The following is a 114931-nucleotide window of genomic DNA, read 5'->3' as shown; positions in this document are numbered from 1 at the left end:
TTCGTAGACCGCGACGAGTCCGTCGGCGGCCATGTCGGCGATCAGGACCCGGGCAACACCCAGTGGGAGCTGCATCCGGGCCGCGATCTCCGCGAGCGACTGCAACCGGCCGTCGCACAACGCGGCGATGTATTGGTGCTCGCGGCCGTGCCCACCCTTGGTCGAGTTGGCTGTGCGGCCGCGGACCGTTGTCTCGACGAGTGCCTCGAGGGCGATCTCGAGCCGGGGCCGGGTGCGTCCGCGGGTGACGGCGTACGGCCGCACCAGCGCGCCGGTTGGCTCGTCCCGGTCGGTCATCGCCGCTCACCTCCTTCGCATCCGTGCCGCACGGCCCGATCGATCGGGACCCGTCGCGTCTTTGTGTTGTTGTGGTGCGCCGTCTTTGGAACGACTAGCCGAGCATGCCCGCGGCGGTGCGCGGCGCCGGAGTCAGTGCCTCACCGACCCGGTCGACCAGCAACGCCATCTCGTAACCGACCTGGCCGACGTCGCACGAGCGGGCCGCCAGAACCGCGAACGAGGAGCCGTCCGAGATCGACATCAGGAACAGGAATCCGTTGTCCATCTCGACGACGTTCTGCAGCACCGCACCGCCTTCGAAGCAGCGCGCCGCGCCCTGGGTCAGGCTGACCAGACCGGACGAGATCGCGGCCAACTGGTCGGCCCGATCACGCGGCAGGTCCCGCGACGAAGCGAGGAGCAGACCGTCGGCGGAGACGGCGATCGCGTGCGCGACACCCGGCACGCGGTCGGCGAAGTTGGCGAGTAGCCAGCCGAGATCTTGCGTCGTTGTCATCGTTCGTGCTCCTTCTGACCGCTCCCGGCACCCGGACCGTGGCCAGCTTGGGAGGGCTGCCCGGCCGGAGTCGTATCCGAAGTTTCGTCCTTGGGCTGGGTGCGACCGCGCTGCACACCTCGGTGGTAGGCCGAGAGCAGTCCGCGGACCGCTTCCGGCGTGCGCTTCTGCACCGAGGAGGCCGCCTTGTCGACCCCGCCCGGCACGAGCTGCGCCATCGGAACCCGCTTGGGCAGGCCGGCCTGCGTGGTTTCGTTCACTTGCATCTCCGACATGGCGGAGGCTGCCCGCCACCCGTCGTCCGCGGCGGTCGCCCAGGACTCCGGATCGGACCGGCGGGCGGCACCGTTTCCGTTGCCGTCGCTCAGGCCGCTCGGACGCTGTTGCGGTGCGGGCCCCGTCGGGACCGGCCGCGAAGGCAGGCCGCTCGCGGGCGCGCCGCCACCGACCGGGCTGCCCGTCGCGGGCATCGTCCGCGACTGCGGCGAGCTGGTGAGCCGCTGGCTGGCCTCGACGGTGACGAACTGCTCCGTCGGTGCCGCGGTGGCTCCACCGCCCACCCGCGCGTCGGCGGTCGACGGCGCCGCGCTGGCTGCGGGGGCAGCCGCCGCGGTGCTCGGCGCCGAGGCCGGGGTGAGCGAGCTCTCCTCCGCCGCGTCCCGGCGGGTGCGGAACCACGCCGACTCCAGCTCGCGGAAGATCGGCAGTTCCATCGTCTCGTCGGCGAACCGGGCCTTGTTGGTGGCCGGGATGATCGGCGGGACGGCTGGTTGCTGCTGTGCTGCTGCCGGGCGCTCGACCCGGGGCAGCTCGGCGGTCAGGTCGAAGCCGGCACCGGCGTGCTCGGCGACCGGCTGCGGCTCGGCCGCGACCGGCGGCCACGCCGGCGGTGCCTGGCCACCCGCGGGTGCGCCACCGAGCGGCCCACCCATGCCGGCACCGGACAGCCCATAGTGCGCCGGGCTGGCCTGCGGCGGTGCGGAGGCCGGCGGTGCCGCCATCGGCGGCGCAGCGGCCGCCTGCGGCTGGCTCAGCGGGATGCGCTGGCTGTCCGGCTGCTGCTCCGGCACCCGACCCGGCAGACCACCCGACCGGCCCGGAACGACCGGGCTGTCGGGCATGGCGATCGGCGGGCCCGCCGGCGCGCTCGGCGGCAGTGTGGGACCGCCACCCAGCTCCCACGGCTCGGGCTGGCGCGGCGAGGCCGCGGCACCGGGCGTCGACGGTGGCACCGAGATGACCGGCGGCACCGAGATCATCGGCGGCGCCGAGAACGGTGTGCCGGCATCGCGAGGCGTCTGGCGCGGGATCGACGGCGACTGCGGGCCGGCCGTGACCTCACCCTCCATCGCCCAGTCGTCGGTCGAGCGGCGCTGCGGCAGCGACTCGTCGCGGCGGCGCGAGCCGAACGCGTCACCGAGGCCACCACCGCTCTGCGGGCCGGCGCCGGTGAGGTCGGACCAGGCCGGCATCGCGGCGCCGGAGCGGCTCCCGTTGCCGTTGCCGTTGGATCCGTTGCCGAACCCGCCGGACCCGTTGGGCGGCCCGTCGCCGGGCCGGCCGCCGAACGCGCTGGCGAGACCGCCACCCGAGCCCGCACCGGCGAAGTCGCGGTCGGACCGGGACACCGGGCCGCTCTCCAGCGCCAGCGGCGCGCCGAACGACCGGGCGACCTGGGCCGGCGCCTGCTGCTGGACCGGCACCTCGAACGCCGTGCCGACCTGCGGCCCGCGCCCGGCCAGTGCCCGGGGCACCAGGACCGAGGGAGGCAGGGCGACGTCGGCGACCGTGCCACGGTCGGCGGCGGGGCGCAGCTCGACCTTGACGCCGTGCCGCGCGGCCAGCCGCGCGACCACGACCAGGCCCATCATCCGGGAGACGGCCACGTCGACCATCGGTGGCGTGGCGAGCCGCTCGTTGAGGTCGTTGAGCTGGTCGGGCGTGATGCCGATGCCGCGGTCCTCGACGTAGAGCACTGCGCGGTCGCCCACCAGCCGTGCCTCGACCATGACGTGCGAGTCGGGCGGCGAGAAGGCGGTCGCGTTGTCGAACAGCTCGGCGACCAGGTGCACGAGGTCGTTGACCGCGTGCGCGGCCACCTCGATGTCGCGGTCGATCACGCCGAACTCGATGCGGGTGTAGTGCTCGACCTCGGACTGCGCGGCACGCAGCACGTCGATCAGGGCGGCCGGCTCCCGCTGGATACGGGTCGAGTCGGCACCCGCGAGCACCAGGAGGTTTTCGTCGTTGCGGCGCATCCGGGTGGCCAGGTGGTCGAGCTGGAACAGCTCGGCCAGGCGGTCCGGGTCTTCCTCGCCGCGCTCCAGCCGGTCGAGGTGACCGATGAGCCGGTCGACCAGGATCTGCGAACGGCGGGCGAGGTTGACGAACATCGTCGCGACCGAGGCACGCAGGGCGGCCTGCTCGGCCGCGGTGCGGACGGCTTCCAGGTGGACCGCGTTGAACGCCTCGGTCACCTGGCCGAACTCGTCCTTGCTGCGGACGGGCAGCGGCTCGGCGATCTGGTTGGCCAGTTGGGCCGGTGACATCTGCGTGGACAGCGCCGGGTCACGCAGCCTGGACACGGCTTGCGGTAGGCCGTACTGCGCGACCGCCAGCGCGCCGTGCCGCAGCTCGCGCAGCGACCGGGCCATCGACCGGGCGACCAACCACGCGAACAGGATGGCCAGCAGGAGCATGGCCAGCAGCAGGCCGGTCTCGATGAGGACCTGGCGCTGCACGTCGTCGCGCAGGGTGGTGGCGGTGTCGACGACCGTGTTGTCGAACCGCCGCTCGACGCTGCGGATCAACCGGCTGTGGCCGAGCAGCGCACTGTCCCACGCGTCACGCGTGAACGGCGCGCCGGCCAGCGCGCCGTCGGCCGGCATGCTGCCGGTGATCCAGCCGGCGTACGACGTGGACGACCGCAGGTCGGAACCCGCGACGGTCTGGTTGTACTGCTCGCGCTCGGGCACGGTGGCGACGGCGATGAACGTCTCGTTCGCCTGCACCTGGCCGGTCTGCGAGGCGATGAACTCCTTCTTGAGGTTCTGGTTCATCCGCCCGTCGGCGCTGTAGGACTGCAGCACGACGAGGCGCTCCTGCGAGAGGAACTCCTTCTGCCGGGCGACGGCCGCGACGGCGCGCATCCGCTCGCTCAGCGACGTGTTGGCGGCCAGCTGGGCGGCGCCGTCGCGGAGGGTGAGCAGGTTGTCGACCAGAGCGTTGTAGGCGTTGGCCGCGTCGGTGAAGGCGAACTTGTCGCCCGTCACCTGGCTGCGCACGCCCGGCAGGCCCTGGAGGCCGGCGTCGATCTGGTTGAGCGTCGAGACGAAGTTCGGCGGCAGGCCGTTGAGGGATGCCCGCTGGGTCGCGTAGTTGTTGACCACGCGCTCGACGGCCTGTTGGGCGCTGTCGAAGCCGGTGCGGTATTTCTGCTTGTCCGCCGTCGAATCGGCACCGAGCAGCAGCGCCGCCGCGGAACGCTCGTTCTGCAGGTTCTGGACGAGATCCCCGGACGCCTCCACCACAACAGCGAGGTCGCGTGCCTGGTCCGCGTTCTCCGACGTCTCGATGTGATCGATCAGGCCGTTGGTGCCAACCACGATCGTCGCCAGGGTCGGCACGATCATGATGAGGCCGAGCTTCGACCAGATCGGCAGATCACGAAGCCGGCCGGCTGGCCGGCGGAGACGCGACATGAAGGAATTCGCCGTCTTCGGCCGCTTGCTCACGTCACCGCCCTCCGGTTCGGCGCCGTCAGAAAATTGCGCACGGGCACCGCCGATCGACCGACCCGGGCGGGTCGGACCCCCGGCATTCCATCACGTCCGCCCGCCAAAGAGAAAGCCCACCCTGTGCGTCATCGCCGTACCGATGCGATAGTCAGACAGTTTGTCAGCACGGCGTTTGGCTGGCGTCACCCTAGGTGAGTATCGATCTCCGTCGGCCCGTACCACTTCCGTGGCGCACGAGCCGCGGCGCTCGTGCGGCAATGCCCCTTATAGGGGAAGTGCACCATTGATTAGTCCGAACGGCCCATCGGAAAGACCCGTTAAGTCTGGATTGGACTTCCGATTCGCCGGATTACGCGCGTGGCGAAGACCGTCGTCACGCCAATTTGGCGTACGCGGGCTTGATCACCTCATTGATGATGGTGAGCCGTTCGTCGAACGGGATGAACGCGCTCTTCATCGCGTTGATGGTGAACCACTGGAGTTCGGCCCACCCGTAACCGAACGCGTCGACGAGCAGCGCCATCTCGCGCGACATCGATGTGCCGCTCATCAACCGGTTGTCGGTGTTGACGGTCACGCGGAAGCGCAGATCGCGGAGCAGCCCGATGGGGTGCCGCTCGATCGACGGCGCCGCGCCCGTCTGCACGTTGGACGACGGGCACAGCTCGAGCGGGATCCGCTTGTCGCGCACGTACGCCGACAGCCGGCCGAGCACCGGCTGCCCGCCGGGCGTGATGTCGTCGACCAGCCGCACGCCGTGCCCGAGGCGGTCGGCGCCGCACCACTGGATCGCCTGCCAGATCGACGGCAGCCCGAACGCCTCGCCGGCGTGGATGGTGAAGTGGAAGTTCTCGCGCTGGAGGTATTCGAACGCGTCGAGGTGGCGGGTGGGCGGGAAGCCGGCCTCGGCGCCGGCGATGTCGAAGCCGACCACGCCGGTGTCGCGGTAGCGGACCGCCAGCTCGGCGATCTCCGTCGACCTCGCCGCGTGCCGCATGGCGGTCAACAGGGTGCCGACCCGGATCTGCTGACCGTTGGCCGCCGCCTGCTCGCTGCCGGCGGCGAACCCGCTCAGCACCGCCTCGACCACGCCGTCGAGCGTCAGGCCGCGCTCCAGGTGCTGCTCGGGCGCGAAGCGGACCTCCGCGTAGACCACGCCGTCGGCGGCCAGGTCGAGCGCGCACTCGGCGGCGACCCGGTGCAGCGCCGCGGCGGTCTGCATCACCGCGACGGTGTGGTCGAAAGTCTCCAGGTAACGTTCGAGCGAGCCGGAGTCGGCCGACTCGACGAACCACTGCCCGAGCTCGCCGGCGTCGGTGGTGGGCAGGGTGTGGTCGACCTCGGCCGCCAGCTCGACGATGGTCGCCGGTCGCAACCCGCCGTCGAGGTGGTCGTGCAGCAGCGCCTTGGGTGCCTTGACGATTTCTTCCATGCCGATTGCGACCATGGAAAGACCCTAGTGGCTGAGGATGGATGAACCGCGACGTTGTGGCGCACCTGCGTTGTCCGGTGTGCCGCGAAACACTCGAAACCGGCGGGTCGCCGTCACGCGCTCTCCGCTGTCCGCGCGGGCACAGCTTCGACCTTGCCCGGCAGGGGTACGCGGACCTGAGCGCCGGCCGCTCGCCACACACGGGTGACACACCGGAGATGGTCGCCGCGCGGGCGGAGTTCCTCGCGGCGGGCCACTACGCCGTCATCTCGGCGGCGCTGGCCGATGCGGCGGCCGGGGCCACCGGGCTCGCCGTTGACGTCGGCGGCGGCACCGGGCAGCACCTGGCGGCCGTGCTCGACCGGAACCCGGCGCTGCTCGGTCTCGTCGTCGACGCGTCGAAGCCGGCGCTGCGCCGGGCGGCCCGCGCGCACGAGCGGGCGGCCGCCGTGCGCGCCGACGCCTGGGGCCGGCTGCCGCTGGCCGACCACGACACCGCCGTGCTGCTCGACGTGTTCGCGCCGCGCAACGGCGCCGAGTTCCACCGGGTGCTGCGCGCCGACGGCCGGCTCCTGGTCGTGACACCGGAGCCGGACCACCTGGCCGAACTGGTGGCGGCGCTGGGCCTGCTCTCCGTCGACCCGGCCAAGGAGGAGCGCCTGGCCGCCAGCCTCGACGCCCACTTCACGCTCGCGCGCCGTCAATCGCTGCGGGCCACGATGCGGCTGGACCGCGCGGAGATAGCCACCGTGGTGGGCATGGGCCCGAGCGCCTGGCACCGCGAACCGGCCACCATCGACCTACCCACCCCACTCGACGTCACCCTCGCGGTGCGCCTCGACGAGTACTCACCTAAGTAGAGAGGTCGACCTCTTCCCAGCCGCCCGGCGGGTCGTGGTAGGGCCCGCGGAACACGACCGCCCACTCCAGGGCCCACCGCCGCTGCCCGATCGCGTTCGCGTCGATCACGCCCGGCAGGTTCATTCCCCGGCGCTCCGCCTCGAGATAGCTCCAGTCGAGGCAGTAGTAGAAGTCGAGCATCGCGGCGGCCTCGGCGGCATCCCGCGGCGCGGCGAGGATCCGTGACCGCCATGCCCGGAATGTCTCGCCTTCCGGCAGGTGCGGCAACGCCTCCATCAACCGCTCGTCGGTCGGCGCCGTCGGATCGAGGTGCTTGCTCATGCCGAGCAGCCAGGCCAGCGCGAAGATGGCGTCGTGGTGCAGCACGAAGGACCGGCGGTCGCCCCGCTCCGCCACCACGAACTGCCATTCCGGCGGCGTGACCAGCTCGACCAGGTGCGAGGTGAGCAGCCAGCTCATCGCCGCCTGTGGTGGCATGCCGAAGCACCGGGCCAGCACCAGGTGCAGGATCGCGGTGCGGGCCTCGATGTCGCCCGTGGGGCGCAGCTCGACCTCGTCGCCGGGCTCCCACACCAGCGGGAAGCCGGTCGGCGGCGTCGGCAGCCTGAGTCGGCGCAGCTCATCGACGGTGGCGGCGCGGATGGGCCGCGGGTCGGGAGCAGACACGGACACGGCGTTCGTTCCTCTGAGCGTCGGTGATCCCCCTGGCCAGCGAGGATAGCCGTTCCGAGCGCGCAGCGGAATGTCAGGCGAGCCGATCGATCACCAGCGGCGCCACGGTCGGCGGCGCACTGCCGACGGACACGGCGCCGGCGGCGGCCTCGATCGCGGCGCCGAACCGGGCGGGATCGTCGGTACGCAGCTGGTAGAGCGGATCGCCGGCTCGCACCGGGTCGCCGGGCCGCCGGTGCAGCACGACGCCGGCCGCGGCCGAGACCGGGTCCTCCTTGCGTGCCCGGCCCGCGCCGAGCCGCCACGCGGCTACGCCGATCGCGTACGCGTCGACCGAGGTGACGAACCCGTCCGCGTCGGCGGTGACCGTGTGCGTCTCCCGGGCCGTGGGCAGAACCGCGTCGGGGTCCCCGCCCTGCGCCCGGATCATCGCCCGCCAGGAGTCCATCGCGCGCCCGTCGGCGAGCGCGGCGGCCGGGTCCGCGTCGGGCCGGCCGGCCGCGTCGAGCATCTCCCGCGCGAGCGCGAGCGTCAGCTCGACGACGTCGGGCGGGCCGCCGCCGGCCAGCACGGCCACGGACTCCTCGACCTCGACGGCGTTGCCGATCGCCAGGCCGAGCGGCGTGGACATGTCGGTGAGCAGCGCGACCGTGCGCACGCCGTGCGCAATGCCGAGGTCGACCATGGTCCGGGCCAGCTCGCGGGCGTCGTCGAGGGACTTCATGAACGCGCCCGAGCCGACCTTGACGTCGAGCACCAGCGCGCCGGTCCCCTCGGCGATCTTCTTGCTCATGATCGAGCTGGCGATCAGCGGGATCGCCTCGACCGTGCCGGTGACGTCGCGCAGCGCGTACAGCTTGCGGTCGGCGGGCGCCAGACCCTCGCCGGCGGCGCAGATGACCGCGCCGACGTCGCGCAGTTGGGCGATGAACTCGGCGTTGTCGAGCTGGGCGCGCCAGCCGGGAATCGACTCGAGCTTGTCGAGGGTGCCGCCGGTGTGCCCGAGGCCGCGCCCGGAGAGCTGCGGCACCGCGACGCCGCAGGCGGCGACCAGCGGGGTGAGCGGCAGCGTGATCTTGTCACCGACGCCGCCGGTGCTGTGCTTGTCGGCGGTCGGCCGGTCCACCGCCGAGAGGTCCAGCCGCTCGCCGCTGGCGATCATCGCGGCGGTCCAGCGCGCGATCTCGGCGGGCGTCATGCCGCGCAACAGGATCGCCATCGCCAGCGCGGACATCTGCTCGTCGGCCACGAGGCCCTTGGTGTAGGCGTCGACCATCCAGTCGATCGCGCCGTCGGAGAGCACCCCGCCGTCGCGCTTCGTACGGATGACGTCTACGGCGGCGTACGTCACGCCTCCCACCGCTTCCCGATCTCGGCGGGCGGCTCACCTTCGCCGGCCCACCAGGTGTCCCCGGCCTCGTCGACGACGACGATGCGGGCTGTGCGGGCGCGGGCCCACTTGATGCCGTCGCGCGCCTCGGGCCAGGTCGGCGCCTCCTCGAGGATGCCGGTCTCCTCACCCTCGCCGGCCGACCGCTCCCAGTAGCCGGTCCAGACCAGCGCGCCGCCGGCGCTGTCGGGGTGCAGGAAGACCGTGCCGCGACCGCGCCACCGGGCCAGCCGCTCCGGCACCTCGGGGATCGCGGCCCGGCCGCGGTCGAGGTTGGCGGGACCGAACGCGTGCGGCAGCAGGTCGCCCACGCGCAACGGCTCGGGCAGGGCCTCGACCAGGCAGTCCGGCCCGCCGTGCTCGAACAGCAACTGGCGGCAGCGGCCGCAGGGCATGAGCGGCTGGCCCGCACCGTCGACGCAGGAGACCGCGACCAGCCGGCCGCCGCCCGTGGCGTGCAGGGCCGAGACCATGCCGCACTCGGCGCACAGGGTCACGCCGTACGACGCGTTCTCCACATTGCAGCCGACCACGATCCGCCCGTCGTCGACGAGCCCCGCGACGCCGACCGGAAAATCCGAGTACGGCGCGTACGCGTGCCCCATCACCTCGACGGCGGCCGCCCGCAGCGCCACCCAGTCGATCTCCATGACCGAACCCTAACCCTTGATATAGGGCGTTCCGTCCGCGGCGGGCGCGCGGACCCGGCCGACCAGCCCCGCCACCGCGATGATCGTGGCGATGTACGGCAGCATGTTCAGGAACTGGCTGGGAATCGGGCTGTTGATCGAGCCGAGGCTGAACGCCAGCGCGCTGCAGAAGCCGAAGAACAGCGCCGCCAGCATCGAGCCGATCGGGCTCCACCGACCGAAGATCAACGCTGCCAGGGCCACGAAGCCCAGGCCGGACGTCATGTTCTTGTTGAAGTTGGTCGTCGACAGCAGCGTGAAGTAGGCGCCGCCGAAGCCGGCCACCAGGCCGCCGACCAGCACGTTGCGGTAGCGCAGGGCGAGCACCTTCACGCCGAGCGTGTCGGCCGCGGCCGGGTGCTCGCCGACGGCCCGGGTGCGCAGGCCCCACCGCGTGTAGAACAGCCCGACGTGGATCAGGATCACCAGCACGATCGCGCCGTACAGGAAGATGTTGCCCTTGAACAGGGCCGGGCCGATCAGCGGGATCTTGGACAGACCCGGGATGTCCCACTCCGGCACGAAGGTGGGCTGGTTGTACTTCGACTGGTCCTTGGCCATGAGCTGCTCGTAGAGGAAGCCCGTCAGGCCCAGCGCGAAGACGTTGAGCACGACGCCGAGCACCACCTGGTCGACCAGGAAGCGGATGGCCAGCACCGCCAGCAGCAGCGCGATGATCAGACCGCCGGCGCCGGCGGCCAGGATGCCGACCCAGACGCTGCCGGCCAGGGTCGTGAACATCGCCGCGGCGAACGCGCCCATCAGGAACTGGCCCTCGATGGCCACGTTGATCACCGCGGACCGCTCGCAGAGCACGCCGGCCAGCGCGCCGAGGATCAGCGGCAGGGCCAGCGTCACCGAACTGCGCGCGACGCTGCCCAGCGGGATCGTGTTGAGGTTGTCCGGCGCCTGGGAGAGCTGCCAGCAGAGGAACGAGATCAGCGCGGAGACGATGCCGAGACCGAGCAGCCAGCCGAACCACCGCCGCGCGGTGACCAGCATCGCGGCGCCGGCCAGCGCGGCGAGCACGCCGAACACGACCGCGCCGACGGTGCCGTCGATGCCGACCGCGCTGCCGCTGATCGTCTCGGCCAGCGTGAACTCGGCCTTGCGGCTCGTGGCGAGCGAGCCGAAGAGCAGCGCCGCGACGACGCCGACGGCCGCGAGGCCGACACCGACCTTGCGCTGCCGGGTCCAGTAGCGGACCGGTTCGACGACCGACTGGGCCGCCTCGACGGTGCTGGCGGTCACGGTCTCACCATCCCTTGGACATGCCGGTGCCGAGCCCGCTGACCTTGGCCGGCCGGAGCCGGAACACGGTCTTCACCAGCGCGGGCGCGGCGACGAAGATCACGATCAGCGCCTGGATCACGCCGACCAGCTCGAGCGAGATCCCGGAGAACGACTGCATGCGGTTGCCGCCGGCGGACAGCGCGCCGAACAGCAGCGCCGCGAAGAACACGCCCCACGGTTTGGCCCGGCCGAGCAGGCCGACCAGCAGGCCGTCGAAGCCGACGCCGCCGATCACGGCGCCGGTCAGGCTCACCGCGGTGCCCAGCACGATGGTCGCGCCGCCGAGGCCGGCCAGCGCGCCCGCGACGGTCATCACCATCACGTACGTCGACCCGACGCCGATGCCGGCGGTGCGCGACGCCTCGGGGTTGAGGCCGACCGCGCGCAGCTCGAAGCCGAACGTCGAGCGGCGCAGCAGCCAGGCGATCGCGGCGACGACCAGGATCGCGACCACGATGCCGAGATTGACCCGCAGGCTGGGGCCGAGGAAGCCGAGCAGGTGGGTCAGCTGCGCCGAGTCGTCGACCGGCTTGCTGATCGCGTCGCTGCGCTCCGGGTCCTGGATGCCCTTCTGGACGATCAACCAGCCCAGGAAGAACAGCGCGACGTAGTTGAGCATGATGGTCGTGATGACCTCGTGCGCGCCGGTGCGGGCCTTGAGGAAGCCGGGCACGAAGCCGTACATGCCGCCGAACGCCGCGCCGAAGACCAGCGCCACGACCAGGTGGATGCCGACCGGCAGCGGCAGGAGGAAGCCGGCGATGGCGGCGCCGACCGCGCCCATGATCGCCTGGCCCTGCACGCCGATGTTGAAGAGGCCACCCCGGAACGCCACTGCGAACGCCAGACCGGTCAGCGCCAGCGGCGCCGCGTAGGTCAGCGTCTCCGAGATCGGGAAGAACACCCGCTCCCAGGGCCCCGTGCCGTTGACCGCCGCCTGCACCGTCGCCGGGTCGACGATCGAACCCTTGAACAACTGGGCGTACGCGTCGCTGACCTTGTCCCACGACAGCGTGAAGAAGTCCGACGGGCGGCTGAAGAAGTAGGAGAACGTGGCCCGCACGGCCTCGTCGGAGATCGCGATCAGGATGCCGCCGATGACCAGCGCCAGCAGCACCGCGAGCACCGTCACGGTGACCGTGTTGGCGGTCCACATCGAGGCGAGGAACCGCCCGGCGAAGGTCCTGGGCGGCGGCAGCTGGTCGGCACCGGCCGCGGCGAGGTCCTCCGCGGACGCCGTCGTCTGCTCAGTCATCTTCACTGCCCGTTCTCGCGGTGGCGGGGTCGTCCGTGGTGACGCCCGCCATCAGCAGACCGATCTCCTCGCGCGGGGTGTCCGGCGACACCACGGCGATCACCCGGCCCCGGTACATCACGGCGACCCGGTCGGCGAGCGCGAGCACCTCGTCGAGCTCGCTGGAGACCAGCAGCACCGCCGTGCCCTCGCCGCGCTCGTGGACGATCTGCCGGTGGATGAACTCGATCGACCCGACGTCGACACCGCGGGTCGGCTGGGCGGCGATGAAGAGCTTGAGCGGCCGGGAGAACTCCCGGGCGACGATCACCTTCTGCTGGTTGCCGCCGGAGAGCGTGCCCACGGTCGCCTGGCCGGAGGCGTCGGTGCGGACGTCGAACTGCTCGATCCGGGCGCGGGCCGACTCGGCGATCGCCTCGGGCCGGACGACCCAGCGGGTGCCGTACGGCTCCGTGTTGTAGATGTCGAGGACCAGGTTCTCCGCGACGGTGAAGTCCTTGACGAGGCCGTCGACGCTGCGGTCCTCGGGCACGTAGCCGACGCCGGCGCGGAGGATCTCGCGGGTCGACAGGCCGTGCATCGGGCGACCGTCGAGGGTGGCGGTGCCGGCGACCACCGGGCGCAGGCCCATGATCGCCTCGATCAGCTCGGTCTGGCCGTTGCCCTGGACGCCCGCGATGCCGAGCACCTCGCCGGCCCGGACGGTCAGGTCGACGCCGTCGACCGCGCGGTGGCCGCGGTCGTCGTTGACGGCGAAGCCCGCGACGTCGAGCACGGCGGCGCCGGCCTCGGACGCGCCCTTGTCGACCCGGAGCAGCACGGAGCGACCGACCATGAGCGAGGCCAACTCCTCCTCGCTGGTGTCGGGCGGAGCGGTGCCGACCGTGCGGCCGCGGCGGATGACGGTGATCCGGTCGGCGATCGCCTTGACCTCTTTGAGCTTGTGCGTGATGAAGACGATCGACTTGCCGGCCGCCTTGAGCGTCCGCATGATCTCGAGCAGGTCCTCGGTCTCCTGCGGCGTCAGCACGGCCGTGGGCTCGTCGAGGATCAGCAGGTCGACCTCGCGGGTCAGGGCCTTGACGATCTCGACGCGCTGCTGCACGCCGACCGGCAGGTCCTCGACGGTGCGGTCGGGGTCGACGGCGAGGCGGTAGCGGTCGGACACCTCGCGGACCAGCTTGCGGGCGCGCCGCCGGTCGAGGAAGCCGATCGGGCCGCCGGTGGTCTGCTCGGCGCCGAGCATCACGTTCTCGGCGACGGTGAACACCGGCACGAGCATGAAGTGCTGGTGCACCATGCCGATGCCGGCCGCGATCGCGTCGCGCGGACCGCGGATCTGCACCGGCTTGTCGTCGACCAGGATCTCGCCCTCGTCGGGCTGGAGCAGCCCGTAGAGGACGTTCATCAGCGTCGACTTGCCGGCGCCGTTCTCGCCGAGCAGGGCATGGATCTCGCCGGGCTCGACGGTCAGGCTGATGTCGTCGTTGGCCACGAGGTCGCCGAAGCGCTTGGTGATGCCGCGCAGTTCGAGTCTCAGCGTGACCTCCTTCAGACGGTGTGGAAATTCTTCACGATCTGCCCGAGCCTGGGAACAGCCGGTCCCACCTAGGTGGGACCGGCTGTTCGGCCGGGTTTCTAGCTCACTTCGGCTGGGCCGGAGAGGTCACCTTGACGGCGCCCGAGATGATGTCGGCCTTCAGCTTGTCGACCTCGCCCTTGAGCTCGGCGCTGACCTTGCTGTCGAACTCGTGGTACGGCGCGATCGAGACGCCGTTGTTCTCCAGCGTGCCGAGGTACGAGCCGGTCAGCATGCTGGTCGAGTCGGCGCCCTTGACGGCCGCCTCCTTGACCGCCTCGGGGATGTTCTTGACGACCGTGGTCAGGAACGACGAGCAGTACTGCTCGGCGCTCTCGCAACCGTCGACGTCCACCCAGACGACCGCGTACTTGCTGCCCGCGTTGGCGGCGGTGCCGAGGCCCGTGCCACCCGCGACCGGCATGATCACGTCAGCGCCCTGCGCGACGAAGCCGTCCGAGAGAGCCTTGCCCTTGGTCTGGTCGGTGAAGCTCTCGGCGAACGAGCCGTTCTGCGCGGCCTTGTCCCAACCGAGCACCTGGACCTTGTCGCTCTTCTGCTGGTTCCAGTAGGCGACGCCGTCGGCGAAGCCGTCCATGAAGATCGTGACCGGGGGAATCTTCAGGCCGCCGTAGGTGGCGACCTTCTTGCTCTTCGAGTAGCCCGCCGAGAGGTAGCCGGCGAGGAACGCGGCCTGCGCGGTGTCGAACTGCATCGGGTACACGTTCGTCGCGCCCGGAATCGAGGCGTCGACGATCGCGAACTGCTTGTCGGCGTTGGCCGCCGCGACCTGCTTGGTCGCGTCGCCCATCAGGCCGCCGACAGCCAGGGTGAAGTTGCAACCCTGCTGCGCGAACTGCGTCAGGTTGGGCACGTAGTCGGCCTCAGCCTTGGACGACACGTTCTTGGGCTCGGCCAGCTTGGTGCTGGCGGCCTTGGCCTCCTGGAGACCCTTCCACGCCGACGCGTTGAACGACCGGTCGTCGATGCCACCGATGTCCGTGACCATGCACGCCATATAAGTGCCTGCGGCAGGCGCGGCGCTGCTGTCGCCGGTGCCGCTGCTGCTTTCCGGAGCGTCACCACACGCGGCAAGGCCCGCTGCAAGGCCACCCACCGCGAGTATCGCAACGATCCGCATCCCACGCACAGAGCGCAAGACGGTCTCCCTTCCCATTACACACCGCAAGGGATTGCGCGGTGAGTTCACGTTGCGCAGGACTGTACGCCCAGCAAACGCGTGGAACGAAAATCCAGACTCGACTGTTGGATGCCCGTTACGCAGGCGTGACTTGTGCCTGCGCGAAATCGCCCGCCGAGTAAGGAAGGGCCCCTTCCAATCGCTTTCCGCATAGGAAGGGACCCTTGTTAACCGATGTCGCTCAGGCCGCGACCGCCACGCGGTCGTCGGCGACCGTGGTCGCCTGGGCGCGGCCGGCCCTGCGGACACCGCCGACCAGCGCGAGCAGGAGTCCGACCGCGGCGTACGCACCCAGCACCCAGGCCGGGCCGGCACCGCCCGCGCCGTCGAAGAACGCGGTCGACCGCAGCAGCGAGCCGCCGGCACCGATCGGCAGGAACTGGCCGATGGCGCCCCACGGCTGCGGCAGGAGCTCCGGCGCCGCGCTGACCGCCGAGATCGGGTTGCCGACGACGAACACGAGCAGCGCGCCGAGCGCGAGGCCGGGCCGGCCGAGCGCCGCACCCAGGCCGGCCACGGTGCCCGCGACCGCCGTCGCGAAGAGCCCGATCGCCGCGGCGTTGAGCAGGTAGTCGCCGGTCAGCACGCCTAGCCACTGCTGCAGCACCAACGACCCGACCAGGCCGCCGGCCACTCCGAAGACCAGCACGCCGGTGAACCGGGCCCAGCGGGCCCGGACCAGCAGCGCGAGCGCGGCGCCGGCGGCGAGCCCGGTGAGGGCGAGCGGCAGGAACCCGGCGGCGAAGCCGGCGCCGCGCGGGTCGTCGGGCGAGCCCGGCACGACGTCGGTGACCGGAGCGTTCATCCCGGCGGCGGCCTGGCTGACGAGTTGCGCGACGGTCGGGCTCGCGCCGCCGGCGGTGTGCACGGCCGGCCCGGTCGGGGTCAGCACGAACGCCGCGTAGGCCTGGTTGTCGCGCAGGAGCGCGTCCGCGGCCGCCGCGTCTGGCACGCGGGTGACCGCGAAGGCATCGGGCTCGAGCCGCGCGGCGAGCGCGTCGGCTGCGGGCGCCGGGCCGGCGACCACCACGGGCAGGTCGCGCGGGCCGAGGTTGGCGGCGGGTGCCGCGAAGAGGGGTACGAGCAGAGCCTGCACGACCACGATGCCGAGCCCGATCAGGACGGCGATCAGGAGCGGCGGGCGACCCTGGCGAGGCATGTCCATCTCCTTAAAACGAATGCTCGTTCTTTTTTATGATCCCAGCATCCCATCGACGATCGTCGGCGGTCAAGAACGAGCGTTCGTTTTACTATGTGTGCCATGCCACGCGTCTCCGAAGCCCACCTCGCCGCCCGCCGCCAGCAGATCCTCGACGCCGCCAGGCGGTGCTTCATGCGCGACGGGTTCCACAACACGTCGATGCAGGACGTGATCGCCGAGGCCGGGCTCTCGGTCGGCGCGGTCTACCGCTACTTCAAGAGCAAGAACGACCTCATCACCGCGATCGCCGAGTCGGTGATCGGCGACGCCTCGGCGATGTTCGAGGGGCTGGCCCGGCACGAGCCGCCGCTGTCGCCCACCGAGGCGGTCGAGCGGGCGGTCACGTTCGTCGACCGGGAGACGGGCCCCGACGGCCTGCTGCGGATCGCCCTCCAGGTCTGGGCCGAGGCGATGCGCGACCCGGTGCTGGCCGAGTTCGTCGGCAACGCCTACAACCGCATGCGGGGCCACTTCGTGCAACTCGCCACCCGGGCCCGGGACGCCGGACAACTCCCGGCGGACGCCGACGTCGAGGCGATCGGCGCGGTGCTGTTCGGCATGGTCCCCGGCTACGCGCTGCAACGCATCCTGGCGGCCGGGCCCGACGCCAAGACCTACGCCGCGGGGCTGCGCGCGCTCGTACCCTAGGCGAGGTTGTTTCGAGTTTGTTGCTTGATAGCAAGGGCTTGCGGAAAGACGCGAAAGACCAGCGGATATCGTGCAACCATGCGTGCTCGCCTGTCCGACGTCGCGCTCCGGGCGCGGGTCAGCGAGGCGACCGTCTCCCGGGTGCTCAACGACAAGCCGGGCGTCTCACCCGACACCCGGGAAGCGGTCCTCGCGGCCCTCGACGCCCTCGGTCTGGAGCGGCCCAGCCGGCTGCGCAAGCGCAGCGCGGGCCTGGTCGGGCTGGTCGTGCCGGAGTTGGGCAACCCGATCTTCCCGGAGTTCGCGCAGACGATCGAGTCGGCGCTGGCGCAGCGCGGCTACACCCCGGTGCTGTGCACGCAGACCCCCGGCGGGGTGACCGAGGACGAGTACGTCGAGATCCTGCTCGACCGGCAGGTCAGCGGCATCGTGTTCGTGTCCGGGCTGCACGCCGACGCCACCGGCGACCACGAGCGCTATCGCCGGCTGGTCGCCCGGCAACTGCCGATCGTGCTGGTCAACGGCTATGTCGAGGGGCTGCCCGCGCCGTTCGTGTCGCCCGACGAGCAGGCCGCCGCCGAGCTGGCGGTGTCCTATCTCACCGCCCTCGGGCACCGGCGGATCGGCCTGGTCAACGGCCCGGACCGGTTCCTGCCCGTGCGCCGCCGGATCGCCGGCTTCCGCACGGCGATGCGGACGACCCTCGGCCTCGCCGACGCGGCGCTGGACGAGTTGATCTCGCTGTCGCTGTTCGGCGTCGAGGGCGGCGAGGCGGCCACCCACCGCCTGCTCGACGTCGGGGTCACCGGCATCGTCTGCGGCTCGGACCTGATGGCGCTGGGCGCGATCCGCTGCGCCCGCCGCCGCGGGCTGCGGGTGCCCGCCGACGTCTCGGTGGTCGGCTACGACGGCTCGCCGCTGATGGCGTTCACCGACCCGCCGCTGACCACGGTCCGCCAGCCGGTCGAGGCGATGGCGGTGGCCGCGGTGCGCGCGCTGGTCGACGAGATCGAGGGCCACCCCGCACCCCGTTCGGAGTACCTGTTCCGCCCGGAACTGGTGGTCCGATCTTCGACGGCGATCGCCAACACGCACTGAACGCGCTCCGTGCGAAGCTTGCGCAAGGACTGTCGGGTCCTTGCAGACCCCGGCTTGTTTCCGGCATGCTTCTGCGGTGCCAACTGAGCTGTCGACATATGCGGATAATTTGGGCGCAGGCTGGTGGCGCACCGCGGTCGTCTACCAGGTCTACGTGCGCAGCTTCGCCGACGCGAACGGCGACGGCATCGGTGACCTCGCGGGTGTCCGCGACCGTCTGCCGTACCTCCGCGACCTGGGTGTCGACGCGATCTGGCTGACGCCCTTCTACCGCTCGCCCATGGTCGACGGCGGCTACGACGTCACCGACTACCGCGAGGTCGACCCGATGTTCGGCGACCTCGCCGACTTCGACGCGATGACGGCCGACGCGCACACCCTGGGCCTGCGCGTGATCATCGACGTGGTGCCCAACCACACGTCGAGCGCGCACCGCTGGTTCCAGGAGGCGCTCGCCGCGCCGCCCGGCTCGCCCGAGCGTGAGCGCTACATCTTCCGCGACGGCCGCGGACCGGACGGCGCCGAGCCGCCCAACGACTGGGAGTCCATCTTCGGCGGCGACGCCTGGACCCGGGTCCCGGACGGCCAGTGGTACCTGCACATCTTCGACCCGGAGCAGCCCGACCTGAACTGGGAGCTGCCCGAGGTGCGCACCGAGTTCGAGGACATCCTGCGGTTCTGGCTCGACCGCGGCGTCGACGGGTTCCGGGTCGACGTCGCGCACGGCAACATCAAGGCGCCCGGGCTGCCCGACGTCGGCTACAGCAGCAAGACCGGCCGCAACCAGCGGCAGAGCCGGCTCCTGGAGGGCACCACGCTCCCCTACTTCGACCAGGACGGCGTACACGAGATCTATCGCTCCTGGCGCAAGATCTTCGACAGCTACCCCGGTCACCGGATGGCCGTCGCCGAGGCGTGGGCGTCGACGCCGGACCGGCTGGCCCGCTACGTCGGCGCCGACGAGCTGCACCAGGTCTTCAACTTCGACTTCCTGCACGCGACCTGGAACGTCGACTCGTTCCGCAAGGTGATCGACACCGCGCTGGCCGAGGCCCGGCTGGTCGGCGCGCCGACCACCTGGGTGCTGTCCAACCATGACAAGCCACGGCACGTCACGCGGTACGGCGGCGGCGCGCTCGGCCTGCGCCGGGCCCGGGCGGCGGCCCTGCTGATGCTGGCCCTGCCGGGTGTCGCCTACCTCTACCAGGGTGAGGAGCTCGGCCTCGACGAGGTCCTCGACCTGCCCGACGAGCTGCGCCAGGACCCGGCGTTCCGGCGCACCGGCGAGAGCCGGGACGGCTGCCGGGTGCCGCTGCCCTGGTCCGGCGCGGTCGCGCCGTTCGGGTTCGGCCCGGGCGGTGCCTGGCTGCCGGCGCCGGCGGGCTGGGCCGCGCACACCGTGGCCGCGCAGACCGGCGAACCCGGTTCGACGCTGGAGCTCTACCGGTCGGCGCTGCGACTGCGCCGCGCCGAGCCGGCCCTGGCCGACGCCGAGCTGGTCTGGCTGGAGGCCGAGCCGGGCGTCCTCGCGTTCCGCCGCGGCGACCTGACCTGCGTCGTCAACATCGGCAGCGGGCCCGTCGAGGTGCGCCGCTACGGCGTGCCGATCCTGTCCACCGCCGCGGTCGAGGGAGATTTCCTGCCGGTCGACGCGGCCGCATGGTTGAAACCGGCGACCACCGGGTAAGGCGTTACCTACGAGGCCCCTGTGGTGGGGGTGTGGTGGGTACGGTGCCCCGGCGTGACGACGCCGGGGCACCCTTTTGTCAGCGGTTGTCGGCCCTCGGCGCCGTGAGCTTGGCGGCGATCCGGCCCCAGCCGGCCATCACCTGGTCCGGCGTGGGCGGCGGAGCCGCGTAGCCCGCGTCGTTCTCGCCGAACGTCTCGCCGATGTCCTCACCCTCCTCGAGACCGAAGTCGTCGAGCGAGCCGTCGGGGGGACGCTCGACGCGGAACGCCGAGATCCGGGCCGCCTCGATCTCGCCCCGGATCTCCTCGGCCGAGATGTGCGGCATGCACGGCTCCACGACGGCCATCAGCTCCTCGTCGGCGACCACCGACTGGGCGAGCGCGAGCGCGTGCGGCCGTTCGTACGGGCCGCTCACCACCGGCTCCCAGTCCTCGTCGTCACCGATCGGCCCGAACGTGATGATCCACGGCAGGGCGTGCAGCGGCGAGTCGTCGGGCAGCCGCAAGGTCACCAGTGCACCCATCCGACCATCATGCGCCGTGGTGGCCCTCGGGGTTGCCGTTACCGGGGTCCTCTTCTTCTTCATGATCGACGGGCGGAGGGCCGTGCGGCGGCATCGGCTCGGCCGGCGGCGCGCCGAGGTCCCGGACCGTGCCGTGCGTGTCGGTGGCGGCCACGGCCGCGGCCCAGATAAGGATCTGGTTGTACAGGTAGAGATAGATCAACAAACCGACCGGACCTACCAGGGCGTACGCGGCGTTGTCGCGAACCCAGTTGACGTAGAGCCGCCCGACCGAGTTGAGAATGGTCAGACCCCCGGCAACCATGATCATCGGGACCACCAAGCGGCGCGGGCTCATCCGGATCCGCGGGATCGCACACAGCAACGCGAACGCGATCACCAGGTTGACCAGCACGGTGAGCACGTAGGTGAGCACCATCAACCACGTGCCGCCGCCACCGATCGCCCAGGTCAGCAGGGTCCTCAGCCCGTCGACGGCGCCCACCGAGATGATCACCATGGCGAGCACGATCAGCAGCACGCCGAGGTCCACGAACCGGCGGACGACGAGGTTGCCGGGCTGCTGCTTCAGGAAGTGCACGGCGCGCTGCGAGGAGCGGATCGCCTCGACCCAGCCGATCCCGGTGAAGACCAGGCCGATCAGGCCGACGATGCCGATCGGGCGGCCGGTGGTCTGCACGCCGCTGACCGCGTCCTCCACGTTCTTGATGTCGAGGAACGGCAGGTTGGCCGTGAGGAAGTCGACGAACGCCTCGTTGACGCCGCCGTTGCTGAGCACGAAGCCGAAGACGGCGTAGCCGACCAGGGCGAACGCGAAGATCGCGAAGAAGCCGTAGTACGCGATGGCCGCGGCCAGCCGGCCGCCCAGCACGAAGCCGAACCGGTCGGCGGCCCGGTAGAAGTGGTCGAACGCGCCGGACCGCTCCCGCGCGCGGTCGAGGCCCCGGTTGATGCCGGCCTCGATCCGGGCGAGTGGGTTCACACTGGTCATTCTTGCGGATCACCCGGATCCGCAAGACCGGCCTCAGGCGCCCCGGCTGGGGAAGAAGCCGACGCGGTCGTACACCTGGGTCAGGGTCGCCGACGCCACCGCGCGGGCCTTGTCGGCGCCCATCGCGAGCAGCTTGTCGAGTTGAGCCGGATCGTCCAGATAGGCCTTGGTGCGCTCCTGGATCGGCTTGACGAACTCGGCGACCACCTCGGCGAGCTCCTTCTTGAGGTCGCCGTACCCCTTGCCCTCGAACGCCACGACCAGCTCGTCGATCGGGCGGTCGGCGAGCACCGAGTAGATGGTGAGCAGGTTGGAGACGCCGGGCTTGTTGGCGGGGTCGTAGACGATCTCACGGCCGGTGTCGGTCACCGCGGAGCGGATCTTCTTGGCGGACTTCGCCGGGTCGTCGAGCAGCTCGATGATGCCGGCCGGCGAGGACGACGACTTCGACATCTTCGCGGTCGGCTCCTGCAGGTCGGTGATCTTCGCGGTGTCGCGCACGATGAACGGCGCCGGCAGCGTGAACGTCCTGCCGAACTGGGTGTTGAACCGCCCGGCCAGGTCGCGGGTCAGCTCGAGGTGCTGGCGCTGGTCCTCGCCGACCGGCACCGCGTCGGCCTGGTAGAGCAGGATGTCGGCGGCCTGCAGGATCGGGTACGTGAAGAGCCCGACGCTGGACCGGTCGGCGCCCTGCTTGGCGGACTTGTCCTTGAACTGGACCATCCGGCTGGCCTCGCCGAACCCGGTGATGCAGCTCAGCACCCACGACAGCATCGGGTGCTCGGGCACCTGCGACTGCACGAAGAGCGTGCAGCGCTCCGGGTCGAGCCCCAGCGCGAGGAGCTGGGCGGCGGAGACCCGGCTGCGCGCGCGCAGCTGCGCGGGGTCGTGGCCGGCCGTGATCGCGTGCAGGTCGACCACGCAGTAGAACGCGTCGTGCGTCTCCTGCAACGCCACCCACTGTCGGACCGCTCCCAGGTAGTTGCCCATGTGGAAGGAGTCGGCGGTCGGCTGGATCCCGGAGAGCACCCGGGGCCGGGCAGTGGGGTTGTCGTCGGGCATGCGGCAATTCTGCCAGCAGGTGATTGGGAACCCCACCAGCCCCTCGGGGCTCGTACGGTGTGGCCAGAACCGGAAGGACGGCGATTGGCGCACGACGATGGCGGACCGGTGACCACGCAGCGGCAGCGGGGCGAGCAGGCGATGGAAGAGCTCTACCACGCCTGTTATCGCCGGCTGGTCGCGCAGGTCTACGCGTTCACCACCGATCTGACGGAGGCGCAGGACGTGGTGCAGGAGGCGTTCGCCCGGGCCCTGGCCCGGCCGCGGGGTCTCGCCGACGTGGACAACCCGGAGGCGTGGCTGCGCACGGTCGCGGTCAACGTGGTCCGGCGCAGGTGGCGGCGGCGCAAGCTGCTCGACGCGATCCTGCTCCGCGACCGCCCGGTGGCGCAGACCGTCGAGCCCGCTCCCGGCCCCGAACGCACCGACCTGCGCGAGGCCCTGGCCGCGCTGCCGCCGACGTTCCGCGAGGTGGTGGTCCTGCACTACTACGCCGACCTGCCGGTCGACGAGATCGCCGCGGTGCTCGGCGTGCCGGCCGGCACGGTCAAGTCGCGCCTGTCCCGGGCCCGCACGGCGCTCGCGGACCGGCTCGACGGCTACCGGACGGAGGTGACCCGTGCCCGATCTTGACAACCGGCTCGCCCGGTCCCGCTCGGCCCTGCTCGACGAGATCGAGCAGCCACCGATGGCGGCCGTCCGGCGGCGCGCGTCCCGGATCCGCCGCCGCCGCGCCACCACCGCCGGCGCCGCGGCGCTCGCCGTGCTCGGCGTGATCGCGATCGGCGCCCGACCGTGGCAGCAGGACGCCGGCCCGACCACCGTCACCGCGACCGACCCGCCGGCGATCGCGCCCGTCTACCGGGGCGGCGGCATCGAGATCATCGGCCTCTCGCCCACCAAGGTCCACGAGATCGACGGCGACATCGCCGACGTGGAGTTCACCGACCCGGCGCACGGCATCGCCATGGCGGGCTGCGACCGCGACTGCCCGCCGCCGGCCAGCACCGAGGACGGCGGACTGTCCTGGCACACGGTGCCGATGTCACCGTCCGGCGGGGACGGGCCGACCGACGTGACCGCCTTTCCCGGCGGGCACTGGCTGCTCCGCGGCGGCGGCAGCCAGTGGTCCTCGTTCAGCGGCGTCGGCTGGGAGGCCAGCACGCCGCCGGCGCCGACAGCCCAGGAGAACATCGGCCCCGGCCAGCTGCCCGGGATCGAGCGGGCCGGCGGCGACCTGGTGGTGCGCAGCTGGGACCAGGGCACCCTCGGGCCGCTGGTCGAGCAACCCGACCTGGCCGTGCGGTGGGTGGCACCGGCACCGGCCGGGGACGGCTCCTGGTGGGTCGGCGGCCTTTCCGGCACCACGCCGGCCGTCGCGGTCAGCCACGACGCCGGGCGCGACTGGACGACCACGGTGCTGGACCCGCCGGTCGGCGAGGTGGCCGACGTGCGGATCGGCACCCTCGGCAGCGAGGTGTACGCGCTGGCCACCGGCCAGGTCGGCGAGCTGCTCGGTGTCTACCACTCCGCCGACGGCGGCCGCACCTTCACCGCGACCTACTTGTCGGCCGGTGGCGGCCCGGGCCCCGACGACAAGGTGCCCGGCGGTGGGGTCGCCGGCGACCCGGTGCCGCTGCTCGACGGCCGGCTGCTCGTCGTCGAACGCGACGGCCGGCAGAGCTCGTGGTGGGTGAGCACGGACGCGGGTCGCACGTTCTCGCCCGTGCCGGGCCTGCCGGCGGCCGGCTCGATCCGCCGCACGTACGCGGGCTACGTCGTCTACGGCCTGTTCCAGAGCAGCTGGGCGGCCTTTTCCACCGACGGCAGCAACTGGCAGAAGCTCCAGCTCTTCTAGTCGCGGAGGCTGGCCGCCTCGGACGTCGACTCGCGGCGCGGGGCGATCGGCATCTGGATCGTGGCGATCACCTGGGCGCCGGGCTCGGCGGCGGGCGGCGGAGGTGGCGGTGGCTCGGCCGCGCGGATGGCGACCCGGGACACCCGGCGGCCGTCCAGCTCCAGCACCCGCAGCACCCAGCCCTCGTCAGGTTCGGCGCCCGGCACCCGGGCCTCGTCGCCGGTCCGCGGCACCCGGCCGAGGCTCGCCATCACGTAGCCGCCGACCGTCTCGTAGGGGCCCTCCGGCAGCTCGAAGCCGGCGCGCTCCGCGAAGTCGGCCAGGTTCAGCCGCCCGTCCAGGTCGGCGGGGCGGCCCGGCACCGGGTCCGGCTCGACGTCGTACTCGTCGTGGATCTCCCCCACGACCTCTTCGATGAGGTCCTCGAGGGTGACGATGCCCGCCGTGCCGCCGTACTCGTCGACGACCACCGCCAGGTGGTGCCGCTCCCGGCGCATCTCGGTCAGCGCGATCAGCACGCGCTTGCTGGCCGGGATGCGCTTGACCTCTCGGGTCAGCTCGCCGATCGTCACCCGGCCGTCGCCGTCGGGGCGGATCAGCAGGTCGCGCAGGTGCACGAAGCCGACCACGTCGTCGTGGGTGCCGTCGACCACCGGATAGCGGGTGTGCGTCTCCGCGCGGACGCGGTCGGCCACCTGGGCCAGCGTCTGCCGCGCGGACAGGAACGTCACCTCGGTGCGGGGCCGCATCACCTCGCGGACCATGGTGTCGCGGGCGACCAGCACCTCGTCGATGATCCGGCGTTCGACCGGGTCCAGGTGGGTGTTGGCGGCGACCAGGTCGCGCAGATCGGCCTCGCTGATCTGCTCGCGGCCGGCGGACGGATCGGCACCGAGCACCGCGGTCAGGCCGTCGGCGGTCCGCACCACGAGGCGGGCCAGGCGACGGGCGACCGGGCCGGGGTTGCGTTGGGGACGCCCCGTCGGAACGCGCCGACGGGGCCCGGCTGTGCCGGGTTGGTCCTGCATGCAGCGATCGTAGACACGTCGCGCTCTTCCCGCCGAGCGGTTGTGATGGGATGCAGGCCATGAGTTCCGTCCCCTCCCGCTCGGCAGCGGGTTTCGCATCCGTGTTCGGCGCCGAACCCGCCGGGCTCTGGGCCGCACCGGGTCGCGTCAACCTCATCGGTGAGCACACCGATTACAACGACGGTTTCGTGCTGCCCTTCGCGCTGCCGCACCGGGTCGTGGTCGCCGCGACGCCGGTGACGCAGCCGCGGTGGCGGGTGTGGTCGGAACAGACCGGCGAGACGGTCGAGTTCGGCGCGGCGGAGGCCGACGATCCGGGCCGGGTCGAGGGTTGGGCCGGTTACGTCGCGGGCGTGGTGTGGACCCTGCGATCCAAGGGGTACGAGGTGCCGGGCGCGGACCTGGCCGTCGCCTCCGACGTGCCGGCGGGCGCCGGGCTCTCGTCGTCGGCGGCGCTCGAGTCGGCCGTGCTGACCGCGCTCGCCGACCTGGGCGGCCTGGCGCTGCCCGTCGAGGACCGGCCGGCGCTGGCCCAGCGGGCCGAGAACGACTACGTCGGCATGCCCTGCGGAATCATGGACCAGTCGGCGTCCATCCGCGCCGAGGCCGGGCACGCGCTCTTCCTGGACTGCCGCTCGCTGGCCATCGAGCAGATCCCGTTCGACGTCGCCCGGTCCGGGCTCGCGGTGCTCGTGGTCGACACCCGCGCGCCGCACCGGCATGCGGGCGGCGAGTACGCGAGCCGGCGCCGGGCCTGCGAAGAGGCGGCGGCGCTCCTGGGTGTCGCGGCGCTGCGGGACGTGGACGACCTCGACAAGGCCCTGGCGTCGCTGCGGGACGACGTCATGCGACGGCGGGTCAGGCACGTGGTGACCGAGAACCAGCGGGTGCTGGACACGGTCGACCTGCTACGCGCGGGCCGGGTGCGGGAGATCGGCCCGCTGCTGACCGCCTCGCACGCCTCGATGCGGGACGACTTCGAGATCACCGTGCCGGAGGTCGACCTCGCGGTGTCGACCGCGCTGGCGGCGGGCGCGTACGGCGCCCGGATGACCGGCGGCGGGTTCGGCGGTTGCGTGCTCGCGCTGGTCGACGCGGCCGAGACCGAGCGGGTCGCCGCCGCGGTCGGCGCCGCCTACGCCGACCGGGGCTTCACCGCGCCCGCCTGGTTCGCCGCGCGGCCCGGCGCCGGTGCGGAACGCATCGAGTGACCGGCGTCAGGACGCTTCGACGATCATCCCGGCCGCGACGGTCCGGTTGCTGGCCTCGTCGACCAGGATGAACCCGCCCGTGGTGCGGTTGCGGCGGTATTCGTCGGCGAGCAGCGGGGCCGTGGTGCGCAGGCGCAGCCGGCCGATCTCGTTGAGCTTCAGCTCGCCCGCCTCCTCGTCGCGGTGCAGCGAGTTGACGTCGAGCCGGTAGTGCAGGTCGCGGACAACCGCCCGGACGGACCGGGTCGTGTGCTTGAGCGAGTATTTCCCGCCCACCCGCAGCGGCTTGGTCTCGTCCATCCAGCAGACCATCGCCTCGATGTCCTGGGCGACCGCGGGCGCGTTGTTGGGCCGGCAGATCAGGTCGCCGCGGGAGATGTCGATCTCGTCCTCGAGCCGGACGGTCACCGACATCGGCGGGAACGCCTCGGCGACCGGGCCGTCGGCGGTGTCGATCGCGGCGATCCGGCTCGTGAACCCGGACGGCAGCACCATCACCTCGTCGCCCGGCTTGAGCACGCCGGACGCGACCTGGCCCGCGTAGCCGCGGTAGTCGGTCACGGTCGTCGACTGCGGCCGGATCACGTACTGCACCGGGAACCGCACGTCCACCAGGTTGCGGTCGGAAGCGATGTGCACGCGCTCGAGGTGGTGCAGCAGCGACGGGCCCTCGTACCACGGCATGTTCTCGGACCGTGTCGCGATGTTGTCGCCCTTGAGCGCCGAGATCGGGATGACCGAGAGGTCAGGCGCCTCGAGCTTGGCGGCGAACGCGGTGAACTCGTCGGCGATCCGCTCGTAGACCTCCTGCGACCAGTCGACGAGGTCCATCTTGTTGACGCAGAGCACGAGGTGCGGCACCCGCAGCAGCGAGCAGAGGAACGCGTGCCGGCGGGACTGCTCGACCAGGCCCTTGCGGGCATCCACCAGGATCAGCGCGAGGTCGGCGGTGGACGCACCCGTCACCATGTTGCGGGTGTACTGGATGTGCCCGGGCGTGTCCGCGATGATGAACTTCCGCCGCGGCGTCGCGAAGTAGCGGTACGCCACGTCGATCGTGATGCCCTGCTCCCGCTCGGCCCGCAGGCCGTCGGTGAGCAGCGCAAGGTTGGTGTATTCGTCGCCGCGCGCCGCGCTGACCGCCTCGACGGCGGCGAGCTGGTCGGTGAACAGCGACTTGGTGTCGTAGAGCAGCCGGCCGATCAGCGTCGACTTGCCGTCGTCGACGCTGCCGGCGGTGGCGAACCGCAGCAGGTCCATGGCGCGCTGCTCGGGGGCAGCCAGGGTCGGCGTCGACATCAGAAGTAACCTTCCCGCTTGCGGTCTTCCATCGCCGCCTCGCTGACCCGGTCGTCGCCGCGGGTCGCGCCGCGCTCGGTGATCCGGGTCGCGGCGACCTCGTCGATCACCTTTTCGACGGTGTCGGCGGCGGACTCCACGGCGGCGGTGCACGAGGCGTCACCGACGGTGCGGTAGCGCACCTTGGCGGTGAACGGCTGCTCGGCGCCGCGCGGCTGGATGAACTCGTTGACCGCGTAGAGCATCCCGTCGCGGGAGAGCACCTGGCGCTCGTGCGCGTAGTAGATCGACGGCAGGTCGAGCCGCTCCTGCTGGATGTAGTGCCACACGTCCAGCTCGGTCCAGTTGGACAGCGGGAACACCCGGATCGACTCGCCCGCGTGGTGCCGGCCGTTGTAAAGCGACCACAGCTCGGGCCGCTGGTTCTTGGGGTCCCACTGGCCGAACTCGTCGCGGAAGCTGAACACCCGCTCCTTGGCGCGGGCCTTCTCCTCGTCACGCCGGGCGCCGCCGAACAGCGCGTCGAAACGGTATTTCTCCACCGCGTCGAGCAGCACCGGCGTCTGGATCCGGTTGCGCATGCCGTCGCCCGGCTCGACCACGAGGCCCGACTCGATCGCCTCGGGCACGCTGGCGACCACCAGTTGCAGGCCCAGCTCGGCCACCCGGCGGTCCCGATATTTCAGGACCTCGGGAAAGTTGTGGCCGGTGTCGACGTGCATCACCGGGAACGGGATGCGCGCCGGTGCGAACGCCTTCTCGGCGAGCCGGAGCATGACGATCGAGTCCTTGCCGCCCGAGAAGAGCAGCACGGGCCGCTCCAACTCGGCGACGACCTCGCGCATCACGAAGATGCTCTCCGCCTCGAGCGCCGCGAGGTGGGAGACCCGGTAAGCCGGCGGCATGGAACCCCTTCAGCGAATTGTCTAGTCGGTCGGTGGGTTTTTCCTCGGCGACTCTACCCTGGGATGTGTGCCCGCAGCGCCGCGAGCAACCGTGGTGCGAGATCCTTCCGGCAAACCACCAGATCAGGCAGCCGGGGATCGGTCTCGTTGTATTTCAGCGCAGAACCGTCGATCCGGGAAGCGTGCAGCCCGGTGGCCGTCGCCACAGCCACGGGCGCGGCGGAGTCCCATTCGTACTGCCCACCGGCGTGCACATAGGCGTCGACATCGCCGCCGACCACTGCGGCGATCTTCACGCCGGCCGAGCCCATCGGGACAAGCTCGGCGTCCAGGTCCGCGGCCAGGTCGGCGAGGAACGCGGGCGGGCGGCTGCGGCTCGCGGCCAGGCGCAGCCGCGACACGGACCGCATCGGCGGGTACGCCGGCGGAAAGTCGGTGGCCATCGTCCGGTGCTGTGCGGGGATCGCCACCGCGCCGGCGAGCAGCTTGTGCGGGCTCGTGCCGTGCCGGCCCCAGAGCGCCACGTGCACCGCCCAGTCGTCGCGCCCTTCCTCGGAGAACTCGCGGGTGCCGTCGAGCGGGTCGACGATCCACACGCGGTCCGCGGTGAGCCGGTCGGTGCCGGCCGCCTTCGCGTCCTTGTCCTCCTCGGAGAGCACCGCGTCGGCCGGCCGCCAGCGGGCCAGTTCGGTGCGCATCAGCTCGTGTGACAGCTTGTCACCGGCCGCTTTCAGGGCGTGCGGGTCGGCGAAACCGACCTCGGCGCGGGTACGCAGCAGCAACTCCCCGGCGCGCCCCGCGAGCCAGCGGGCGAAGGCGCCGTCGATCACCGGCGGTGTCATGAGGGGGTGTCTCCTCGTTCTGTCAGTAGGCGCCGCTCGGGCGCACGACGGCGGCCAGGGTGCGCATGAGGATCACCAGGTCCAGGGAGAGCGACCAGTTCTCCACGTAGCGCAGGTCCAACCGGACCGCCTCCTCCCACGGCAGGTCGGACCGGCCCGACACCTGCCACAGCCCGGTCATGCCGGGCTTGACCGCGAGCCGGCGGCGCACGTCGTCGGCATACTGCGCCACCTCCTGCGGCAGCGGCGGCCGCGGTCCCACCAGCGACATCTGCCCGAGCAGCACGTTGAACAGCTGGGGCAGCTCGTCGAGCGAGAACCGGCGCAGCCGGCGCCCGACGGGGGTGATCCGCGGGTCGTTGCGGATCTTGAAGAGCACGCCGTCGTGCTCGTTGAGGTGTCGCAGCTCCGCCAGCCGCGCCTCCGCGTCGAGGTACATGCTGCGGAACTTGTAGATCAGGAACTCCCGGCCGTCGCGACCGGTGCGAACCTGCCGGAAGAGTACCGGGCCGGGTGAGTCGAGCCGGATGCAGAGGGCGACCGCCAGCAGGACGGGTGACAGCAGCGCGACCAGCACCGCCGCGCCGAGCCGGTCGACGACCTCCTTCGCGAACCGGGCCGCGCCCTCCAGCCGGGGATGCTCGACGTGCAGCATCGGCAGCCCGTCGACCGGCCGGATCGTGGTGCGGTCGCCGGCCACGTCGATCAGCGCGTTGGCCAGGATCAGGTCGATCTCGTCGCGCTCCAGCCGCCAGGCCAGCCGGCGCAGCGTCTGCCCGTCGATCTCGGGGCAGGACAGGACGATGACCGTGTCGGCGCCGGACGCGTCGACGGCGTCGGCGACGTCGTCGAACGTGCCGTAGACCGGGAGACCCACCTCGCCGTCGTGCTGCGGCGGCAGGCACGCGCCGACGATCTCCAGCCCGTGGTAGCGCTCGCGCTGGAGCTGCCGGGCGAGGTGGATGACGGCGAGCTCGTGCCCGACCACGATCACCCGCCGCAGGCAGTCGCCGCGCTTGCGGGCCCGGTGCAGCCGCTTGCGCAGGGCGAACCGGACCCCGACGGTGGCGAAGGTGGCGGCCGGCAGGGCGATCAGCACGTACGAGCGGGCGAGTTGGATCTCCAACGCGTAGGAGACCATCGCGACGCCGGCGATCAGGCCCAGGCCGGCCCGGATGACCCGCTGGTACTCGTCGGTGCCGACGAACAGGAACCGCGACTCGTACGCCCGGGCCAGCCCGAGCGCGGCGACCAGCGCGACCGGCAGCAGCGCCGAGAGCACCAGGTAGTCGCGGTTGTACTCGGTCAGTCCGTCGCCGAAGCGCAGCTCGAAGGCGAGCCCGCCGGCCGCTCCGCCGACGGCCAGGTCGGCGAGCAGCAGCGTGCGCAGGTAGCGCGACTCCCAGGGAGCCCGCCGGGACAGCGCGACGTGCCGGCCGGGGACCCGGCGAAGCAGAGGGCGGCGGGGTGTCGGGGTGCCGCGGCGGGGCCTGGTGCGGGCCCGCACCGGGTGCCGGTCGGCGACCCGCTCCCGGCCGTCGACGCCGCGTTCCATGAGGTCGCGGGCCGACGCGGGACCGAACCGACCTCGCTCCACCCGCGCCTCCCCGGTTGTGCCACCTAAGACACAACGGGAGAAACCGGGCAGGCGATACGCCCTTGATCAGGATCCGTTATAGGCGTTCTGTGCCCATTCGATGCCCCGGCCCGCGACGGCCTCGGCGACGTCCGCCGCCCGGTCGACCAGGAACTCGAGCTCCTTGCGCTCGGTCGCGGAGAAGTCGCTGAGCACGTAGTCGGCGGGGTCCTGCCGGCCCGGCGGACGGCCGATGCCGAACCGGACGCGGGCGTAGTCCTTGGTGCCCAGGGACTTCGACATCGAGCGCAACCCGTTGTGGCCGCCCTCGCCGCCGCCGACCTTGGCCCGGACCTGCCCGTAGGGAATGTCGAGCTCGTCGTGCACCGCGATGATCTGCTCCGGCGGCACCTTGTAGAACTGGGCCAGGGCGACGGCCGGGCCACCGGAGAGGTTCATGTAGGTCAGCGGCTTGACCAGGACGAGCCGGGGCCCACCGAAGCCGAGCCGCCCCTCGGCGACGTCGGCGACCGCGCGGCGGTGCCGGCCGAACTTCGCGCCGATCCGGTCGGCGATCAGGTCGGCGACCATGAAGCCCACGTTGTGCCGGTTCTTGGCGTACTCCTTGCCGGGGTTGCCAAGACCCACCACCAGAAATGGGGCTGTCGCTTCCACGCTCTTCATTCTCCCGACGCGCACAACTCGTTAGCGAAAGACCCCTCCCGGTGTGCCGGAAGGGGTCTCGCGCGCGCAGACCAAGATTTGTTACTGAGCGGCGGCGGGCTGCTCTTCGCTCGCGCCCTCGGCGACCGCGCCCTCGGCCGCCTCGCCCTCGGCCGCCTCACCCTCGGCGGTCTCGCCCTCGAGCGCCTCGGCGCTCGGCGCGACGCTGATCACGGCGATGGTGGTCTCGGGGTCGGCTTCCAGCTCGGTGCCGTCCGGCAGCGGGACGTCGGCCGCGGTGATCTTCGAGCCGGCCTCGAGGCCCTCGATCGAGACCTCGAAGTGGTCGGGCAGGCGGGTCGCGTCGGCGCTGACCGACAGCGTGTCGCTCTCGTGCACGACCAGCGTGCCGGGCGCCGCGTCGCCGAGCAGCTGCACCGGGACGGCGACGGTGACCTTCTCGCCACGGCGGACGAGCAGCAGGTCGATGTGCTCGAAGGTGTCCTTGACCGGGTCGCGCTGGATCGCCTTCGGCAGGGCCAGGGCCTGGGTGCCGTCGCTGATCTCGATCGCGAAGAGCTGGTTGGCGCCACCGTGGCGGATCGCGGCGGCGAACTCGCGCGCGGGGAGCGCGATGTGCTTGGGCTTCTCGCCGTGGCCGTAGAGCACGGCGGGCACCAGGCCGGCCCGGCGTGTGCGGCGGGCACCACCCTTGCCGAACTCGGTGCGGGGCTCGGCGGCGATCTTTACCTCGGACACGGGAGAACTCCTGGATCTTGGTCTGGGCTGCGTGCAAATCGGCGGCGGTGCCGGGCGAAGGAGGCGCGCGGGGCTGGCCCGGACACCGCGTCGATGACGGCGCCCGTAGCTGCGTAGAGAACCAGCTGGGTCACCCTCGCCGTGGCAACCTCAATACTCTACCCGAGCCGACGGGGCACCTTACCGCCGGGTGCGACCGAATTAGCTCAACCCGCCGAAAGGCGGGTTGAGCCAAAGCTCAACCCGCCACTGTGCTAGCTAAGCCCGCCGAACAGGGTGGTTACGGACCCGTCGTCGAAGACCTCGCGGATCGCCCGGGCCAGCAGCGGAGCGATCGACAGCGAGGTGATCTTGTCGAGGCGCTTCTCCGGCGGCAGCGGCAGCGTGTTGGTGACCACGAGCTCGCTGATCCGGCTGTTCTTGAGCCGCTCGGTGGCCGGGTCGGAGAGCAGGGCGTGGGTCGCCGCGACTACGACGTCGGCCGCGCCGCTGTCGTGCAGGATCTCGGCCGCCTTGCAGATCGTGCTGCCGGTGTCGATCATGTCGTCCACGATCAGGCAGACCCGGCCCTCGACGTCGCCGACCACCCGGTTGGCGACCACCTGGTTGGGCTTGAGCGGGTCGCGGGTCTTGTGGATGAACGCCAGCGGGCAGCCGCCCAGCCGGTCGGTCCACCGCTCGGCGACCCGCACCCGGCCGGAGTCCGGTGCGACCACGGTCATCGGGCGGCCCGCGTACTTGCGCTCGACGTAGCCGGCCAGCGTGTCCATCGCGAACAGGTGGTCGACCGGCCCGTCGAAGAAGCCCTGGATCTGCGCGGTGTGCAGGTCGACGGTGAGAATCCGGTTGGCGCCCGCCTGCTTGAGCAGGTCGGCGACCAGCCGCGCCGAGATCGGCTCACGGCCGCGGTGCTTCTTGTCCTGCCGGGCGTACGGGTAGAAGGGCAGCACGACGGTGATCCGCTTGGCCGAGCCGCGCTTGAGCGCGTCGACCATGATCAGGGTCTCCATCACCCACTTGTTGACGCCCTCGCCGGCGGACTGCACGACGAACGCGTCGGAACCCCGGACGGACTCGCGGTAGCGGACGAAGATCTCGCCGTTGGCGAACTCGAACGCGTCGGTCGGGGTCGGCGCCACGCCGAGCACCTCGCCGATCTCGGTGACCAGCTCGGGGAACCCCCGGCCGGAGAAGAGCATCAGGCTCTTGCGGTTTTCGGCGACGATGCTGCCCATGGGTGAGGCGCTCCGTGAGTTAGGCGGGTGTTTACTCGCTTGAAGTATCACCCGGAGCGTCGGCGTCGGCATGAGCCTCTTCGGTCTCGTGCAGTTGGTCACGTGCCGCGCGGGCGGCTTCTGCCGCGGCTGTGCCCGGACGTCGGGATTCGACCCATCCCTCGAAGATCCGCTGGGGCCCGCCGGAAACGGACAACGCGCCCGGTGGAACGTCGCGGCGGACCACCGTGCCAGCACCCGTGTAGGCGCCATCGCCGACCTCGACCGGCGCGACGAACATGTTGTCGGAGCCGGTGCGGGCGTGGTTGCCGATGACCGTGCGGTGCTTCTTGACGCCGTCGTAGTTGACGAACACCGACGCCGCGCCGATGTTGCTGTGCTCGCCGATCGTCGCGTCCCCGACGTAGGACAGGTGCGGCACCTTGGAGCCGGCGCCGATCTCGGAGTTCTTGGCCTCGACGAACGTGCCGATCTTGGACTTCGCGCCGAGCTTGGTGCCGGGGCGCAGGTACGCGTACGGCCCGACGCTCGCGCCCGGGCCGATCTCGCTGGAGACGGCGTGCGCCCGCAGCACCGTGGCGCCGGCCTCGACGACCGTGTCGATCAGCGTGGTGTCGGGGCCGACGGTGGCGCCCGGGCCGACCCGGGTCGCGCCGCGGAGCTGGGTGTTCTGGTCGATCACGGCGTCCCGCTCGACCGTGGCGGTCACGTCGATCCAGGTCGTCGCCGGGTCGAGGATCGTGACGCCGGAGCGCATCAGCTCACGGTTGATCCGGTCCCGCAGCCGCACCCGCAGCCCGGCCAGCTCGACCCGGTCGTTGCAGCCGAGCGTCTCCTCGGCGTCGGCGGCGACGTGCACCGCGACGCGCTCGCCGGCCGCGGCCAGCAGCCCGAAGACGTCGGTCAGGTATTCCTCGCCCTGGTCGTTGTCGGTGGTCAGCTTCGCCAGCGCGGCGCGCAGCAGGCGGGCGTCGAACGCGTAGATGCCGGCGTTGACCTCGCGGATCGCGCGCTCCGCGGGCGACGCGTCGCGCTGCTCGACGATCCGCTCGAGCCCGCCGGACTGGTCGCGGACGATCCGGCCGAGGCCGGTCGGGTCGGCCACCTCGGCGGCGAGCACGGTCGCGGCGGTGCCGGCGGTCTCGTGCGCCTCGACCAGGGCCGTGACGGTCTCGCCGCGCAGCAGCGGGACGTCGCCGTTGAGCACCACCACCGTGCCGGTCGCGTCGGGCACCGCGTCGAGGGCGATCCGCACCGCGTGGCCGGTGCCGTGCTGCTCGGCCTGCAGCACCGGGGTGGCGCCGGGCGCGACCTCGGCGAGGTGTGCCTCGACCTGGTCGGCGGCGTGCCCGACGACGACCAGCGTGCGATCGGCGCCGACCGGCGTGGCCGCGGTGAGCACGTGGTCGAGCAGGGTGCGGCCCAACAGCGGATGGAGCATCTTCGACAGTGCCGACTTCATCCGCTTTCCCTCACCCGCGGCGAGGATGACGACAGTGCGGGCTTCGGTCACGAGGGGGCTCCCGTCGGACGGTCTCCGATTCGATTGCGCTGGGACGCCTGGATTCGAACCAGGACCTTCCGGATTCAAAGTCCGGCGGGCTGCCGTTACCCCACGTCCCACTAGGCCGCGTAAGCCTAGCTTGTCGCGTCCTTCGGACACACGGTGACCGTTCCCCCGGTCGAGTTAGCCCAACCTAAATTCTAGGCGCTCCCAGGTGCTAACTACGGGTCCGTAAGTTACGGTGACGTAGGCGTAACTTTTTGATCACCCCCACCCCCTGCGAGGTGCCATGACCACCATCACCGCGACTCCCGACCAGACGACAGCACCATCCGGGCCCAAGCCGCTCACCGAGGGCAAGCAGCCGTTCTTCGTACTCGTGGCGCTCTGGTTCTTCGTCGTCGTGCCGTTCCTCGCGGTGTTGGCCGCCATCCCGGTGGCTGCCGTCGGCGGCTGGTTGTCGTGGACCGACGCGTCCATCGCGCTGGTCCTGTACGTCATGTCGGGCCTCGGCATCACGGTGGGCTTCCACCGCTACTTCACGCACGGCTCGTTCAAGGCGAAGCGCTGGCTGCGGGTGACCCTCGCGGTGGCGGGCTCGTTCGCGATCGAGGGCAATGTGATCCAGTGGGTCGCCGACCACCGGCGGCACCACGCGTTCTCCGACGTGGAGGGCGACCCGCACTCCCCGTGGCGCTTCGGGGGTGGCGTCTGGGGGCTGACCAAGGGCCTGTTCTTCGCACACGTGGGCTGGATGTTCTCCCGCGAGCTGGCCAACCGGACGCGGTTCACGCCGGACCTGCTCGCCGACAAGGACATCCGCCGCGTCGACAAGCTCTTCCCGCTGCTCGTGGTCATCTCGGTGCTCGCGCCGGCGGTGGTCGGCGGCCTGGTCACCTGGTCGTGGCAGGGCGCGCTGACCGCGTTCTTCTGGGCCGGCCTGGTCCGCATCGCGGTGCTGCACCACGTCACCTGGTCGATCAACTCGGTCTGCCACGTCTACGGCGAGCGGCCGTTCGAGGTGCGCCAGGGCGACAAGGCCGCCAACTTCTGGCCGCTGGCGATCCTGTCCTTCGGCGAGAGCTGGCACAACCTGCACCACGCCGACCCGACCTGCGCCCGACACGGCGTGCTCAAGGGCCAGGTCGACATCTCGGCGCGGACGATCTGGCTGTTCGAGAAGTTCGGCTGGGCGTCCGACGTCCGCTGGCCGAAGCCCGAGCGGATCGCCGCCAAGCTCGTCAAGACGAACGCCTGATCTGATGACCGTCCCGGTGCGGGTCAGCGGCCCGCGCCGGTCGGCTGGCAGGATGCACGCGTGGTAGCCGACCCGACCAGCCCCGGGGGTGGCCGGTCTCGAGTCCGGATGTCCGCGGCGCAACGACGTGAGCAACTCATCGCCATCGGCCGCCAGCTCTTCGCCGAGCGTGGCTTCGACGCCACCTCGATCGAGGAGGTGGCGGCCCGGGCGAAGGTCTCCAAGCCCGTGGTGTACGAGCACTTCGGTGGCAAGGAGGGGCTCTACGCGGTCGTTGTGGACCGCGAGGTGCGCAGCCTGCTCGACCGGATCAACAACGCGCTCACCGCGGGGCATCCGCGTGAGCTGCTGGAGCAGGCCGCGCTGGCGCTGCTCGACTACATCGAGCAGGAGACCGACGGGTTCCGGGTGCTCGTCCGCGAGTCACCGGTGATGTCCTCGACCGGCAACTTCAGCAGCGTGCTCAACGACCTGGCGCACCAGGCCGAGCACATCCTGGGTGCCGAGTTCAAGACGCGGGGGTACGACCCGAAGCTGGCCGAGCTCTACTCGCAGGCGCTGGTGGGCATGGTCGCGCTGACCGGCCGCTGGTGGCTCGAGGTGCGCAAGCCGCGCAAGGACGTGGTCGCCAGCCATCTGGTCAACCTGGCCTGGAACGGCCTGTCCCACCTCGACTCGAAACCTGCGCTTGTGGTCCGCGACCGCTCTTGACTTTGATCTCCGCCGACCGTCGGTCCAGGCGGCTCAGAGGCATGGTCCGCGACCGTTAACGCCTCGGTGCGCCCCTTGGGATCGAGGTGCTCTTGTAGACCTGTTCGGCGCGCTGGGACTCGGGGCTGCCGGTCTTGTCGTACATGCCGGCCAGCAGCAGGACCACGCCGAAGATCAGGGACACGATCGCGGTCGAGACCGAGAAGTTGAGGAAGTTCGCCGGCGTCTGCATGAAGGCGACCATGTAGATGCCGGTGACCATGAAGACCGCGGCGCCGGCGAGGTTGGTGTAGTGGCCGACGTTGCCGCCGATCAGGTTGGCGACGACCACGATCAGGCCCCAGATCACCGAGATGATGGCGAACGCCAGGTTGGTGCGCAGGCCCAGCGTCCAGGTGCTCTCCCGCGCGAACAGCGTCTGGCCCACCGTCTTGGTCAAACCCACGCAACCGAAGATCAGGATGTACGTGCCCGTGAGCCCGGCCAGCGTCCGGTAAAGGGGCCGGAGCGGGTGGTTGAGCGGAAAGTGCGCCATGCCCCAATTGTGGGGCTAGCCGGGCACCGCCGGGCTCAGAACTCCAGACGCGCCCGCTGCCAGGCGTCGTGCTCCTCGTCGGTGCCGACCCGGCCGTACATGCCCGCGAGCAGCAGGCCCAGGCCCAGGATCATGATCACGATGCTGGTCGCCAGCGTGTGGCTGAGGTAGTTGGCGTCAGTGCGGATCGTGGCCAGCGTGGCCAGCCCGATCGCCATCAGCACGTACGAGAAGACCCGGTTGACCGCGGCGTCGATGTTGCGGCCGAGCGCGGTCCCGATCAGCACCACGGCACCGAGCACGATGCTCAGCAGCGAGTTGGCGAGGTTGGTGCCCTGGCCGAGCACGCTGCCGCCGACCTGCGCGAACAGGCCGTCGCCGCCCGTGACGGCCGCGCCGATGCCGCCGAAGACCACGAGGTAGAGCCCGATCAGCCCGGCCAGCACCCGGTAGGTCGCGCGCGCGGGGTGGTTGATGGGGTTGTGCATGCTCGTCTGCCTCCAGCGCCGATGTCGTCGGTCGGAAGAGATTGTGGCCCAGCCGCCTGGGACGCGGACACGCGGGGTTACGAAGCGTCCACCTGCTCGGCCAGCGCGAGCCATTCCTCCTCGACGCGCTCGCGCTCGGCGCGCACCTCGCGGAGCTGTCCGTCGAGCTCGGCGACCTTCGCGTAGTCGGTGGCGTTGGTGGCCAGCGCGTCGTGCAGCGCCGCCTCGCGCTCCTCGAGCCGGCCGACCGCCCGCTCCAGCCGGGTCAGGTCCTTGCGCGCGGCGCGGACCTCGGCGGCCGACATCCCGGCGCGCTCGGCGGCCGGTGCAGCGGTCGGCTCGGCGGCCGGAGCCGGGGCCGGCGCGGGCTTGCCGGTGGCCCGGGAGAGGTATTCGTCGACGCCGCCGGGCAAATGCACCATCCGGCCGTCGCCGAACATGCCGTAGACCGCGTCGGTGACCCGTTCGACCAGGTAGCGGTCGTGCGAGGCCACGATCAACGTGCCGGGCCACGAGTCCAGCAGGTCCTCGAGCGAGGCCAGCGTGTCGGTGTCCAGGTCGTTGGTCGGCTCGTCGAGCAGCAGCACGTTGGGCTCGCCGGCGAGCAGCCGCAGCATCTGCAGCCGGCGCCGCTCGCCGCCGGACAGGTCGCTGACCGGCGTCCACAGGCTCGACGTGCGGGTGCCGCCGCCCGAGGGCCGGTCGACGAAGCCGAACACCTCGGCGAGCTGGGCCGCGGACAGCTCCCGCCCGCCCAGGTTGACCCGGCGGGCCACCTCCTCGACCGCCTCCAGCACCCGCAGGTCGCCCGGCAGCTCGGCGAGCTCCTGCGAGAGGAAGGCGGGCTTGACCGTCGCGCCGACCGTGAACCGCCCGGCGTGCGGCGTGGACCGGCCGGCCAGCAGGCGCAGCAGCGTGGTCTTGCCGGCGCCGTTCGCGCCCAGGATCGCGACCCGGTCGCCCGGGCCGACCTGCCAGGTCAGGTCGTCCAGGATCGGCTTCTCGCCGGCGGTCAGGAAGACGTTCTCCAGGTCGTACACCTGCTTGCCGAGGCGCGCGGTGGCCAGGCGTTGCAGGGAAAGCGTGTCGCGCGGCGGCGGCACGTCGGCGATCAAGGCGTTGGCCGCGTCGATCCGGAACCGCGGCTTCGAGGTGCGGGCCGGCGGGCCGCGGCGCAGCCAGGCGATCTCCTTGCGGAGCAGGTTCTGCCGCCGGGCCTCGGTGGCCGCCGCGATCCGCTCCCGCTCCGCCCGGGCCAGCGTCCATGCGGCGAAGCCGCCCTCGTACGCCCGGATGGTCCGGTCCGCGACCTCCCACGTGCTCGTGCAGACCGCGTCGAGGAACCACCGGTCGTGGGTGACCACGACGAGCGCGCCCTTGCGGCCGAGCAGGTGCCGGGCCAGCCAGTCGACGCCGGCCACGTCGAGGTGGTTGGTGGGCTCGTCGAGCACGAGCAGGTCGGCCGGGCGCACCAGCAGCGCGGCCAGCGCGACCCGGCGCCGTTCGCCGCCGGACATCGGGCCGACCGGCGCTTCGAGGCCGAGGTGCGGCATGCCGAGGCCGTCGAGGATCGCGCGGACCCCGGCGTCGCCGGCCCACTCGTGCTCGGCGCCCATGTCCTCGGCCAGCCAGGCGGTGCCGATCACCACGTCCCGCACGGTGACCTCGGGCGCGAACGACAGCGACTGCGGCAGCGCGGCCACCCGCAGGTCGCGGCGCAGCGTCACGCGACCCTCGTCCGGCTCCTCCTGCTTGGTGATCAACCGCAGCAAGGTCGACTTCCCTGCGCCGTTGAGACCCACCACGCCGATCCGGTCGGTGTCGTCGATCCCGGCGGACACGCCGGTGAGCAGCGGCCCGGCCGCGCCGTAGCCCTTGGACACGCGGTCCAGGTTGACGATGTTGGCCATAGGTCCTAGACCACTCGGGCGCCGGCTACCGGCCCAGTCGCGGTGCGGGCCTCGCGGCAGACACCTGCCGACTCCAGGGCGCTGGCGATCATGTTGGCCTCGGACGCGTCGTAGGCCAGGAAGACGCAGGTCGGCCCCGAGCCCGAGACGATGCCGGCCAGGGCGCCCGCGGCGCGGCCGGCCTTGAGCACGTCGGCGAGCTGCGGGCGCAGCGAGAGGGCGGCGGCCTGGAGGTCGTTGCCGAGGGCGCCGGCGAGCACCTCCGGGTCGCGCTGGCGCAGGGCCGCGAGCAGGTCGTCGGTGCTGCCGAGGGCCGGCGGTGCGGCGCGCAGCGCGCGGAGCCGGTCGAGCTCCGCGTAGACCGCCGGGGTGGCCAGGCCGCCGTCGGCGACCGCGACCACCCAGTGCCAGGTGGTCGGGCGGGCCAGCACCGGGCTGACGGTCTCGCCGCGGCCGGTGCCGAGCGCGGTGCCGCCGTACACCAGGAACGGCACGTCGGAGCCGATCTCGGCGGCGATCGCGGCGAGGTCGTCGCGGGTCATCCCGGTGCCCCACAGCGCGTCGCAGGCGACCAGCGCGGCGGCCGCGTCGGCGCTGCCACCGGCCAGGCCGGCCGCCAGCGGGATCTGCTTGCGCAGGTGCAGCCGGGCGTGCGCGGCGACGCCGGTGTGCCGGGCGAGCGCGCGGGCCGCCCGGATCACCAGGTTGGTGTCGTCGAGGGCCAGCTCGCCCGCGCCGACACCCTCCATGGTCAGCGTCAGCGTGTCACCGCGCCGGGCGGTCAGCTCGTCGTGCAGCGCGATCGCGTGATAGACGGTGCTGAGCTCGTGATAGCCGTCCGGGCGCGCGGGACCGACGCCCAGATGCAAGTTGATCTTGGCGGGGACCTTGACCTTCACCGGACCGGACGCGCCCAGTCGAGGGCGCTCCTCTTCCTCCGGCTCCCACGCTTCGGTCACGGAATGATGTCCCGGCTCAGCACGGCGTCAGCCTACTCGGGGGCGGTCGCGGTCACGTTGGCCGCCGCCGCGATGTCGGCGAACGCGTCCACGGGCAGCGCCTCGCCCCGGGCGCCGGGATCGACACCCGCCCCTACCAGCACCCGCGCGGCCCGCTCGGCGCCGCCGGCCCAGCCGGCCAGCGCGGCTCGCAAGGTCTTGCGGCGCTGCGCGAAGGCCGCGTCGACGACCCGGAAAACATCCGCGCGGGGTACGTCGGCCCGCGGCGGCTCACGTCTGGTGAACGCGACGAGGCCCGAGTCGACGTTGGGCACGGGCCAGAACACGCTCGGCGGCACCCGGCCGGCGGGGCGGGCGGCGGCGTACCAGGCCAGCTTGACCGACGGCACGCCGTACACCTTGCTGCCGGGCCCGGCGGTCAGCCGGTCGGCGACCTCCTTCTGCACCATGACCAGCCCGTGTTCGAGCGTGGGCAGCTCGGCCAGCAGGTGCAGCACCACCGGCACCGCCACGTTGTAGGGCAGGTTGGCGACCAGCGCGGTCGGCGCGGGCCGCAGCTCGCCGGCGGTGATCCGCAGCGCGTCCGCCGCGTGCACGGTGAGCTGTCCGGCCGGCGCGCCACGGTCGGCCGCCGTCTGGGCCAGCGCGCCGGCCAGCGCGTGGTCGATCTCGACCGCGTGCACCTGGGCGCCCGCCGCGAGCAGCCCGAGGGTCAGCGAGCCCAGCCCCGGCCCGACCTCCACGACCACCTCGCCGGGCGCCAACTCGGCGGCCGCGACGATCCGCCGCACGGTGTTCGGGTCGTGCACGAAGTTCTGCCCGAGCCGCTTGGTCGGCGCCACCCCGAGCCGGCCCGCCAACGCGCGGATCTCGGCGGGCCCCAGCAGTTCGGTCACGGCGCCGAGCCTAGAGGAAGGCCTGCGAGCCGGCCCGGAGCGTGTGACGATCGGGGGTATGTTCAAGCCAACCCGGCCGTTCAGCGGGTTCTCCGTCGATGACATCCCGGCCGCGAAGCGGTTCTACGGCGAGACGCTGGGCCTGCCCGTCGCCGAGCAGAACGGCATGCTCCTGATCGACATCGGGGCCGGTGCCGAGGTGCTCGTCTATCCGAAGCCCAACCACCAGCCGGCCACGTTCACGATCCTCAACTTCCCCGTCGCCGACATAAACTCCGCCGTCGACGACCTGGCCAGCCGGGGCATCACGTTCGAGCGCTACGAGGGCATGCCGCACGACGAGAAGGGCATCGTGCGCGGCGAGGGTCCGGACATCGCCTGGTTCACCGACCCCGCCGGCAACGTGCTCTCCGTGCTCTCGGACCGCTAGCGGTCACCACTGGCCGAAGGCGCGCTCCGTCGCGCGCGAGATGGCCGTGCAGAGCTCGTCGACGTCGGTGCCCTTGGCCTCCGCCAGCGCGCGCACCGTCAGCGGGATCAGGTAGGACGCGTTCGGGCGTCCCCGGTACGGCATCGGGGTCAGGTAGGGCGCGTCGGTCTCCACCAGCATCTGCTCCGCCGGGGTGACCACGGCGGCCGCGCGCAGGTCGGTGGCGCTGCCGAAGGTCACCGTGCCGGCGAACGACAGCAGATAGCCGCGGCGCACGCACTCCGTGGCGAACGCGGCGTCGCCCGAGAAGCAGTGCAGCACGACCGTGTCCGGTGCGCCCTCCTCGTCGAGCACCCGCAGCACGTCGTCGTGCGCGTCCCGGTCGTGGATCACCAGCGCCTTGCCGTAGCGCTTCGCGATCGCGATGTGCGCCCGGAAGCTGGCCTCCTGTGCCGGCCGACCCTCTTCGCCCGTGCGGAACGTGTCGAGACCGGTCTCGCCGACGCCGCGCACCCGATCGTCCGCGGCCAGCCCCTCGATGATCCGCAGCGCCTCGTCGAGGTTGGGCAGGCGCGGCGCCTCGTTGGGGTGCAGCGCCACGGTCGCCACCACCGCGGTGTGCTCGCGGGCCACGGCCAGGCCCCAGCGCGACGACGCGACGTCGACGCCGACCTGCACGACGCGGTCGACACCCGCGTTCGCCGCCGCGGCGAGCGCGCCGGAGACCGGGTCCGGCCCGAACACGTCGCGGCCACCGCCGCCCGCCTCGCTTACCGTAATATCGATATGCGTGTGGCTGTCGGCCACCGGCACCGCCAGCGGGAGGGGCGGCGGCGGGAACTCACCGACGCGGCGGGCGGCCCGCTGCTGGCGCGTCTCGTTCGGTTGCTCGGTCATCGCCGGTCAGCATCACACATAGACGGCGTGACGCATCGCGCACCGCCGCGCCGGAGAAGTTCACGAACTGTTCATGGCTGGCTCACGCGGCGCACTTAAGGTCTGCCGGGTGCAGGTCACCCCCCAGGAACGCACGACTTCCGCCACCGATCTGCGCGTCACCCTCGGCGACGCGACCTACCCGGCTGTCGAGATCGCCCGGGGCGCCGCGTACGAGGTGTTCAGCGCCGAGCCGGACGACGGCTTCGAACGCGACCCGCGACCGGGTGCGCGCTACCCGTACCACCGGTTCACCCACGTCACCGAGGTGACCGCGGTCAACGGCCGGCCGGCCGACCCGCACCACGCGGACCGAGCGCACCACGACGGGCGCGAGGAGCCGGACGACCCGCTGACGCTGCCGCTGAGCCGCGCGGTCGGCTGGCGCGAGGTGCACAACCGCAGCCAGAACCCGTCGTCGGCCGGCGACCCGATCCTGGTCGGGGTGCGGTCCAGCGCGCACATCCGGCGCGGCACCCGGATGGTCAAGCACCTCTCGGCCAACCAGGTCGCGGCCTACCTGCGGGGCCGCCTGCCGCACGGGTTCTGCTACCGGGAGTACGACGTCGCACACCTGCGCACCCCGGCTGACCTGCAGCTGCTGCGCACAGAGGCCGACAACGGCCGGGACCGCGAGGACATCGCGTTCGCGCTGCGCTGGCGCGCCGTCGACCCGTCCGACTTCGACGTGCCCGCGTACGACCGCTATCCGGGCCTGGTCACGATGCCGGCGCACGACCGGATGGGGGCACCCGTGCTCGGCACCGGCTTCGCGCCGAGCGGCCGGCACGTCATCCCCGAGTTCGTCACCAGCAACTTCACCGAGCTGCCGATGCCGGCGAACGCGACCCTGGTCGCCTACACCGCCGACGGCGACGAGGCGATCCTCTACTCGTTCCAGCCGGAGCAGCGCGGCTGGCTGCGGATGGCCGGCCCGCGCTGGCGTGACCTGCTCTCCGAGCTGCCGGGCATCTCACCCGACCAGGAGTACGTGCAGATCGGCGAGCAGCAGTCGGCGGTGCACCTGGTCGGCACGTACCGCGGTGAGGAGGTCGTCGCGGTCGCCGACCCGCCGGGCGAGTTCCGGGTGCTGGCGATGACCCGGGCGGCCCGCTACCCGGTGGACACCCTCGCCCGGCGCAACGAGTACGGCCGCTGGCGCGACGCGCCCTGCCTGGTGCTCCGGCAGGAGTCCGGCTGGCTCCGGCTGCGGCTGTGCCGCCCCGACCCGGAGTCGGTGGCCCGGCTGGGCGCCCAGTGCTACGAGCGCGGCGTCTACGAGACCTGGGCGCCGCTCGGCGAGGTCACCGACCGCCAGGTGATCGACAACCGCTACGAGATCTAGTTGCCGAGGCGGGCCAGTTCCTCGTCCACGATCGACGGCTCCAGCTTGCGGAACACCGGCTTCGGTGCCTTCAGCGGGCGGCCGGCCTCGATCGGCACCGACTCCCAGCGCGCGCCGACCGTGTAGTCGCCGGTCAGCACCGGGTACGCCGGCCCGCCGTCGAGGTCCGACACCTCTTCGATGTTCGGCATCGGGGCGTGCACGCCGGTGCCGCCGAGCAGCTCGTGCACCTTCTGCGCGGAGTGCGGCAGGAACGGCGTCAGCAGCGTGTTGGCGTCGCTGACGACCTGCAGCGCCACGTGCAGGATCGTGCCCATCCGCGGCTTGTCGGCCGCGTCCTTGAGCTTCCACGGCGCCTGCTCGGAGAGGTATTTGTTGGCCTCGGCGACCACCCGCATCGCCTCGCCGATCGCCTGCTTCTGCCGGTGCTTCCCGATCAGCTCGCCGACCGTGCGGAAGCCGGTCCTGGCCACGGCCAGCAGGGCCTCGTCCGCGTCGGTCAACGGCCCGGCGGCCGGGATCTCCCCGAAGTTCTTCGCCGCCATCGAGACGGACCGGTTGACCAGGTTGCCCCAGCCGGCCACCAGCTCGTCGTTGTTGCGGCGGAGGAACTCGGACCAGGTGAAGTCGGTGTCCTGGCTCTCCGGCCCCGCGACCGCGATGAAGTAGCGCAGCGCGTCGGCGTCGTACCGCTCGAGGAAGTCCCGCACGTAGATGACGACCTGCCGGGACGACGAGAACTTGCGCCCCTCCATGGTCAGGAACTCGCTGGATACCACCTCGGTCGGCAGGTTGAGCGCACCCAGGTCGCCCGGCGAGCCGCCGCGCGCGCCCTGGCCCGAGTAGCCGAGCAGGATCGCGGGCCAGATCACCGAGTGGAAGACGATGTTGTCCTTGCCCATGAAGTAGTACGCGGCGGCGTCCTTGCCCTCGCCCTCGGCCGACCACCACCGCTTCCAGGCCGACGGGTCGCCGGAGCGGCGGGCCCACTCGATCGAGGCGGACAGGTAGCCGATCACCGCGTCGAACCAGACGTAGATCCGCTTGTCGGAGCGGTCGCGCCAGCCGTCGAGCGGGATCGGCACGCCCCACTCCAGGTCGCGGGTGATCGCCCGGGGCTGCAGGTCGTCGAGCAGGTTGCGGGAGAACCGCAGCACGTTGGGGCGCCAGCCCTCGCGGGTGTCCAGCCAGGCGGCCAGCGCCTCGGCCACCGCGGGCAGGTCGAGGAAGAAGTGCTCGGTCTCCACGAACTCCGGCGTCTCGCCGTTGATCCGGGACCGCGGGTTGATCAGCTGCTCGGGGTCGAGCTGGTTGCCGCAGTTGTCGCACTGGTCGCCGCGCGCGCTGCCGTACCCGCAGATCGGGCACGTGCCCTCGATGTAGCGGTCGGGCAGCGTGCGCCCGGTCGACGGCGAGATCGCGCCGAGCGTGGTCTTCGCGATGATGTAGCCGTTGCGGTAGAGCCCGTCGAACAGGTCCTGCACGACCTGGTAGTGGTTGCCCGTCGTGGTGCGGGTGAACAGGTCGTAAGAGAGACCGAGCCCGTGCAGGTCCTCGACGATCACCCGGTTGTAGCGGTCGGCCAGCTCGCGCGGGGTCAGCCCCTCGCTGTCGGCCTGCACCTGGATCGGCGTGCCGTGTTCGTCGGTGCCCGACACCATGAGCACGTCGTGCCCGGCCATGCGCATGTAACGGCTGAACACGTCGGCGGGGACGCCGAAGCCGGAAACATGGCCGATGTGACGCGGGCCGTTGGCGTAGGGCCAGGCGACCGCGGCGAGAACGTGACTCATGGCCGCAAGGGTAGTAAGCCGCGAACGAGCGCGGCCAGCGAGCCCGCACACCCAGACCGGCATTGTCCGGATTTATCCTACGACACGCCCTTTACCTGCACGAAGGGTGACGTGAGGCGTTGTCCAATGAGATTTGTGAGCGCGACGCCCGAACGACCCGAGACCGCCGGCGAGCCGGACATCGCCGCACCAGCCAACGAGCCGGACCGGCCCTGGGACTCGGCCGGCCCAGCGGTGGGCCTCGCGGTCGACACCCTGCGCGACGCGGCCCCGCCCGCGCCGCGCGCGCCGGGCACCTCGGTCGGCGACGACCTGTGGGCGACCGAGGAGGTCGACCGGGAGACCTGGTCGCCGGCCCGGCTGGTCGTCCGGGCGCGCCGCGCCGCCGCCCGGCCCAACCGGCACGCGGCCGCGCGGGCACGCCGGCCGCGCAAGCCGCGCCAGCTCCGCGCCGCGCTCGCGATGCTGGTCGTGCTCGCGCTCAGCGGCACGTTCTTCGCCTGGGTCACCGCCGAGCCGATCTGGCTCGCGGTCGGTCGCGGCGACACCGGCACGGCGACGGTGGCCGGCTGCGTCGGCGCCGGCGTCACCCAGCGCTGCCGCGGGTCGTTCACCGCCGAGGACGGGCGTTACACCACCGAGTTGGTACGCGTGCTCGGCGTGCCCGGCACACAGACGGCCCCGGGCACCCAGGTGCGGGCGCAGATGGTCAACGCCGGCAGCGGTGCCGCCTACCTCGACAACCGGACCGTCAACACGCTGCGCTGGCTGCTCGGCATCATGCTGGTGCTGCTCTGTGGCCTCGGCATCGTCTTCGCGACCGGCGCGCTGCGCCTGGAGGACCGGCGTGCCCGGCGCACCGCCGCGGTCTGCGGCCTGGCCGCCCCGCTGCTGGTCACGGTGGGTTTCCTCGCCGCTACCTACTGATGCACGATCGCGTAGACCTCGCGCCTGCGCACACCGTGCCGCTCCGCCACCGCGGCGATCGCGTCGCGCCGTGAGCTGCCCGCCGCCTCGGCCTCGGCGACCTCGGCGCGCAACGCCTCGTCGGACGGCCGGGCGGCCGCGACCGGGGGCGCGCCGGCGACCACCAGCGTGATCTCGCCCTTGGGCTCGCCGTCGGCGGCCCACCCGGCGAGCCCGCCCAGCGGCCGGCGGACCACCTCCTCGTAGGTCTTGGTCAGCTCGCGGCAGACCGCGGCCGGCCGGTCGGCGCCGAACGCCGCGGCCAGGTCGGCGAGCATCGCGGCCAGCCGGTGCGGCGCCTCGAAGAAGACGAGCGTGCGCTCCTCGGCGGCGAGGGCCGCGAGCCGGGACCGCCGCGCGGCGCCCGTGCGGGGCAGGAAGCCCTCGAAGCAGAACCGGTCGGTGGGCAGGCCGGAGAGGGCCAGCGCGGTGGTCACGGCGCTCGGGCCCGGCGCCGCGGTGACCGGCAGGCCGGCGTCGAGCGCGGCGCGCACCAGCCGGTAGCCGGGGTCGGAGACGCTCGGCATGCCGCCGTCGGTGACCAGGGCGACCAGCGCGCCATCGCGCATGGCGTCGACGAGTTCGGGCGTACGCCGCTCCTCGTTGCCCTCGAAATAGGAGACGATCCGACCACCCACAGTGATCCCGAGGTCACGCGCCAGCCGGGTCAGCCGCCGGGTGTCCTCGGCGCCGACCACATCGGCCCCGGCCAGGGCGTCGCGCATCCGCGTGGAGGCGTCACCGGGGTTGCCGAGCGGCGCACCAACCAGAACCAATCGCCCGATCCGGCTCTCTTCGGACACTTCACATCCCCTGCTAATCAACCGGTCCGCTCATAGCCTGCCTGCCGAACCCCCCAATTCGGTCCCGGCAGCCTACGATCGCGGGGTGACCCTGGCGGCGACGAGCGTAGCGAGCCCCGAGGCCAGGCCCGACGAGGCCGCGGCACCGGAGCTGCCCTCCGGCATACCCGCCCGCACCGAGGCGGTCCCCGACAGCGTCCGGCGCCGGCTGCTGCCGTTCGACGCCCGCCGCGACCCGTGGTCGTGGGCGGTCACCGGCGTCGTCGTCGCGGTCGCCACGCTGGTGCGGTTCGTCGGGCTGTCCAACCCGCCTGGCAAGATCTTCGACGAGACCTACTACGCCAAGGACGCCTACGGCCTGCTGAGCAAGGGCGTCGAATGGAACTACAAGGACAACGTCGCCTCGTACGTGGTCCACCCGCCGCTCGGCAAGTGGCTGATCGCCGTCGGCGAGTGGATGTTCGGCTACCAGGACGCCGACGGCAACGTCAGCGCCGCCGGTCACCTGTGGACCGCCGCTCCGGAGCTGGGCTGGCGCTTCTCCGCCGCGGTCGCCGGCACCGTCTCCGTGCTGATCATGGTGCGGGTGGCCCGCCGGATGTTCGGCTCGACGGTGCTCGGCGCCGCCGCCGGCCTGCTGCTCGCGCTCGACGGCTTCCACCTCGTCCTGTCCCGCACCGCCATCCTCGACATCTTCCTGCTGCTGTTCATCCTCGGCGCGTTCGCCGCGCTGGTCGCCGACCGCGACAGCCGCCGGCGCCGCTGGCTGACGGCCATGGAGAACGGCCTCGACCCGACCCGCCTGGGCCGCGCCGGCCGGCTGGGCTTCGCGTTCCCCTGGTGGCGGCTCGCGGCCGCGGTGCTGTTCGGCTGCGCCGTCTCGGTCAAGTGGAGCGCGCTGTTCTTCCTGCCGGCGTTCGTGGTCCTCATCCTCTGGTGGGAATACGGCGCCCGCCGCACCGTCGGCACCCGGCACCCCGTCCGCGACACGTTCCTCGACGAGTTCGGCTGGATCGCCATGTTCGTGGTGGTCGCGTTCCTCGTCTACGTGGCGAGCTGGAGCGGATGGCTGCTCACCGACGACGGGTTCTACCGGCACTGGCTCGCCGACAGCGGCCGGCCCGAGCCGCCGGTCATCGGCGCGCTGCACAACCTCCTGCACTACCACCAGGAGGCCTTCAAGTTCCACGAGGGCCTCGACACCAAGCACACCTACCAGTCGTGGCCCTGGCAGTGGCTGCTGCTCGGCCGCCCGGTCGCGTTCTACTGGTCCAACACCGGCACCTGCGGCGCCGACTCCTGCGCCTCCGAGGTGCTGCTGCTCGGCACGCCGGTGCTGTGGTGGTCGTTCCTGCCGGCGCTGGCCGGGCTGGTCTGGCTCGGCATCTCCCGGCGCGACTGGCGGGCCGGCGCGATCCTGCTGATGGTGTTCTTCGGCCTGGCGCCGTGGTTCTGGTACGCGATCGACAACGGCCGCACGATGTTCTCCTTCTACACCGCGCCCGCACTGCCGTTCATGGTGCTGGCGGTGGTCTACGTGCTCGGCGCGATCATGTACCCGGCGACCAGACCGTCCGGCACGCCGAGCCCCGAGACCGCGCGCAAGCTGGCCGACCGGCGGCTGATCGGCGGCGTGGTCGCGGGCGCGTACCTGCTGCTGTTCGTGCTCTGTTTCGCCTATTTCTTCAAGGTCTTCGTCGGCGACGTCATGCCGTACGCGGACTGGTCACACCGCATGTGGCTGGGCTCCCGCTGGATATAGCGTGGGGTTCGTGACCGAGCCCCTGTGGACCGGCGTCGCGGTGGCGCTGGTGACCCTGTTCGACGACGACGGCGCGGTCGACGCGCCCGCCACCGCGGCACACGCGGCCCGACTTGCCGGCGAGGGCGTCCAAGCCGTGCTCGTGGGTGGCAGCACCGGCGAGTCCGACACGCTCACCGACGCCGAGTTGGCCGGCCTCACCGCCGCGGTCCGCACCGCCCTGCCGGCCTCGGTGCCCGTGGTGACCGGCGCCAGCGGCGCGTGGCGGGGTGCGGCGGCGGCCCGCATCGCGGCCGCGGTCGGCGCCGGTGCCGACGCGGTGCTCGTCGCTCCCCCACGGCGCCCCGGCGACCTCACCGCCTACTTCGACGCCGCGGCGAAGGCCGCCGGCGCCGCGCCGGTGCTGGCCTACCACTTCCCGGGTACGGCCGGCGGCGAGGTTCCCGTCGCCGCGCTGCCAGATCTGCCGATCGCGGGCCTGAAGGACTCGACCGGTTCGGCCGAACGCCTGCTGCAGGAGTTGGCTGTCTGGGACCGCGCCGTCTACGTCGGGTCGAGCGCGCTGCTGCTGATGGCGGGCGCGGTGGGCGCGGCCGGCGCGATCCTCGCGGTCGCGAACACGCACCCGGCCGAGTCGGTCGCGGCGTTCGCCGGTGACGCGGGTGCACAGCGCGCGCTGTTGGCGGCGCATCTGCGGTCGAAGGAGCGATTTCCGGCGGGGCTCAAGGCGATGATGGCCGAGCGCTACGGAACGTCGCCAACTGCACGCATGGCGTGAAATTTCTTCGGTGATCTTTCACCAAGAAAGAAAGGGCGCGCCCCGATCGCCTGCCACGGGGGAAGCGGGCGATAGGGGCGCGCACATGAGAGCTTAACGATCGGCGATCACCCGCACAACGGGTGACGTGGTCCAAAAATATGGTCGGATTCCCGACGCGAGCATCGCCGAACAAGAGCGGCAAGTGTCGCGTACCGGACAACACGCTTCGCGGCGGTCGGCCGTCACCGATTCGAGTGGTCGACGTCAACGCTGGTCAGGGTGGTGGTCACGGGGTCGCCGGCGACACGCATGTGGATAGCTTGTGATGGTGACGGCCGGTTCGGGCATTTTTCCCGGCTGGCCCGTTGAACCCCGCCGGGTGATCTGCGTCTCCGGATTGCGGAGAGTGCTCCTTACGCTTCCCGGCGTGACTCCCGACCACGAACCCGAAACCGAGGTAATCGTCAGTGCCGCGGAGCCGCTCGACTCGCCTGGAGTAATGCTCGGGCAAGAGGCGGCGGCGCCCGTGTTCGTCGACGAGACCGGCCGCCGCCGGCGGCTGGTGCGCTTTGTCGCGTACGGAATCGGCGCCGTCTGCCTCGGCTACACCGCGCTGGTCGGTGTGAGCATCGCCGGCGGCCCCGCTCTGCCGCACGCGCTGATGCCGTTCCCCGACCGCGCCCTGCAGGCCGACGAGGCGCCGACTCAGACGCCCGAGCGGACTTCGTTCCGTCCGCCGAGCCCGGGGCCGTTCGTGGCCCCCCTACCGCCGGCACCGGTGCGGGCCGGCACCAGCGTGCTGCGCACCTCGGCCATCGCGGTGACGGCCAAGCCGACGCCGAGCCCGACCAAGGGCACCCAACCGGTCTCGCCACCTCCGGTGACCAGCGAGCCGACGCGCCCGCCCGAGGGCACACCGACCCCGCAGCCGACCGACCCACCCACCGAGCCGCCCGCCGGGCCCGAGCCCGGCAACGGCGGCGGCGGGTCGGCCGACCAGCCCCCCGGAGGCACCGGAGGCACCGGAGGCGGCGAGACCGGTGGCGGTGCGACGGGCGGCAGCGGCGCACCCTCCGACGGCGGTGGCACCGACACTGGCGGCACCGGGGCGGGCGGTGGCGACGGCGGCTCGACCGGCGGCGGCACCGCCACCCCGGACCCGGAGCCTGGTGTGCCGGCGCCGACACCTGATCCGTCCACACCGGCCGCCGGCGCGGCATGAGCGCACCGACCGGCGAGCCCGTCAGCGGCCGGGCGAGCGTCCCGGCCGGCATGAAGATCACCGGCCCGGCACCCGCCCAGCGCGCCCTCGCCGGGTTCGACGAGCCGTCCACGGTCGTGCTGGACGCACCACCACCGCCGCGACCGCCGCGCACCGTACCCACGGATCAGGAACCGCCACGACGGCCCGCTCGGCGGGTCGTGCCGCGACCCAAGTGGGTGGTCGCCGCCGTCCTGGTCTTCGTCTTCGTCAGCCTGCTGCTCGTCGAGGCGTACGCGAACGCCCGCTTCACCCCCGACCACCAGGGCGAGACGGGCGAGACCACGATCGTCCCGGATCAGATCATCGACGGCGGGCCGATCATCAACGCACCGGCGGGACAGGAAGCCCGCTCCTACCGCCTCCCGGCGAAGACCATCGCCCTCACGTTCGACGACGGCCCGGACCCCACCTGGACACCGCGGGTGCTGGCCACGCTCGACCGCTACGGCGCCAAGGGAACGTTCTTCGTGATCGGCTCGCAGGTGGTCCGCTCCCCGGAGCTGGCCAGCGAGCTCGTCCACAAGGGCCATGAGCTGGGCGTGCACACGTTCACCCACCCGGACGTCGCGACGCTGCCCCAGTGGCGCCGCCGGATGGAGTACTCGCAGACCCAGCTCGCCCTCGCCGAAGCCGCCGGCGTGCGCAGCTCGCTGTTGCGCTTCCCGTACTCGTCGAAGGCCGACGCCATCGACGACGCCGCCTGGCGGCTGATCACCCAGGCCGGCGCGCTCGGCTACGTCACGGTCGTCAACGACAAGGACAGCCAGGACTGGGCCCGGCCCGGCGTCGACCAGATCGTCGCCAACATGATCCCCGACGGCGACGAGGGCGCCGTGGTGCTGCTGCACGACTCGGGCGGCGACCGCGCGCAGACGGTGCAGGCCCTCGATCGGTTCATCCCGATGATGCAGGCCCGTGGCTACAGCTTCGTCACCGTCACCGACGGTCTGCGGCGCGCGCTGACCGACCCGGAGACCGGCGCCGCGCCGACCGTGCTGCGCAACCCACCCGCGGGGGTCGCCGACCGGCAACGCGGCCTGGCCCTGGCCATCGCGGTCCGGATCGCCGACTGGTCGCTGGATTTCTTCGCCGTGCTGTTCCTTGTCGTCGGCGTCCTGACGCTGGCCCGCACGCTGCTGCTCTTCGTGCTATCCGGCCGGCAGGCCCGGCGGCGGCGCGGCGACTGGTCGTGGGGCCCGCCGGTGACCAAGCCGGTCTCGGTGATCGTGCCCGCCTACAACGAACGGGAAGGGATCGAGGCCGCGGTCCGCTCGCTGGCCGGCGGTGACCACCCGGGCGGCATCGAGGTGATCGTCGTCGACGACGGCTCGACCGACGACACGGCCGACATCGCCGAGTCGCTCGGCCTGCCCAACGTGCGGGTGATCCGCAAGCCCAACGGCGGCAAGTCCTCCGCGCTGAACACCGGCGTCGCCGCGGCCCGCTCCGACATCATCGTGATGGTCGACGGCGACACGGTCTTCGAGCACGACTCGGTGCGCCAGCTCGTGCAGCCGTTCGCCGACCCCGAGGTGGGCGCGGTCGCCGGCAACGTCAAGGTGGGCAACCGGGCCACCCTGGTCGCCCGCTGGCAGCACATCGAGTACGTGATCGGCTTCAACCTCGACCGCCGGCTCTACGAGTCGCTGCGGTGCATGCCCACCGTCCCGGGCGCGATCGGCGCCTGGCGCAAGGACGCACTGCTCGGCGTCGGCGGGATGTCCGACGACACGCTCGCCGAGGACACCGACGTCACGATCGCGTTCGGCCGGGCCGGCTGGAAGGTGGTGTACGAGGGCCGCGCCCGCGCCTGGACCGAGGCGCCCGCGTCCCTCAGCCAGCTCTGGCGGCAGCGCTACCGGTGGAGCTACGGCACCATGCAGGCGATGTGGAAGCACCGCCGCGCCCTGGTCGACGACGGTCCGTCGGGCCGGTTCGGCCGCCGCGGCCTGCCCTTCCTCGCGCTGTTCGGCATCGCGCTGCCGCTGCTCGCGCCGGTGATCGACCTGCTGGCCGTCTACGCGCTGCTGTTCGCCGGCCGCACGGAGACCGTGCTCGCCTGGCTCGCGATGCTCGGCCTGCAGCTGATCACCGGCGTGGTGGCGTTCCGGCTCGACAAGGAGCGCCTGACCCCACTGTGGACGCTGCCGTTGCAGCAGTTCGCGTACCGCCAGCTCATGTATCTCGTGCTCATCCAGTCGCTGGTCACCGCGCTGACGGGCGGCCGGCTCCGCTGGCACAAGCTGCGCCGCACCGGCGAGGCGTCCGTGCAAACCTAGGGTATGGACCTGCTGACCCGGATGCGGGAGATCTGCCTGGCGCTGCCTGAGACCAGCGAGCGGCTCAGCCACGGGGCGCCGACGTGGTTCGTGCGTGGGAAGACCGTGTTCGTGACCCTGCACGTAGAGGGCCATCACGACAACCGGTTCCCGCACCTGTGGTGTGCGGCGCCGTCGGGCGCGCAGGGCGAGCTGATCGCGGAGGATCCCGAGACGTTCTTCCGGCCGCCGTACGTCGGGCATCGGGGCTGGCTCGGCGTGCGGCTCGACCGCGAGCCGGACTGGGCGGAAATTCGCGAGCTGGCCATCGACGCGTACCGGACAGTGGCGCCGAAGCGGCTGGTCGCCGAGCTGGAGTGATGGCAGGCTGACCGGTTGTGGCGGTGGTGGTGGGTGTGGACGGAGCCGGTCGGACGCACCGGCTGCGCGCGCTCGCCCCGCCCGGCGCGGTCTGGGTGACGCCCGACCGCCCGGCCGTGCCCGACACCGCGCCGGCCGTGGTGGTCGACGATCCGCACCGCCTCGACGACGCGACGCTGCGGGCGGTGTCCGATGTGGCCCGCCGCGCGGTGCCGGTGCTGCTCGGCCGCCGACCGACCCTCGACCGGCCGGTGCTGGCGGAGCTCGACGAGCTCGCGGCGGGCGACGGCGTGGTCCAGCTCGCGCCCCTCGACGCCGCCGCGGTCGCCACGCTCACCGGCCGTGCCGACCTGCACGCCCCATCGGCGGGTTGGCCGGCGATCGCGGTGCTGGTCGCCGGCGGGGGGCTCCTCCCGCGGGTGCAAAGGCGGCTGGCCGCTTCGCCCGCGGGCGTGGCCGACGTCGCCCGCACTCTTGCCCTCGGGCTCGACCTCGCCGACGACGTGCTCGCCACCGCGACCGGCCAGCCGCCGGACGCCCTGGCCGCCGCCCTGCGTGCCCTGCGCGACCTGGGTTTCCTGATGCCCGACGCCGAGCGGCTGGTGCCGGCGGTGGCCGCGGCGCTGCTCGACGACCTCGCGCCGGCCGAGCGCCGCCGCGTGCACGCCCGGGTCGCCACCGCGCTGGCCGAGTCGGGCGCCGACCCGGTCGCCGCCGCGACCCAGCTGCGGGCCGCCCGGATCCGCGGCGGCGCCGACGTGTTCCGGGCCGCCGGCGACCGCCTGCGCTTCACGGACCCGGCGGCGGCGATCGGGTGGTACGCCGACGCGGTCGACGCCGGAGCCGACCCCGCCCTGGTGGCCCCCGGCCGGGCCGAGGCGGCGGCCCTCGCCGGTCTGCCGGTCGATCCGGCGCCTCCTACCGGCCCGGACGCCGCGCATCGGCTCGCGCTGGTGGCCGGCGCGGTCGCGGCACACGACGGCCGGCCGGCCCGCGCCGCCGACGTGCTGGCGGCGACGGCACCACCGGGCCCGCTGCTCGCGGTGCCGCCCCTGGTCGCGCTGGGCCGCCTCGGAGAAGCCCGGGCGATTGCAACGGACCGTTCCTATGCGGAAACCGTTAACAACGGTCCGTTCCTTTTGCTGGCGGAGGCGGTGTTGGCGGCGGGTGGTGAGCCGGCGGCGGCCGTACCCCTGCTGATCGAGGCCGCGGAAGCCGCCGAGCGCACGCCGCCGGCGGTGGTCCCGCCCGACACCCCGCACGCGTGGGGTGCGGTCGTCGCGGTCGCCGCCGGCGATGTCGCCACCGCCGAGCACCTGCTGGGCCGGGCCCTCGACCGCGGCGTCGGCGGGCCGGTCGGCGCACAGCGGCACCGGCTGCTGCTCGCCTGGGTGCGGCTGCGCGCCGGCCGCTATGACACGGCGGTCACGGAGCTGCGCCGGCTCGGCACGGGACTGCCGGGCCGCGAGGTGCTGCTCGCTGCCGCGCTGCGGGCCGGGCTGGCCCGCCGGTCGGGCGACATCGCCAAGCTGCGCGAGGCGTGGACCAGTGTCGAGCCGGTGCTGGCCCGCCAGGCCGTCGACCTGTCGCAGGCCGAGCAGGTCGAGGAGCTGGCGGTCGCGGCCACCCGGCTGCGCCGGCCGCAGCGGATCGCGCCGGTGCTGGCCGCGCTCGACGCGACGGTCGCGGGGCTCGGCCACCCGCCCGCCTGGACGGTCACCGTGGCCTGGATCCGTTTGCAGCTCGCGGTCGCCGCCGACGACCCGACCGCCGTCAAGGCGGCCGCCGACGCGATCGCCGCCGCGGCACCGGCACAGGGAAGACAGCGCGCACAGGCGGCCGCCGCCGCGGCGTGGGCCCGTTCGGCGAGCGGCACCGTCGACCTCGACGACGTGGTGGCCGCGGTCGACGGGCTGGCCGCCGCCGAGCTGCCGTGGGAGGCGTCCCGGCTGGCGGGGCACGCCGCGATCCGCACCACGGATCCGGCGGCCGCGCGCCGGCTGCTGGAGGCCGCCCGGGAACTGTCCGGTGTGGAGCAGGAGCGCGCCGGCGAGACCAACGCGGCCGGGCTGTCCGAACGTGAGGTCGAGGTGGCCCGGCTCGTGCTCGACGGTCGCACGCACAAGGAGATCGGGGCCCAGCTCTACATCTCGCCGAAGACCGTGGAGCACCATGTCGCCCGCATCCGGGTCAAGGTGGGCGCCACCGACCGGGCCGAGTTCGTCGCCGCGCTGAAATCGCTGCTCAATTCCTGACACTCCGCGTCATGAGCGGGCCTTTTCGCGGTCTGCTGTGTACCGGCCGATCCCCCTATACCTTCCCCCAGGCAGGGGGGTCTTCCCGATGTCCGGGGGGTGGGCCGGCGGCGAGGCTATGAACACACCCCGCCAGACAGGCCGGGAGAGCGATCCTCAGAAGGGGGAAAGGCAATGCAGAACGTCGACGTCACCAACCTCCTGGTCAACTTCATCCAGGAGCTGACAGACCCGGCCAAGGCACTGGAGTTCGTGAAGAACCCGGAGGGCCAACTGGTCTCCCATGGCATCAGCGAGCACGACCTGTCCGGTCTGGACATGCCGGCCATCACGCAGATCGCCTGCGGCCAGCCGGGCTTCCCGGCCGACGCGAGCCGGGCGCTGCAGAGCTACACGAGCGGCGGCGGTGGCGGTGGCGGCGGTTACCACCCGCCCGCGCACCCCGTGACCTCGGGCCCGCAGTCGATGGAGCAGGTCGTCCAGCACCTGACCTACGTCACCCAGGTGACCAACGACAACGACGTGATCAACGAGATCGTCGACCAGAGCACCAACATCGAGGTCGGCGACGACTTCGACGGTGACATCGACGTCGACACCAACAACGCGAACGCGTCCGGCGACGGCGCCGTGGCGGTCGGCGAGGCCGACGACGTCAACGCCGCGACCGGGGCCAACTCGCAGGTCGTCGACGGCGACATCGAGGGCGACAACCTGTTCAACAGCGACGGCGCCGTGTCGGTCGACGGCGACCTCGAGGCGCCCGTGGTGACCGGTGTCAACACCGGCATCGTGGCCGACGGCGACGTCGACCGCTCGATCGTGGGCGACAACAACGAGCAGCAGGCCAACGACGTGGACGTCGACGGCGACAACGACGGCGTCATCAACTTCGGCGACGGCGACGTCAACAACGTCAACGACTCGACCCTCGACAACTCGAACGTGGGCTCCGGCACCAACATCGCCGACAACGACGACTCCGCGATCGGCCTCGGCGACGGCGACACCACCAACGAGGACAACGACACCACCATCGTCGAGACCAACACGGTCAACGCCGAGGACTCCATCGTCAACACCGAGCAGGGCCCCGGCGACCAGGAGACCGAGCAGGAGATCGACGTCGACCTGGGCCTGCCGCAGCCCAAGGTCCTCGAAGAGGCCGACGAGATGGTCGTGCGCGAGGTCGAGGCCGAGGACGCCCCCGCCTGACCCTGACACACAACTCAACCAACCACACGCCGTCAGCGGGCGGTCGGGCCATCCGGCCCGGCCGGCCCGCTGCGCCGTACGCAGGAGGGGACGATGTCCGAGCCAGCCACCACGCCGGCCACCTCGCTGGTCGACCTGGGCATCAAGGCGTGCACCGCGTACGGGCGGGAGGATCTCGCGGCACGGCTCGGCCGGATCCGCACCGGGCTCGCCGACCCGGCGGTGCACATCGTCGTGGCCGGCGAGTTCAAGCAGGGCAAGAGCTCACTGATCAACGCGTTGCTCGGCACCGCCGTCTGCCCCGTCGACGACGACGTGGCGACGGCGGTCCCGACGTTCGTCCGGCACGGCGAGGAGAAGACCGCGACGCTGGTCTACGACGGCAACCCACCGCGCCGCGAGCAGGTCGAGTTCGCCGACCTGCGTGGGCACGTCGTCGAAGGCTCGGCCCTGGGCGCCCGCCCGGCCCGGGTCGACGTGACCGTTCCGCGCAAGATTCTCGCTGGTGGGCTGGTCATGGTCGACACACCGGGTGTCGGCGGCCTGGGTTCCGCGCACGCCGCGGCCGGGCTCGCCGCGATCTCGGTCGCCGACGCCGTCGTGTTCGTCACCGACGCTGCGCAGGAACTGACCCGCAGCGAGGTCGAGTTCCTGCGCCAGGCCCACGAGCTGTGCCCGACCGTGGTCTGCGCGCTCACCAAGATTGACTTCTACCCGGCCTGGCGGCGGATCCGCGACCTGAACGCGGGCCACCTCCGGATGGTCGGCGACCTGCCGCTGATGCCGGTCTCCTCGCCGTTGCGCGCCCGGGCCGTACGCGCCAACGACCAGAAGCTCAACGTCGAGTCCGGCTTCCCGGACCTCGTCAAGTTCGTGCAGGAGCGGGTCGGCGGCGGCGCCGCGGCCCGCCGGTCCGCCGACGCGGGCGCCGAGGTGCTCGCGGTCTGTGACCAGCTCACCGGCCAGTTCTCCGCCGAGCGGGACGCGCTGGCGAACCCGGCCAACGCGCAGCGCATCGTCGACGACCTCAACACCGCCAAGCGCCAGGTCGAGGAGCTCAAGACCGCGGCCGCCCGGTGGAGCGTGACGCTCAACGACGGCACCGCCGACCTGACCGCCGACGTCGACTTCGACCTGCGCGACCGGATCCGCAAGATCACCACCGAGGCCGACGACGCGATCGACGAGGTCGACCCGGCCGACATGTGGCCCGAGATGGAGGAGTGGCTGCGGGCGCGGATCTCGTACGACCTGCTCGGCAACTACACCTTCCTGCGCCGCCGGGCCGCCGAGCTGAGCGAGCAGGTGGCCGGCCACTTCCACGAGGCGTCCGGCAAGGCGGTCGGCATGCTCAAGGTCTACAACCCGACGCCACTGGTCGAGGAGCGCGCGGTCGAGCACCGCATCGAGCTCGCCAAGATGACCGCCGGCAAGCAGGTGATGGTCGCGCTGAAGAGCGCGTACGGCGGCGCCCTGATGTTCACCATGCTCGGCAGCCTGATGGGCGTCGCGCTCGGCCCGATCGGCATCGGGATCGGCGTGGTGATGGGCCATCGCGGCCTCAAGGACGAGAAGAAACGGCAGCTGGAGAAGCGCCGGGCCCAGGGCAAGAACGCCATGCGCCGCTACTGCGACGAGATCAGCTTCGTGTCCGGCAAGGACAGTCGCGACACCGTGCGCCGGGTGCAGCGGCAGCTCCGCGACCACTACACCCGGCTGGCCGAGGAGCTCAACCGGTCCACCGCGACCGCCCTGGCCGCGGCCACCGACACCGCCAAGCGCTCACAGGCGGACCGCCAGAAGCGCCTCAAGGACCTGGACGCCGAGCTGACCCGCCTGGGCCAGCTCCGCGACCGCGCGACCAAGCTGGCACAGGCATGACCCTCGTGGAGCGCACCCGCGCGGCGTTGACCCGGGCCGCGGGCGTCTACCGGGGCAGCGGGTTCGACGAGCGGATCGCAGAGGTGCGGGCCCGGCTGGACGAGCCGCTGCGGGTCGCGATCGCCGGCCGGGTCAAGTCCGGCAAGTCCACATTGCTCAACGCGCTGGTCGCGGACCGCCTCGCGCCGACGGACGCGGGCGAGTGCACCCGGATCGTCACCTGGTACCGCGACGGGCACACCTACCGGGTCACCCTCCACCCGCGTGCCGGCGGCGCACCGCGCCAGCTCCGGTTCACCCGCGACGAGGGCGCGGTCGAGGTCGACCTCGGCGGCATCCGCCCCGAGGACGTGCACTCGCTCGACATCACCTGGCCCTCGCAGGCGCTGCGCCGGGCCACGCTGATCGACACCCCCGGCATCGGCTCGCTCTCGGAACGCGTCTCCCGGCGCGCCTGGGAGCTGATCGCGCCCGACGACGAGGAGACGCCGGCCGACGCGGTGCTCTACCTGATGCGCCACCTGCACGCCAACGACCTCGAGTTCCTGCACGCCTTCCACGACACCGAGGTGTCCCGGCCCAACCCGGTCAACGCGATCGGCGTGCTGTCCCGCGCCGACGAGATCGGCGTCGGCCGGCTCGACGCGATGGCCTCGGCCCGGCGGATCGCCGCCCGGCTGGCCGGCGACGGCAACGTGCGGCGGGTGGTGCAGACCGTCGTACCCGTGGCTGGTCTGCTCGCCGAGACCGCGGCGACGCTGACCGAGACCGAGGTGCGGCATCTGCGCGCGGTCGCCGGGCTCGAGGTCAAGCCGGCCGAGGAGCTGCTGCTGACCGCGGACCGGTTCGTCAACACCCTGCCCGAGCTGGGTCTGACCTCGATCGAGCGGGAGGCCTTGCTGGCCCGCTTCGGCCTCTACGGGATCCGGCTGGCCAGCACGCTGCTCCGCCAGGACGGCCAGACCACCGCGACCGGGCTCGCCCGCGAGCTGACCGACCGCAGCGGCCTGACCGAGCTGCAGGAGGTGCTCGGCTCGCTGTTCTTCGAGCGCCGCGACGTGCTCAAGGCCCGCTCGGCCCTGCTCGCCCTGGACACGCTGACCCGCACCCGGCCCCGCTCCGGCAGTCCCGCGGTGGCGGCCGAGGTCGAGGAGATCGTCGCGTCCGCGCACCCGTTCAACGAGCTGCGGGTGCTGGCCACGCTGCGCGCCGGCTGGCTGGGCGGCAAACCGGCGGTGGTCGAGGAGCTCGAACGAGTCATCGGGGGTACGGGCACCGCGCCGCACATCCGCCTCGACCTGCCGCCGGATGCCGGTGCGGGCCAGCTCCGCTCCGCCGCGTCCGAGGCGCTGGTGCGCTGGCAGCGGCGGGCCGAGAACCCGCTGACCGTGCACGAGATGGCGGTCGCGGCGCGGGTGGCGGTGCGCTCCTGCGAGGGACTGCTGGCCGACCTCAACGGCCGGGCGCGCTGACGATGCGCCACCGCTCAGCCGTCGAGATCGTCGTCCAGGTCGTCGTCGTCCTCGGCCTCTTCGGGGAACTCCGCGTCGAACGTGGCCGTGGCCGGCTCGTCCGGGTAGTCCGGACCCCCGCCGACGGCGACCGGCTCGTCGTCCAGGTCGCCGCCGGGGTCCGTATCGAGGTCGAGGTCCGGGTCCGGCCCGGTGGTGCCGTCGTCGCCCGCGCCGAAGTCCAGCTCGGCCAGACCGGCGTCGGCGGTGTCGCTCTCGTCGAGCGGCAGAGCGTCGTCGAGCTCCGCGTCGGGCTCGGCCGGCGCGGTCGCCAGCAGCTCCGGCCAGTCGGCCGGGTCGTCCAGCTCGGACTCGACGGGGACGCCGCTGTGCGCGGTGACGAACGGGGCGAGGTGCTCGGCGACCTCCGCGGGCGCGGTGCCGGCGAAACTGACCACGGCCTCCGCCACGAGCTCGGGCGGCAGGTCGTGGCCGGCGCCGGCCAGTGCGCCGGCGGCCGCGGACGGGTCACCCACCAGGTCGGTGAGTACGTCCTTGAGCGGTCGCGCGTCCATGGACCAACCCTAGGGCGCCGCCAGGGCACCCTCCGTCGGGGACTTCCCCGTGCTCGTCCCCCAGTCCTGTCCAAGGCGCCTGGACCTCCGGTCGGCGCAGGTCAAAACCAAGGAACCAAGGTGGAGCGGTCGGACTCCCGACAGCGCCGAGCCCCCCGCTGTGCCATCAAGAACACTCGATCCAGCAACTGCCCACGATGATCCGGAGCGACCGCGATGTACGCACTCGGCGTTGACCTCGGCACCACCTTCACGGCCGCCGCGACCTGGCGCGCGGGTCATGCGGAGATCGCCTCGCTGGGCAGCCGCTCGGCCGCCGTGCCGTCGGTCGTGCTGCTCCGGGAGGACGAGACGTTCCTGACCGGCGAGCCGGCCAACCGGCGCGGGTTGACCGAGCCGCACCGGGTGGCGCGGGAGTTCAAGCGGCGGTTCGGCGACACGACACCGATCCTGCTCGGCGGCGTCCCGTACTCGGCCGAGGCCCTGATGGGCCGGCTGCTGCGCTGGACCCTCGACGAGGTGGCCAGCCGGGAGGGCGGCCCGCCGAGCGCGGTCACCGTCTCGCACCCGGCCAACTGGGGCCCCTACAAGACCGACCTGCTCCGCCAGGCCGTGCGGCTGGCCGGCATCGAGGAGCCGGTCGCGTTCATCACCGAGCCCGAGGCCGCCGCCGTCTTCTACGCGAGCCAGCAGCGGATCGAGACCGGCGCCGTGGTCGCGGTCTACGACCTCGGCGGCGGCACGTTCGACGCGGCGGTGCTCCGCAAGACCGCGCAGGGCTTCGAGATCCTCGGCCAGCCGGAGGGCATCGAGCGGCTCGGCGGCATCGACTTCGACGCGGCGGTGTTCAACCACGTCGCGCAGGCGCTCGGCGGCAAACTGGGCGACCTCGACGAGGACGACCCGACCGCGATCTCGGCGGTGGCCCGGCTGCGCGAGGAGTGCGTCGCGGCCAAGGAGGCACTCTCGGCGGACACGGACGCCTCCATCCCGGTGCTGCTGCCCAACCTCTCCACCGAGGTGCGGCTGACCCGGGGCGAGCTGGAGGCGATGGTCCGGCCGGCGCTCTACGGCTCGATCGAGGCGCTGCGCCGCGCGGTCCGCTCGGCCGGCGTCGAGCCCGAGCAGCTGCACTCGGTGCTGCTGGTCGGCGGCTCGTCGCGGATGCCGCTCGTGGCCCAGCTCGTGGCGGCGGAGCTCAACCGGCCGGTGGCGGTCGACGCGCACCCGAAGCACGCGGTGGCGTTGGGCGCGGCCCGGTTGGCCAGCGCGCGGGTGGGCGGCAACGCGCAGGCGCCGGACCCGGCCGCGGCCCGCGGCTCCGCCACCGTGGTCATCCACCACCCGCCGACCCGGGCCACCGGCTCCGCGCCGGTGAGCGCGCCACCGATGCCCAGCGCCCCGGTCAGCCCTGCCCGCCCGGTCAGCCCCGCCCGTCCGGTCAGTCCTGCCCGCCCGATGAGCCCGGCGCCGGCCCGCCCCACGTCTGGCCCGCCGACCTCGGGCCCGCCCGTGCGCCCGCAGCAGCCGTTCAGCCGGGGCGTCGCCGGACCGACCGCGGCGGCCGGGCCGCGGCCCGAGCAGGGCGGCCGCGCGCACCAGGTCCAGTACAACTACGCCCAGCCCGCCCCGCCGGCACCACCACCGCCCGCCCCCGCGCCGGAGCGCCGCCGCGGCAGCCGGGCTCCCCTGATCGCGGCCGCGGTCGTCGTCGTGCTCGCGCTCGCCGGTGCGGCGATCTGGGTCAACCGCGACAACCTCGGCTTCGTCGCCGGCGGCGGCGACCCGACCCCGCCGGCGACCAACTCGGCCGGCCCGACCGCGCAGGTCCTGCCACCCGCGGAGCAGTGCACCGACGCGATCAAGGCCAACGCCCGCTACGTCTGCATCACACAGGCGTTCGTCGACAACGAGAAGTTCGTGGTCGAGTACGTCGCCGAATGGAACGGTGCGACCCCGCGGAACTCCGGCGGATTCCACCTGCACATCTACGGCGGCGACGGCCGCAACCCGCCGGCGGCCCAGATGGGTTTCCAGTCGGACCAGCCCGGCCGCTTCTATCTCGAGGACAAGCAGCCGTCGGTGCGCTCGGTCAACGGCGGCAACTACCGCGACATCATCGGCGACAATCCGAAGGTCTGTGCCCGGATCTCGGACGCCGACGACCATCTGGTCAAAGACAGCGAGGGCGGGTATGAAACCGGCAACTGCGTAACCATTCAGGACCGCCGTTAGGTTGCCGAGAGAAGCAACGTTTCGCTTTCGCAAAAAAGGCCGGACTGCCGACCGACAGGGCGCGGAACGCAAGGCAGACTCGCTTGCGTGGCAGTTACCCGCGACACGGCGCCGGTTGGCCGGTCCGACGTGCTCGACCAGCTACACGTCCGGCTCAGTGCCGGCGAGAGCGTGGTCGTCTACGGTCCGGCCGGCATCGGCAAGTCGACCGTGCTCGCGGCGTACCCGGCACACGCTGGCGACCCCCTCGTGCTGCGCGCGAACGCCGCCGAGGTCGAGTCCGGCCTGCCCTATCTGACCCTGGTCGACCTGTTCGACGGGATCAGCGGCGAGGGCCTGCCGCGGCACCTGCGGGCCGCCTTCGACGGCGCGCTGCTCCGCGGTGCCGCCCCGGTGACCGCGCAGGACCAGCTCGCCGTCCGGCTCGCCACGCTCGAGGTGCTGCGCCGCCTCGCCGCCAACCGCACGGTGCTCCTGCTCGTCGACGACCTGCAGTGGGTCGACCCGCACAGCGCCGGCGTGCTGCGGTTCGTCGCCCGCCGGCTGGGCGCCGCCCGGGTCCGGGTGCTCGGCGCCGAGCGGGTCGAGACGGCCGGCCCGCTGCACACCGACCTGTGCCCGACCCCGGTCACCGAGCTGCTGCTCCCGCCGCTGACCGAATATGACACCGCCGACCTGCTCCGGGAGCGGTTCGGCCCGGTGCTCTCGCTGTCGACCATCGCCCGGGTGCACGAGGCCAGCCAGGGCAACCCGCTGCTCGCCGTCGAGCTGGGCCGCACGCTGGTCGCGCGCGGCGGCACGATCGGCGTCGACCAGCCGCTGCCAGTGCCCGAACGCCTCCGGCCGTTGCTCGCCCGCCGCCTGGCCAGCCTGCCCGCGCCCAGCGGCCCGGTGCTGCTGCGGGCCGCGGCCGCCGCCCGGCCGACCGTCGCGCTGATCGGCCGCGACGGCGACGCCAAGGCCGGGCTGGAGGCCGCGATGGAGGCGGGCCTGGCCACAGTCGGCTCGGACGAGACGGTCCGGTTCGCCCACCCGCTGCTGCGCGAGCTGGTCTACGCCGACGCCACGCCCGCCGCCCGGTCAGCCGCGCACGAGCACATCGCCGCGCACACCGACGACTCGGTCGAGCGCGCCCGGCACCTGGCGCTGGCCCGGCCGCACGCCGACGAGGACCTGGCCGCCCAGCTCGCCGAGGCGGCCACCACCGCCCGGATGCGCGGCGCCCCGGCCGTCGCCGCGGACCTCGCCGAACGGGCCGCCGAACGCACACCGTCCGCGCTGCGCGGTGTCGCCGCCGCGCGCCGCTACGAAGCCGCGGAGCACGCCCAGGCCGCGGGCCTCACCGCCGACGCGCACCGGCTGGCCTCCGCGGCCCTGGCCGCCGCCGACGAGCCGGCGGTACGCGTCGGCGCCCGGCTGCTGATCGTCGACCTCGCCGGCCAGGACCAGTCGGCGGTCGGCCCGGTCATCGACGCCGCGTTCGCCGACGCGGGCGAGGACCCGGCGCTGCTCTGCCGGGTGCGGCACTACCGGGCCCTGAAGGCCTACTACGACGCCGAGATCGAGTTCGCCGACGCGGAGCTGAAGCGGGGCGAGGAAGAGGCCCGCGAGGCCGGCGCCACGGAGCAGCTCGTCTCGCTGCTGGCCAGCCGGTCGCTGATCCGCGGTGCCAACGACCCCGAGAGCGCCAAGCTGCTCAGCGACGTCGCGTCGCTGGCCGCCGAGCTGCCGCCGAGCACCGAGAGCGTGCACGCGGCGGCCATCTACGCGCGCGGCCGGGCGTACGCCGGTGACATGGCCGAGGCCGTCCGGGTGATCGAGGCACAGCGCGACGCGGTGCTGCGCTCCGGCACGCTGCGCGACCTGTCGACCGTGCTGCTCGCCTCCGCGTCGATCTACTCCCGCGCCGGTCGTGGCGGCGACGCCCTGCGCGCCGGCCGGGAGGGCATGCGGTTGATCCTCGACATGGAGGCCACACCCGGGCACGGGCTCGTGGTCGGCGCGCTCGGCGAGACGCTGGCCGGCTCGCCCACGGTCGCGGCCAGCCTGCTGGTGCAGGCCATCGACGCCTGCTCGGCGGCCGGCGACGAAGACTGGCTGCGGCTGGCCCACGCCGCCTACGGGCAGGTGCTGCTCTTCCAGGACGCGCCGGAGCCGGCGGTGGCCGAGTTCCACAAGGCACAGGACCTCGAACGCCGGCTGAGCCGCAACGACCCGGCGATCTTCCTCTGGCACGCCGACTTCGTCGAGGCGCTGACCGCGGTCGGCGAGCTCGACGAGGCCGCGGAGCTGCTCGCGGAGACCCGCTCGGTGGCCACGGCGCTCAACCGGACCGTCATCCATCTCGGCCTCGCCCGGGCCGGCGCGCTGCTGCGGGCCGCCGCGGGTGAGCCCCGGGAGGCGGCCGTCGCCCTCGCGGAGGCGCTGGCGGAGGCGGACGGGCACCCGTACCCGATGGAGGTCGCGAAGGCCTGGCACACGCTCGCGACGCTCGAGCGGCGCGCCCACCGTCGCGGCGCGTCCCGGTCGGCGCTGGTCGAGGCCGTCGCGGGCTATGCCGCCGTGGGCGCCGCACCCTGGCTGGCCGCGGCCGAGGCCGAGCTGGCCAGGCTCGACGGCGGGCACGGCCAGGGCCTTTCCGAGACCGAGCGGCGGATCGTCGACCTGGTGCTGGCCGGCGCGACCAACCGCGAGATCGCCCGCGCGACCCACCTCTCGGTCAAGGCGATCGAGGCGAAGCTGACCCGCCTCTACCGGCGCCACGGGGTGCGCAACAGGGCACAGCTGACCCGGGCGCTCGGCGGGTCGCCACCGGCTTGAGCATTCGCGTGGTCGCCCGCTCCAACGCTTGTTAGCGTCGCGATTGCGGGAGGTCTTCAGCGACACGCGTAAGGGAGGCCTGGTCGCATGGGTGCCCAACCGTCACTTGACGACCAGTTCGAGGCGATCATCCGCGATCGCGCGATCTATCCTGTTTTCCAGCCGGTCGTGTCGATCGCCGACGGCGGCGTGGTGGGCTTCGAGGCCCTGGCCCGCGGCCCGGCGGGTCCCTACGAGAACGCCGCCGCTCTGTTCGAGGCGGCCGGGCGGCTGGGCCGCTTCGCCGACCTTGACTGGCTCTGCGCGGACATGGCGGGCGAGCGCTTCATGGCCACCGAGTTCCCCGACCTGGCGTTGTTCGTCAATCTCGACCCCGCCACCATGGGCGGCCCGTTCCGCCAGAAGCTGCTCGACGTGTTGGCGGATGTGATGAGCGAGCGGCAGGTGGTCATCGAGATCACCGAGCGTGCCGTGACCCAGGACCCGCCGGCGCTGATGGACGCCGTCATCGCGTCCCGAAAGCTGTCGGCCCGGGTGGCCCTGGACGACGTCGGCGTGGAACCGTCGAGCCTGGCCGCGATGCCACTGGTCAACCCCGACATCATCAAGATCGACCGAAGCGTGGTGCAGGCCCACTCACCGGCCTGGGCGGTGTCCCACGTGGTCAACGCGGTGCTGCACGAGGCGGCCCGCAGCGGCGCCCAGATCCTCGCGGAGGGCATCGAGGACGAGGAGCACCTGGAGGTGGCCCGCTCCCTCGGCGCGACGCTGGCGCAGGGCTACCTGTTCGGCCGCCCGGGCGACCTGCCGGCGACGGTGACACCGTCGAAGCACGTGCTGGCCCGGGTCACCCCGCGGCAGGTGCCGGAGGAGACCCCGTTCGAGATGCTCTCCCGCACGGACCCGGTCAACCCGACGACGGAACCACTGTTGACGGCGATGACGGGCCACATCGAGAACCAGGCGCTGCACACCGACGACTCAGCGATCCTGGTGATCAACGTGGCCGACGTAGCCAACCTGGACGACGAGGCCCGACTCCGCTACGGCTACATAACGACCCGCGGCGTCGAGGTCTACGTCCTGGGCCGCGAGGTGCCGCCAGTACCGAGCGGCCGGGTCCGCGGCGTGCCACTCGACGCCGGCGACCCGCTGGTGCACGAACGGACGGCACTGTTCATCGGCAGCCACCACGCGAGCGGGGTGTTCGCCCGGGAGACAGCCGCCGGCTTCGATGCGGGCATCTGCTACGACCGCGAACGCATCGTCGAAGCGACGCTGCCACTGGTGCGCCGACTGCACAAATAACAGGACTCGGGCCCGCGGCGGTCACGACCGCCGCTCCCGCCAGCCACCGCTCCGCTGCCAGGCCCGCACCGGGTTGCGGTTAGAACGGCTTGCGGCAGACCACCAGCGGCAATGGCACGGCCAGCCTTCACAGCGCGATCATCACCGCCCCGCCCCAGGCACCCGCAAGGCCCCTAGTCACGGCCAGACCGGGTTTGGCGTACGACGAAGTCGCGGGCGTGGCCAGCTTCGCGGTGATCACCACGGCCGCTCCCGCTTCGCTGCCGAGATCGCCTTGGGTGGCGGCTAGAGCGGCTTGTGGTAGACGACGAAGTCGCAGGGGGTGGCCAGGCGCGGTTGGAGGTGGGGGTAGGCGTCCTCGAACGGGTCGCGGCGGATCGGGTGGTAGCCGATGCGGGTGTACCACTCGCGGAGGAAGTCCTTGACCGGGTGTGTCCACTCGCGAGGGACCAGCAGCTCGAGCTGCATCGTGGGCATGCCCTGCTGCCGCGCCCAAGTCTCCGCGAACGCGACGAGGTCGCGGCCGATGCCCAGGCCGCGGTGGGTCGGGCTGGCGACGAGCATGCCGAACTCCCCCTCGCCCGTCGGCAGGCGTTGCACCCGGACCGTGCCCGCCAGGTCTCCGTCGGACCGCGCCACGGCCAGTTCGCCGGCCGCGATGACCGCCGCGACCTCGGGTTCGTCGGTGCGTTGCGTGTCGGGCTGCCACAGGCCCTTCTCCGCGTCGGCGTAGACCCGGTTGATCAAGGCTGTCACGTCCGCGACGAAGGCGGCGTCGGCTTGACGGGCGAACGAGATCTCCAGCGCCATGCGGCCCACCGTATCCCCCGCGCGTGACCAACCGCGGACCTGGCAGCGGAGCGCAGCGGAGCGGTCCCCGGCGGGAGCGACGGTCGTGCCCCCGGCGGACCCGGGCAAATGAAAAGGGCACCCGCCGCGGGGCGGGCGCCCTTTCCACAACCGAGGGTTACGCCACGACCATGAGGTTTGTGCTTCCCAGGGTGGTGGTGCCGTCGGTGTACTCGATGACGCCGAGGTAGCGCTGGCCCGCGGTGAGCCCGTTCCACGCCGCCGTGACCGTTGCCGTGCTGCCGACCGACACCTCCTGGCTCGGCGGCGTGATCGTCAGGTTGCCGGTGTTGCCCGGCCCGACGACCCAGCGGTTGTGCTTGACCGTCGTCGCGCCCGGAGCCGCGAACAGGTCGATGAACACCCGGTACGTGCCGGCGGCCGTGATCGTCACCGACTCCTCCGACGTGCCGCTGGCGCTCTGCCCGACCAGGGTCAGGCTGCCGTTGGCGTTCTGCCGGTAGACGAACACGTCGATGTCGGTGCCCGCCGCGTAGTCCGCGTCGAAGGTCGCGAACCGGGCCACCTTGGTGCCCGCCGGGACGTCCACCGTGATCGCGACGGTGTCGCTGGCGGTGGCCGGCGCGTTCGCGTTGAACGAGGTCGCCGGGTTCGGGGTCAGGTCCCACTGGTCGACCGTCGCCGCCTGCAGGCCGTGGCCCGCCGCGGCGAGCGTGCCCGAGTAGCCGGCCGTGACCGGCAGCGCCACCTGGCCGCTCGCGCCCGTGCCGCCGCTTTCCAGCGGCACCGCGACCGGCACCGGCCGGACCGCGATGGCGCTGCGCACGTCGTGGCCGAGAAGGTCACGCCAGCGCAGGGAGCCGAACGACCATTGACCGAAGGCACCGGTGGTACGCGTGATCGTCACCTTGAACGTCTGCTTCTTGCCCGGCAGCAGCGCGATGATCTTCGGGGTGACGTCGACCTTGAAGCCGGGCGGTGCCTGCACGGTCGGCAGGTACAGCGCGGGCAGCTTGCTGACGTTGGTCACCGTGCGGGTCAGCGTCTGCTTGCCGGCCAGGTCACCGACCGCGAGCGTCGGGTTGTTGAAGTCGCTCGGGTCGACGATGCCGACGCTGTCGCAGACGTCCGCGCCGCCGGAGGTGAGGTGGACGCCGATGCCGCACGAGTACTGCAGCCACTGCGTGATGCCGGAGTCGTAGACCAGGCCCGGGTCGAACGCGTCCTTGGCCGCGACCTGGCCCGCGCCCATCTCCAGCGGGTTGGCGTTGGTGGCGTCGGACTCGTCCTGGATCGGCTGGCCCTCGTTGTCGTTGACGCCGGCCGTGGTCATCAGTGCCGACTTGACCATCATCGGCGACCAGTTCGGGTGCTTGGCGAGCAGCAGCGCGCCGATGCCGGCGATGTGCGGACTGGCCATCGAGGTGCCGCTGTTGGTGTCCCACAGGTTGCCGTTGTGGCTGTCGGGCCCGGTGGCCGCGACCACGTCGACGCCCGGCGCCATGATGTCGGGCTTGAGCAGGTCGCCGCCGCTGGAGTTGCCAGGGCCGCGGCTGGAGAACGTGGCCACGATCGGCGCGCGGACCTTCTCGTTGCTGGCCGCGGAGATCGTCGCGGTCGGGGTGCCGCCGGCGGCGATGTACGCCTTGACCGCCGCGCCCGCCGCCGCGTCCACGTGGATCGACGGCACCGCGTGGTAGTCGGCGTTGAGCGTGTTGGCCGTCGGGTTGAACTGGATCATGCCGACGCCACCCGCGTTCTTGACCGCGAGACTCTTGTCGACCCGGGTGTTGTTGCCGCGCTCGCAGAGCACGATCTTGCCGGCCACCTTGGCCGGGTCGAGCTGCGGCGGCGTGCTCACGCACTGGGCGGCGAACTGCTCGGTGCTGCCGGCGGCGCCGCTGGTGCGGGCGTCGACGACCGGTGCGGTCACCGCCTGCGGCCCGGTGCCGACGCCGTTGAAGACCTGCCCGTTGCCGAGGGTCAGCGTCTTGGTCGAGGACCGGTCGTGCGTGCCGGCCGCGACGGTGGTCGTCCACGGCATGCCGTTGTCGACGGTGGACGCGCCGGGCCCGGCGTTGCCGGCCGAGGTCGCGACGAACACACCGGCGTTGGCGGCGTTGAGGAAGGCCAACTCGACGGCGCCGAAGCTGTCGTTGTTGTCGCCGATCGAGTAGTTGATGACGTCCACACCGTCGGCGACGGCCTGGTCGATCGCGGCGACGATGTCGACGCTGTTGCCGACCGACTGGGTGCCGGCGGCGTTGGCGTACAGCACCTTGTAGATCGACAGGCGCGCGGCCGGCGCCATGCCGGAGATGACACCCGCGACGGCGCCGTTGATGGTCGCGGTCACGTTGTGGTTGCCGCCCGCGGTGCTGGCGGTGTGCGAGCCGTGCCCGTAGTAGTCACGCGGCGAGTCGAACTCGCCGGGGTTCGCGTGGGAGATGTTGTTGGACGCGTACCAGCGGGCGCCGATCACCTTGTTGTTGCAGGTGACAGGCCCCTCCACGCCGGCGACGCAGGTGCCGTGCCACTTGGCGTCGATCGTCTTCTGGTCTCTGCGCGGCGTCGGCAGCGGCCCGAAGCTGGGGTTCTCGGGCCAGAAGCCGGAGTCGATGACGCCGATGATGATGCCCTCACCGGCCCGCTCGGGGCTGCCGAACTCCTTGCGCCAGGCGCCGTTGCGCCCGTCGAGCCCGACGAACTCGGGGGTCGTGAACGTCTCGCCGTGCACGATCTCGTTCTTCCAGACGTTGGCGACGCCCGGGGTCCGCTTGAGCCGGGCGGCCTCGACCGCCGTCAGCTCGGCGGAGAACCCGGCGAACACGAGCGTGTAGTCGTGCTGCACCTTGCTCTCGCTGACGCCGGCCCGCGCGAGCACGCGGTCTTTGCTGGCGGCGAGATGCTGGCGGTAGGCCCGGACGTTCTTGCTCGCGCTGTCAAGCTTGGCACCGGCGGCGACGCGGGTGGGCGCCAGCCCGGCCACACCACCGTTGTAGGTGGCGGCCGGCGCATCGGTGGTCTGCACGATGTATGTCTGGGTGGGCGCGCTCGCCGCCGCCGCCACATCAGGTGCGGCGTTCGCGGGCGCACTGGTCAAGGTGAAAGCGGACAGGGTCGCCGCAGCGACCAGCGCAGCAGCCGAGCGACGCCGCCCGGCAGGAGGGATGCCCAACATGGACGGCAGACTATGGTCCGCATAGACGCCGACTAAACCCTCAAAGCTCCCGATGAGGGTCAGGTGAAGGGTTGATTAGAGGGACAACCCGCAGCTACCGCGGCCCACGCAAGCCCCGACGCAGCAGCATAGGTCTATATCCGCGGCCAGCCAAGGTCCAGCCGGCAGAAGTTGTCGTGGTCGCGCACGCATAACGGACCGCGGGGGTGGGCGTTGATCAGGTGTGCGACGCCGGACCTTGATCAATGCTGCGGTGCTTTCCGTTGCCGGGGCCGCGGTTTCCGCGGTTGGTGGGTTCGCTTTGGCGGGGACCGCCGCGCCTATGCCTGAGGCGCGGGCCGGGGACGAGCGGCTCGAGCGGAAAATGTCCGCAGCGCGCGGGAAAGAGATCGACTTCTACACCGCCGTGCCGGACGGGTACGGCGACGGTAAAGGGCTTCCGGTCTGTCTCGTGATGCACGGTGAGGCCAAGCGGCCCCGCCACTACGGCAGCCTCGGTTTCGGTCGGGCCCTCACCCGGGCCGTCGAGAAGGGTGCGCCGCCGTTCGTCCTCGCCGGGGCCGATGGGTCGCGGCTCGGTTGGCAGCCGCATGCCGGCGACGATCCGCAGCGGATGGCGTACGAAGAGGTTCCCGACTGGTGTGCCGCGCGCGGCTTCGACATCTCCCGCCTCGCCGTCTGGGGCTGGTCCATGGGCGGCGCCGGCGCGTTGCGGCTCGCGCAGACCTTCCGGGGGTTCGTCAAGGCCGCCGCCGTTCTCTCCCCCGCCGTCGCGCCCGGTGACGACGTGTTCGAGGCCGTCGGGAGGCTCCGGGCCCAACCGCTCGGGCTCTGGTGCGGGCTCGACGACCGGCTGCTCGAAAACGTGCGCGCGTTCCAGATGGCGCTGACGATGCCACCGGTCGCAGGGCACTACAGCGAGGGCGGACATGACATGGACTACTGGAAATCCGTCATTCCCGAAGCGTTCCAGTTCGTCGGATCTATGTTGACCCGGCCCAGCCAAATGCCAAGTCCGACTCCCAGCCCAGGCTGAGAAAACGCGAGCGTCTGGCACCTTTGAGCGCATGCCAGCAGCAGTGACCAGACGCACGTACCTCACAAACTGGACAATCAGCGTCCCGATCATCGCGCTGATCGCGCTCTTCGTCAGTTGGAATCGCACGCTTCCCGGCTGGGGCGTCGCGGTCGTCGGCATCTGTCTCGCCGGCGCCGTCCTCGCGGCCGTACACCATGCCGAGGTCGTCGCCGCCCGGGTCGGTGAGCCGTTCGGCTCCCTCGTGCTCGCGGTCGCGGTCACCTTCATCGAGGTCGCGCTGATCGTCACCCTCATGATCAGCGGTACGCCCGAGAAGACCGCGACCCTCGCCCGCGACACCGTCTTCTCCGCCGTGATGATCACCTGCAACGGCATCGTCGGCCTCTGCCTGCTACTGGGGGCCCTGCGAAGGCGCGTCGCCGTGTTCAACCCCGAGGGCACCGGCGGCGCGCTCGCCATCGTCGCCACCCTGGCCACGCTCAGTCTGGTCTTCCCGACCTTCACCACCTCCGAACCCGGCCCCGAGTTCTCCCCCGCCCAGCTCGCCTTCGCCGCCGTCGCCTCGCTCGGCCTCTACGGGCTGTTCGTCGCCGTGCAGACCGTCCGCCACCGCGACTACTTCCTGCCGATCACCACCAGCGGCACCGTCGTCGACGCCGAGGAGCACGCCGACCCGCCCTCCACCAAGGCCGCCCTCGGCAGCCTCGCGCTGCTCGTCGTCGCCCTCGTCGCGGTCGTCGGCGACGCGAAGGCCGTCTCGCCGACCATCGAGCAGGGCGTCGCCGCGGCCGGCTTCCCACCCACCGTCGTCGGCGTGATCATCGCGCTGCTGGTGCTGGCGCCGGAGACGCTCGCCGCGGTCCGGGCCGCGCTGCGCGACCGCGTGCAGACCGGACTCAACCTGGCGTACGGGTCGGCCATGGCCAGCATCGGCCTGACCATTCCCGCGATCGCGATCGCCTCGATCTGGCTCGACGGCACGCTCACCCTCGGGCTGCCGCCGACCCAGCTCGTGTTGCTGGCGTTGACGGTGGTGGTCGGCATCCTCACCGTGGTGCCGGGGCGGGCGACCACCCTGCAGGGCGGCGTACACCTGGCGCTCCTCGCGGCTTTCGTGTTTCTCGCCGTCAGCCCATGACCACCGTTAATCTGCCCGGATGGGATGGGTCGACGGCCGGCTGACGTTGAGCTACGCCGATCCGCGGCATGAGCTCGCCGGCGTACGCCTGGCGCAGCATGCCGGCATGCCCGCGGACCAGTTGGATTTCGCCTACCGCGACCACGCCTGGTTCCTCGACGTGGCGGCACCACCGGCGTGGCGGCTGGAGTACCAACTGCGGCTCCGCCACCTCGACGGGCGCGAGGAGCACGTCAACGACCCGGGCAACCCGGCCCGGGTCGGCGGCGCGTTCGGCGACAAGTCGGTGCTGCACCGCGCCGACTACGTCGAGCCGGCCTGGCTCGACCTGCCCGGCGCGCACGGCACCTGGCGCGAGCTGACCGTGCCCGCCCGCACCCTCGACGCCGACATCGCCGTGCGCACCTGGTCGCCGCCGGGCGCCGGCGAGCGCGTGCTGATCGCACACGACGGGCCCGAGTTCGACAAGCTGGCGAGCCTGGGCCAGTACGCGGCGGCGATGGTCGGCTCGGGCTCGCTGCCGCCGTTCCACCTGGTGCTGCTGGCTCCGGGTGACCGCGACGACTGGTACTCGGCCAACAACGCCTACATGGCCGCGCTGACGGGCCCGGTCCTGGAAAGGATAAGAACCGAGCTGGGCTTCACGGGCAGGGTCACCGGGATGGGCGCGAGCCTCGGCGGGCTCGCGATGCTGCACGCCCAGCGCCGCGCGCCCGCCGCGTTCGGCGGCCTCTTCCTCCAGTCGGGCAGCTTCTTCCGGCCCCGGCTCGACCCGCAGGAGTCCGGCTTCCGGTACTTCCAGCGGATCACCCGGTTCACCGGCCCCGTGGTCGCGTCGGCGTTCGCCGCTCATCCCGTGCCGACTCTGCTCACCTGTGGCACCGTCGAGGAGAACCTCGCCAACAACCGGGAGATGGCGGACGCGTTGGCCCGCACGGGCTATCCGGCGGAGCTGGTCGAGGTGCCCGACGGGCACCACTTCACCGCCTGGCGGGACGCGTTCGACCCGCACCTGACGCGGTTGCTGGCCCGGTCGTGGGGCGAGACGTCCTGGAGCCTGGGCTCGTGGGGTCCGGGGTCGTGGGGAGGCACGGAGGGGAGCTAGCGTGCGGGAGCACTGGGTCGAGCTGTTCTCACCGGCCATCGGCACGGCCGGATCGGTGGTCCGCTACGGCCATTACGGCCGCCCCGTCCTGGTGTTCCCGTCCGAGCAGGGCAAGGCCGGCGACTTCGCCGCCAACGGAATGGTGGGCGCGGTCGCCGACCTCGTCGACGCGGGACGGGTCAAGCTCTTCTGCGTCGACTCGTACGACGCGGCCTCGTGGGCGGCCCGTGACCTGCCGCTGGAGGAACGGGCCAGGCGGCACGGCGCGTTCGAGTCGTGGATCGTCGACCAGGTCGTGCCGTTCATCCACGACGACCAAGGCGGGGGTACGGGCGACATCGCCGTCGCCGGCTGCTCGATGGGCGCCTTCCACGCGCTCAACTTCGCCTGCAGGCGCGCCGACCTGTTTCCGCTCGCCATGTGCTTCTCCGGCAACTACGACCCGGCCGCCTGGCACGGCTGGGGCGAGCGCGGCGACGCGACCTACTTCAACAGCCCCGCCGACTACCTCGGCCACCTGCACGGCGACCACCTCGAGTGGCTGCGCTCGCGGCTGTCGGTGCTGCTGGTCTGCGGCCAGGGGCAATGGGAGGACACCACCGGAGCCCTCGAGTCCACGCGGCGGGTGGCCGGCCTGCTCGCGGACAAGGGGATCCGGCACGAGCTCGACCTGTGGGGCCACGACGTGCCGCACGACTGGCCGTCGTGGCGCGCGCAGTGGGCACATCATCTGCCACGGTTTTGTTGAGGGAGGCGGCACGTGGCCGACGTCGAACACATCATCGGATTGCTGCTGGGCACGGAGGACGACTGGCCGCGCGCCTACGAGGCGCTGGTCGACCGGCTCGGGCCCGTGGTCGACGGATCGGGGCGCAAGCACCGGCTGAGGACGACCCGGGTCACCATCGAGCCGTTCAACCTGCGCGACAAACCCCGCCACTCGTTGGTCATCGACCGGCTCGCGTACTGGTACTACCACCCGCGCGAGTGGCTCAAGAAAGTGTCCATGATGGACGATGTCTACCTGCTCAACAGCCCGTTCACGTTCCAGTCGATGGAGAAGCACGCGGCCTACTGCGCCATGATGCGGCTCGGGCTCAAGGTGCCGGAGACCGTGCTCGTGCCCTACAAGCACCCGCTGGAGAACTCCCGCTGGGCCTACACCGCCGCCCGCTACAACCAGTCGTTCGACCTCGACGAGGTGGCCGAGCGGCTCGGGTATCCGCTGTTCATGAAGCCGTACGACGGTGGCGCCTGGGTCGGCGTCTCGAAGATCCAGGACAGCGCCGAACTGCACGCCGCCTACGACGCGTCCGGTGAGCGCCTGATGCACCTGCAGCAGTCGGTCGAGGGCTACGACGTGTTCAGCCGCTCGCTCTCGATCGGTCCCGAGACGATGGTGATGAAGTTCCGACCGGAACTTCCGATGCATGACCGGTACGCGGTGGAGCACGGCTTCCTGGACGCCGAGACGGGCGACGAGGTGGTCACGATCTCCCGGCTGGTCAACGCGTTCTTCGGCTGGGAGTTCAACTCGTGCGAGTCGCTGGTCCGCGGCTCCGAGGTGTTCCCGATCGACTACGCCAACGCCTGCCCGGACGTGGCGCTGACCTCCCTGCACTACTACTTCCCGTGGGCGATGAAGGCGCTGCTGCGGTGGACCACGTTCTGCGTGGTGACCGGGCGCCGGTTCCAGGTGGACCTGAACACCCGGCGGTACTTCGAGGTCGCCGACCGCACCGACCTCACGTACAAGGAAAAGCTTGCCGCCTATCGAAAGCTCGCCGACGAATATTTTGACACCGAACGATACGTCGACTTCTGCGCGTCCCGGCTCGGCCACGTCGACGAGTTGGTCTACGACTGGGTCGACTCGCCCGACTTCGACGCGCTCCTGGTCGACACCGTGCGCGCCACCTATCCGGCGAGCGAGCACGAGCGGTTCCTGGCCCACTTCCGCGGCCTGGTCGGAGCCTGGGTGGCCGATCAGGAGTAAATCGGTGGGAACGGCCCGTCCGGCATGGGACGCTGGGCGGGTCAACCACACCCGACGACAGGAGCGTGCAATGCGAGGCATCGAGAACTTCCGCCTATCCGCGCGAGTTTTCGAGGACGCCTCCGCTTATGCACACCGTCAACATCGGGATTCTGGCGCATGTCGACGCCGGTAAGACGAGCCTGACCGAGCGCCTGCTGTTCGACACCGGGGTGATCGACCGGCTCGGCAGCGTCGACTCGGGCACCACACAGACCGACTCCGGCGAGATCGAACGCCGGCGCGGCATCACGATCCGGTCCGCGGTCACCGCGTTCCGGGCGCGTGACCGCCAGGTCAACCTGATCGACACGCCTGGGCACCGCGACTTCATGGCCGAGGTCGAGCGGGCCCTCGCCGTGCTCGACGGCGCGGTCCTGGTGCTCTCCGCGGTCGAGGGCGTGCAGCCGCACACCCGGCTGCTGATGCGCACCTGCCGCGCCCTGCGCCTGCCCACGCTGCTCTTCGTCAACAAGATCGACCGGGTCGGCGCGCGCGACGCCGGGCTGCTCGCCGACATCCGCCGGTTGCTCACGCGGGCGATCGCGCCGCTGGGCACGGCCCGCGCGATCGGCACGGCCTCCGCCGGCTTCGTCGGGCACGCCGCCGGCGACGACTGGCTGCCCGTGCTGGCCGAGCACGACGACGCGCTGCTGGCCGCGTACGTCGAGGACCGCCCGGCGCCCGCGCCGGCCCTGCGGGAGGCGCTGCGCACCCAGACCGCCGCCGGGCTGGTGCATCCGCTGCTGTTCGGCTCGGCCCTGTCGGGCACCGGCGTCCCCGAACTGCTCGACGCGATCGGCGACCTGCTGCCGCCCGCGCCACCAGCCGAGCCCGCACCCCGCGCCCGGGTCTTCGCGATCACCCGCGGCCCGGGCGGTGCGAAGGTCGCGTACGCCCGCTCGTACGGCGGATCGTTGACCGCCCGGCAACGGGTGCCGGTGTTCCGCCGCACCGCGGACGGCCGCGTCGAGACCCACCGCGCCCAGCTCACGGGCGTCGCGGTGGTCGGCGACCCGTCGGCGTCGGTGTTGACCGCCGGCTACATCGCCGCGCTGACCGGCCTGCCGGCCGTGCGGATCGGCGACCAGATCGGAGCGCCCGCCGGCCTCGACTCGGCCGTCCACTTCCCGCGCCCAGGCCTGGAGACGGTGGTCCGCCGCCGCGACGACGGCCCGGCGGCCGAACTGCACGCAGCATTGCTCCGGATGGCCGACGAGGACCCGCTGATCCACACCCGGGTGACTGCGGCCGGCGAGACGGCGGTGCTGCTCTACGGCGAGGTGCAGAAGGAGGTGGTTGCCGCAACCCTGGCCGACAACTACGGCATCGCCGCCGAGTTCACCACGAGCCAACTCGTCCACCTCGAACGCCCGACCGGCGTGGGCAGTGCCCTGGAGATCATCGGCAACGGCTTCTTCGGCACGGTCGGCCTGCGCGTCGAGCCGGGCACCGGCATCGAGTACGACCTGGCCGTCGAGCTCGGTTCGCTGCCGCTGGCGTACCACAAAGCGATCGAGGATTCGGTCGTGCGGGCGCTGGAACAGGGCCTGTGCGGCTGGCCGGTGACCGACGTGCGGGTCACGCTGACCCACAGCGGCTACTGGTCACCGGTCACGGTGGCCGGCGACTTCCGGGACCTGACCCCGCACGTGCTGATGCAAGCACTAGCGGCGGCCGGCACCCAGGTCTTCGAGCCGTGCCACCACTTCGAGGCGGACGTCCCGGCGGCGGCCCTGGGCCCGGTCACCGGCGCCCTGGCCCACCTCGGCGGCCGCGTCGACGAGACGACCCCGGCCGGCGACACGTGGCGGATCACGGGCTCGATCCCGGCCCGCGCGGTGGCGGAGGCCCAACGCCGGCTGCCGGACCTGACCAACGGCGAGGGCCTCTGGACCTCGACCCCGTCGGGCGACCGCCCGGTGCGGGGCCGCCCACCACGCCGCGCCCGCACGGACGGCAACCCGCTGGACCGGGTCGAGTACACCCGCTGGCTGGCCCAGCGCGACCTGGCCACCAGCGGTCATCCGCGCCGGTAGACCTCCGTGACCCTGTTGCGGCAGGGGGCTGACGTCACTGTCCGCCTTGGCCGCGGCAGGTCAGTAGGTGAACTCCGCGCTCTTCGCCTCGCCGCGGATCGCGGTGCCGTCGTCGTCGTACACGCGCCAGGTCTGCACCAGGACGTAGCGCTTGCCGCGTGGTGGCGTGAGCTCGGCGGGGCCGCAGGACCGCTCGGACATCTCCGGGCCGAAGCGCAGCGCCTGGCAGTTGTGCGTCGCGCCGACCTGGTTGCCCGCCGTGTCCTTGAGGGTCAGCGTGATGTCGGCGAGGACGCCCTTCGAGCGCAGCGCGCCCGAGATCCGGATGCCCGGGCCCGTGCTGTAGCACGTGTTGGAGAACGCCGGCTGCAGGAACTTCCACTGGTATCCGGTGCACTTCGGCTCGCCGTACGCCGTCGGAAGGGGTTTGACCTTCGCCTCTCGCTGCTCCGGCTTCGCCTGTTCCGGTTTGGTGATCCGGTTGGCGGTCAGCCCGGCCGCCGCGGTCTCCGCCGCACCGCCGTCGCGGGCCGGTTTGGCGGCCTTGGCCTTCGGTGATGCCGACGGCGCGGAGGACGGTCGGGTCGCCTCGGCCTCGCCGCTGGTGCCCGGTCCCGGCCACTCGAACGCGACCAGCGCCACGGCGATCAGCACGAACGCGGTGACCACCGTGGTGATCGCGTGCCAGGCCGGCGCCCGGCCGCGGCGCTGCGTCGGGATCCTCGGCCGGGTGGTGAGCACCGACTGCATCGGCAGCCGGGGTGGCCTGGGCAGCGCGGGTGCGGCACCCAGCCGGACCGCGGCGGTGCGCAGCGCGTCGGCGAGCGCGGCCGCCTCGGGCCGGCGCCCGGGATTTCTGTCCACACAGGACGCGATCAGCCGCCAGAGCACGTCCGGGATGCCGGGGTTGCGGCGGGGCCGGGTCTCCATGTGCCGGCGGAACACCGATTTCGGCGTGTGCCCGGCGTACGGAGGCCGGCCCGTGAGTAGCTCGTAGAGCACCATCCCGAACGCGTACACGTCGGACGGCGGCGACGGGCGGGCGCCGTTGATGAGCTCGGGCGACAGGTAGTTCGGCGTGCCGAGCAGCGCGCCGGTGGTGGTCAGCTGCGGCGCGTCGACGACCCGGGCGATGCCGAAGTCGGTCAGCCGTACCCGTGGATCCGAGTCCAGCGCGTCCGGCGCGCCGACCAGGATGTTGTCGGGCTTCATGTCGCGGTGCACGACGCCGAGGCGGTGCGCGTGCGCGAGGCCGTCGGCCACCGCGGCCATCACCGTCGCCGCCGCGGCGGGTGTCAACGGCCCGCGGGCCCGCAGCACCCCGCGCATGCTGCCGCCGGGCACCAACTCCATCACCAGGCCGAGCGAGTCGCCGATGGTGAGCAGCTCGCGTACCGGCACGATGTTCTCGTGTTCCAGCGCGGCCAGGATCGCGCGTTCCTGCACGAACCGCATCACGGCCCTGGGTTGCGGCACCAGCTCTTCGCGGAGCAGCTTGACCGCGACCTCCTCGCCGGTGGCCTGGCTGCGGGCCCGCCACACCGTGCCGCTGGCGCCGGCTCCGATCTGTTCGAACAACTCGTAACAGCCGCCGACCACACGTGCGCAGGGTTTACCGGGCGCGGGGACGGGCTCGGGCGTCTCGGGGGGTTCTGACGTCACTTGACAGTCATACTCGTCTAATACTCGATATGCCGGAACACACCCGAAAAGTCCGATTGGAATCCCCTGAACGGAGGACGGGCCTCGGCTAGCCGGTGATGATGTTGACCGCGACGGCCAACACGATCGCGTTGTAGAAGAAGCTGATCACGCTGTGCACCATCACGTGGTAGCGAACGGTGCGTCCCTGCACCTCCACGTCGGACGCCGCGAACGAGACGCCGACCGTCACCGCGAAGTAGAGGAAGTCGATCATCCGGGGGTATGGGCACTTCGGGAACCGCCAGCCGGACCACTGCGCGTAGAACCGTGCGTACCCGACCTGCAACAGCAGCCACGCGCAGAAGGTGACGAACGCGCCGAGCCCCTGCACGAGCCCGCTGAAGTCGCTGTTCTGGTCGACCGCGAGCACGTCGAGCGAGGCACCGAGACCGGTGACGCTGGCCGCGACGGTGAAGAAGAAGCTGAAGCGGCGGCCCAGCAGGCGCGCGTTGACGCCGGTGATCGGCGGTGGCGGCACGTTGGGGTCCGCCAGCCGCTCCCGCCGGATCCAGATGGTGCCGACCAGCAGATAGGTGAACGCGAGCAGGCCCCAGAACAGCAGGAAGAGCACGACGACGGGCTCGCTCTCGCTGCCCGCGACGGTGAACAGCAACCCGCCGACCGCCAGGACGATTTCGACCAGGCGCGCGATCAGCGTGCCGGCCACCCCCACGAATCGGCTAACGCGCGGGTCGTTCCTGGGTTGCGTTGGGTTCCCATTTGTCCAAGCGGGTGACCGGCACCGTCGATACGGTCGGTCGCATGACCACAGAGCGCAACACCCGACCCGCCGACTATCCGGCGGCGATCATGCCGATGCTGGCGTACGAGGACGGCGTGGCGGCCATCAACTTCCTGCGGGACGCGTTCGGCTTCACGGAACGGATGCGGCTCACCGCCGACGACGGCTCGATCGGCCACGCCGAACTGGCTCTCGGCGACGCGGTGGTCGCGCTGGCGACACCGGCGGGCATCGGCTACGAGAGCCCGAAACACCACCGCGAACACTGCACGTCCGCGATGCGCTGGACGGAGCAGCCGTGGGTGGTCAACGGGGTGATGGTCTACGTCGACGACGTGGACGCCCACGCGGCGCGCGCGGAGGCGGCCGGTGCCGAGTTGCTCAGCCAGCCGCAGGACACGCCGTACGGCGTGCGCAGCTACCGGGCGGAGGACCTGGAGGGCCACCGCTGGATGTTCAGCCAGCACATCCAGGACACGAAACCCGAGGACTGGGGCGCCAGCACTCCCACCGAGTGACACGCCGAGAGCCAATGCCATTGCCGATACGATCATTGGTACTGTCCCCGGCATGACTGCGGCGATTTCCATCACTCTGGACGACGATCTCTCGCAGGCACTCAACGCGGCGGTCGGCGGCGGCAACCGGTCCGCGCTGGTCTCGGACGCCATCCGCGAATATCTCGACCGCCGCAACATCGCGGCCGCCAAGGCGTGGCACGCGTCGCTCGAGGGCGAGGACGCCGCGATGCTGGCCGACGTCGACGCCGCGTGGTGACACGGGGCGACGTCTGCGACTACACGATCGGCAGCCGTCGGGTCCGCGTGGTCGTGGTCAGCGCCAGCACGTTCACCGCCGACTATCCGGTGGTCGTGCTCGTGCACGATCGTGCGGACGGTGACGTTCCCGGGATCCTGCTACCGCTGCCCAAGGACATCGCCGGCGGCGGCACCGTGGACCTGTCGCGGATCCGTCACGCCGACCCGGCCGCGTTCGGTCATCGGCATGGCCGGGTCTCGGCGAGCCTGATGAACCAGATCGACCAGGGCCTGCGCCGGCTGCTCGGGCTCTGAGGAGCGTCAGGGGCGCAGGGCCGGCAGGTCGGCCAGGCGGCGGAAGGCCGCCTCGGTGGGTGAGCCCGGCTCGGCGCAGTAGACGATCATGCGTTGGTCGCTGTCGCTGATGTGCAGGACCTGGCACTCGAACTCGAGCGGGCCCGTGTCCGGGTGGTCGACCCGCTTCCGGACTCCGCGCCGCACGGCCACGTCGTGGGTGCGCCACATCCGGGCGAACCGCGGCGAGAGCCCCAGCAACTCGGTGACCAGCGCCTCGATGCCCGGGTCGCCGGGATAGCGGGCGTACGCGGCGCGCAGGTCGGCGACCGAGGCGGCGGTGAAGGCCAGCGTTTCCTCGTCGCGCCAGAGCAGGTCGTCGGTCGGCCGGCGGAACATCCAGCGGATCATGTTGCGGTCCTCCGGCGGGTACGCGGACTGGTCGCCGATGAACCGGGTCGCCAGCGCGTTCCAGGCGAGCAGGTCGTACTTGGCGTCGACCACGTACGCCGGGGTCAGTGGCATGGTGTCGAGCAGGTAGCGGACCGCCGGCAGCAGTTCGCGGCTTGGACCGGCCACCGCCGGCGGGGTCTCGCCCGCGATCCGGAACAGGTACTCGCGCTCGTCGATCGTCAACAGCAGCGCCCGGGCCAGCGCCAGCAGCACCTGCCGCGACGGTTGCGGGCCCCGGGCCTGCTCGAGCCGGATGTAGTAGTCGATCGACATCCCGGCCAGCTCGGCGACCTCCTGCCGGCGCAACCCGGGCGTGCGGCGCGGCCCGGTGCCGCCGCCACCAGGCAGCCCGACGTCGGCGGGGCGCAGCCGCTCCCGGCGGGTGCGCAGGAACGCGGCAAGCTCGCTGCGGTTGACCGTCACCCCTCAAGGTTGCCGCAACCCCCGCGCACGAGGGTGGTACGGCCGGTACCAGGCAACACCGGTCCTGCCGCGGTGGCGCGGGGGCCGCCAGGCTCGAGGGCATGACACAGATCGCATTGATCACGGGCGCCAACAAGGGCATCGGGTACGCGACCGCGCGCGCCCTGGGCGAGCGGGGCATGACCGTGCTGCTCGGCGCCCGCGACGAGAACCGCGGCCGGGCGGCGGAGAAGGAGCTGACCGCGGAAGGGCTGGACGCCCGGTTCGTCGCCCTCGACGTGACCGACGCGGCGACGATCCAGGCGGCGGCCGCTTTGGTCGAGGCGTCGTTCGGTCGGCTGGATGTGCTCGTCAACAACGCCGGCATCGTCCGCGCCGACGGCACCGCCGAGCCGAGCGCGACCACGATCGCGACGATCCGGGAGGTCTTCGAGACCAACGTGTACGGGGTGGTCACGGTCACCAACGCGCTGCTGCCGCTGCTGCGCCGAGCGCCCGCCGCGCGGATCGTCAACGTCTCCAGCGAGGTCGGCTCGATCTCGTCGATGACCGACCCCGAGAGCCCGCTGTTCGCGCTGACCTCCGTGCCGTACCCGGCGTCGAAAGCGGCCCTCAACATGATCACCGCGATGTACGCCAAGGAGCTGCGGGACACCCCGATCAAGGTCAACGCGGCGAACCCGGGCTACACGGCGACCGACTTCAACAGCCACCACGGCTTCCGTACGCCCGAACAGGCGGCGGCGGTCTGCGCGCACCTGGCGACGCTGTCCGCGGACGGTCCGTCGGGGTTGCTCTGGGGCAACCTGATCACCCTTGAGGGCGACCAGAACGGGGTTCTGGCCTGGTGATTCGCGGGTAAACAAGTGCCGTGGAGGCTTTCGTTTTCAACGCGTGGGCGTGGCGCCCGCCGGCGCTCGGCGGCGGCCACGACGAGACGACACCGGACCGCGGCCCGGACGACCCCGACCGGGACCGCGACCGGCGCCGCACGGTGGTGGCCGAGGCCGGCAGCGGCGGCCCCGGCTTCTCCCTGGACCTGACCGGCTACGCCGTGCGGGCGGTGGACGGCGAGATCGGCAAGGTGGAAGAGGCGAGCGACACGGACCTGGTGGTCGACACGGGCCCCTGGATCTTCGGCCGCATCGTCCTGCTGCCCGCGGGCGTGGTCGAACGGGTCGACCACCGGAACCGCACGGTCCTGGTCGACCGCACCAAGGACCAGATCAGGAACGCACCGGAATACGCCGACGCCCCGGACTACCGCGACCGCCTGGCGCACTACTACCGCGACACGTACCGGTAGAGACGCTCAGTAGCCCAGCCCGATCACGCGGCCGACGGTGTGTGGGTCGTCGAGCGCGACCATGATGGCGTCGGCCAGGTCGGCGCGGGAGAGCTTCAGCCCGCCGCGGACGTTGCGGTCCAGGGCGGTCCGGTAGGGCTTGCGCGGCCCGTCGGTGAGCTGCGGTGGCCGCAGCACCGTCCAGCGCAACTCGCTGTCGAACACGATCCGCTCGGTGCGGGCGAAGTCGGCGAACGGCTGCCTGAGCAGGGTGCTGCCGATCAGCGGCTTCAACACGTAGCGCGTGAGCGGTCCGTCGCCCGCGTCGCGCACGTGCCCGCTGCCGGTGACCACCAGCAGCCGCGCCGACGGGTTGTCGGCGCGCAGCGCGGCGACCGCGGCCGCCGCACCCCGCGAGCAGACGGTCGCCTGGGCCTTGGCCCGCGGCCCGAGCGTGTCGACGACCGCGTCCCGGCCGGTGACCGCCGCGCTGATCGACTCGGCGTCGAACGCGTCCGCCGTGACCACCTCGAGCCGCGGATCGGCCGCGATCGGCAGCCTGGCCGGATCGCGCACCACGGCGGTGACGTGATGCCCGGCGTCCAACGCCCGGCGCACGACGTGCTGCCCGGTCCCTCCGGTGGCGCCGAGAACGGTGATCTTCATGGCCGATGCCTCCCCGTGGTGGTTAGTAAACACTCACTTACCTCTAGGATGGTAAGCGCTCACTCACCTGTCAAGGGGGCCGCCCACGTGGGAACCAGAGACGTGATCCTCGACGCAGCCGCCGAGGTCATCCGCACGCGCGGCATGGCCAACGCGACGACCCGCGAGATCGCGAAAGCCGCGGGCTATTCGGAGGCGACGCTCTACAAGCACTTCACGGGAAAGGCGGAGCTGCTGGTGGCGGTGTTGCGCGAGCGCACGCCGGGCTTCGTGCAACTCTCCCGCGCGACCCACACGCTCGACGAGGATCTGACGAGCGGCTTGACCGCCATCGCATCGGCGGCGATCGCGTTCTACACGGACAGCTTCCCGATGCTGGCCTCGATCTTCTCGGACCCGTCGATCCTCACGGCGCACACGTCCGGGCTGCGGGAGGTGGGCGCCGGGCCGCACAAGGTCAACGAGTCGGTCATCGACTACCTGCGCGGCCAGCAGGAACGCGGCATGGTCCGCCCGGACGCCGACCTCTACGCGGCCGCCGGCCTGCTGATCGGCGCCTGCTTCCAACACGCCTTCCTGGGCCACATGACCTGGCCGGAGCGCCGCTCCGACGCGGAGGCGGCCCACGCCTTCGCCGCGCTGACCGCGAGATCACTGACTTAGGTCACGGTTCTTGGAAGTCGCGGTCCTGCCAGATGCGGCGGGCGCGGTAGTCCTGGACCTTGGCGATGTAGTCCTGGCTGTCCGGCGTGCGCCATCGCCCGCTCAACCAGCGACCGACACATCCCCACTGGTCGCCCGCCCGGTACGTCGCGCCCCGCTCCTCGCCGTTGAGCCAACCCTCGTAGCCCTCGAAGCAACCCCGCCAGATCGCGTACGCCAGGTCCACGTTCATCGCCGTCGAGCGGAGCACGCCCGGCCACGCCGACTTCTGGTACGGGTGCCGGTCCTGCAGGATGCCGAAGCTCTCCGGGCACCGGCCCGGCCGGCCGTCGGCGCCCAGGCCGTGGCCGGGTGCGCAGCGGCTCGCGTCGCTGCCGTAGTCACCGAGCGCCGGCTGCTGCCACCAACTCTCCACCGCGGCCTGCGCGAACACAAGCGACTCGTCGACGCCCCACTTGCACGCGGCCCAGCGCAGGATGTCCTTTGTGGATCCCGTGAAGGCCCCGTCCACCCGGGGTGCGATCCGGGCGTCGGCGCGGTCGTCGTCGAAGATGTCCGCGCCGATCCGGTGGCCCGTCGTCGAGTTGGCCATCAGGTTCATCCGCTTGGTCTCCGCCGACGGGCGGGCGCGCACCCAGGTCGCGCACTGTGCGCCCGTCGGCAGATCGGCTCCCGGCGGCAGCGTCACGAACCGTGCCGGCGCGGGCGGCGGCGTCGGTCGGGCGGTCGCCGACGGCGGCGCCGCGGGCTGCGACCAGCCGCCGTCCGTGTCGCTCCAGCCCGTGCCGGTGCGGCCGTCCGCTCCGCCGGGTGACCGGTCCGCGTGCGCCGCGATCGTGCCGACCAGCGTGATCGCCGCGGCCGCCGCGATCACCACGGCGATCGGCAAGCGGTGGCGTCGAATGCGTCGTCTCACGGCGAGCGACCGTAGGCGTACCCACCGCAGTCGGTCAACGATCCAAACGGACATATAACACAAGCCACCTCGATCGGGTGAGTGACGGACGAGATGTGCGACAGTCCACGTTAACCACCTGGCTCACTTCCCGCATGGCAACCGTGCACCACTTCACCAATGGCTGGTTGAACCCGGTCTTCGCGTACGCCGTCTCGATCGTCGGCGCGCTCGTCGGGCTCTACTGCACGGCCCGCGCCCGGCAGGTGCGCCCCGGCGCACCACGGGTGAAGTGGTTGACCATCGCGACCGTCGCGATCGGCGGTGCCGGCATCTGGCTCGCGCACCTCACCGCGATGCTCGGCTTCGACGTCGAGGGCAGCGCGGTGCGCTACAGCCCGGCGCTGACCGCGATCAGCCTCGCGTTCTCGCTCGCCGCCGTCGGGGTCGGGCTCTTCCTCGTCGGGTACGGCGACCCGTCCACCGCGCAGGTCCTCCGCGCCGGCGGCATCACCGGCGCCGGCCTGCTCGGGATGCACTACACCGGCATGGCCGGGGTCAACGTCGCCGGCGAGATCGTCTTCCAGTCGCGGCTCGTGGCGGTGTCCGCGCTGATCGCGGTGGTTGCCGCAACCGCGGCGTTGTGGTTCAGCGTCACGGTCGACGGCCGGCTGCCGATCGCCGGTGCGTCGGCGCTGATGGCGGCGGGCGTCTGCGGCATGCACCACGTGGCGATGGCCGGTGTCGGCGTCCGCCTCGACGAGACGGGTCTGACCCCGGTCACCGGCGTACGCCCGCTGGTCCTGATCGTCTCCGTGGCGGTGATCGCCGCGGTGACGATGACCGTGCTGGCGACGGTGGCCCTGCAGGCGATGACGACGGAAGAGTTCGCGGGCGAGGGCCCCGCAGCCGTGACCAAGCCGGAACCGGTGGGCCTCGCGGCCGCCGGCTTCGCGACGCCGGCAGGCGAACCCATCCGGCTGGACCTGCCCGTCACGCCGGGCCTGCGCCGCCGCGAGTCCCGCTTCCCCTACTGACGAGAGGTTGGGGGCCCCGGCTCGACACCGGGGCCCCGCCTGCGTCACTGCTGGGTCAAGCGCCACTGCTGGTTCGTGGCCGTGTGGCACGGCCACTGGATGAGCGGGGCGCCGTCGGCCGTCGAGTTCCCGTTGACGTCAAGGCACTTGCCGCTGTGCACCGCACGGAACTGGTAGACCCCCGACGACGACGCGACCGGGGTCCACGCCTGGTTCGTCTGGGAGTTGCAGGTCAGCTGCACCACCGCGGCGGCGTCCGCGGTCGAGCCGCCCGACACCACCATGCACTTGCCGCTGTGGACGGCCTTCAGGTAGACGTTGCCGCCACCCGCGTCCACCGCCTGCCAGCGCTGGTTGGCGCCGCCGGTGGCTCCCCACTGGTGCACGACGGCGTTGTCGGCGGTCGAGACACCGTTGACGTCCGCCAGCTTCCCGCTGTGTTGCGCGGTGAGCGTCCACGTGCGCCCGGCGATGCCGCCCGCCGGCGCCGTGCCGACGCCGTTGCCGCCGAAGGTGAAGGAGTCCACGTCGAAGTTGTTGTTCGCGCTGCTCTTGAACACCATGTAGAGCTTGTGCGTGCCAGACAGCGCCGCGACGTTGACCGCGGCCTGCTGCACGTACGTGTCCCAGCCACCCGTTGCCGCAACCGGGTTCGTGGCCAGCAGCGTGCCCGTCGGCGAGTCGGCCCGCAGCTCGATGCTGCCGCCGCCCGTCGGTGACGAGATCCGGTAGCTCACCGTGGTGATGCCCTGCAGGCTCATCGGGTCGAACATGATCCAGTCGTTGTTGCTGACGTCGCCGATCCGGCCGCCGCTCTCCGCACCGCTCTGCGCGACGATCCGCGTCCCGGACTGCGCCGTGTAGTACTCCGCCTGCTTGTGCTTCGGCTGCAGGATCGCCTTGGCATAACCGGTCAACCGCGCCACCGACCCGTTGCCGTTGTCCTGATAGCGGGCGTTGAGCACGTAGAACAGGTTGGCGCCGTCGGGATGGCCGCCGAGGTTGCCGGTGGACACCGTCCCCGAGCAACCGGGCAGGTCCGTCGTGCCGTGCTCGTGGTCGTCGTGCCCGAGGGCCGGGTTCGTGAACACCTGCTGGCAGTTGATCGTGCCGTCCTGGGCGTCGGTGACCGACACCGAATAGGCCACGTTCTGCCCGAAGTCGAGCATCCCGCCGTTCGGCGGCCCGGTGACGGTGACCACCGGCGCGTTGTTGCCCACCGTGATCGGCACGTTGGCGAACGACGACCGGCCGGTGTTGTCGGTGACGGTCAACTTCGCCACGTAGTTGCCGTTGGCGGTGTACGTCTTCGACGGGTTGGCCGCCGTCGAGTCCGTGCTGCCGTTGCTCTCGAAGTCCCAGGCATAGCTGATCGTGTCGCCGGTGTCCGGATCGTGCGTCCCGGCGCTGGAGAACTGCACGGTCAACGGCGCGAGACCGTTCGTCGGCGTCCCAGTCGCCACCGCGACCGGCGCCCGACCACCCTTGACGTAGTCGATCCGGTAGAGCCCGGAGTCGTTGTTGCCACCGCCGAAGTTGGCGCCCCACTCCAGCAGGTAGAGCGAGCCGTCCGGCCCGAACCGCATGGCCATCGGCTTGTTGAAGAACTCGCCCGGCAGGAACGGGTTGATCTTCACCAGCCCACCGGCGGCGTCGAAGTGGATCTCCTGTACGTAGTTCCGCGACCACTCGTAGAAGAAGTGCACGCCGTTGTAGTAGGGCGGGAACTTCGTCGTCGACGTGCTGGCCGCGTTGTAGCGGTAGACCGGCCCACCCATCGGCGCCGCACCGCCCGCACCCATCTCCGGGAACTGCGGCGACGCGCCGTACCCGTACCAGATCTGCGGTTGCACCAGCGTCGGCAGCACCCGCAGCCCGGTGTTGTTGGGCGAGTCGTTGACCGGCGCGTTGCAGTTGAACTTCGCGCCGACGACACCGGTGTCCGGGTTGTACGGCGCGTAGGCCTGGTTGTCGCCGTGGCAGAAGGGCCACCCGAAGTTGCCGGCCTGCTTGATCACGTTGAGCTCGACCAGCCCCTCAGGCCCCCGGTTGGTCGTGGGCGCGCCACGGTCGGGCCCGTAGTCGGCCAGGTTCAGCCACCCGGTCTGCTTGTCGACCTCGAACCGGAACGGGTTCCGGAAACCCATCGCGTAGATCTCGGGCCGGGTCTGCGCGGTGCCGGGCGCGAACAGGTTGCCACTCGGGATCGTGTAGGTCCCGTTCGTCTCCGGGTGGATCCGCAGGATCTTGCCGCGCAGGTCGTTGGTGTTGCCCGCGCTGCGTGCGGCGTCCAAGTTGGACTTGCCGGGCCGCCAGTCCAGCGGCGCGTAGCCCTGCCACGCCGGATCGAGGTTGGGCGGGGTGTCGTCGCCGGTCGACAGGTAGAGGTTGCCGTTGGGCCCGAAGGCCACGTAGCCACCGGTGTGCCCCGGCTCCGGGAACGTCCGGTCCCGATAGGCCGGCACGGACAGCAGCACGACCTCGCTGGCCAGGTTGACCGTGTCACCGCTGACGGTGAACCGCGACAGCCGGTTGATGTCCGTCGCGGAGGACGACGGCGAGTAGTACAGATAGATCCAGCCGTTGGTGGCGAAGTTCGGGTCCAGCGCCATGCCGACGAGCCCGTCCTCACCACCGGTGTAGACCGACAACGTCCCGGCGGTCACCGTGCTCTGCTGAGCGGGCTTGAAGATCTTGATCTGCCCGGCCCGCTGCACGTAGAAGACCCGCCCGTCCGGCGCGATGTCCAGCGCCATCGGGTCGACCGTGTTGGAGTCGAGGCTGACCTTCTCGAAGTTGCCCCACACCGTGCCACCGCAGTCGCCGGGCAGGTTGCCGGCCGCGTACCGGACCCCGCCGAGGATGTGGTTGCGGAAGTTCGTCTCGCTGTACGAGGCGATGTCGTGCCCCATCGCGGTCGCCCACACCTTGCCGCCCTCGACCTCGCGGCACCAGGAGATCGGGTGGTCGATGCCCATCGCGTCGGCGCCTGGGTTGTAGGTGCGCTCGTCGGCGGTCACCAGCACGTGCACGTTGCCGCGCGCGTTGACGTCGAAGTTGTACCACTCCTCGGTGCGTTGCCAGTTGTCCGGCAACCCCGCGGTCGACGGGTGCGCCTTGTCGGCCACCCGGGCGAATCCCTGCAACGAACCCGGTGAGTGCGACGGCATGTGCGCGCCGCCGTTGATCGTCTGGTCCCACCACGGGAACGTGGTGTCGATGCCCATGTCGGTCGCGTTGTGGATCGCCACGATCCCGTTGCCGGCCCGCAGGTAGTTCTGCACAGCCGTGCGTTGCGCGTCGTTGTCGAACACCATGCCCGAGGTCTGGAACATCACGAGCACGTCGTACGTGTCGAGGTTGGCGGTGTTGAGCACAGTGGAGTCCTCGCTGAACACCACCTCGAAGTTGTTGGCCGCGGCGAGCTGGTTGAACATCGTGACGCCGGCGGCGATCGAGTCGTGCCGGTAGCCGGCGGTCTCGCTGAACACCAGGGCCCGGAAGGCGGGCGCGGCCTGCGCGGGAGCTTGGACGATGCCCAGGCCGAGCAGGGTGGCGGCGATCGTGAGCAGGCTGAGGACAGGTCTGCGGCGGCGCATGCGAGCTCCTTCTCAGATGCCGTGCGAGGGCGTGCGGGAGGGCTTGCGGTGCAACGCGTCCGCCGAATACGCGTGCCGTCTAACATCGACGCGGATGAGTTTGACTCGTTTCAGGTCGCGGCGTCAACGCGGGCAGCCGTACAGGTAGATCAATCAATGCCGAACTGTGATCGTGTCTGGCCCGTTACGGTCTTGATCCGTCCGTGTTCGGTTGCTTACGATTCGACGCCAAAGCGCTTTCGGTTCGCCCAGCAAAAGCTCGCCCTCGGCTGACGAAAGTCCCGGTGATCGCATGGATTCAACCGAACCGCCGGAAGCGCTCCTGGCGATGCGCGGGGTCGGCAAGTCGTTCTACGGCGTGCCGGTTTTGTCTGATGTGGACGTTGACCTCAAACCCGGCGAAGTGCACGCGGTCGTCGGCGAGAACGGCGCCGGCAAGTCGACGCTGATGAAGATCGCCTCGGGCGTCTACCAGCCCGACGCCGGCACGCTGCACGTCGACGGCCAGCCGGTCGCCCTGCACAACCCGCGCGCGGCCCAGGCGGCCGGCATCGGGATCATCCATCAGGAGTTCAACCTGCTCCCGGAGCGCACGGTCGCCGAGAACGTCTTCCTCGGTCGCGAACCCATGCGCCGCGGCCTGGTCGACCGCCGGACGATGCGGGCACGCACGAAAGAGCTGCTCGCCTCGGTCGGCGCCGAGTCCGTCCAGCCCACCGACCGCGTCCGCCAGCTCGGCATCGCGCAGCAGCAGGTGGTCGAGATCGTCAAGGCGCTCTCCCTTGACGCCCGCATCCTGATCATGGACGAGCCGACCGCGGCGCTCGCCGACCACGAGGTCGAGCTGCTCTACGCGCTGGTCCGCCGGCTGCAGGCCCGCGGCATCGGCATCCTCTACGTCTCGCACCGCCTCGCCGAGGTGTTCGACCTGTCCGACCGGATCACCGTGCTCAAGGACGGGCGCCGGGTGACCACACTGGACACCCGCGACGCGACCCCGGAGGCGTTGGTGCGGCACATGGTCGGTCGCGAGCTGGCCACCTACTACCCGCCGAAGGCCGGCGCCGGCGGCACGGCCCTGGTCACGCTGACCGGTGCCGGCAACGCTCGCGTGCGACCGCTCGACCTCGAGCTGCGCGCGGGCGAGGTGCTCGGTGTCGGCGGCCTCCAGGGTTCCGGGCGTTCGGCGCTGGCCCGCGCGCTGTTCGGCGTCGAGCCGTTCACCACCGGCCGGATGGTGCTCGACGGCAAGCCGGTGCGGCCGCGCTCGCCTCGACAGGCGGTCCGCAACGGCATCGCGTACGTGACCGAGGACCGCAAGGCCGACGGCCTCGCGCTGAGCCAGTCGGTGCTCGACAACGCCCTGCTGGCCAGCCGCGCCGTCCGGCCGCGCTGGTTCGGCGGCGGCGCCCGCACGACCGGCGTCCGCGCGCTGCTCGACGCGGTCGAGGTGCACGCGGCCGGGCCCGACCAGGAGGTCCGCTACCTGTCCGGCGGCAACCAGCAGAAGGTGGTGCTGGCCCGCTGGCTGGCGATGGCGCCGCGGGTGCTGCTGTTCGACGAGCCGACCCGGGGCATCGACGTCGGCGCGAAGGCGGCCATCCACGAGCTGATCCGCGATCTGGCCGGCAAGGGCGCCGCGGTCCTGATGATCTCGTCGGAGCTGCCCGAACTGCTCGGCATGAGCGACCGGATCGTCGTCATGCGCGACGGCACGCTGGCCGGCGAACTGCCCGGCAGCGCGAGCGAGGAGGCGGTCCTGAGCTTGGCGACCGGCACACCCCACGAGGTCACCGCATGAGTACGCAGGCTCTGACCAGGCCGAGGATCGACTCCACCAATGGCGTCTGGCTCGCGCTCGGCGTCACGCTCGTCGTCGGCGGCATCCTCGTCGCCACCGACGGCGGCTCGCTGTTCAGCCAGAACAGCACGGTCAGCCTGCTGCAACGGGCCGCCGGCCTCGGGATTGTCGCGGTCGGGCAGACGTTCTGCATCCTGGCCGGCTCGCTCGACCTCTCGGTCGCCTACGTCATCAGCCTCACCTCGCTGATCGCCGCCGAGACCATGGCCGGCAGCGACGGCCGGGTGCTGCCGGCGGTCCTCGCCGTGCTCGCCGTGTCGGCGGCGATCGGCTTGGTCAACGGCCTGCTGATCACCAAGTTGCGGATCAACGCGTTCATCGCGACGCTCGGCGTCGGCCTGCTGATCAAGGGCTACCTGGAGCAGGGGTACGCCGGCCCGGCCGGCGCGGTGCCCGTCTCCTTCCAGCACCTCGGCTACGACCGCGTCGGCCCGGTCCCGGTCGCGTTCCTGCTCTTCATCGGCGTCGCCGCGGTGGCGTGGGTGGTGATCAACCGCAGCCGGTACGGGCACCACCTGATCGCCACGGGCGGCGACCTCGACGTGGCGCGGCTCTCCGGCGTCCGCACCGACCTGGTGCTGATCCGTACCCACGTGATCTGTTCGATCTGTGCCGGCATCGCCGGCCTCTATCTGGCCAGCCGGCTCGGCGCGGGCGCACCCCGGGTCGGCGCCGAGGGCGGCTACGACCTCGAGTCGATCGCCGCCGTCGTGCTGGGCGGTGCCGTGCTCGCCGGCGGCAAGGGCGGCGTGGCCGGCACGGTCGGCGGCGTGCTGCTGCTCGCGGTCATCGACGGCATCTTCAACCAGTTGGCCGTCGACCCGTTCTTCAAGCAGGTGGTCCGCGGCGTCGTGATCGTCGCGGCGGTGGCGATCTACGCGCTGCGCCTGCGTGGCCGGAGGGCGGCGCGATGACGACGGAGACGATCGCACCCACCGCCCAGGCCCGCCGCGGTCGCTGGGGTGCTGGCAGCATCTGGCCCGTCGTCGTGATCCTCGTGCTGCTGCTGGTCGCGATCGGCATCCGCCAACCCGAGTTCTACGACCCGCCCGCCCTGCTCGCCTTCCTGAAGCGGTCGGCGCCACTGATCATCCTGGCCGCCGGGCAGTATTTCGTGATCGTCGCCGGCGACTTCGACCTCTCCGTCGGCTCGCTGGTCACGGCCGAAGTGGTGATCGCGGCCCGGCTGATCGACGGCGACCCGGCCGCGACCGGGCCGGTGATCGCGCTGGTGCTCGGCTTCGGCCTGCTGGTCGGCCTGGTCAACGGCCTGGTCAGCACGCTGCTGCTGGTGCCGTCGTTCATCACGACGCTCGGCATGTACCTGATCCTCGTCGGCGCGGTCTACACCTGGACGGGCGGCTCGCCGCGCGGCGCGCTCTCCGAGGAGTTCCGGATGTTCGGCCGCCGGGGCATCGAGGGCGTGCCGTGGCTGGGCGAGATCCCGTACGCCGTGCTGATCCTGCTGGTCCTGGCCGCCCTGGCGGTCCTCGCGATGCGCTCGGACTTCGGCAAGGTGCTGCTCGCCGTCGGCGACAACCCGCGTGCCGCCCGGCTGGCCGGCGGCCGGGTCGCCGGGGTCCGCACGGTCGCTTTCGTGATCAGCGGCTGCTGTGCGGCGGTGGCGGCCGTCCTGCTCGGCGGCTTCGGCGGCGTGAGCTTCCAGGTGGGAGCCGGGCTCGAGTTCACCGCGATCACCGCGGTGGTGCTCGGCGGCGTCGTGCTCGGCGGCGGCCGCGGCTCGGTCGTCGGCGCGATGCTCGGCGCCCTCACCTTGCAGACCCTGTTGACCCTGCTCAACCTGCTCGGCGTCGCGGGCGCACTGGCGTCCGCGGTGCAGGGCCTGATCATCCTCGCTGCCGTGGCCATCGGCGGGCTACGGGCACGCACCTGAACGCACCGACCCCAAGGAGGAGAGTTGCGAACAAGAACAGGTAGCGCCCTGGCCGCACTGGCCGGCACCGCCATGATCCTGGCGGGCTGCGCCAGCGACGTGCCGGCCGCCAACCCCAGCGCGAGCGGTTCCGCGGCGGCCGGCGCCGGCACCGGTGAGACGTCGTCGTTCTTCGTGCAGGCCGACTACGACAACGAGATGGGCCTGCGCAGCGCGACGGCGACCGGGCCGGCCGACAAGCCGTGGGAGCAAGCGCTCAACCCGACGAACGCGGACACGGCCAAATACAAGAAGGCCGGACCGTACAACCTGTGCTTCTCGAACGCGGGCGTCGGCAACCCGTGGCGGCAGGTCGGCTTCAAGAACATGCAGGCCGAGGTGAAGCTGCACCCGGAGATCAAGTCGTTCCAGGTGACCGACGCGGAGAGCAAGGACGACAAGCAGATCTCCGACATAACCGACCTGCTCGGCAAGGGCTGTGACGCGCTGATCGTGTCGCCCAACACGACCGCGACGCTGACCCCGGCCGTCGAGCAGGCGTGCGCCAAGGTGCCGGTGATCGTCTTCGACCGCGGCGTGAACACCAAGTGCCCGGTCACGTTCATCAACCCCATCGGCGGGTACGCGTTCGGCGCGGCCGGCGCCGAGTTCCTGACCGAGAAGGTCAAGCCCGGCGGCAACATCCTGGCGCTGCGCATCCTGCCGGGCGTCGACGTGCTAGAAGCCCGCTGGGGCGCGGCCAAGGTGGCCTTCGACAAGTCGCAGCTCAAGGTCGTCGGCGTCGAGTTCACGGACGGCGACGCGGCCAAGACGAAGACCATCGTCTCCAACTATCTGCAGCGCTTCGGCACCATCGACGGCATCTGGATGGACGCCGGCGCCACGGCGGTCGCGGCGGCGGAGGCGTTCGAGGACGCGGGCAAGCCGTTCCCTGCCATCGTCGGCGAGGACCAGCAGGACTTCCTGCGGATGTGGCAGGACAAGAAGCTGACGGCGGTGGCGCCGACCTATCCGACGTACCAGTGGCGTACCCCCGTGATCGCCGCCTTGAAGATCCTCAAGGGCGAGCCCGTGCCGAACCCGTGGAAGCTGCCGCAGCCGACGATCACGGACGCCAACCTGGCGCAGTTCGTCGACCCGAGCATGCCGCCGTTGCACTACGCGATGTGCGGCTGCAGCGACCTGCCCGGCTATCCGGGCGACTGGGGCGGTAAGTAGACCGTGTTCGAGATCGGTGCGAACCCCTGGATCTGGACGTCCCCGGTCACGGACGAGGCGCTGGCGAAGCTGGTGCCCCGCATCGCGGCCTGGGGCTTCGACGCGATCGAGATCCCGGTGGAGAACCCCGGCGACTGGTCGGCGCCACGCACGCGCGACCTGCTGGCCGACCACGGCCTGACCGCCGCCGCGGTCCTCTCGGTCACGCCGCCGGGCCGTGACCTGGTCAACACCGATCCTTCTACGGTACGGGCGACCCAGGACTACCTCCGCTCCCTTGTGGACGCGGCGGTGGTCCTGGGCGCACCCAGCGTCTGCGGCCCGGCCTACGCCGCGGTGGGCCGGGTCTGGCGGATGCTGCCGGCGGAACGGGCGGCCTGCTACGCGTCGTTGCGGACGGCGCTCACGCCGGTGGCCGACTACGCGGGCGCCCGCGGGGTCCGGATCGGCCTGGAGGCGCTGAACCGCTACGAGACCTCGGTGGTCAACACGGTCGAGCAGACCCTGACGGCGATCGACGGCCTGCCGCCGAACGTGGGCATCATGCTCGACAGCTACCACATGAACATCGAGGAGGCGGACCCGTTCGCGGCCATCACGGCGGCCGGTCCGCGCCTGGTGCACGTGCAGGTGAGCGGCAGCGACCGCGGCGCACCGGGCGCCGACCACATCGACTGGCCACGCTGGCTCGCGACCCTGTCGGCAACGGGCTACCGCGGCCCGATCTGCATCGAGTCGTTCACGGGCGAAAACGAAACGATCGCGGTGGCGGCGTCGATCTGGCGCCCGTTCGCCGAGTCCCAGGACGCCCTGGCCACCAACGGCCTGCACTACCTGCGCGAGGTCTGCGCGGCGCTCTGAGCCGCGAGATGTTCCTGGAGACGCAGGTGCCGAAACTGATATTCCGCCCCGACCTGACGCAGGACGCCGCGGGCATGTGCGTCGTCCAGAAAGCGGAACAGCGTCAGCGGTAGCCGGCCGAGGACCACCAGCAGCAGGAGTGCGAAGCCGAAGCGGCCCCAACACGACGCGCTGGAGACCAGCACCACGGCAAGGAGGAAGCCCATGGCGAATCCGCGCTGGGTGAACCCCGCGATCGCCCCGCCGACGGTGACGCCGGTGCACGCCGCGAGCGCGACGGCCAGCGCTACGTTCCGATCTTCCCGCATGGACTGTCGCGGGCTCACCAACTCGCTCGCGCCCGGCAGTATCGCGAGCCCCAGACACAGACCGAAGACGAAGCCGAAGACGACGTAGGTCGCCACGTCGCTCGGACCAGGATCGCCGAGACCGGCATCGAGCACGCCGAGGACCAGCGCGCTCAACAGACCTCCGACGATCGCGGCGACCATCAGGCCCGGTTGCACGCGAATGCGGCGCGGTCCGGTCACGAAATACCACGAGACGAGATTCGCGGCCAGTGCCACCGCAGTGGTGGCGACCGGGATGTAGGGCCAGCCGAGATCGACCCCGAATCCCGGCACCGAGCTCAGACTCATCCCGACCGAGATGTAGTCGAACCCTCCGAGAGCAAGGACCGCGCTCGCGGTCAGGCCGATTGCGACGGACCAGACCAGCAGGAAGACGGACCCGTGCACTGGCACCGCCGCCGGCAGGCGCCACCATGCCAGCTCGGAGGTGTTCCGGTCGCGAAGGTGCTCGGCGAGCACGCGTAGCCAACTGATCGCCTTGTCCGGCGAATAGGGTCGTGGTGGCCGGTGCTCGTCCGGTGCGGCCGGCCGCGTGCGGTAAACGGTGGGCAGGTAGCCCGCGATCAATTGTTCTTCGATGGCGGCCGGGTCCGCGAAGCCGACGAGTGTCGCCGGGTCGGCCCGTGGGTCCGCATAGACCGTCCGCGCGAGATAAACCATCAGTGGCGTCGCCAAGGCGCGGGCCAGCGGACCGGACGGGTCGGTCGTGAGCGACGCGACGACGGGGTCCCAGCGCCGTTCCGCGGCGATCTGCCCGGCCCGCAGGTATGCGGCCGCCTGTGCACCCGCAACCGGCTCGACCTCGACCACCGCCGCTCGGGCAAGGGGTGTCCCGGTCGCGCCGATGAGGCTCTCGTACTCCTCCGCCCGGCAGGTCACGACCAGTGGCCGGTCGGCGGTCACGGCATGGTTCAGGGCGATCAGCGCGGATGGGAGCATGCGCTGTGGAATCTCGTCAAGGCCATCCAGCACAGGCACGAGGCGACCACTGGTGACGAGCCGACCGGCGGCGTCCCTACCCAGCCGCGGGTAAAGGTCCGCGAGCCGGCGCGCGAGCCAGGTGTCCAGGTGCACGGCGGGGTCCCACGCCGACATGTTGAGCAGCACCGGCACCGCGTCCGCGGTCTGGTTGTCGGCAAGGAGTTGGCGCACCAGCAGCACCGCGAGCGAGGTCTTGCCCGCGCCGGGCGCCCCGATGATGACCAGCTGCCGCGCCGGAAGCTGGCGCCACGCCGACGCTACGGTCGTGACGTCGCCGTGCAGTCCCAGTCGCGTCGCTCGGCCGGCGGCGGGGCCGAGGATGTCCGCCGCGGACGGGGAGACCGGTCGTGGGGTCGACGCCCAGCGCACCGCCAGCGGCTCAGGATGGATCAGCCCTCGGTTGCGCGCCTCCCGGTCCCACTGGCGCCGCACAAGCGCCGCGAGCTCCGCGGCCGCACGGTCGAGCTGCGCGTCCGACCTGGCGTCCGCCGCGCCCCGTCGGGCCATCAGCGTCAGCGCGATGGCCGCGGCGCTCAGCACGGCGCCGACGATGCTCGCGATCTTGTCGCCAGTATCCAGCCCACCCAGCATCCCGCCAGAATGCCGCGCGGCAGGCCACCTTGGTACGGCTGACCGCACCTTCGAGGGGTAGCTGGCCGGATGGAAAGCAGGCAATTCCCCCGCCAGGCTGAACGGCATGAAGAAGACGCTGGCAGTCATCGGAATCGTCATCGGGGCCTACCTGATCGCGCGGGCGGCGATCGAGCCGTTCGTCATCGACTTCGGTGATCCCTCGACCTACGAGCGGGACTGGGGTGGGCCCGGTCTCGCCGGGGTGCTGGCCGTCCACTGCGGACCCGGTGTCATCGCATTGATCGTCTTTGCCGCCCTGCTCGCTCGGCGGCGTGCCCGGAAATCCGCTGTCACCGGCTGACCCACCCGTGGGAGGGTGGTTCGATGGCGGCCGAACCCCTGGACATCGCCTGTGACGAGTCCGGCTACGAGGGCCAGCAGCTCGTCTCCTCCCCGACCACGGTCTTCGCGCACGGCAGCGTGCACCTCACCCGCGACGCCGCCGCCGGCACGATGGCTGAGCTGCGGGGGCGGATCCGGTCGCCGGCCACCGAATACAAGGCCAACCACCTCCTCCGCGAGAAGCACCGCGCCGTCCTGGTCTGGTTGCTCGGGCCCGGCGGCCCGGTGCACGGGCGCGCCCACGTCCTGCTCGTCGACAAGCCGATGTTCCTCGTCCGCACGCTGCTCGACCAGCTCGTCGACGCGCCCGAGCGGGCCGCGACGTTGACCGTCACCGACGAGCCCCGCTGGCGTCGCTTCCTGGTGGCGGGCAACCAACTGCTGCGCACCCGGGAGCCGCTCGACCCCACCGCGGCCGACGCGCTGTTCTGGTCGATCGACGACCTGCGCCGCACCGGCGTCCCGCCGGCCGCCGACGAGACGCTGGCCCTGCTCGCCAAGAGCCGCGCCCGGGCCGACGCGTTCCTCGACCGGCGGCGGTCCGATCCGCCGGCGTTCGCGCCCGTCGACCTGTTGGCGCCCGCGATCGTGCACACGGTCGGCCATTGGGGGCCCGTGCGGATCACCCACGACTTCCAGAGCACGCTCACCCCGGCCCGGGTGGAGTGGCTGCGCGCCGAAGCGCCCGACCTGGTCAGCCTCACCCTGGTCGACTCCAACGACGACCCGCGGGTGCAGGTCGCCGACATCGTCGCCGGCACGGTGCGGGTGATCGCCGGCCGGGCCGATCCCGAGCTGGCGGAGCTCGCCGCGGCCTACGTCTGAGCGGCGGCCGCCCTCGCCATCGCGCCCTGGTAGATCGGGCCCTGGACGTAGCGGCTCGGCAGGGCCGCCAGCGCCGTCCGCAGGGCCCGGGCCGACAAGCCCGCGGTGAAGCCCTCGATCGGCAGGCCGAACCCGCCGTAGAGGCGCCGCGCCCACGTCGGCAGCAGGCCGAGGGCCGTCGAGGCGACCCCGAGATAGAGCAGCCGTGGCCCGCCCAGCTCCAGGCCGAGCCGCACGGCGGGGTTGAGCTTCCACGGCACCGGCGGGGCGGTGAGGAAGACCAGTGCCTCGGCCGAGTCGCGGGTGACCCGCAGCTCCGGCTGCATCGACTCGTAGTAGGCGGCGACCTCGGCCGCGGACGCGGGCACGGTCGCCGGGTCGAGGCCGGCCAGCTCGGCGACCCGGCGCTGCTCGTCGTAGTAGGTGTCGACCTCGGCGTCGGTGAGCGGCACCCCGGCCTGGCGGGCGGTGGTGATGAACGACTCGACCTCGGCGACGTGCACCCAGCGCAGCAGGTCCGGCTCGTCGATCCGGAACACCTCACCGGTGAAGGGATCCCGCGCCCTCATCCGGGCATGCAGCGCGCGCAGCCGGCGGCCGGCCTCCTGCGCCTCGGCGGTCGTGCCGTACACCGCGGTCGCGACGTAGATCGACGTGCGGACCAACCGGCCCCACGGATCGTTCTTGTAGTGCGAGTTCTGCGCCACTCCGGCCATCGCCCGGGGGTGCAGGGCCTGCAGGTAGAGGGAGCGGAGACCGCCGACGAACAGGATGGGCTCGGCGTGCACCCGCCAGGTCACCGTGCCGGGCCCGAACAACCCCAGATCCGCCATGCCGTCAAGCCTAGTTAGTCGTCGGCCTGGTGCTCCTGGCACGAGGGGCAGAGACCCCAGAAGGTCACTTCCGCCTCGTCGACGACGAAGCCGCCCGCGCCGACCGGGTCGAGGCAGGGTGCCGAGCCGTGCACGCAGTCGACGTCGCCGATCGCGCCGCAGGCCCGGCAGACCACGTGGTGGTGGTTGTCGCCGGCCCGCGCCTCGAACCGGGCGGGGCTGCCGGCGGGCTCGATCCGCCGGGCCAGGCCGGCCCGGGACAGCGCGCCGAGCACGTCGTACACCGCCTGCGTCGACACCGAGTCGAGCCGCGTGCGCACGGCGGTGGCGATCTCGTCGACCTCGAGGTGGCCGCCGGCGCCCAGCACCTCGAGCACGGCGAGCCGCGGCCGCGTCACCCGCATGCCACGGGATCGCAGCAGGCTCGCGCCACGCTCCTCCGCCGACTCCGACATGCCGCAATGGAAGCACGCAACCTGGAAACGTTCAAGATACGGCGAGTTCAGCGGCATTTCGATCAAGCGATGAACCGAACGCCACCGGCCTCACGTGTCCCGAACGTAAGGACTGTTCGGCGCCGTACGCTGACACCGCATTCCCTCAGGAGGCCGCATGCTGAACAACATTCTGGGCATACCGGCCCACCCCTTGATCATCCACGCGGCCGTGATCTTCATCCCGCTGCTCTGTCTCGGTGCGATCGTGTACGCAGTGGTGCCGCGGTTCCGCGGCAAGATCGGGTGGGCGGTGCTGGCCCTCGCGGTGATCGCCCCCATCGCCGCCTGGCTGGCGACGGAGTCCGGCGAGAACCTGCGCGAGCGGCTGATCGCCGCCGGCTTCTCGCAGGACATCATCGACAAGGTCAACCAGCACCAGAGCTACGGCGACAAGACCTGGTGGTTCACCCTCGCGCTGGGCGTCGTGACGCTGGTCATGCTGTTCATCACGAACGGCGTCCGCCCGGTGCCGCAGCCGCCGATCTGGGTCACGCTGGCGGTCAGCGTCGTGGTCATCGCGCTGGCCGTGGTGACCGCGATCTACGTGTTCCTCACCGGCGACAGCGGCGCCCACGCGGTCTGGGAAGGCGCCGTCCCCTAATCGCCTAGAACAGGACCCGCGAGCAGAGCAGGCAGGAGAGCACGACCATCACCGCGGCGGCGACCAGGCCGACGCCGTACGTGAGCGTCCGTGCGTCCTTCTCCTGTGCCTCGATCTTGTCGATGTCCTGCGGCGCGAGCTGGCGGGGTGGCGGCGGCTGCAGATAGGTGGGCGGCCGCCACCCCGCCGGCGGCGGCTGCGTGGGCGGCGGACCCGAATAACCGGTCTGGGGTACGGCCTCGCCGGTGCCCGCCGGTCCGGGTTCGCCACCGGGCTGGGGTCGCTGCCAGTTCGGGTCGTCGTACGTCACGGCGAACGACGCTACCGAACGCGCGGGTACGCTGCCTGCGTGAACCGCGTGGAACCGCCCGCCGCACCGGAAGACGACCGTCCCGTCGACCTCACCGGTGACGAGTTCCTGCTCCCCGAGCAGACGTCGGACGACACCGACCGCGGCTGGGGTGAGCGATCCGACACCAACGACGAGCGGCTCTGGGAAGACCGGCCGCCGCACTGGGGTTGATGTTGTCGCTGGACGAAGCCGCGTCCGATGCCGCACTATTAGCACTCGGATAGGCTGAGTGCCAAGACTCGCAAGATCCGGAGGAAGCCGTGCCGACCTACCAGTACGCCTGCACCGAATGCGGACACAACCTCGAGGCGGTCCAGTCGTTCGCCGACGAGCCGCTGACCGTGTGCCCGGAGTGCGAGGGTCGCCTGCGTAAGGTCTTCAACTCGGTCGGCGTGGTGTTCAAGGGCTCCGGCTTCTACCGCACCGACTCGCGCAACGGCGCCACCGGCAGCGACAGCAAGGTCACGTCCGAGTCCAAGACCGAGACCAAGTCCGAGTCGAAGACCGAGACCAAGACCGAGTCCAAGCCGAAGGCAGAGCCGGCCAAGGCCGCGACCCCGTCCGCGTAACCGCGCTCACAGCCGCGTCAGTCCGCCCGCCGGGGTGATCACCCCGGTCACCCGCTGGTCGTGCGCGGCTTCCGGCACGCGGTCGACCAGCTCACCGTCGTGCAGCAGCGCGACCACGGGCACACCGGCGGGCACGCGGGCCAACGCCCGGTCGTAGGAGCCACCACCGCGCCCGAGCCGCATCCCTCTCCGGTCGACCGCCAGCGCCGGCGCCACGATCAGCCCGGCCCCGGCCACCGCGTCCACGCCCAGCCGCTCGCCCGCCGGCTCCCGCAGCCCGCGCCCGGCCGGCACCAGCGTGCCGGTGAAGGCGGCCCAGTCCAGGTCGTTGTCGGGCCGCAGCACCGGGAGCAACAGTTCGGCCGGCTCTTCCAGCGCGGACCGCAGCAGCGCCGCCAGGTCGGCACCGCCGGGTTCGCCGGCGATCGGCACGTACGCGCAGACCAGTCGCGGCGCGCTCGCCCGGACCAGTTCGGCGAGCACCGCCGCCACCGCCGAAGCCGCCGTGACCTGCGCTTTCGCGGACAGCGACCGGCGGCCGGCGAGCACCGCGGCCCGCATGTCAGCCTTCGTCGTCCCGCTATGCGATAAATCCGGCACGCAACACTCCCGACCCTCAGCCGGTTAGACCCTCGATGGGCACACCGCTGCCGAGCATGGCAGACGCCGATCTCGGCGAGGTCCACACCGGTCGAAGGGGGAGTTGTGACGCTGCGCGGGCGGCTGACCGCCGCGTTCCTCGCCGTCGTGTTGGGACCGGTGCTGCTCGGGGCCCTCTTCGTCGGGGGCACCGTCGCCGCCGTCGGCCGGGACCGGGCCGCGGACCAGCTCAGCGTCGCGGCCACCGCGGTGCGCACCTCCGTCAGCTCCCTCTGCCAGCAGCTCCAGGCCGCCGCCGACGCGGTCGCCGTCGCCACGGACCCGGTCCGGCAGACCGACGTGGCCAGCCAGGTGGTCGCCCGCGGCCTGGCCTCCGGCGTCGTGGTCGAGGGCGCCGACGGCGTACCCACGCTGCGCACGCCCGGTGCACCGCGGCGGCCCTGGGCCGACTGCGCGCAACCGTCCGCGGACCCCGGCCCGTTCGTCGGGCTGGCCGTCCGGATCGAGGCCCGGGACGCGGCCGGCGTGCCGCTGGGTTCGGTCTGGGCCACCCACGACCTCGACGCGGCCACCGTCGGCCGGCTAGCGGGCGCGTCCGGCACCGCGGTCACCCTGCTCGGCGGCACACCGCCGACCGCCGTGCACAGCACGGAGTCGGCGGGCACGCTGGCCGCGGTGGTCGCCGCGGCTTCGGGGGTACGCGGTGACGCGGTCGCCGAGACCACCGACGGGCGGATCGTCCGGCGAGTCGGCCCGGCCCCCGGCCAGCCGCTCCCGCTGGTGCTCTCGGTGCCGACCGGTCAGGCGCAGGGCCTGTACGGGCTGCTCGTCTGCACCGTCGTGCTGGCCGGCCTGTTCGCGGTGAGCGCGGCCTGGTGGCTGGCCCGGTCGACCACCCGCCCGCTGGCCGAGCTGGCCGCCGCGGCCGACCGGGCGGCCGGCGGCGACCTGGCGGCGCGGGTGCCGGTGCGCGGGCAGGACGAGGTCGGGCGGCTGGCGGTCGCGTTCAACCGGATGACCCGTGAGACACAGGCATACGTGAAGGCGCTGACCACCAGCCGCGACCAGCTCCGCGGGCACCTCGCGGTGCTCGGCGACACCCTGTCCAGCACCCACGACCTGCAGCGGATCCTCCAGGTGATCCTGGAGACCGCCGGGGCGGCGACCGGCGCCAGCGGCGGCGTCGTGCTGCTGCTCGACCCGGCCACCGGCACGCTGGTCGGCCAGTGCGGGCTCGGCGTCGAGGCCGCCGGCCGGCGGGTGCCGCTCGGTGCCGGGCTGCTCGGCGGTGTCGCCGCGACCGGTGTGCCGCGCCGCGGGCGCGTCGACCGGGACGGTCCACCACTGTCGCCGTTCGAGCCGGCCTGCCGCACGTACGTCGCCGTGCCGTTCAACGTCGCGGGACCGCCGGCCGAGCCGGTGCCGGGTGTGCAGCCGCCCGAGCCGACGACCGCGTCCGGTGTGCTCGCGCTCTACGACCGGCTGGGCCACGACGAGTTCGACGACGCCGACGTGATCACGCTGCGCACGTTCGCCGGCCAGGCCGCGATCGCCGTCGACAACGTCCGGGTCCACCAGGAGGCGCAGCGCCTGTCGCTGACCGACCCGCTCACCGGGCTGTGGAACTACCGCTATCTCCGGGAGTCCATCCGGCGCGAGGTCGAGCGGGCGAGCCGGTTCGGCCGGATGCTCGCGGTGCTCGCCCTCGACCTCGACCGGTTCAAGGAGGTCAACGACACGTACGGGCACGCGGCCGGCGACATGGTGCTGGTCGAGTTCGCCCGCCGGATCCGCGGCGTCGTGCGCGAGGTCGACCTGGCGTTCCGGCAGGGCGGCGAGGAGTTCGTCGTGCTGCTGCCCGAGACGGACGCCGACGGGGCCGCGATCGTGGCGCGGCGGCTGGGCGCCGCGGTCCGCGACGACGTCTTCGACCTCGAGGGCGCCGGCGGCATCGTGGTGACGGTCTCCATTGGAATCGCGGTGTTCCCTAGCCATGCGGCCACCGCGCAGGCGGTGCTCGACGCGGCCGACGACGCGCTCTACGCGGCGAAGGCGGCCGGGCGCGACGGCTTCCGGACCGCACCCGGCGGCGACCCGGTGATGGCCGAGATACCGGTGGCATCGGCGGCGGTGACCCCGACGGACAACCAACCCCGAGCGGGGATCCGACCTGCTGGCGGCGCGTCAAGCGGGACGCAGCCACCGCGACAGACGAGGGGCGGATAGTCTCGCGGAATGTCGGACGAGCCAGCGACCTCACGACCGCCATCCCCTTCGACCGAACCGCGTCGGCGCGCGGTCAAGGCGGTCATTCCCGCCGCCGGTCTCGCCACCCGGTTCCTGCCCGCCACGAAGGCCGTACCCAAGGAGCTTCTGCCTGTCGTCGACCGACCCGTCCTGCAATACATCGTCGAAGAGGCGGCCGCCGCCGGCATCAAGGACATCCTGTTGGTGACCGGGCGCGGCAAGACCTCGATGGTCGACCACTTCGACCGGCAGCCCTATCTGGAGAGTCGGCTCGAGGAGAAGGGCGACGCCGAACGCCTCGCCGCCGTGCGCCGGCCCGCCGAGCTGGCGGAGATCTACACCTGCCGCCAGGGCGAGCCGCTCGGCCTCGGGCACGCGGTCGGCATGGGCGACTCGCACGTCGGCCAGGAGCCGTTCGCGGTGCTGCTCGGCGACGAGTTCGTCGACGAGACCGAGCCGCTGCTGCCGTCGATGCTCGACCTCCAGGCGCGCACCGGCGGCATCGTGCTGGCGTTCCTCGAGGTGCCGCGCGAGGAGGTCAAGCGCTACGGCATCGCCTCGGTGGCGCCGGCCGAGGACGACCTGGTGCCGGGCGCCGAGGTCGTCCGGGTCACCGGCCTCGTCGAGAAGCCGTCGCCCGAGGAGGCGCCGAGCAACCTCGCCGTCCTCGGCCGCTACGTGCTGCCCGGCAAGATCTTCGAGACGCTGCGGCACACCAAGCCCGGCAGCGGCGGCGAGATCCAACTGACCGATGCGATGCAGGCGCTGCTCGACGAGGGCACGCCGGTGCACGGCATCGTCTACCGCGGCACCCGCTACGACACGGGCATGCCGCTGGGCTACCTGCAGGCCGTCGTGCAGATCGCATGCCAACGTGAAGACCTGGGTCCGGCGTTCCGGTCCTGGCTCGAAGAGTTCGTTCAAGCGGGAGGAGTCGGCTCATGACGCAGACAGCCGACGCGGAAGTGGCAGCCAGAGAGCTGACCTCGCTGGCCGACTATCTCGGCAGCGCGCTGCGGCGGCTGCGGGCGTTGCCGCCGCTCGACCTCGAGCTGACCCAGGCGTACGGCAACGTGCTCGCGCAGGACGTCCTCGCGCCGCATCCGTTCCCGGCGTTCGACCTGGCCTCGATCGACGGCTACGCGGCCCGCTGGGAGGACGTGTGCACCGCGGGCCGCGGCGCGCCCGTGCGGCTCAACGTGATCGGCGACCTGTCGGCGTCGAGCTGGCGGCCGGTCCGGCTCACGCCGTCGACCTGCTTCTCGGTGGCCGCCGGCGCGCCGCTGCCCGGCGGCGCCGACGTGGTCGTGCCGATCACCTGGACCGACCAGGGCATGGCGGCGGTCGAGATCTTCCAGCCGCCGAAGCGCGGCTCCGGCCTGCGCCGCGCCGGCGACGAGCTCGCCGCGGGCTCGGTGCTGGCCCGCGCCGGCTCGACGATCACGCCGGCGCTGGTGGCGGCGTTCGCGGCCACCGGCATCGGGCACGTGGTGGTCCGGTCCAGCCCGCGGGTGGTCATCATCGCCACCGGCGACGAGCTGGTCGAGGTCGGCCGGGGCAGCCAGCCCGGCCAGGTGGTCGACGCCAACTCGCACGCGCTGGCCGCGGCGGCGGCCGAGGTCGGTGCGCTGGCCTACCGCGTCGGCATCTGCGACGACGACCCCGAGGGGTTGCGCGCGTTGCTGGAGGACCAGACGCTGCGCGCAGACCTGATCCTGACCACCGGCGGCACCGGCACCGGCCCGGGCGACATGGTGCGCCGCATCCTGTCCCGCCGCGACGGCGGCCGGGCCGGACCCGTGGCATTCACGGAGGTCGCGCTCTACCCTGGCACCACGCTCGGATTCGGCACGGTCGGTGCGGAGGAGGTGCCCGTGGTCTGCCTGCCCGGTGACCCCGGCGCCGCGTTGATCGGCTTCGAGGTGCTGGCGCGGCCGGCGATCCAGCTCCTGTCGGGCGCCGAGCCGGTGTTCCGGCCCAGCGTGCGGGCCCACCTGCTCGACACGGTGACCTCGCCGGTCGGCCTGCGCGAGTTCCGGCCGGCCCACGTCGCCGAGCGCCGCGGCGGTGGCTACACGGTGCAGCCGCTGCACGGTGGGCCGTACACCCTGTCGGGTCTGATGGAGGCCAACGGCCTGGTCGTGCTCGGCGAGCGGGTGACGGCCGCGGCGGCGGGCTCCACCGTGGATGTTCTGCTGCTGGACCGACGCAGGTGATGCCGTTCGGCGCCGCTCCGGGCTGGCCCGCCGTCCTGCGCGACGGGCCGGTCGTGCTGCGCCCCTACCGTCGCTCGGACGCCGGGGCGTGGTCGGAGGTGCGCCGGGCCAACCGGGCCTGGCTGGCGCCGTGGGAGCCGTCGGCGCCCGGTGACTGGAACGAGCTCAACTCGATCGCGGCGTACCGTTTCGTGCACCGCGACCAGCGCAAGTCGGCGCGGCGCGGCGAGAGCATGCCGTTCGCGATCTGCCTCGAGGACCGTTTCGTCGGGCACATCAACCTGGGCAATGTCGTACGCCGGGCGTTCTGCTCCGCGTACGTCGGCTACTGGGTCGACGGCCGGGTGGCGGGCCGCGGCGTGACCCCGACGGCGCTGGCGCTGGTGGTCGACCACGCGTTCCGGCACGGAGGCCTGCACCGCATCGAGGTCAACATCCGCCCCGAGAACAAGCCCTCCCGGCGCGTCGTGGAAAAGCTCGGTTTCCGCGAAGAGGCGTACCACCCGCGCTACATGCACATCGACGGCGCGTGGCGCGACCACATCGGATACGCGATGACCAGCGAGGAGGTCGCGGCCGAGGGCGGGCTGCTCGCCCGCTGGCACCGCGTCCGCACGACCGCATCCTGATCTTGACCGAGTCGGCGCGTTGCGCCACATTGTTCGGTAGCCGCCCGTAACCTCGAATTACGAACGTACGGCAACCTCATCAATCCGCATGATCGGGTTGTCACTCGTATGACGGGAGGGGTGAGGGTGCCGACATCGGTGCTCCTCGCCGTCCTCGCCGCGGCCGGGCTGCTCGCTCTGGCGCCGGCCCTGGTCCGCCGGTATGACGCCACCGAGCGATTGGTAGCGGAGAGGGCGTCGCCGACGGCGCGGGTGTTGTCACGCCGCCGCCGTCGCCGCACCGTGCCCGGCCGCCGCCCGATCCGCGGCGCCCGGGCGGTGCTGCCTCCCCTGCGCCCCGAGGTCCCCGTGTCGGCACCGCCGGTGTCGGCACCACCCGTGTCAGCGCCGCCCACGTCGCGGCGCGCCCCCCGCCTGCGTGCGGTCCCGCCGGGCGTCATGGCCCGCCCGGCGCGCCGCCGCCCGCTGCGCCGTCACCCGACGGCGGTCTACCGGCGCCGCCGGGTCCTGGCCGCCCTGCTGCTGCTGAACCTGGTCGAGCTGATCGGGGTGTTCCTGGTCGGCCCGGGCTTCTGGGTGGGCGTGGCGGTGACCGGCACCCTGCTGCTGGTCTACCTGGGCCACCTGCGCAGCCGAGCGCTGGCGGAGCGGGCCCGCCGCCGCCGGATGGCCCGTCGCGCGGCCTGGCTGGCGGCGCGCCAGGCCGAGGTCCGGGCGGAACAGGCACGCCGGGCGGAGGCCCGGCGGGAGCAACAGCGCCGCCTGGCCGCCCAGCGCGAGGCGGTCCGCCGAGCGGCGATGGGCCTGGACCGCCCGGCCGACCTCCCACCGGCGGCGACGGGCTCGGTCTCCTACCGCCGAGCGGGCGGGTTGCGCGGGAGCCCGTACGAGACCCGACGGAGCAACACGGCCTAGGGTCGGTTCGCTGTCCGGTGGTGGCACCTGTTAGCCTTATCGCCGGTTCGCTGGACGTGATCCAGCGGCGGGGCTGTGGCGCAGACCGGTAGCGCACCTCGTTCGCATCGAGGGGGTCAGGGGTTCAAATCCCCTCAGCTCCACCATCACTGGACGCCCCTCGGCGTGTCTGGTGCACATTGAAAAACCCGGCCCCACGAGGGGAACCGGGTGGTATATGTCGAGCACTATATCCGCCTTGAGCGTGACCGGGCAACCCAAACCTGGCTACCAGCCGGCGGGCCTGACCAACGAATTAACGGGATTGCTCAGCTGACAGGCGCGGAGGTCGGCATCCGTCAGTTGTTGCCACCAGTGGCCGCCCACGCCTTGCGTCGGATTTCCGCGGAGGGCGCCGGCCAACTGGTTCTTCGACGGGTTGATCAATCCGATCGGCACTCGTGATCGGGCGTAGGAGACCGGAAACTTCAGGTCGCTGTCGTTCGAGATCACCATTGCCGCGTCGACCCGCGACGTGAGCACATCCACGAGCAGATGCGAGGCGACGTTTACGTCGGAGCCCTTCTCTTCGCGATGGGCGAACGAAACCATGAACTGAGCGTCTGGCACCGGGCGCCCGTGCCCGTCGCGGATCATGACCGGCCAGGCCGCGTTCACGATCTGCGGACCGCCCTGCCGGCTGGGCGCCTTCACCGCGAGGGGTGCGGTCTTGACGCGGGACACGTAGGTGCCGTACTCGATGTGATCGACGCTTGCGGCAGCGACGACCGCCTTGAGATAAACCTGTTGATCGGTGAAGCCCGACTGGTTGCTGGCGGCGTCGATAATCGCGGTGCAGTAAACAACTCGTTCTATCGCCGCGTTGGGCCAGCTTGATACGCGTCCGACAACGCGCTCGGCAAGCGCGCGGATGTCGAGCCATCGCCAGCCGGGCGTGCTGCGGCCGCAAATGCCGCGGGCGCCGTAATAAAGGTTGTATCCATCGACGTAAACACCGACGCGCACTGGCGAACGGTAGCAGCCGAGTCACCATGTCGGTGCCCGCGATTGTGCCGTCTGGTGAATTCGTCGGCGTGCCTCAGAGCAGGGTGAGTTGCTCCGGCTCCGGTGGCTGCTCCGGCAGTTGGCGCGGCTCGAAGTTGTCCTGGCGGTCCAGGCCATACCGGCGGGCCGCCTGGCGGACTCGGGCCGTGATCTCCCGCTGGTATTCCTTCGGCAGGTAGGAGCCGCCCCGATAGAGCGCCCGGTAGCGCGGCACCAGGTCCGGGAACTCGCGGCCCAGCCACTTCGCGTACCACTCCCGCGTGCCCGGGCGCAGGTGCAGGGCGATGCCGGTCACCCCGGACGCGCCCGCGGCGGCCGCGGCGGCCACCGCCGCGTCGATCGACTCCTCGTCGTCCGTCAGGCCCGGCAGGATCGGGGCCACCAGGACGCCCACCTTGAAGCCCGCGTCCGTCAGGCGGCGCACCGCGTCCAGGCGGCGGCGTGGTGACGGCGTGCCCGGCTCGACCCGCCGCCACAACTCCTCGTCGACGAAGCCGATCGAGTAGGACAGGCCCACCGACGTCACCGACGCCGCCTGTGTGAGCAGCGGAAGGTCGCGCAGGATCAGCGTGCCCTTCGTCAGGATCGAGAACGGGTTGGCGAAGTCGCGCAGGGCCGACAGGATCTGCGGCATCAGCCGGTAGCGGCCCTCGGCCCGCTGGTAGACGTCGACGTTGGTGCCCATGGCGATGTGCTCGCCGCGCCAGCGGCGGGCCGACAGCTCCTTGCGGACCAGCTCGCCCGCGTTGACCTTGACGATGATCTTGCTGTCGAAGTCGTGGCCCGCGTCCAGGTCGAGGTAGGTGTGCGTGTTGCGGGCGAAGCAGTTGTGGCTCACCACCCCGTTGGCGATGAAGTCGCCCGTGCCCGTGGTGATGTCGTAGAGCGGCAGGTCGATGCCCAGCGGCTCCACTTTGAGCACGTCCAGCGGCACGTTGGACTTGAGCGCCAGGCCCTCGATCGAGCGCTTCGACGTGGCCGCCGGGTCGGTCAGGTGCAGGAACCGCAGCCGGGCCGCCAGGCCGCCGACGACCCGCACGTACCAACCCCGCCCGCCGCCGCCCGTGCGCCGCACCACGAAGTCGAAGCCCAGCGCACGCAGCGCGGCCGCCGCCTCGTCGATCGTCTCCCGGTCGATGCTGCCGATCCGCAGCGTCGTGCCGTCGTGCGAACCGGAGGCGTCGAAGACGCCGGCCAGGAAACCCTTGCGCCAGTCGTCGCTGAGCACCGCGGGCGCGGCGATCCGGCCCGCCGCGGCCAACCGCGCCACCGCCGGCGGCGCCTCGGCGAGATAGCGACCCGTGCGGCGCAGCGGCTCGCGGTCGGTGACGCTCGCGTCACCCCGGCTCATGCCGCACAGGTAGCCGGCCCGGTAGTCGGCGGTGTCGGCCGGCGCCGGCGCGAACCGGCCCACGCCCATCAGCTTGTTGCCGCTGGTCAGGTGCGGGCGCTGGTCGGCGCCGCCCATCGTGCCCGTGACGTGCTTCCAGCCCCGCTCGGTGAGGAACCGGTGATCGCCGCTGGCCACCAACTCGGTGCCGTCGGCCAGGGTCACCCGGTAGGCCGGCTTCGTCGTCTGCCAGTGCGCGAGCACCTCGGTCACCACGTAGCGCCGGTAGGTGCCGGACCGGACCGTCCCGTAGATCCGGTCGCCGACCACCAGATCGCGCAGGGCGCGCGTCCGCCCGTCGGCCAGCAGGATCTGGGTGTCACCGGCCAGGCAGTAGGTGCAGGCGTGGCTGCAACCCCGATAAGGGTTGATCGTCCAGTCGAAGCCCATCCGCGAGTTGCCGGGCACCTTGTTGATGATCGACTTCGCGCGTACCTCGTAGAAGGTCATGCCGGCGAAGCCCGGCGTGTCGAAGGTGCGGGCTACTGCGCCGGGCAGCGCCAGCGGCAGGGGTGGAGTCGCCGGCGCCGCCCGGTCAGGGACGACCGAGGCGGGGAGAGCCGACAGGTTGTCCCAACGCATTACCCGATTCGAACACGTGTACGAGCAAGATTGCAAGCACCCAGCTCACAGATGCGAGCAGGGCGCCCCCGGCAACCGCCGGTGACGCCCTGTCCGAAGGGGCTCAGTGCTCGTGGGAAGCGTGCTCCGCGAGCTGCTTGCGTACGTCGTCCATGTCCAGCGCCTGAACCTGGGAGATCAGCGACTCGACCGCGGACTCGGGCAGCGCGCCCGGCTGCGCGAAGACGATCACGCCGTCGCGGAGCGCCATCAGGGTCGGGATCGAGCGGATGTCGTACCGGGCGGCCAGCTCGACCTGGGCCTCGGTGTCGACCTTGCCGAACACGATGTCCTCGTGCTTCTCGCTGGACCGCTCGTAGACCGGCGCGAAGCGCAGACACGGCCCGCACCAGCTGGCCCAGAAGTCGACGAGAACGATGCCGTCACCGCCGGTGACCTTGTCAAAGTTCTCGGTGGTCAGCTCAACGGTCGCCATGGATCACTCCGATCGGAACTCGTTCGTGCCTCACCCGAGGCATCCGTCGGGTTAAACGACGCAAGCCCCCGCGCCATTCCCGGGCAAGACACCACAAGGACCAAGATCTTGATCGCGTACGGTGACGGGAGCGTTTCCATATCGCGGTGCCCATCCCGCCGCCGTTATCCCCGCTCCCCCAGCCAGTCAAGGGAAAACGGCACGGGTGACGAACAGTTCGAAAGTAGATCACTCTTACGATACGTAATGTTGCAGAACGATAACGGGTGACCCCCGTCACTTCCCGAAGGGTTTTCCGGTACCGGTTGGTCCGGCAAAATCGTAAGGACAAGCGTGGGCGGCGGGTGCCGGGGAGGGCCCCGCCGCTCATTGCGTCTCCCGCCGTTTTGCCGGCTTTTGCCCGCCTGTCAGCGCAGCACACCGGTTATGGTGCGCACATGCGGTTCGGGCGCTACTACGAAGAGTTCGAGGTCGGCGACGTCTACCGGCACTGGCCGGGCAAAACCGTCACCGAGGCCGACGACCACCTCTTCTGCCTGCTGACGATGAACCATCATCCGCTCCATCTCGACGCGCACTACGCGCGGACGGCGACCGAGTTCGGCCGCAACGTGGTGGTCGGCAACTACGTCTACTCGCTGCTGCTCGGCATGTCGGTCGCCGACGTCAGCGGCAAGGCGATCGCCAACCTCGAGGTCGAGTCGCTGCGCCACGTGGCACCGACCTTCCACGGCGACACCATCTACGGCGAGACGACCGTCCTCGACAAGCGGGAGTCCGGCTCGAAGCCCGACCGCGGGGTGGTCGCGGTCGAGACCCGCGGCTACAACCAGGACGGCACGCTGGTCTGCGTCTTCCGGCGCAAGGTCATGGTCCCCAAGCAGGGGCTCGCCGCCGGCGCCGACGGACGGGACCCGGAACGGCCGAGCTTCCCGGAGCCGGCGAGCCGGTAACCCC

At 71.8% G+C, this 114931-nt stretch carries 102 protein-coding genes and 2 tRNA genes (1 of these 104 cut by a window edge); 54 read left to right on the top strand and 50 right to left on the bottom strand.

From position 1 onward, the window contains the following. The 4 genes from Air01nite_RS07775 to Air01nite_RS07760 all read right to left on the bottom strand — a co-directional run. A protein-coding gene (locus Air01nite_RS07775; RefSeq protein WP_203701264.1) for a DUF742 domain-containing protein crosses the window boundary here: on the bottom strand, window positions 1-297 show its 5' portion. It extends 81 nt beyond the left edge of the window; 297 of the gene's 378 nt are visible here — the first part of the coding sequence; its start codon is at window positions 295-297; its stop codon lies beyond the left edge, outside the window. A 94-nt stretch (window positions 298-391) separates the two neighbouring features. Then, window positions 392-796, bottom strand: coding sequence for a roadblock/LC7 domain-containing protein (locus Air01nite_RS07770; RefSeq protein WP_203701263.1), 405 nt, complete (start codon window positions 794-796; stop codon window positions 392-394). Further along, window positions 793-4530, bottom strand: a complete 3738-nt coding sequence (locus Air01nite_RS07765; RefSeq protein ID WP_203701262.1) for a sensor histidine kinase — start codon at window positions 4528-4530, stop codon at window positions 793-795. The genes Air01nite_RS07770 and Air01nite_RS07765 overlap by 4 nt, the downstream gene beginning before the upstream one ends. 376 nt (window positions 4531-4906) lie before the next feature. Further along, the gene (locus tag Air01nite_RS07760) at window positions 4907-5980 is read right to left on the bottom strand and encodes an adenosine deaminase (protein WP_203701261.1); all 1074 of its coding nucleotides are present in this window, start codon (window positions 5978-5980) and stop codon (window positions 4907-4909) included. A 26-nt stretch (window positions 5981-6006) separates the two neighbouring features. Here Air01nite_RS07760 and Air01nite_RS07755 point away from each other — a divergent pair, with 26 nt between their 5' ends. Beyond that, window positions 6007-6825 (top strand): putative RNA methyltransferase, encoded by an 819-nt coding sequence (locus Air01nite_RS07755; protein WP_203701260.1) that lies wholly within the window; start codon window positions 6007-6009, stop codon window positions 6823-6825. On the opposite strand, the gene Air01nite_RS07750 is transcribed toward Air01nite_RS07755, so the two are convergent. The 8 genes from Air01nite_RS07750 to Air01nite_RS07715 all read right to left on the bottom strand — a co-directional run bounded on the left by Air01nite_RS07750 (window position 6818) and on the right by Air01nite_RS07715 (window position 16064). Then, the gene (locus Air01nite_RS07750) at window positions 6818-7498 is read right to left on the bottom strand and encodes a DUF4272 domain-containing protein (protein ID WP_203701259.1); all 681 of its coding nucleotides are present in this window, start codon (window positions 7496-7498) and stop codon (window positions 6818-6820) included. The two genes, Air01nite_RS07755 and Air01nite_RS07750, sit on opposite strands and share 8 nt — an antisense overlap. A gap of 73 nt (window positions 7499-7571) precedes the next feature. Then, entirely contained in the window at window positions 7572-8849 is a 1278-nt protein-coding gene (locus Air01nite_RS07745) for a thymidine phosphorylase (protein WP_203701258.1), read from the bottom strand. Beyond that, on the bottom strand, window positions 8846-9538 hold the full coding sequence (locus Air01nite_RS07740; protein ID WP_203701257.1) for a cytidine deaminase: 693 nt from the start codon (window positions 9536-9538) through the stop codon (window positions 8846-8848). Before Air01nite_RS07740 ends, Air01nite_RS07745 begins: the two co-directional genes overlap by 4 nt. Before the next feature lie 9 nt (window positions 9539-9547). After that, window positions 9548-10828, bottom strand: coding sequence for an ABC transporter permease (locus Air01nite_RS07735; RefSeq protein ID WP_203701256.1), 1281 nt, complete (start codon window positions 10826-10828; stop codon window positions 9548-9550). Window positions 10829-10832: 4 nt separating this feature from the next. Continuing rightward, a complete protein-coding gene (locus tag Air01nite_RS07730; protein WP_203701255.1) occupies window positions 10833-12125 on the bottom strand; it encodes an ABC transporter permease in 1293 nt (430 codons plus the stop codon). After that, window positions 12118-13620 (bottom strand): ABC transporter ATP-binding protein, encoded by a 1503-nt coding sequence (locus Air01nite_RS07725; protein WP_275408186.1) that lies wholly within the window; start codon window positions 13618-13620, stop codon window positions 12118-12120. Before Air01nite_RS07725 ends, Air01nite_RS07730 begins: the two co-directional genes overlap by 8 nt. A 148-nt stretch (window positions 13621-13768) precedes the next feature. Next, entirely contained in the window at window positions 13769-14845 is a 1077-nt protein-coding gene (locus Air01nite_RS07720; RefSeq protein ID WP_203701254.1) for a BMP family lipoprotein, read from the bottom strand. Between the two features lie 241 nt (window positions 14846-15086). Then, window positions 15087-16064, bottom strand: a complete 978-nt coding sequence (locus Air01nite_RS07715) for a hypothetical protein (RefSeq protein ID WP_203701253.1) — start codon at window positions 16062-16064, stop codon at window positions 15087-15089. A 102-nt stretch (window positions 16065-16166) separates the two neighbouring features. On the opposite strand from Air01nite_RS07715, the gene Air01nite_RS07710 reads away from it, so the two are divergent. The 3 genes from Air01nite_RS07710 to Air01nite_RS07700 all read left to right on the top strand — a co-directional run bounded on the left by Air01nite_RS07710 (window position 16167) and on the right by Air01nite_RS07700 (window position 19539). Continuing rightward, complete coding sequence (locus Air01nite_RS07710) at window positions 16167-16754, top strand: TetR/AcrR family transcriptional regulator (protein ID WP_203701252.1); 588 nt, start codon at window positions 16167-16169, stop codon at window positions 16752-16754. Window positions 16755-16832: 78 nt separating this feature from the next. Then, complete coding sequence (locus Air01nite_RS07705) at window positions 16833-17852, top strand: LacI family DNA-binding transcriptional regulator (RefSeq protein ID WP_203701251.1); 1020 nt, start codon at window positions 16833-16835, stop codon at window positions 17850-17852. Between the two features lie 88 nt (window positions 17853-17940). After that, on the top strand, window positions 17941-19539 hold the full coding sequence (locus tag Air01nite_RS07700; RefSeq protein ID WP_203701312.1) for a glycoside hydrolase family 13 protein: 1599 nt from the start codon (window positions 17941-17943) through the stop codon (window positions 19537-19539). A 79-nt stretch (window positions 19540-19618) separates the two neighbouring features. On the opposite strand, the gene Air01nite_RS07695 is transcribed toward Air01nite_RS07700, so the two are convergent. The 3 genes from Air01nite_RS07695 to trpS are packed head-to-tail and all read right to left on the bottom strand — an operon-like array spanning window position 19619 to window position 22118. Then, the gene (locus Air01nite_RS07695; protein WP_203701250.1) at window positions 19619-20065 is read right to left on the bottom strand and encodes a hypothetical protein; all 447 of its coding nucleotides are present in this window, start codon (window positions 20063-20065) and stop codon (window positions 19619-19621) included. A gap of 7 nt (window positions 20066-20072) precedes the next feature. Next, a complete protein-coding gene (locus Air01nite_RS07690) occupies window positions 20073-21047 on the bottom strand; it encodes a YihY/virulence factor BrkB family protein (protein WP_203701249.1) in 975 nt (324 codons plus the stop codon). 42 nt (window positions 21048-21089) lie between these two features. After that, window positions 21090-22118, bottom strand: a complete 1029-nt coding sequence (gene trpS, locus Air01nite_RS07685) for a tryptophan--tRNA ligase (protein WP_203701248.1) — start codon at window positions 22116-22118, stop codon at window positions 21090-21092. A gap of 108 nt (window positions 22119-22226) precedes the next feature. On the opposite strand from trpS, the gene Air01nite_RS07680 reads away from it, so the two are divergent. Both Air01nite_RS07680 and Air01nite_RS07675 read left to right on the top strand, forming a co-directional pair. Beyond that, window positions 22227-22751: an RNA polymerase sigma factor gene (locus Air01nite_RS07680; RefSeq protein WP_239090562.1), complete on the top strand. Its 525-nt coding sequence runs from the start codon at window positions 22227-22229 to the stop codon at window positions 22749-22751. Beyond that, window positions 22738-23976, top strand: coding sequence for a beta propeller repeat protein (locus Air01nite_RS07675; protein ID WP_203701247.1), 1239 nt, complete (start codon window positions 22738-22740; stop codon window positions 23974-23976). The genes Air01nite_RS07680 and Air01nite_RS07675 overlap by 14 nt, the downstream gene beginning before the upstream one ends. Here the strand turns inward: Air01nite_RS07675 and Air01nite_RS07670 are convergent. After that, window positions 23973-25004, bottom strand: coding sequence for a hemolysin family protein (locus tag Air01nite_RS07670; RefSeq protein ID WP_203701246.1), 1032 nt, complete (start codon window positions 25002-25004; stop codon window positions 23973-23975). The two genes, Air01nite_RS07675 and Air01nite_RS07670, sit on opposite strands and share 4 nt — an antisense overlap. Window positions 25005-25063: 59 nt before the next feature. Between Air01nite_RS07670 and galK the strand changes: the two genes are divergently transcribed. Further along, window positions 25064-26215, top strand: coding sequence for a galactokinase (gene galK, locus Air01nite_RS07665; protein WP_203701245.1), 1152 nt, complete (start codon window positions 25064-25066; stop codon window positions 26213-26215). A gap of 6 nt (window positions 26216-26221) precedes the next feature. Here the strand turns inward: galK and Air01nite_RS07660 are convergent, their stop codons facing one another. From Air01nite_RS07660 to Air01nite_RS07620, 9 genes are all read right to left on the bottom strand, one after another. Further along, entirely contained in the window at window positions 26222-27514 is a 1293-nt protein-coding gene (locus Air01nite_RS07660) for a sulfate adenylyltransferase subunit 1 (protein WP_203701244.1), read from the bottom strand. Next, complete coding sequence (cysD, locus tag Air01nite_RS07655) at window positions 27514-28419, bottom strand: sulfate adenylyltransferase subunit CysD (protein ID WP_203701243.1); 906 nt, start codon at window positions 28417-28419, stop codon at window positions 27514-27516. Before cysD ends, Air01nite_RS07660 begins: the two co-directional genes overlap by 1 nt. A 53-nt stretch (window positions 28420-28472) precedes the next feature. Next, on the bottom strand, window positions 28473-29249 hold the full coding sequence (locus Air01nite_RS07650; protein ID WP_203701310.1) for an inositol monophosphatase family protein: 777 nt from the start codon (window positions 29247-29249) through the stop codon (window positions 28473-28475). A 34-nt stretch (window positions 29250-29283) separates the two neighbouring features. Further along, on the bottom strand, window positions 29284-30858 hold the full coding sequence (locus Air01nite_RS07645) for a sugar transferase (protein ID WP_373310341.1): 1575 nt from the start codon (window positions 30856-30858) through the stop codon (window positions 29284-29286). 66 nt (window positions 30859-30924) lie between these two features. Continuing rightward, the gene (gene pth / locus Air01nite_RS07640; RefSeq protein WP_373310340.1) at window positions 30925-31512 is read right to left on the bottom strand and encodes an aminoacyl-tRNA hydrolase; all 588 of its coding nucleotides are present in this window, start codon (window positions 31510-31512) and stop codon (window positions 30925-30927) included. A 90-nt stretch (window positions 31513-31602) separates the two neighbouring features. After that, complete coding sequence (locus Air01nite_RS07635; RefSeq protein WP_203701241.1) at window positions 31603-32259, bottom strand: 50S ribosomal protein L25/general stress protein Ctc; 657 nt, start codon at window positions 32257-32259, stop codon at window positions 31603-31605. Window positions 32260-32513: 254 nt separating this feature from the next. After that, a complete protein-coding gene (locus tag Air01nite_RS07630; protein ID WP_203701240.1) occupies window positions 32514-33494 on the bottom strand; it encodes a ribose-phosphate diphosphokinase in 981 nt (326 codons plus the stop codon). Window positions 33495-33525: 31 nt separating this feature from the next. Further along, entirely contained in the window at window positions 33526-35007 is a 1482-nt protein-coding gene (gene glmU / locus Air01nite_RS07625; RefSeq protein WP_275408185.1) for a bifunctional UDP-N-acetylglucosamine diphosphorylase/glucosamine-1-phosphate N-acetyltransferase GlmU, read from the bottom strand. A 38-nt stretch (window positions 35008-35045) separates the two neighbouring features. Continuing rightward, window positions 35046-35117 (bottom strand) — tRNA-Gln (locus tag Air01nite_RS07620). 170 nt (window positions 35118-35287) lie between these two features. On the opposite strand from Air01nite_RS07620, the gene Air01nite_RS07615 reads away from it, so the two are divergent. Next, entirely contained in the window at window positions 35288-36256 is a 969-nt protein-coding gene (locus Air01nite_RS07615) for an acyl-CoA desaturase (protein ID WP_203701239.1), read from the top strand. Window positions 36257-36364: 108 nt separating this feature from the next. Then, window positions 36365-36967 (top strand): TetR/AcrR family transcriptional regulator, encoded by a 603-nt coding sequence (locus Air01nite_RS07610; protein WP_203701238.1) that lies wholly within the window; start codon window positions 36365-36367, stop codon window positions 36965-36967. Window positions 36968-37022: 55 nt separating this feature from the next. Here Air01nite_RS07610 and Air01nite_RS07605 read toward each other — a convergent pair whose 3' ends face one another. The 5 genes from Air01nite_RS07605 to rsmA form a co-directional block, all read right to left on the bottom strand. After that, window positions 37023-37502, bottom strand: a complete 480-nt coding sequence (locus tag Air01nite_RS07605; RefSeq protein ID WP_203701237.1) for a DUF4383 domain-containing protein — start codon at window positions 37500-37502, stop codon at window positions 37023-37025. Between the two features lie 35 nt (window positions 37503-37537). Next, complete coding sequence (locus Air01nite_RS07600) at window positions 37538-37990, bottom strand: DUF4383 domain-containing protein (RefSeq protein WP_203701236.1); 453 nt, start codon at window positions 37988-37990, stop codon at window positions 37538-37540. Between the two features lie 77 nt (window positions 37991-38067). Continuing rightward, window positions 38068-39900 (bottom strand): ABC-F family ATP-binding cassette domain-containing protein, encoded by a 1833-nt coding sequence (locus Air01nite_RS07595; RefSeq protein WP_203701235.1) that lies wholly within the window; start codon window positions 39898-39900, stop codon window positions 38068-38070. Between the two features lie 5 nt (window positions 39901-39905). After that, entirely contained in the window at window positions 39906-40859 is a 954-nt protein-coding gene (locus Air01nite_RS07590; protein WP_203701234.1) for a 4-(cytidine 5'-diphospho)-2-C-methyl-D-erythritol kinase, read from the bottom strand. A 32-nt stretch (window positions 40860-40891) separates the two neighbouring features. After that, complete coding sequence (rsmA, locus tag Air01nite_RS07585) at window positions 40892-41755, bottom strand: 16S rRNA (adenine(1518)-N(6)/adenine(1519)-N(6))-dimethyltransferase RsmA (protein ID WP_203701233.1); 864 nt, start codon at window positions 41753-41755, stop codon at window positions 40892-40894. Between the two features lie 58 nt (window positions 41756-41813). On the opposite strand from rsmA, the gene Air01nite_RS07580 reads away from it, so the two are divergent. Then, a complete protein-coding gene (locus Air01nite_RS07580) occupies window positions 41814-42185 on the top strand; it encodes a VOC family protein (RefSeq protein ID WP_203701232.1) in 372 nt (123 codons plus the stop codon). Window positions 42186-42188: 3 nt separating this feature from the next. Here the strand turns inward: Air01nite_RS07580 and Air01nite_RS07575 are convergent, their stop codons facing one another. After that, window positions 42189-43082, bottom strand: a complete 894-nt coding sequence (locus tag Air01nite_RS07575) for a TatD family hydrolase (protein ID WP_203701231.1) — start codon at window positions 43080-43082, stop codon at window positions 42189-42191. A gap of 109 nt (window positions 43083-43191) precedes the next feature. Between Air01nite_RS07575 and Air01nite_RS07570 the strand changes: the two genes are divergently transcribed. Continuing rightward, a complete protein-coding gene (locus Air01nite_RS07570) occupies window positions 43192-44466 on the top strand; it encodes a hypothetical protein (RefSeq protein ID WP_239090561.1) in 1275 nt (424 codons plus the stop codon). Here Air01nite_RS07570 and metG read toward each other — a convergent pair. Beyond that, the gene (metG, locus tag Air01nite_RS07565) at window positions 44463-46259 is read right to left on the bottom strand and encodes a methionine--tRNA ligase (protein WP_203701230.1); all 1797 of its coding nucleotides are present in this window, start codon (window positions 46257-46259) and stop codon (window positions 44463-44465) included. The two genes, Air01nite_RS07570 and metG, sit on opposite strands and share 4 nt — an antisense overlap. Window positions 46260-46394: 135 nt before the next feature. On the opposite strand from metG, the gene Air01nite_RS07560 reads away from it, so the two are divergent. Next, on the top strand, window positions 46395-47186 hold the full coding sequence (locus Air01nite_RS07560; protein WP_203701229.1) for a hypothetical protein: 792 nt from the start codon (window positions 46395-46397) through the stop codon (window positions 47184-47186). On the opposite strand, the gene rsmI is transcribed toward Air01nite_RS07560, so the two are convergent. Beyond that, window positions 47180-48028: a 16S rRNA (cytidine(1402)-2'-O)-methyltransferase gene (rsmI, locus tag Air01nite_RS07555; RefSeq protein WP_203701228.1), complete on the bottom strand. Its 849-nt coding sequence runs from the start codon at window positions 48026-48028 to the stop codon at window positions 47180-47182. The two genes, Air01nite_RS07560 and rsmI, sit on opposite strands and share 7 nt — an antisense overlap. A gap of 85 nt (window positions 48029-48113) precedes the next feature. Between rsmI and Air01nite_RS07550 the strand changes: the two genes are divergently transcribed. The 9 genes from Air01nite_RS07550 to Air01nite_RS07510 all read left to right on the top strand — a co-directional run bounded on the left by Air01nite_RS07550 (window position 48114) and on the right by Air01nite_RS07510 (window position 61276). Beyond that, window positions 48114-49790, top strand: a complete 1677-nt coding sequence (locus tag Air01nite_RS07550; RefSeq protein ID WP_373310339.1) for a dolichyl-phosphate-mannose--protein mannosyltransferase — start codon at window positions 48114-48116, stop codon at window positions 49788-49790. A gap of 10 nt (window positions 49791-49800) precedes the next feature. Next, window positions 49801-50568, top strand: coding sequence for a dihydrodipicolinate synthase family protein (locus tag Air01nite_RS07545; protein WP_203701227.1), 768 nt, complete (start codon window positions 49801-49803; stop codon window positions 50566-50568). A 409-nt stretch (window positions 50569-50977) separates the two neighbouring features. Further along, entirely contained in the window at window positions 50978-51772 is a 795-nt protein-coding gene (locus Air01nite_RS07540) for a hypothetical protein (RefSeq protein ID WP_203701226.1), read from the top strand. Beyond that, complete coding sequence (locus tag Air01nite_RS07535) at window positions 51769-54093, top strand: bifunctional polysaccharide deacetylase/glycosyltransferase family 2 protein (RefSeq protein WP_239090560.1); 2325 nt, start codon at window positions 51769-51771, stop codon at window positions 54091-54093. The genes Air01nite_RS07540 and Air01nite_RS07535 overlap by 4 nt, the downstream gene beginning before the upstream one ends. 3 nt (window positions 54094-54096) lie before the next feature. Then, window positions 54097-54453 carry an MmcQ/YjbR family DNA-binding protein gene (locus Air01nite_RS07530; protein WP_203701225.1) on the top strand — a complete coding sequence of 119 codons (357 nt, stop codon included), beginning with the start codon at window positions 54097-54099 and terminating at the stop codon, window positions 54451-54453. Between the two features lie 35 nt (window positions 54454-54488). Further along, a complete protein-coding gene (locus Air01nite_RS07525; protein ID WP_239090559.1) occupies window positions 54489-56708 on the top strand; it encodes a helix-turn-helix transcriptional regulator in 2220 nt (739 codons plus the stop codon). A gap of 174 nt (window positions 56709-56882) precedes the next feature. After that, the gene (locus tag Air01nite_RS07520; RefSeq protein WP_203701223.1) at window positions 56883-57923 is read left to right on the top strand and encodes a hypothetical protein; all 1041 of its coding nucleotides are present in this window, start codon (window positions 56883-56885) and stop codon (window positions 57921-57923) included. Between the two features lie 93 nt (window positions 57924-58016). Then, window positions 58017-59804, top strand: coding sequence for a dynamin family protein (locus Air01nite_RS07515; RefSeq protein WP_203701222.1), 1788 nt, complete (start codon window positions 58017-58019; stop codon window positions 59802-59804). Further along, window positions 59801-61276 (top strand): dynamin family protein, encoded by a 1476-nt coding sequence (locus tag Air01nite_RS07510; protein ID WP_203701221.1) that lies wholly within the window; start codon window positions 59801-59803, stop codon window positions 61274-61276. Before Air01nite_RS07515 ends, Air01nite_RS07510 begins: the two co-directional genes overlap by 4 nt. A gap of 14 nt (window positions 61277-61290) precedes the next feature. Here Air01nite_RS07510 and Air01nite_RS07505 read toward each other — a convergent pair whose 3' ends face one another. Then, window positions 61291-61830 (bottom strand): hypothetical protein, encoded by a 540-nt coding sequence (locus Air01nite_RS07505; protein ID WP_203701220.1) that lies wholly within the window; start codon window positions 61828-61830, stop codon window positions 61291-61293. Between the two features lie 216 nt (window positions 61831-62046). On the opposite strand from Air01nite_RS07505, the gene Air01nite_RS07500 reads away from it, so the two are divergent. From Air01nite_RS07500 to Air01nite_RS07490, 3 genes are all read left to right on the top strand, one after another. Then, on the top strand, window positions 62047-64065 hold the full coding sequence (locus tag Air01nite_RS07500) for an Hsp70 family protein (protein WP_203701219.1): 2019 nt from the start codon (window positions 62047-62049) through the stop codon (window positions 64063-64065). Between the two features lie 87 nt (window positions 64066-64152). Then, window positions 64153-66885 carry an AAA family ATPase gene (locus Air01nite_RS07495; protein ID WP_203701218.1) on the top strand — a complete coding sequence of 911 codons (2733 nt, stop codon included), beginning with the start codon at window positions 64153-64155 and terminating at the stop codon, window positions 66883-66885. A gap of 87 nt (window positions 66886-66972) precedes the next feature. Next, window positions 66973-68193: a sensor domain-containing phosphodiesterase gene (locus Air01nite_RS07490; protein WP_203701217.1), complete on the top strand. Its 1221-nt coding sequence runs from the start codon at window positions 66973-66975 to the stop codon at window positions 68191-68193. Window positions 68194-68478: 285 nt separating this feature from the next. On the opposite strand, the gene Air01nite_RS07485 is transcribed toward Air01nite_RS07490, so the two are convergent. Together Air01nite_RS07485 and Air01nite_RS07480 are read right to left on the bottom strand one after the other, a co-directional pair. Further along, the gene (locus tag Air01nite_RS07485; RefSeq protein WP_203701216.1) at window positions 68479-69003 is read right to left on the bottom strand and encodes a GNAT family N-acetyltransferase; all 525 of its coding nucleotides are present in this window, start codon (window positions 69001-69003) and stop codon (window positions 68479-68481) included. A 157-nt stretch (window positions 69004-69160) separates the two neighbouring features. Continuing rightward, window positions 69161-72106: a S8 family peptidase gene (locus Air01nite_RS07480; protein ID WP_239090558.1), complete on the bottom strand. Its 2946-nt coding sequence runs from the start codon at window positions 72104-72106 to the stop codon at window positions 69161-69163. Between the two features lie 316 nt (window positions 72107-72422). Between Air01nite_RS07480 and Air01nite_RS07475 the strand changes: the two genes are divergently transcribed. The 6 genes from Air01nite_RS07475 (at window position 72423) to Air01nite_RS07450 (ending at window position 79540) form a co-directional block, all read left to right on the top strand. Then, window positions 72423-73220: an alpha/beta hydrolase gene (locus tag Air01nite_RS07475; RefSeq protein ID WP_239090557.1), complete on the top strand. Its 798-nt coding sequence runs from the start codon at window positions 72423-72425 to the stop codon at window positions 73218-73220. Between the two features lie 31 nt (window positions 73221-73251). After that, window positions 73252-74361: a calcium:cation antiporter gene (locus Air01nite_RS07470; protein WP_203701213.1), complete on the top strand. Its 1110-nt coding sequence runs from the start codon at window positions 73252-73254 to the stop codon at window positions 74359-74361. 19 nt (window positions 74362-74380) lie between these two features. Further along, complete coding sequence (locus Air01nite_RS07465) at window positions 74381-75466, top strand: alpha/beta hydrolase (protein WP_239090556.1); 1086 nt, start codon at window positions 74381-74383, stop codon at window positions 75464-75466. 1 nt (window position 75467) lies between these two features. Further along, window positions 75468-76214, top strand: coding sequence for an esterase family protein (locus Air01nite_RS07460; protein WP_203701212.1), 747 nt, complete (start codon window positions 75468-75470; stop codon window positions 76212-76214). Window positions 76215-76226: 12 nt separating this feature from the next. Further along, a complete protein-coding gene (locus Air01nite_RS07455; RefSeq protein ID WP_203701211.1) occupies window positions 76227-77462 on the top strand; it encodes an ATP-grasp domain-containing protein in 1236 nt (411 codons plus the stop codon). A 128-nt stretch (window positions 77463-77590) separates the two neighbouring features. Continuing rightward, window positions 77591-79540 (top strand): elongation factor G, encoded by a 1950-nt coding sequence (locus Air01nite_RS07450; protein ID WP_203701210.1) that lies wholly within the window; start codon window positions 77591-77593, stop codon window positions 79538-79540. A gap of 60 nt (window positions 79541-79600) precedes the next feature. Here Air01nite_RS07450 and Air01nite_RS07445 read toward each other — a convergent pair whose 3' ends face one another. Both Air01nite_RS07445 and Air01nite_RS07440 read right to left on the bottom strand, forming a co-directional pair. Continuing rightward, window positions 79601-81202 (bottom strand): serine/threonine-protein kinase, encoded by a 1602-nt coding sequence (locus Air01nite_RS07445; RefSeq protein ID WP_203701209.1) that lies wholly within the window; start codon window positions 81200-81202, stop codon window positions 79601-79603. A gap of 88 nt (window positions 81203-81290) precedes the next feature. Then, window positions 81291-81911, bottom strand: a complete 621-nt coding sequence (locus Air01nite_RS07440; RefSeq protein ID WP_203701208.1) for a DUF1345 domain-containing protein — start codon at window positions 81909-81911, stop codon at window positions 81291-81293. Between the two features lie 95 nt (window positions 81912-82006). Between Air01nite_RS07440 and Air01nite_RS07435 the strand changes: the two genes are divergently transcribed. From Air01nite_RS07435 to Air01nite_RS07425, 3 genes are read left to right on the top strand one after another with little or no spacing between them, the layout of a single operon-like run. After that, window positions 82007-82504 (top strand): VOC family protein, encoded by a 498-nt coding sequence (locus Air01nite_RS07435; RefSeq protein ID WP_203701207.1) that lies wholly within the window; start codon window positions 82007-82009, stop codon window positions 82502-82504. Between the two features lie 52 nt (window positions 82505-82556). Then, window positions 82557-82763, top strand: coding sequence for a ribbon-helix-helix domain-containing protein (locus Air01nite_RS07430; RefSeq protein WP_203701206.1), 207 nt, complete (start codon window positions 82557-82559; stop codon window positions 82761-82763). Next, a complete protein-coding gene (locus Air01nite_RS07425; protein WP_203701205.1) occupies window positions 82757-83059 on the top strand; it encodes a type II toxin-antitoxin system PemK/MazF family toxin in 303 nt (100 codons plus the stop codon). The genes Air01nite_RS07430 and Air01nite_RS07425 overlap by 7 nt, the downstream gene beginning before the upstream one ends. Before the next feature lie 6 nt (window positions 83060-83065). Here the strand turns inward: Air01nite_RS07425 and Air01nite_RS07420 are convergent, their stop codons facing one another. Beyond that, complete coding sequence (locus Air01nite_RS07420; protein WP_203701204.1) at window positions 83066-83914, bottom strand: helix-turn-helix transcriptional regulator; 849 nt, start codon at window positions 83912-83914, stop codon at window positions 83066-83068. 101 nt (window positions 83915-84015) lie between these two features. Here Air01nite_RS07420 and Air01nite_RS07415 point away from each other — a divergent pair, with 101 nt between their 5' ends. Both Air01nite_RS07415 and Air01nite_RS07410 read left to right on the top strand, forming a co-directional pair. Further along, entirely contained in the window at window positions 84016-84765 is a 750-nt protein-coding gene (locus tag Air01nite_RS07415; protein ID WP_203701203.1) for an SDR family oxidoreductase, read from the top strand. Window positions 84766-84785: 20 nt separating this feature from the next. Then, window positions 84786-85220, top strand: coding sequence for a PRC-barrel domain-containing protein (locus Air01nite_RS07410; protein ID WP_203701202.1), 435 nt, complete (start codon window positions 84786-84788; stop codon window positions 85218-85220). A gap of 6 nt (window positions 85221-85226) precedes the next feature. Here Air01nite_RS07410 and Air01nite_RS07405 read toward each other — a convergent pair whose 3' ends face one another. Beyond that, complete coding sequence (locus tag Air01nite_RS07405; RefSeq protein ID WP_203701201.1) at window positions 85227-85865, bottom strand: NAD(P)-dependent oxidoreductase; 639 nt, start codon at window positions 85863-85865, stop codon at window positions 85227-85229. An 87-nt stretch (window positions 85866-85952) separates the two neighbouring features. On the opposite strand from Air01nite_RS07405, the gene Air01nite_RS07400 reads away from it, so the two are divergent. Further along, on the top strand, window positions 85953-86528 hold the full coding sequence (locus tag Air01nite_RS07400) for a TetR/AcrR family transcriptional regulator (RefSeq protein ID WP_203701200.1): 576 nt from the start codon (window positions 85953-85955) through the stop codon (window positions 86526-86528). Window position 86529: 1 nt separating this feature from the next. On the opposite strand, the gene Air01nite_RS07395 is transcribed toward Air01nite_RS07400, so the two are convergent. After that, a complete protein-coding gene (locus tag Air01nite_RS07395) occupies window positions 86530-87444 on the bottom strand; it encodes a hypothetical protein (protein ID WP_203701199.1) in 915 nt (304 codons plus the stop codon). A gap of 134 nt (window positions 87445-87578) precedes the next feature. Here Air01nite_RS07395 and Air01nite_RS07390 point away from each other — a divergent pair, with 134 nt between their 5' ends. Beyond that, the gene (locus Air01nite_RS07390) at window positions 87579-88460 is read left to right on the top strand and encodes an MHYT domain-containing protein (RefSeq protein WP_203701198.1); all 882 of its coding nucleotides are present in this window, start codon (window positions 87579-87581) and stop codon (window positions 88458-88460) included. A gap of 44 nt (window positions 88461-88504) precedes the next feature. Here the strand turns inward: Air01nite_RS07390 and Air01nite_RS07385 are convergent, their stop codons facing one another. Then, a complete protein-coding gene (locus Air01nite_RS07385) occupies window positions 88505-92059 on the bottom strand; it encodes a ThuA domain-containing protein (RefSeq protein WP_203701197.1) in 3555 nt (1184 codons plus the stop codon). Between the two features lie 292 nt (window positions 92060-92351). Between Air01nite_RS07385 and Air01nite_RS07380 the strand changes: the two genes are divergently transcribed. Genes Air01nite_RS07380 through Air01nite_RS07360 form a run of 5 tightly spaced genes read left to right on the top strand, consistent with a single transcriptional unit; the run spans window position 92352 to window position 97893 of the window. Further along, on the top strand, window positions 92352-93860 hold the full coding sequence (locus tag Air01nite_RS07380) for a sugar ABC transporter ATP-binding protein (RefSeq protein WP_203701196.1): 1509 nt from the start codon (window positions 92352-92354) through the stop codon (window positions 93858-93860). After that, window positions 93857-94834 (top strand): ABC transporter permease, encoded by a 978-nt coding sequence (locus Air01nite_RS07375; RefSeq protein ID WP_203701195.1) that lies wholly within the window; start codon window positions 93857-93859, stop codon window positions 94832-94834. Before Air01nite_RS07380 ends, Air01nite_RS07375 begins: the two co-directional genes overlap by 4 nt. Next, window positions 94831-95814, top strand: a complete 984-nt coding sequence (locus Air01nite_RS07370; RefSeq protein WP_203701194.1) for an ABC transporter permease — start codon at window positions 94831-94833, stop codon at window positions 95812-95814. The genes Air01nite_RS07375 and Air01nite_RS07370 overlap by 4 nt, the downstream gene beginning before the upstream one ends. Window positions 95815-95838: 24 nt before the next feature. Next, entirely contained in the window at window positions 95839-97032 is a 1194-nt protein-coding gene (locus tag Air01nite_RS07365; protein ID WP_239090555.1) for a substrate-binding domain-containing protein, read from the top strand. A gap of 3 nt (window positions 97033-97035) precedes the next feature. Beyond that, window positions 97036-97893, top strand: coding sequence for a sugar phosphate isomerase/epimerase family protein (locus tag Air01nite_RS07360; RefSeq protein WP_203701193.1), 858 nt, complete (start codon window positions 97036-97038; stop codon window positions 97891-97893). Here the strand turns inward: Air01nite_RS07360 and Air01nite_RS07355 are convergent. Beyond that, window positions 97863-99815: an NACHT domain-containing protein gene (locus Air01nite_RS07355; protein WP_203701192.1), complete on the bottom strand. Its 1953-nt coding sequence runs from the start codon at window positions 99813-99815 to the stop codon at window positions 97863-97865. The two genes, Air01nite_RS07360 and Air01nite_RS07355, sit on opposite strands and share 31 nt — an antisense overlap. A gap of 106 nt (window positions 99816-99921) precedes the next feature. Here Air01nite_RS07355 and Air01nite_RS07350 point away from each other — a divergent pair, with 106 nt between their 5' ends. Beyond that, a complete protein-coding gene (locus Air01nite_RS07350) occupies window positions 99922-100158 on the top strand; it encodes a hypothetical protein (protein WP_203701191.1) in 237 nt (78 codons plus the stop codon). Window positions 100159-100181: 23 nt separating this feature from the next. After that, window positions 100182-101024 (top strand): hypothetical protein, encoded by an 843-nt coding sequence (locus Air01nite_RS07345; protein ID WP_203701190.1) that lies wholly within the window; start codon window positions 100182-100184, stop codon window positions 101022-101024. On the opposite strand, the gene Air01nite_RS07340 is transcribed toward Air01nite_RS07345, so the two are convergent. After that, window positions 101015-101857, bottom strand: a complete 843-nt coding sequence (locus tag Air01nite_RS07340) for an oxygenase MpaB family protein (protein ID WP_203701189.1) — start codon at window positions 101855-101857, stop codon at window positions 101015-101017. The two genes, Air01nite_RS07345 and Air01nite_RS07340, sit on opposite strands and share 10 nt — an antisense overlap. 14 nt (window positions 101858-101871) lie before the next feature. After that, on the bottom strand, window positions 101872-102312 hold the full coding sequence (locus tag Air01nite_RS07335; protein WP_203701188.1) for a Fur family transcriptional regulator: 441 nt from the start codon (window positions 102310-102312) through the stop codon (window positions 101872-101874). Between the two features lie 157 nt (window positions 102313-102469). On the opposite strand from Air01nite_RS07335, the gene Air01nite_RS07330 reads away from it, so the two are divergent. After that, window positions 102470-102955: a DUF2231 domain-containing protein gene (locus tag Air01nite_RS07330; protein WP_203701187.1), complete on the top strand. Its 486-nt coding sequence runs from the start codon at window positions 102470-102472 to the stop codon at window positions 102953-102955. A gap of 4 nt (window positions 102956-102959) precedes the next feature. Here the strand turns inward: Air01nite_RS07330 and Air01nite_RS07325 are convergent, their stop codons facing one another. Next, complete coding sequence (locus tag Air01nite_RS07325) at window positions 102960-103265, bottom strand: translation initiation factor 2 (protein ID WP_203701186.1); 306 nt, start codon at window positions 103263-103265, stop codon at window positions 102960-102962. A gap of 39 nt (window positions 103266-103304) precedes the next feature. Here Air01nite_RS07325 and Air01nite_RS07320 point away from each other — a divergent pair, with 39 nt between their 5' ends. Together Air01nite_RS07320 and Air01nite_RS07315 are read left to right on the top strand one after the other, a co-directional pair. After that, the gene (locus Air01nite_RS07320) at window positions 103305-103478 is read left to right on the top strand and encodes a hypothetical protein (RefSeq protein ID WP_203701185.1); all 174 of its coding nucleotides are present in this window, start codon (window positions 103305-103307) and stop codon (window positions 103476-103478) included. Between the two features lie 89 nt (window positions 103479-103567). After that, window positions 103568-103876, top strand: a complete 309-nt coding sequence (locus Air01nite_RS07315) for an FmdB family zinc ribbon protein (RefSeq protein ID WP_203701184.1) — start codon at window positions 103568-103570, stop codon at window positions 103874-103876. Window positions 103877-103882: 6 nt separating this feature from the next. Here the strand turns inward: Air01nite_RS07315 and Air01nite_RS07310 are convergent, their stop codons facing one another. Continuing rightward, a complete protein-coding gene (locus tag Air01nite_RS07310; protein ID WP_203701183.1) occupies window positions 103883-104437 on the bottom strand; it encodes a 5-formyltetrahydrofolate cyclo-ligase in 555 nt (184 codons plus the stop codon). A 144-nt stretch (window positions 104438-104581) separates the two neighbouring features. Here Air01nite_RS07310 and Air01nite_RS07305 point away from each other — a divergent pair, with 144 nt between their 5' ends. From Air01nite_RS07305 to Air01nite_RS07280, 6 genes are all read left to right on the top strand, one after another. Further along, window positions 104582-106702: a GGDEF domain-containing protein gene (locus tag Air01nite_RS07305; RefSeq protein ID WP_203701182.1), complete on the top strand. Its 2121-nt coding sequence runs from the start codon at window positions 104582-104584 to the stop codon at window positions 106700-106702. Window positions 106703-106711: 9 nt separating this feature from the next. Then, window positions 106712-107668, top strand: coding sequence for a UTP--glucose-1-phosphate uridylyltransferase (locus tag Air01nite_RS07300; protein ID WP_203701181.1), 957 nt, complete (start codon window positions 106712-106714; stop codon window positions 107666-107668). Continuing rightward, window positions 107665-108939, top strand: a complete 1275-nt coding sequence (locus Air01nite_RS07295) for a molybdopterin molybdotransferase MoeA (protein ID WP_203701180.1) — start codon at window positions 107665-107667, stop codon at window positions 108937-108939. Before Air01nite_RS07300 ends, Air01nite_RS07295 begins: the two co-directional genes overlap by 4 nt. Next, on the top strand, window positions 108939-109568 hold the full coding sequence (locus Air01nite_RS07290) for a GNAT family N-acetyltransferase (protein WP_203701179.1): 630 nt from the start codon (window positions 108939-108941) through the stop codon (window positions 109566-109568). The genes Air01nite_RS07295 and Air01nite_RS07290 overlap by 1 nt, the downstream gene beginning before the upstream one ends. Before the next feature lie 120 nt (window positions 109569-109688). Continuing rightward, the gene (gene sepX / locus Air01nite_RS07285) at window positions 109689-110483 is read left to right on the top strand and encodes a divisome protein SepX/GlpR (protein ID WP_239090554.1); all 795 of its coding nucleotides are present in this window, start codon (window positions 109689-109691) and stop codon (window positions 110481-110483) included. Between the two features lie 69 nt (window positions 110484-110552). Beyond that, a tRNA-Ala gene (locus Air01nite_RS07280) sits at window positions 110553-110629 on the top strand. A gap of 121 nt (window positions 110630-110750) precedes the next feature. Here the strand turns inward: Air01nite_RS07280 and Air01nite_RS07275 are convergent. The 3 genes from Air01nite_RS07275 to Air01nite_RS07265 all read right to left on the bottom strand — a co-directional run bounded on the left by Air01nite_RS07275 (window position 110751) and on the right by Air01nite_RS07265 (window position 113974). Then, window positions 110751-111488: an NYN domain-containing protein gene (locus tag Air01nite_RS07275; RefSeq protein ID WP_203701177.1), complete on the bottom strand. Its 738-nt coding sequence runs from the start codon at window positions 111486-111488 to the stop codon at window positions 110751-110753. A gap of 73 nt (window positions 111489-111561) precedes the next feature. Then, the gene (locus Air01nite_RS07270; RefSeq protein ID WP_203701176.1) at window positions 111562-113499 is read right to left on the bottom strand and encodes an intein-containing Rv2578c family radical SAM protein; all 1938 of its coding nucleotides are present in this window, start codon (window positions 113497-113499) and stop codon (window positions 111562-111564) included. 103 nt (window positions 113500-113602) lie between these two features. Beyond that, window positions 113603-113974, bottom strand: a complete 372-nt coding sequence (locus Air01nite_RS07265) for a thioredoxin family protein (protein WP_203701175.1) — start codon at window positions 113972-113974, stop codon at window positions 113603-113605. Window positions 113975-114411: 437 nt separating this feature from the next. Here Air01nite_RS07265 and Air01nite_RS07260 point away from each other — a divergent pair, with 437 nt between their 5' ends. Next, window positions 114412-114927 (top strand): MaoC family dehydratase, encoded by a 516-nt coding sequence (locus Air01nite_RS07260; RefSeq protein WP_203701174.1) that lies wholly within the window; start codon window positions 114412-114414, stop codon window positions 114925-114927. The last annotated feature ends 4 nt before the right edge of the window (window positions 114928-114931 follow it).

The organism is Asanoa iriomotensis (assembly GCF_016862515.1).
GTDB lineage: Bacteria > Actinomycetota > Actinomycetes > Mycobacteriales > Micromonosporaceae > Asanoa > Asanoa iriomotensis.
Note: the sequence above shows the minus strand (reverse complement) of the source record. Positions and strands in the feature narration are given on the sequence as shown.

Excerpts from the sequence above, each read along its gene's own strand:
- Air01nite_RS07770 (WP_203701263.1), bottom strand. The coding sequence starts at position 796 with ATGACAACGACGCAAGATCTCGGCTGGCTACTCGCCAACTTCGCCGAC.
- Air01nite_RS07760 (WP_203701261.1), bottom strand. The coding sequence starts at position 5,980 with ATGGTCGCAATCGGCATGGAAGAAATCGTCAAGGCACCCAAGGCGCTG.
- Air01nite_RS07755 (WP_203701260.1), top strand. The coding sequence starts at position 6,007 with ATGAACCGCGACGTTGTGGCGCACCTGCGTTGTCCGGTGTGCCGCGAA.
- Air01nite_RS07740 (WP_203701257.1), bottom strand. The coding sequence starts at position 9,538 with ATGGAGATCGACTGGGTGGCGCTGCGGGCGGCCGCCGTCGAGGTGATG.
- Air01nite_RS07730 (WP_203701255.1), bottom strand. The coding sequence starts at position 12,125 with ATGACTGAGCAGACGACGGCGTCCGCGGAGGACCTCGCCGCGGCCGGT.
- Air01nite_RS07720 (WP_203701254.1), bottom strand. The coding sequence starts at position 14,845 with ATGCGGATCGTTGCGATACTCGCGGTGGGTGGCCTTGCAGCGGGCCTT.
- Air01nite_RS07715 (WP_203701253.1), bottom strand. The coding sequence starts at position 16,064 with ATGCCTCGCCAGGGTCGCCCGCCGCTCCTGATCGCCGTCCTGATCGGG.
- Air01nite_RS07710 (WP_203701252.1), top strand. The coding sequence starts at position 16,167 with ATGCCACGCGTCTCCGAAGCCCACCTCGCCGCCCGCCGCCAGCAGATC.
- Air01nite_RS07705 (WP_203701251.1), top strand. The coding sequence starts at position 16,833 with ATGCGTGCTCGCCTGTCCGACGTCGCGCTCCGGGCGCGGGTCAGCGAG.
- Air01nite_RS07695 (WP_203701250.1), bottom strand. The coding sequence starts at position 20,065 with ATGGGTGCACTGGTGACCTTGCGGCTGCCCGACGACTCGCCGCTGCAC.
- trpS (WP_203701248.1), bottom strand. The coding sequence starts at position 22,118 with ATGCCCGACGACAACCCCACTGCCCGGCCCCGGGTGCTCTCCGGGATC.
- Air01nite_RS07670 (WP_203701246.1), bottom strand. The coding sequence starts at position 25,004 with ATGCAGGACCAACCCGGCACAGCCGGGCCCCGTCGGCGCGTTCCGACG.
- galK (WP_203701245.1), top strand. The coding sequence starts at position 25,064 with ATGAGTTCCGTCCCCTCCCGCTCGGCAGCGGGTTTCGCATCCGTGTTC.
- Air01nite_RS07660 (WP_203701244.1), bottom strand. The coding sequence starts at position 27,514 with ATGTCGACGCCGACCCTGGCTGCCCCCGAGCAGCGCGCCATGGACCTG.
- cysD (WP_203701243.1), bottom strand. The coding sequence starts at position 28,419 with ATGCCGCCGGCTTACCGGGTCTCCCACCTCGCGGCGCTCGAGGCGGAG.
- Air01nite_RS07630 (WP_203701240.1), bottom strand. The coding sequence starts at position 33,494 with ATGGGCAGCATCGTCGCCGAAAACCGCAAGAGCCTGATGCTCTTCTCC.
- Air01nite_RS07615 (WP_203701239.1), top strand. The coding sequence starts at position 35,288 with ATGACCACCATCACCGCGACTCCCGACCAGACGACAGCACCATCCGGG.
- Air01nite_RS07610 (WP_203701238.1), top strand. The coding sequence starts at position 36,365 with ATGTCCGCGGCGCAACGACGTGAGCAACTCATCGCCATCGGCCGCCAG.
- Air01nite_RS07605 (WP_203701237.1), bottom strand. The coding sequence starts at position 37,502 with ATGGCGCACTTTCCGCTCAACCACCCGCTCCGGCCCCTTTACCGGACG.
- Air01nite_RS07600 (WP_203701236.1), bottom strand. The coding sequence starts at position 37,990 with ATGCACAACCCCATCAACCACCCCGCGCGCGCGACCTACCGGGTGCTG.
- Air01nite_RS07595 (WP_203701235.1), bottom strand. The coding sequence starts at position 39,900 with ATGGCCAACATCGTCAACCTGGACCGCGTGTCCAAGGGCTACGGCGCG.
- Air01nite_RS07580 (WP_203701232.1), top strand. The coding sequence starts at position 41,814 with ATGTTCAAGCCAACCCGGCCGTTCAGCGGGTTCTCCGTCGATGACATC.
- Air01nite_RS07575 (WP_203701231.1), bottom strand. The coding sequence starts at position 43,082 with ATGACCGAGCAACCGAACGAGACGCGCCAGCAGCGGGCCGCCCGCCGC.
- metG (WP_203701230.1), bottom strand. The coding sequence starts at position 46,259 with ATGAGTCACGTTCTCGCCGCGGTCGCCTGGCCCTACGCCAACGGCCCG.
- Air01nite_RS07535 (WP_239090560.1), top strand. The coding sequence starts at position 51,769 with ATGAGCGCACCGACCGGCGAGCCCGTCAGCGGCCGGGCGAGCGTCCCG.
- Air01nite_RS07530 (WP_203701225.1), top strand. The coding sequence starts at position 54,097 with ATGGACCTGCTGACCCGGATGCGGGAGATCTGCCTGGCGCTGCCTGAG.
- Air01nite_RS07520 (WP_203701223.1), top strand. The coding sequence starts at position 56,883 with ATGCAGAACGTCGACGTCACCAACCTCCTGGTCAACTTCATCCAGGAG.
- Air01nite_RS07515 (WP_203701222.1), top strand. The coding sequence starts at position 58,017 with ATGTCCGAGCCAGCCACCACGCCGGCCACCTCGCTGGTCGACCTGGGC.
- Air01nite_RS07510 (WP_203701221.1), top strand. The coding sequence starts at position 59,801 with ATGACCCTCGTGGAGCGCACCCGCGCGGCGTTGACCCGGGCCGCGGGC.
- Air01nite_RS07505 (WP_203701220.1), bottom strand. The coding sequence starts at position 61,830 with ATGGACGCGCGACCGCTCAAGGACGTACTCACCGACCTGGTGGGTGAC.
- Air01nite_RS07500 (WP_203701219.1), top strand. The coding sequence starts at position 62,047 with ATGTACGCACTCGGCGTTGACCTCGGCACCACCTTCACGGCCGCCGCG.
- Air01nite_RS07490 (WP_203701217.1), top strand. The coding sequence starts at position 66,973 with ATGGGTGCCCAACCGTCACTTGACGACCAGTTCGAGGCGATCATCCGC.
- Air01nite_RS07485 (WP_203701216.1), bottom strand. The coding sequence starts at position 69,003 with ATGGCGCTGGAGATCTCGTTCGCCCGTCAAGCCGACGCCGCCTTCGTC.
- Air01nite_RS07470 (WP_203701213.1), top strand. The coding sequence starts at position 73,252 with ATGCCAGCAGCAGTGACCAGACGCACGTACCTCACAAACTGGACAATC.
- Air01nite_RS07465 (WP_239090556.1), top strand. The coding sequence starts at position 74,381 with ATGGGATGGGTCGACGGCCGGCTGACGTTGAGCTACGCCGATCCGCGG.
- Air01nite_RS07450 (WP_203701210.1), top strand. The coding sequence starts at position 77,591 with ATGCACACCGTCAACATCGGGATTCTGGCGCATGTCGACGCCGGTAAG.
- Air01nite_RS07435 (WP_203701207.1), top strand. The coding sequence starts at position 82,007 with ATGACCACAGAGCGCAACACCCGACCCGCCGACTATCCGGCGGCGATC.
- Air01nite_RS07430 (WP_203701206.1), top strand. The coding sequence starts at position 82,557 with ATGACTGCGGCGATTTCCATCACTCTGGACGACGATCTCTCGCAGGCA.
- Air01nite_RS07415 (WP_203701203.1), top strand. The coding sequence starts at position 84,016 with ATGACACAGATCGCATTGATCACGGGCGCCAACAAGGGCATCGGGTAC.
- Air01nite_RS07405 (WP_203701201.1), bottom strand. The coding sequence starts at position 85,865 with ATGAAGATCACCGTTCTCGGCGCCACCGGAGGGACCGGGCAGCACGTC.
- Air01nite_RS07390 (WP_203701198.1), top strand. The coding sequence starts at position 87,579 with ATGGCAACCGTGCACCACTTCACCAATGGCTGGTTGAACCCGGTCTTC.
- Air01nite_RS07385 (WP_203701197.1), bottom strand. The coding sequence starts at position 92,059 with ATGCGCCGCCGCAGACCTGTCCTCAGCCTGCTCACGATCGCCGCCACC.
- Air01nite_RS07380 (WP_203701196.1), top strand. The coding sequence starts at position 92,352 with ATGGATTCAACCGAACCGCCGGAAGCGCTCCTGGCGATGCGCGGGGTC.
- Air01nite_RS07375 (WP_203701195.1), top strand. The coding sequence starts at position 93,857 with ATGAGTACGCAGGCTCTGACCAGGCCGAGGATCGACTCCACCAATGGC.
- Air01nite_RS07370 (WP_203701194.1), top strand. The coding sequence starts at position 94,831 with ATGACGACGGAGACGATCGCACCCACCGCCCAGGCCCGCCGCGGTCGC.
- Air01nite_RS07355 (WP_203701192.1), bottom strand. The coding sequence starts at position 99,815 with ATGCTGGGTGGGCTGGATACTGGCGACAAGATCGCGAGCATCGTCGGC.
- Air01nite_RS07350 (WP_203701191.1), top strand. The coding sequence starts at position 99,922 with ATGAAGAAGACGCTGGCAGTCATCGGAATCGTCATCGGGGCCTACCTG.
- Air01nite_RS07345 (WP_203701190.1), top strand. The coding sequence starts at position 100,182 with ATGGCGGCCGAACCCCTGGACATCGCCTGTGACGAGTCCGGCTACGAG.
- Air01nite_RS07340 (WP_203701189.1), bottom strand. The coding sequence starts at position 101,857 with ATGGCGGATCTGGGGTTGTTCGGGCCCGGCACGGTGACCTGGCGGGTG.
- Air01nite_RS07335 (WP_203701188.1), bottom strand. The coding sequence starts at position 102,312 with ATGTCGGAGTCGGCGGAGGAGCGTGGCGCGAGCCTGCTGCGATCCCGT.
- Air01nite_RS07330 (WP_203701187.1), top strand. The coding sequence starts at position 102,470 with ATGCTGAACAACATTCTGGGCATACCGGCCCACCCCTTGATCATCCAC.
- Air01nite_RS07310 (WP_203701183.1), bottom strand. The coding sequence starts at position 104,437 with ATGCGGGCCGCGGTGCTCGCCGGCCGCCGGTCGCTGTCCGCGAAAGCG.
- Air01nite_RS07300 (WP_203701181.1), top strand. The coding sequence starts at position 106,712 with ATGTCGGACGAGCCAGCGACCTCACGACCGCCATCCCCTTCGACCGAA.
- Air01nite_RS07295 (WP_203701180.1), top strand. The coding sequence starts at position 107,665 with ATGACGCAGACAGCCGACGCGGAAGTGGCAGCCAGAGAGCTGACCTCG.
- Air01nite_RS07290 (WP_203701179.1), top strand. The coding sequence starts at position 108,939 with ATGCCGTTCGGCGCCGCTCCGGGCTGGCCCGCCGTCCTGCGCGACGGG.
- Air01nite_RS07270 (WP_203701176.1), bottom strand. The coding sequence starts at position 113,499 with ATGCGTTGGGACAACCTGTCGGCTCTCCCCGCCTCGGTCGTCCCTGAC.
- Air01nite_RS07265 (WP_203701175.1), bottom strand. The coding sequence starts at position 113,974 with ATGGCGACCGTTGAGCTGACCACCGAGAACTTTGACAAGGTCACCGGC.
- Air01nite_RS07260 (WP_203701174.1), top strand. The coding sequence starts at position 114,412 with ATGCGGTTCGGGCGCTACTACGAAGAGTTCGAGGTCGGCGACGTCTAC.